At 68.8% G+C, this 112,937-nt stretch carries 105 protein-coding genes (1 of these 105 running past the window's edge); 64 read left to right on the top strand and 41 right to left on the bottom strand.

Annotation, left to right across the window (positions count from 1 at the left end; genetic code table 11):
• The 3 genes from C1704_RS15095 to C1704_RS15085 form a co-directional block, all read left to right on the top strand.
• Positions 1-789, top strand: partial view of an aldehyde dehydrogenase family protein gene (locus C1704_RS15095; protein ID WP_104303569.1) — the 3' portion only. 654 nt of this gene lie to the left of the window's left edge; 789 of the gene's 1,443 nt are visible here — the last part of the coding sequence; its start codon lies beyond the left edge, outside the window; the stop codon is at positions 787-789.
• Positions 790-799: 10 nt separating this feature from the next.
• Positions 800-1,555: an SDR family oxidoreductase gene (locus C1704_RS15090; protein ID WP_104303568.1), complete on the top strand. Its 756-nt coding sequence runs from the start codon at positions 800-802 to the stop codon at positions 1,553-1,555.
• Between the two features lie 204 nt (positions 1,556-1,759).
• Positions 1,760-2,944, top strand: coding sequence for a rhodanese-like domain-containing protein (locus tag C1704_RS15085; RefSeq protein WP_104303567.1), 1,185 nt, complete (start codon positions 1,760-1,762; stop codon positions 2,942-2,944).
• 13 nt (positions 2,945-2,957) lie between these two features.
• Here C1704_RS15085 and C1704_RS15080 read toward each other — a convergent pair whose 3' ends face one another.
• Positions 2,958-3,515, bottom strand: a complete 558-nt coding sequence (locus C1704_RS15080) for an HNH endonuclease (RefSeq protein WP_104303566.1) — start codon at positions 3,513-3,515, stop codon at positions 2,958-2,960.
• A 157-nt stretch (positions 3,516-3,672) separates the two neighbouring features.
• Between C1704_RS15080 and C1704_RS15075 the strand changes: the two genes are divergently transcribed.
• The 9 genes from C1704_RS15075 (at position 3,673) to C1704_RS15035 (ending at position 14,605) form a co-directional block, all read left to right on the top strand.
• Entirely contained in the window at positions 3,673-5,016 is a 1,344-nt protein-coding gene (locus C1704_RS15075) for a S1 family peptidase (RefSeq protein ID WP_104303565.1), read from the top strand.
• Positions 5,004-5,993 carry an FHA domain-containing protein gene (locus C1704_RS15070; protein ID WP_146076097.1) on the top strand — a complete coding sequence of 330 codons (990 nt, stop codon included), beginning with the start codon at positions 5,004-5,006 and terminating at the stop codon, positions 5,991-5,993. Before C1704_RS15075 ends, C1704_RS15070 begins: the two co-directional genes overlap by 13 nt.
• Positions 5,994-6,223: 230 nt before the next feature.
• The gene (locus C1704_RS15065; protein WP_104303563.1) at positions 6,224-6,928 is read left to right on the top strand and encodes a TetR/AcrR family transcriptional regulator; all 705 of its coding nucleotides are present in this window, start codon (positions 6,224-6,226) and stop codon (positions 6,926-6,928) included.
• A gap of 23 nt (positions 6,929-6,951) precedes the next feature.
• Positions 6,952-8,742, top strand: coding sequence for an acyl-CoA dehydrogenase C-terminal domain-containing protein (locus C1704_RS15060; protein WP_104303562.1), 1,791 nt, complete (start codon positions 6,952-6,954; stop codon positions 8,740-8,742).
• A gap of 57 nt (positions 8,743-8,799) precedes the next feature.
• Complete coding sequence (locus C1704_RS15055) at positions 8,800-9,240, top strand: DUF2147 domain-containing protein (protein WP_104303561.1); 441 nt, start codon at positions 8,800-8,802, stop codon at positions 9,238-9,240.
• 56 nt (positions 9,241-9,296) lie between these two features.
• Positions 9,297-11,681: a 3-hydroxyacyl-CoA dehydrogenase/enoyl-CoA hydratase family protein gene (locus C1704_RS15050; protein WP_104303689.1), complete on the top strand. Its 2,385-nt coding sequence runs from the start codon at positions 9,297-9,299 to the stop codon at positions 11,679-11,681.
• A gap of 17 nt (positions 11,682-11,698) precedes the next feature.
• Complete coding sequence (locus C1704_RS15045) at positions 11,699-12,895, top strand: acetyl-CoA C-acyltransferase (protein ID WP_104303560.1); 1,197 nt, start codon at positions 11,699-11,701, stop codon at positions 12,893-12,895.
• A gap of 61 nt (positions 12,896-12,956) precedes the next feature.
• Positions 12,957-13,844, top strand: coding sequence for an alpha/beta hydrolase family protein (locus C1704_RS15040; protein WP_104303559.1), 888 nt, complete (start codon positions 12,957-12,959; stop codon positions 13,842-13,844).
• Positions 13,841-14,605: an enoyl-CoA hydratase gene (locus tag C1704_RS15035; RefSeq protein WP_104303558.1), complete on the top strand. Its 765-nt coding sequence runs from the start codon at positions 13,841-13,843 to the stop codon at positions 14,603-14,605. The genes C1704_RS15040 and C1704_RS15035 overlap by 4 nt, the downstream gene beginning before the upstream one ends.
• Before the next feature lie 46 nt (positions 14,606-14,651).
• Here the strand turns inward: C1704_RS15035 and C1704_RS15030 are convergent, their stop codons facing one another.
• Positions 14,652-15,080 carry an acyl-CoA thioesterase gene (locus C1704_RS15030; RefSeq protein ID WP_104303688.1) on the bottom strand — a complete coding sequence of 143 codons (429 nt, stop codon included), beginning with the start codon at positions 15,078-15,080 and terminating at the stop codon, positions 14,652-14,654.
• A gap of 47 nt (positions 15,081-15,127) precedes the next feature.
• Between C1704_RS15030 and C1704_RS15025 the strand changes: the two genes are divergently transcribed.
• On the top strand, positions 15,128-16,942 hold the full coding sequence (locus C1704_RS15025) for an ABCB family ABC transporter ATP-binding protein/permease (RefSeq protein ID WP_104303557.1): 1,815 nt from the start codon (positions 15,128-15,130) through the stop codon (positions 16,940-16,942).
• Positions 16,943-16,949: 7 nt separating this feature from the next.
• Here C1704_RS15025 and C1704_RS17605 read toward each other — a convergent pair whose 3' ends face one another.
• Positions 16,950-17,123, bottom strand: coding sequence for a hypothetical protein (locus C1704_RS17605; protein WP_170064716.1), 174 nt, complete (start codon positions 17,121-17,123; stop codon positions 16,950-16,952).
• 94 nt (positions 17,124-17,217) lie between these two features.
• Here C1704_RS17605 and C1704_RS15020 point away from each other — a divergent pair, with 94 nt between their 5' ends.
• The gene (locus C1704_RS15020) at positions 17,218-17,760 is read left to right on the top strand and encodes a YaeQ family protein (RefSeq protein WP_104303556.1); all 543 of its coding nucleotides are present in this window, start codon (positions 17,218-17,220) and stop codon (positions 17,758-17,760) included.
• Positions 17,761-17,763: 3 nt separating this feature from the next.
• On the opposite strand, the gene C1704_RS15015 is transcribed toward C1704_RS15020, so the two are convergent.
• The 7 genes from C1704_RS15015 to C1704_RS14985 all read right to left on the bottom strand — a co-directional run bounded on the left by C1704_RS15015 (position 17,764) and on the right by C1704_RS14985 (position 24,844).
• Complete coding sequence (locus C1704_RS15015; protein WP_245876511.1) at positions 17,764-18,375, bottom strand: YitT family protein; 612 nt, start codon at positions 18,373-18,375, stop codon at positions 17,764-17,766.
• Positions 18,376-18,441: 66 nt separating this feature from the next.
• The gene (locus C1704_RS15010) at positions 18,442-19,068 is read right to left on the bottom strand and encodes a protein-methionine-sulfoxide reductase heme-binding subunit MsrQ (RefSeq protein WP_104303554.1); all 627 of its coding nucleotides are present in this window, start codon (positions 19,066-19,068) and stop codon (positions 18,442-18,444) included.
• A 16-nt stretch (positions 19,069-19,084) separates the two neighbouring features.
• Entirely contained in the window at positions 19,085-20,080 is a 996-nt protein-coding gene (msrP, locus tag C1704_RS15005) for a protein-methionine-sulfoxide reductase catalytic subunit MsrP (protein WP_104303553.1), read from the bottom strand.
• A 76-nt stretch (positions 20,081-20,156) separates the two neighbouring features.
• Positions 20,157-20,591 carry a hypothetical protein gene (locus C1704_RS15000; protein ID WP_104303552.1) on the bottom strand — a complete coding sequence of 145 codons (435 nt, stop codon included), beginning with the start codon at positions 20,589-20,591 and terminating at the stop codon, positions 20,157-20,159.
• 60 nt (positions 20,592-20,651) lie between these two features.
• On the bottom strand, positions 20,652-22,004 hold the full coding sequence (ccsB, locus tag C1704_RS14995; protein WP_104303551.1) for a c-type cytochrome biogenesis protein CcsB: 1,353 nt from the start codon (positions 22,002-22,004) through the stop codon (positions 20,652-20,654).
• Entirely contained in the window at positions 22,001-24,139 is a 2,139-nt protein-coding gene (locus C1704_RS14990) for a cytochrome c biogenesis protein ResB (protein WP_104303550.1), read from the bottom strand. Before C1704_RS14990 ends, ccsB begins: the two co-directional genes overlap by 4 nt.
• Before the next feature lie 90 nt (positions 24,140-24,229).
• Complete coding sequence (locus C1704_RS14985; protein ID WP_104303687.1) at positions 24,230-24,844, bottom strand: c-type cytochrome; 615 nt, start codon at positions 24,842-24,844, stop codon at positions 24,230-24,232.
• A gap of 58 nt (positions 24,845-24,902) precedes the next feature.
• On the opposite strand from C1704_RS14985, the gene yihA reads away from it, so the two are divergent.
• Both yihA and C1704_RS14975 read left to right on the top strand, forming a co-directional pair.
• On the top strand, positions 24,903-25,613 hold the full coding sequence (gene yihA / locus C1704_RS14980) for a ribosome biogenesis GTP-binding protein YihA/YsxC (RefSeq protein WP_104303549.1): 711 nt from the start codon (positions 24,903-24,905) through the stop codon (positions 25,611-25,613).
• Positions 25,614-25,701: 88 nt separating this feature from the next.
• Entirely contained in the window at positions 25,702-26,601 is a 900-nt protein-coding gene (locus C1704_RS14975) for an alpha/beta fold hydrolase (protein ID WP_104303548.1), read from the top strand.
• Here the strand turns inward: C1704_RS14975 and C1704_RS14970 are convergent, their stop codons facing one another.
• From C1704_RS14970 to C1704_RS14940, 7 genes are all read right to left on the bottom strand, one after another.
• Complete coding sequence (locus C1704_RS14970) at positions 26,602-28,578, bottom strand: DUF1631 family protein (RefSeq protein WP_104303547.1); 1,977 nt, start codon at positions 28,576-28,578, stop codon at positions 26,602-26,604.
• A 149-nt stretch (positions 28,579-28,727) separates the two neighbouring features.
• Positions 28,728-30,368: a chaperonin GroEL gene (gene groL, locus C1704_RS14965; RefSeq protein ID WP_104303546.1), complete on the bottom strand. Its 1,641-nt coding sequence runs from the start codon at positions 30,366-30,368 to the stop codon at positions 28,728-28,730.
• A gap of 53 nt (positions 30,369-30,421) precedes the next feature.
• Positions 30,422-30,712: a co-chaperone GroES gene (groES, locus tag C1704_RS14960; protein WP_104303545.1), complete on the bottom strand. Its 291-nt coding sequence runs from the start codon at positions 30,710-30,712 to the stop codon at positions 30,422-30,424.
• Between the two features lie 266 nt (positions 30,713-30,978).
• Positions 30,979-32,076, bottom strand: a complete 1,098-nt coding sequence (locus C1704_RS14955) for a PQQ-dependent sugar dehydrogenase (RefSeq protein ID WP_104303544.1) — start codon at positions 32,074-32,076, stop codon at positions 30,979-30,981.
• 72 nt (positions 32,077-32,148) lie between these two features.
• Positions 32,149-33,369: a PQQ-dependent sugar dehydrogenase gene (locus C1704_RS14950; RefSeq protein ID WP_104303543.1), complete on the bottom strand. Its 1,221-nt coding sequence runs from the start codon at positions 33,367-33,369 to the stop codon at positions 32,149-32,151.
• 94 nt (positions 33,370-33,463) lie between these two features.
• Positions 33,464-35,176, bottom strand: coding sequence for a single-stranded-DNA-specific exonuclease RecJ (gene recJ, locus C1704_RS14945; RefSeq protein ID WP_104303542.1), 1,713 nt, complete (start codon positions 35,174-35,176; stop codon positions 33,464-33,466).
• A gap of 10 nt (positions 35,177-35,186) precedes the next feature.
• Complete coding sequence (locus tag C1704_RS14940) at positions 35,187-36,119, bottom strand: hypothetical protein (RefSeq protein ID WP_104303541.1); 933 nt, start codon at positions 36,117-36,119, stop codon at positions 35,187-35,189.
• 64 nt (positions 36,120-36,183) lie between these two features.
• Between C1704_RS14940 and C1704_RS14935 the strand changes: the two genes are divergently transcribed.
• The 12 genes from C1704_RS14935 to C1704_RS14880 all read left to right on the top strand — a co-directional run bounded on the left by C1704_RS14935 (position 36,184) and on the right by C1704_RS14880 (position 48,814).
• Positions 36,184-37,440: a lipoprotein-releasing ABC transporter permease subunit gene (locus C1704_RS14935; protein ID WP_104303540.1), complete on the top strand. Its 1,257-nt coding sequence runs from the start codon at positions 36,184-36,186 to the stop codon at positions 37,438-37,440.
• Positions 37,433-38,107 carry a lipoprotein-releasing ABC transporter ATP-binding protein LolD gene (gene lolD, locus C1704_RS14930; RefSeq protein ID WP_104303539.1) on the top strand — a complete coding sequence of 225 codons (675 nt, stop codon included), beginning with the start codon at positions 37,433-37,435 and terminating at the stop codon, positions 38,105-38,107. Before C1704_RS14935 ends, lolD begins: the two co-directional genes overlap by 8 nt.
• Before the next feature lie 13 nt (positions 38,108-38,120).
• Entirely contained in the window at positions 38,121-38,927 is an 807-nt protein-coding gene (locus C1704_RS14925) for a TatD family hydrolase (protein ID WP_104303538.1), read from the top strand.
• A complete protein-coding gene (locus C1704_RS14920) occupies positions 38,924-39,427 on the top strand; it encodes a DNA-deoxyinosine glycosylase (protein WP_104303537.1) in 504 nt (167 codons plus the stop codon). The genes C1704_RS14925 and C1704_RS14920 overlap by 4 nt, the downstream gene beginning before the upstream one ends.
• Entirely contained in the window at positions 39,424-40,197 is a 774-nt protein-coding gene (locus C1704_RS14915) for a methyltransferase domain-containing protein (RefSeq protein WP_104303536.1), read from the top strand. Before C1704_RS14920 ends, C1704_RS14915 begins: the two co-directional genes overlap by 4 nt.
• On the top strand, positions 40,194-41,969 hold the full coding sequence (locus C1704_RS14910; RefSeq protein WP_104303535.1) for a GspE/PulE family protein: 1,776 nt from the start codon (positions 40,194-40,196) through the stop codon (positions 41,967-41,969). Before C1704_RS14915 ends, C1704_RS14910 begins: the two co-directional genes overlap by 4 nt.
• 117 nt (positions 41,970-42,086) lie before the next feature.
• Positions 42,087-42,554 (top strand): tripartite tricarboxylate transporter TctB family protein, encoded by a 468-nt coding sequence (locus tag C1704_RS14905; RefSeq protein ID WP_104303534.1) that lies wholly within the window; start codon positions 42,087-42,089, stop codon positions 42,552-42,554.
• A gap of 10 nt (positions 42,555-42,564) precedes the next feature.
• On the top strand, positions 42,565-44,073 hold the full coding sequence (locus C1704_RS14900; protein WP_104303533.1) for a tripartite tricarboxylate transporter permease: 1,509 nt from the start codon (positions 42,565-42,567) through the stop codon (positions 44,071-44,073).
• A 93-nt stretch (positions 44,074-44,166) separates the two neighbouring features.
• Positions 44,167-45,441, top strand: a complete 1,275-nt coding sequence (locus C1704_RS14895; protein WP_104303532.1) for a DUF3422 family protein — start codon at positions 44,167-44,169, stop codon at positions 45,439-45,441.
• Positions 45,442-45,505: 64 nt separating this feature from the next.
• Positions 45,506-47,122 carry a gamma-glutamyltransferase family protein gene (locus C1704_RS14890; protein ID WP_104303531.1) on the top strand — a complete coding sequence of 539 codons (1,617 nt, stop codon included), beginning with the start codon at positions 45,506-45,508 and terminating at the stop codon, positions 47,120-47,122.
• A 35-nt stretch (positions 47,123-47,157) separates the two neighbouring features.
• Entirely contained in the window at positions 47,158-48,027 is an 870-nt protein-coding gene (locus C1704_RS14885) for a DMT family transporter (RefSeq protein ID WP_104303530.1), read from the top strand.
• 4 nt (positions 48,028-48,031) lie between these two features.
• Entirely contained in the window at positions 48,032-48,814 is a 783-nt protein-coding gene (locus tag C1704_RS14880) for an SDR family oxidoreductase (RefSeq protein ID WP_104303529.1), read from the top strand.
• Here C1704_RS14880 and C1704_RS14875 read toward each other — a convergent pair.
• On the bottom strand, positions 48,796-50,832 hold the full coding sequence (locus C1704_RS14875) for a sensor histidine kinase (protein ID WP_104303528.1): 2,037 nt from the start codon (positions 50,830-50,832) through the stop codon (positions 48,796-48,798). The genes C1704_RS14880 and C1704_RS14875 overlap by 19 nt on opposite strands.
• Positions 50,817-52,187, bottom strand: a complete 1,371-nt coding sequence (locus C1704_RS14870) for a sigma-54-dependent transcriptional regulator (RefSeq protein WP_245876510.1) — start codon at positions 52,185-52,187, stop codon at positions 50,817-50,819. Before C1704_RS14870 ends, C1704_RS14875 begins: the two co-directional genes overlap by 16 nt.
• Positions 52,188-52,614: 427 nt before the next feature.
• Between C1704_RS14870 and C1704_RS14865 the strand changes: the two genes are divergently transcribed.
• The 6 genes from C1704_RS14865 to C1704_RS14840 all read left to right on the top strand — a co-directional run bounded on the left by C1704_RS14865 (position 52,615) and on the right by C1704_RS14840 (position 58,865).
• A complete protein-coding gene (locus tag C1704_RS14865; RefSeq protein WP_104303527.1) occupies positions 52,615-52,818 on the top strand; it encodes a formate dehydrogenase in 204 nt (67 codons plus the stop codon).
• Positions 52,819-52,893: 75 nt separating this feature from the next.
• Positions 52,894-55,860 (top strand): formate dehydrogenase subunit alpha, encoded by a 2,967-nt coding sequence (locus C1704_RS14860; protein WP_104303526.1) that lies wholly within the window; start codon positions 52,894-52,896, stop codon positions 55,858-55,860.
• A 27-nt stretch (positions 55,861-55,887) separates the two neighbouring features.
• Entirely contained in the window at positions 55,888-56,517 is a 630-nt protein-coding gene (gene fdh3B / locus C1704_RS14855; protein WP_104303525.1) for a formate dehydrogenase FDH3 subunit beta, read from the top strand.
• Positions 56,514-56,747, top strand: a complete 234-nt coding sequence (locus C1704_RS14850) for a hypothetical protein (protein ID WP_245876509.1) — start codon at positions 56,514-56,516, stop codon at positions 56,745-56,747. The genes fdh3B and C1704_RS14850 overlap by 4 nt, the downstream gene beginning before the upstream one ends.
• 37 nt (positions 56,748-56,784) lie before the next feature.
• Positions 56,785-57,915: a formate dehydrogenase subunit gamma gene (locus tag C1704_RS14845; RefSeq protein ID WP_104303524.1), complete on the top strand. Its 1,131-nt coding sequence runs from the start codon at positions 56,785-56,787 to the stop codon at positions 57,913-57,915.
• Between the two features lie 62 nt (positions 57,916-57,977).
• Positions 57,978-58,865 (top strand): formate dehydrogenase accessory sulfurtransferase FdhD, encoded by an 888-nt coding sequence (locus tag C1704_RS14840; protein ID WP_104303523.1) that lies wholly within the window; start codon positions 57,978-57,980, stop codon positions 58,863-58,865.
• 5 nt (positions 58,866-58,870) lie between these two features.
• Here the strand turns inward: C1704_RS14840 and C1704_RS14835 are convergent, their stop codons facing one another.
• The 6 genes from C1704_RS14835 to C1704_RS14810 form a co-directional block, all read right to left on the bottom strand.
• On the bottom strand, positions 58,871-59,398 hold the full coding sequence (locus tag C1704_RS14835; RefSeq protein ID WP_104303522.1) for an Mpo1 family 2-hydroxy fatty acid dioxygenase: 528 nt from the start codon (positions 59,396-59,398) through the stop codon (positions 58,871-58,873).
• Between the two features lie 145 nt (positions 59,399-59,543).
• Positions 59,544-61,160 carry a tannase/feruloyl esterase family alpha/beta hydrolase gene (locus tag C1704_RS14830; RefSeq protein WP_104303521.1) on the bottom strand — a complete coding sequence of 539 codons (1,617 nt, stop codon included), beginning with the start codon at positions 61,158-61,160 and terminating at the stop codon, positions 59,544-59,546.
• Between the two features lie 71 nt (positions 61,161-61,231).
• Positions 61,232-63,352, bottom strand: a complete 2,121-nt coding sequence (locus C1704_RS14825) for an alpha/beta hydrolase domain-containing protein (RefSeq protein ID WP_104303520.1) — start codon at positions 63,350-63,352, stop codon at positions 61,232-61,234.
• Between the two features lie 132 nt (positions 63,353-63,484).
• Entirely contained in the window at positions 63,485-64,456 is a 972-nt protein-coding gene (locus C1704_RS14820; protein WP_104303519.1) for a Bug family tripartite tricarboxylate transporter substrate binding protein, read from the bottom strand.
• A 32-nt stretch (positions 64,457-64,488) separates the two neighbouring features.
• Entirely contained in the window at positions 64,489-64,860 is a 372-nt protein-coding gene (locus C1704_RS14815) for an AtuA-related protein (protein ID WP_104303518.1), read from the bottom strand.
• On the bottom strand, positions 64,857-66,230 hold the full coding sequence (locus C1704_RS14810; protein ID WP_104303517.1) for an acyclic terpene utilization AtuA family protein: 1,374 nt from the start codon (positions 66,228-66,230) through the stop codon (positions 64,857-64,859). The genes C1704_RS14815 and C1704_RS14810 overlap by 4 nt, the downstream gene beginning before the upstream one ends.
• A gap of 70 nt (positions 66,231-66,300) precedes the next feature.
• On the opposite strand from C1704_RS14810, the gene C1704_RS14805 reads away from it, so the two are divergent.
• The 4 genes from C1704_RS14805 to C1704_RS14790 all read left to right on the top strand — a co-directional run bounded on the left by C1704_RS14805 (position 66,301) and on the right by C1704_RS14790 (position 68,798).
• Complete coding sequence (locus C1704_RS14805) at positions 66,301-67,203, top strand: LysR family transcriptional regulator (protein WP_104303516.1); 903 nt, start codon at positions 66,301-66,303, stop codon at positions 67,201-67,203.
• 27 nt (positions 67,204-67,230) lie between these two features.
• Positions 67,231-67,800, top strand: a complete 570-nt coding sequence (dcd, locus tag C1704_RS14800; protein ID WP_104303515.1) for a dCTP deaminase — start codon at positions 67,231-67,233, stop codon at positions 67,798-67,800.
• Between the two features lie 124 nt (positions 67,801-67,924).
• Positions 67,925-68,293, top strand: coding sequence for a hypothetical protein (locus tag C1704_RS14795; protein WP_104303514.1), 369 nt, complete (start codon positions 67,925-67,927; stop codon positions 68,291-68,293).
• Positions 68,294-68,444: 151 nt separating this feature from the next.
• Complete coding sequence (locus C1704_RS14790) at positions 68,445-68,798, top strand: DUF1801 domain-containing protein (protein WP_170064715.1); 354 nt, start codon at positions 68,445-68,447, stop codon at positions 68,796-68,798.
• 6 nt (positions 68,799-68,804) lie between these two features.
• Here C1704_RS14790 and C1704_RS14785 read toward each other — a convergent pair whose 3' ends face one another.
• The 4 genes from C1704_RS14785 to C1704_RS14770 form a co-directional block, all read right to left on the bottom strand.
• Entirely contained in the window at positions 68,805-69,965 is a 1,161-nt protein-coding gene (locus C1704_RS14785) for an alpha-hydroxy acid oxidase (RefSeq protein ID WP_104303512.1), read from the bottom strand.
• Positions 69,966-70,031: 66 nt separating this feature from the next.
• Positions 70,032-70,964, bottom strand: coding sequence for a LysR family transcriptional regulator (locus C1704_RS14780; protein WP_104303511.1), 933 nt, complete (start codon positions 70,962-70,964; stop codon positions 70,032-70,034).
• 9 nt (positions 70,965-70,973) lie between these two features.
• Positions 70,974-72,227, bottom strand: a complete 1,254-nt coding sequence (gene dinB / locus C1704_RS14775; protein ID WP_104303510.1) for a DNA polymerase IV — start codon at positions 72,225-72,227, stop codon at positions 70,974-70,976.
• Positions 72,228-72,272: 45 nt separating this feature from the next.
• Positions 72,273-73,313, bottom strand: a complete 1,041-nt coding sequence (locus C1704_RS14770) for an integron integrase (protein WP_104303509.1) — start codon at positions 73,311-73,313, stop codon at positions 72,273-72,275.
• Between the two features lie 241 nt (positions 73,314-73,554).
• Between C1704_RS14770 and C1704_RS17505 the strand changes: the two genes are divergently transcribed.
• The 3 genes from C1704_RS17505 (at position 73,555) to C1704_RS14765 (ending at position 75,425) form a co-directional block, all read left to right on the top strand.
• Positions 73,555-74,040, top strand: a complete 486-nt coding sequence (locus C1704_RS17505) for a hypothetical protein (RefSeq protein WP_146076095.1) — start codon at positions 73,555-73,557, stop codon at positions 74,038-74,040.
• A gap of 85 nt (positions 74,041-74,125) precedes the next feature.
• Positions 74,126-74,572, top strand: a complete 447-nt coding sequence (locus C1704_RS17500) for a hypothetical protein (RefSeq protein WP_146076094.1) — start codon at positions 74,126-74,128, stop codon at positions 74,570-74,572.
• Between the two features lie 346 nt (positions 74,573-74,918).
• Positions 74,919-75,425 (top strand): P-loop nucleotide/nucleoside kinase family protein, encoded by a 507-nt coding sequence (locus C1704_RS14765; RefSeq protein ID WP_104303508.1) that lies wholly within the window; start codon positions 74,919-74,921, stop codon positions 75,423-75,425.
• Positions 75,426-75,450: 25 nt separating this feature from the next.
• Here the strand turns inward: C1704_RS14765 and C1704_RS14760 are convergent, their stop codons facing one another.
• From C1704_RS14760 to C1704_RS14735, 6 genes are all read right to left on the bottom strand, one after another.
• Entirely contained in the window at positions 75,451-75,654 is a 204-nt protein-coding gene (locus tag C1704_RS14760; protein WP_104303507.1) for a hypothetical protein, read from the bottom strand.
• A 161-nt stretch (positions 75,655-75,815) separates the two neighbouring features.
• Positions 75,816-76,502, bottom strand: coding sequence for an ATPase (locus tag C1704_RS14755; RefSeq protein ID WP_104303506.1), 687 nt, complete (start codon positions 76,500-76,502; stop codon positions 75,816-75,818).
• Positions 76,499-76,864, bottom strand: a complete 366-nt coding sequence (locus C1704_RS14750; RefSeq protein WP_104303505.1) for a hypothetical protein — start codon at positions 76,862-76,864, stop codon at positions 76,499-76,501. The genes C1704_RS14755 and C1704_RS14750 overlap by 4 nt, the downstream gene beginning before the upstream one ends.
• A 63-nt stretch (positions 76,865-76,927) precedes the next feature.
• Positions 76,928-78,091 carry a methyltransferase gene (locus tag C1704_RS14745; protein WP_104303504.1) on the bottom strand — a complete coding sequence of 388 codons (1,164 nt, stop codon included), beginning with the start codon at positions 78,089-78,091 and terminating at the stop codon, positions 76,928-76,930.
• Entirely contained in the window at positions 78,081-79,616 is a 1,536-nt protein-coding gene (locus C1704_RS14740; protein ID WP_104303503.1) for an amidase, read from the bottom strand. Before C1704_RS14740 ends, C1704_RS14745 begins: the two co-directional genes overlap by 11 nt.
• A gap of 11 nt (positions 79,617-79,627) precedes the next feature.
• Complete coding sequence (locus C1704_RS14735; protein WP_104303502.1) at positions 79,628-80,317, bottom strand: DUF6781 family protein; 690 nt, start codon at positions 80,315-80,317, stop codon at positions 79,628-79,630.
• A 136-nt stretch (positions 80,318-80,453) separates the two neighbouring features.
• Here C1704_RS14735 and C1704_RS14730 point away from each other — a divergent pair, with 136 nt between their 5' ends.
• Positions 80,454-81,407, top strand: a complete 954-nt coding sequence (locus tag C1704_RS14730; protein WP_104303501.1) for an MBL fold metallo-hydrolase — start codon at positions 80,454-80,456, stop codon at positions 81,405-81,407.
• On the opposite strand, the gene C1704_RS14725 is transcribed toward C1704_RS14730, so the two are convergent.
• Positions 81,408-82,409 (bottom strand): ProQ/FINO family protein, encoded by a 1,002-nt coding sequence (locus tag C1704_RS14725; protein ID WP_245876508.1) that lies wholly within the window; start codon positions 82,407-82,409, stop codon positions 81,408-81,410.
• Positions 82,410-82,504: 95 nt separating this feature from the next.
• Between C1704_RS14725 and C1704_RS14720 the strand changes: the two genes are divergently transcribed.
• Positions 82,505-83,686: a YbfB/YjiJ family MFS transporter gene (locus tag C1704_RS14720; RefSeq protein ID WP_104303500.1), complete on the top strand. Its 1,182-nt coding sequence runs from the start codon at positions 82,505-82,507 to the stop codon at positions 83,684-83,686.
• The gene (locus C1704_RS14715) at positions 83,683-84,264 is read left to right on the top strand and encodes a carboxymuconolactone decarboxylase family protein (protein WP_104303499.1); all 582 of its coding nucleotides are present in this window, start codon (positions 83,683-83,685) and stop codon (positions 84,262-84,264) included. Before C1704_RS14720 ends, C1704_RS14715 begins: the two co-directional genes overlap by 4 nt.
• On the opposite strand, the gene C1704_RS14710 is transcribed toward C1704_RS14715, so the two are convergent.
• Positions 84,261-85,016: an IclR family transcriptional regulator gene (locus C1704_RS14710; protein ID WP_104303498.1), complete on the bottom strand. Its 756-nt coding sequence runs from the start codon at positions 85,014-85,016 to the stop codon at positions 84,261-84,263. The two genes, C1704_RS14715 and C1704_RS14710, sit on opposite strands and share 4 nt — an antisense overlap.
• Before the next feature lie 106 nt (positions 85,017-85,122).
• Between C1704_RS14710 and C1704_RS14705 the strand changes: the two genes are divergently transcribed.
• Genes C1704_RS14705 through C1704_RS14685 form a run of 5 tightly spaced genes read left to right on the top strand, consistent with a single transcriptional unit; the run spans position 85,123 to position 90,115 of the window.
• Positions 85,123-85,944: an SDR family oxidoreductase gene (locus tag C1704_RS14705; protein WP_419186809.1), complete on the top strand. Its 822-nt coding sequence runs from the start codon at positions 85,123-85,125 to the stop codon at positions 85,942-85,944.
• Positions 85,931-87,286: a flavin-containing monooxygenase gene (locus tag C1704_RS14700; RefSeq protein WP_104303496.1), complete on the top strand. Its 1,356-nt coding sequence runs from the start codon at positions 85,931-85,933 to the stop codon at positions 87,284-87,286. Before C1704_RS14705 ends, C1704_RS14700 begins: the two co-directional genes overlap by 14 nt.
• Positions 87,287-87,309: 23 nt before the next feature.
• Positions 87,310-88,242 (top strand): bile acid:sodium symporter family protein, encoded by a 933-nt coding sequence (locus tag C1704_RS14695; RefSeq protein ID WP_104303495.1) that lies wholly within the window; start codon positions 87,310-87,312, stop codon positions 88,240-88,242.
• Entirely contained in the window at positions 88,239-89,210 is a 972-nt protein-coding gene (locus C1704_RS14690; protein ID WP_104303683.1) for an SDR family oxidoreductase, read from the top strand. The genes C1704_RS14695 and C1704_RS14690 overlap by 4 nt, the downstream gene beginning before the upstream one ends.
• The gene (locus tag C1704_RS14685) at positions 89,207-90,115 is read left to right on the top strand and encodes an EamA family transporter (RefSeq protein WP_104303494.1); all 909 of its coding nucleotides are present in this window, start codon (positions 89,207-89,209) and stop codon (positions 90,113-90,115) included. The genes C1704_RS14690 and C1704_RS14685 overlap by 4 nt, the downstream gene beginning before the upstream one ends.
• Positions 90,116-90,122: 7 nt before the next feature.
• Here the strand turns inward: C1704_RS14685 and C1704_RS14680 are convergent, their stop codons facing one another.
• Entirely contained in the window at positions 90,123-91,682 is a 1,560-nt protein-coding gene (locus tag C1704_RS14680) for a methyl-accepting chemotaxis protein (protein WP_104303493.1), read from the bottom strand.
• Between the two features lie 193 nt (positions 91,683-91,875).
• On the opposite strand from C1704_RS14680, the gene C1704_RS14675 reads away from it, so the two are divergent.
• Positions 91,876-92,832: a LysR family transcriptional regulator gene (locus tag C1704_RS14675; RefSeq protein ID WP_104303492.1), complete on the top strand. Its 957-nt coding sequence runs from the start codon at positions 91,876-91,878 to the stop codon at positions 92,830-92,832.
• 6 nt (positions 92,833-92,838) lie between these two features.
• Here the strand turns inward: C1704_RS14675 and C1704_RS14670 are convergent, their stop codons facing one another.
• A complete protein-coding gene (locus C1704_RS14670) occupies positions 92,839-93,828 on the bottom strand; it encodes a Bug family tripartite tricarboxylate transporter substrate binding protein (protein WP_104303491.1) in 990 nt (329 codons plus the stop codon).
• A gap of 42 nt (positions 93,829-93,870) precedes the next feature.
• Positions 93,871-95,439, bottom strand: a complete 1,569-nt coding sequence (locus C1704_RS14665) for a sulfatase-like hydrolase/transferase (protein ID WP_104303490.1) — start codon at positions 95,437-95,439, stop codon at positions 93,871-93,873.
• Positions 95,440-95,537: 98 nt separating this feature from the next.
• Between C1704_RS14665 and C1704_RS14660 the strand changes: the two genes are divergently transcribed.
• From C1704_RS14660 to C1704_RS14610, 11 genes are all read left to right on the top strand, one after another.
• Positions 95,538-96,338, top strand: a complete 801-nt coding sequence (locus C1704_RS14660) for a helix-turn-helix domain-containing protein (RefSeq protein ID WP_170064714.1) — start codon at positions 95,538-95,540, stop codon at positions 96,336-96,338.
• 132 nt (positions 96,339-96,470) lie between these two features.
• Positions 96,471-96,977 (top strand): cupin domain-containing protein, encoded by a 507-nt coding sequence (locus C1704_RS14655; RefSeq protein WP_104303488.1) that lies wholly within the window; start codon positions 96,471-96,473, stop codon positions 96,975-96,977.
• Positions 96,978-97,020: 43 nt separating this feature from the next.
• Positions 97,021-98,028 (top strand): hydroxyquinol 1,2-dioxygenase, encoded by a 1,008-nt coding sequence (locus tag C1704_RS14650; RefSeq protein WP_104303487.1) that lies wholly within the window; start codon positions 97,021-97,023, stop codon positions 98,026-98,028.
• 128 nt (positions 98,029-98,156) lie between these two features.
• A complete protein-coding gene (locus tag C1704_RS14645; protein ID WP_104303682.1) occupies positions 98,157-99,623 on the top strand; it encodes an aldehyde dehydrogenase family protein in 1,467 nt (488 codons plus the stop codon).
• Between the two features lie 9 nt (positions 99,624-99,632).
• A complete protein-coding gene (locus tag C1704_RS14640; protein ID WP_104303486.1) occupies positions 99,633-100,691 on the top strand; it encodes a maleylacetate reductase in 1,059 nt (352 codons plus the stop codon).
• 26 nt (positions 100,692-100,717) lie between these two features.
• Positions 100,718-101,980, top strand: a complete 1,263-nt coding sequence (locus C1704_RS14635) for an ABC transporter substrate-binding protein (RefSeq protein ID WP_104303485.1) — start codon at positions 100,718-100,720, stop codon at positions 101,978-101,980.
• Between the two features lie 10 nt (positions 101,981-101,990).
• A complete protein-coding gene (locus C1704_RS14630; protein WP_104303484.1) occupies positions 101,991-102,722 on the top strand; it encodes an ABC transporter ATP-binding protein in 732 nt (243 codons plus the stop codon).
• Positions 102,719-103,423: an ABC transporter ATP-binding protein gene (locus tag C1704_RS14625; protein WP_104303483.1), complete on the top strand. Its 705-nt coding sequence runs from the start codon at positions 102,719-102,721 to the stop codon at positions 103,421-103,423. Before C1704_RS14630 ends, C1704_RS14625 begins: the two co-directional genes overlap by 4 nt.
• A gap of 4 nt (positions 103,424-103,427) precedes the next feature.
• A complete protein-coding gene (locus tag C1704_RS14620) occupies positions 103,428-104,297 on the top strand; it encodes a branched-chain amino acid ABC transporter permease (protein WP_104303482.1) in 870 nt (289 codons plus the stop codon).
• Positions 104,298-104,312: 15 nt separating this feature from the next.
• Complete coding sequence (locus C1704_RS14615) at positions 104,313-105,359, top strand: branched-chain amino acid ABC transporter permease (RefSeq protein ID WP_245876506.1); 1,047 nt, start codon at positions 104,313-104,315, stop codon at positions 105,357-105,359.
• A gap of 8 nt (positions 105,360-105,367) precedes the next feature.
• On the top strand, positions 105,368-106,234 hold the full coding sequence (locus C1704_RS14610) for an intradiol ring-cleavage dioxygenase (protein ID WP_104303480.1): 867 nt from the start codon (positions 105,368-105,370) through the stop codon (positions 106,232-106,234).
• Positions 106,235-106,273: 39 nt separating this feature from the next.
• Here C1704_RS14610 and C1704_RS14605 read toward each other — a convergent pair whose 3' ends face one another.
• Positions 106,274-106,768: a MarR family winged helix-turn-helix transcriptional regulator gene (locus C1704_RS14605; RefSeq protein ID WP_104303479.1), complete on the bottom strand. Its 495-nt coding sequence runs from the start codon at positions 106,766-106,768 to the stop codon at positions 106,274-106,276.
• A 141-nt stretch (positions 106,769-106,909) separates the two neighbouring features.
• Between C1704_RS14605 and C1704_RS14600 the strand changes: the two genes are divergently transcribed.
• The 3 genes from C1704_RS14600 to C1704_RS14590 all read left to right on the top strand — a co-directional run bounded on the left by C1704_RS14600 (position 106,910) and on the right by C1704_RS14590 (position 112,513).
• Positions 106,910-108,127 carry a cation:proton antiporter domain-containing protein gene (locus tag C1704_RS14600; protein ID WP_104303478.1) on the top strand — a complete coding sequence of 406 codons (1,218 nt, stop codon included), beginning with the start codon at positions 106,910-106,912 and terminating at the stop codon, positions 108,125-108,127.
• Between the two features lie 20 nt (positions 108,128-108,147).
• Complete coding sequence (locus C1704_RS14595; protein ID WP_104303477.1) at positions 108,148-109,278, top strand: YbdK family carboxylate-amine ligase; 1,131 nt, start codon at positions 108,148-108,150, stop codon at positions 109,276-109,278.
• 172 nt (positions 109,279-109,450) lie between these two features.
• On the top strand, positions 109,451-112,513 hold the full coding sequence (locus C1704_RS14590) for an alpha-1,6-glucosidase domain-containing protein (protein ID WP_104303476.1): 3,063 nt from the start codon (positions 109,451-109,453) through the stop codon (positions 112,511-112,513).
• Positions 112,514-112,937: the final 424 nt, after the last annotated feature.

The raw sequence follows: 112,937 nt of genomic DNA, 5'->3' as shown, positions 1-112,937 counted from the left end.
GGGCTCGATCACATCTCCTTCACCGGCTCGCCGCCCACGGGCACGCGCGTGGCCCAGGCCGCGGCGGTGCATCACGTGCCGGTCACGCTCGAGCTCGGCGGCAAGTCGCCCCAGGTGGTCTTCGACGATGCCGATCTCGATGCCGCCGTGCCGGTGATCGTCAACGCCATCGTCCAGAACGCCGGCCAGACCTGCTCGGCCGGCAGCCGATTGCTGGTGCAGCGTGGCGCCTACGAGCCGCTGCTGGCGAAGCTCTCGGCGGCCTTCTCGGCCCTGCGGGTGGGGCCGGCGGCGGCCGACCTCGCCTGCGGCCCGCTGATCCGCGCCTCGCAACTGGCCCATGTGCGCCAGATGGTGCACGAGGCCCGCGACGCCGGTCTGGCCGTGGCGGCCCACGGCCAGATCGTCACCGACGCCCCGCATGGCGGCTACTACTTCGCCCCCACGCTCTTCCGGGACGTGCCTCACGGCCATCGCCTGGCGCAGGAAGAGGTCTTCGGCCCGGTGCTCGCGGCGATGGCCTTCGACGACGAGGACGACGCCGTGCGCCTGGCCAACGGCACGCGCTTCGGCCTCGTGGCCGGGGTGTGGACGCGCGACGGCTCGCGCGCGCTGCGCCTGGCCAAGCGCCTGCGCTGCGGCCAGGTCTTCATCAACAACTACGGCGCGGCCGGCGGGGTGGAACTGCCCTTTGGCGGCGTGCGCGCCAGCGGCCACGGGCGCGAGAAGGGCCTGGAGGGCCTGATCAGCTTCACGCGCGTGAAAACCATTGCCATCAAGCACGACTGAGGAGCTCCCCATGAGACTGAAGGACAAGACCGCCATCGTCACCGGCGCAGGCTCCGGTTTCGGCGAAGGCATCGCCAAGCGCTTTGCGCAGGAGGGCTGCAAGGTCCTGGTGAACGATCTCCACCCCCAGGGCGGGGAACGCGTGGTGGCCGAGATCCGTGCCGCTGGGGGCCAGGCGCACTTCGTCCAGGCCGACGTGTCCAAGGACGCCGACGTGAAGCGCCTCATCGAGGGCTGCCTCGATCACTTCGGTGCGCTGCACATCATCGTCAACAACGCCGGCACCACCCACCGCAACCGGCCGATGCTGGAGGTGAGCGAGGAAGAGTTCGACCGCATCTACGCCGTCAACGTGAAGAGCCTCTTCCTCACCGCAAGACACGCCGTGCCCCACTTCCGCGCGCAGAAGAGCGGCTGCTTCATCACCATCGCGTCCACCGCCGGCGTGCGCCCCCGCCCGGGGCTCACCTGGTACAACGGCAGCAAGGGTGCGGCCATCACCACCAGCCGCTCGATGGCGGCTGAACTCGGCCCCGACAACATCCGCGTCAACGTCATCAATCCGGTGGCCGGCGAAACGGCCTTGCTCGCGCAATTCATGGGCGAGGACACGCCCGAGCGCCGCGCGAAGTTCATCGCCACCGTGCCGCTGGGCCGACTGAGCCGTCCGCTGGACATCGCCAACGCGGCGCTCTACCTGGCCAGCGACGAAGCGGAGTTCATCACCGGCGCCTGCCTGGAGGTCGATGGCGGCCGCTGCGTGTAACGCCTTGTTTCATCTTGCATGGGCAGCTTTCCCCCGTTGGAGGGATCGGCGAGAAGCAGTTAACAGCAAATGTTGTTTCACCGCGGCGCGGCGTTGACTTGTCACGTCCGCACGGCACGATGATGCGCTATCGTCCCGTCCGGCCGCATGGCCATCCTGCGATGGCGGTCGGTCCCAAGACGATATCAACGAGGGTGAAACACCATGAGCGCAATCACGTCCCCCTGGGCCCGGCGGGCCCGCACGGCCGCCCTGTCGGCCGGCCTGGTTTTGGCCAGCGCCCCCCTGTGGGCCCAGACCAAGGTCCTCATCAACCCGGGTGATCAAGGCGAGCAGTCCCGCTTTGCGGTGTACAGCGCCTGGAAGACCGCGGTCGAGGCGGCGCTGCGCAAGGACAAGCTCACACCGGCCGTGTCCCTCTCCACCGACGCCACCGCCGACCTCGCCAATACCCGCTCACGGCTGCAGGACATCTTCGTGGCGCCCGCCCATGTGATCGGCAGCGCCCTGCGCTATGGCTACACGCCCGTGGTGGGCTGGGATGCCCCCGTGCAGGCAGTGCTGGTGGTGCCCAAGGACAGCGCCGTGCAGTCGCTCCAGGATGCCTCTGGCAAGCGTCTGGGCCTGCCCCTGCAGGACAGCATCGTGACCTACCTGGTGCGTGGCGAGGTCAATGCGGCCAACACCACCATCAAGCGCCACTTCGGCAGCGTGTTCGAGACGCGCTACCAGGATGCTCTGCTGCCCTGCCTGCAGGTGCGCCGCTGTGATGTCGTGGCCGTCGAGCGTGCGGTCTATGACCGCTGGGTGGCTGCGGGCGAGCCCGTGCGCGCAGTGATGGAAAGCAAGCCCTCGCCGGCGCTGAGCGTGGCAGTGCGTGACGGCAGCGGCATCAACCCCGACACCGTGCGCGCGGCCCTGGCCGAGAGCGGTGCGATCACGGCAGGTGTCAAGCTCACCTCGCTGTCCAAGCGCGATTTCGAGTACGTCTCGACCCTGGGCTACTTCACGCCGCGCGCCCTCCCGGGCGCCAAGGTGGTCGATGCGCAGACGGTGGCGCAGCTCCTGCAGTCGGGTGCGCAGTACATCGACACGCGCACCGACAAGGAATTCGCGGCCGGCCGTGTGCCCGGCTCGAAGCTCGTGCCCTACCATGAGAAGAGCCCCAAGGAAGCCGACTACGATCCCTCACTCGACCAGTTCGATCTGAGCAAGCTGCCATCCAACAAGGCCACACCGGTGATCTTTGCCTGCAACGGCGCCGAATGCTGGAAAAGCTTCAAGGCCAGCCATGCGGCGGTCAAGGCCGGCTACACCCAGGTGCACTGGTTCCGCGGCGGCTTCCCGGAGTGGCGCAGCGCCGGCCTGAAGATCGAGAAGGACGACTGATCCTGCTGCCGCCTCAGCCGTGCAGCCGGCTGCTGCGCGGCACGCTGGCCAGGAGGAACTCCATCTGGTCAGCGAGGATGCGGCGGCCGCGCAGGATCATGTCCTCGTGCAGGCTGGGCACGTAGGGCAGGTACATCAGGCTCATGCGCGCCTCCTCCGGCGTGCGATTGCCTTTGCGGCCATTGCAGCCGCGGCAGGCCGTGATGCAATTCATCCAGGTGTCATGGCCGCCGCGTGAGGTCGGCACGATGTGCTCGCGTGTCAGCTCATCCGGGTGGAACTGCCCGCCGCAATAGGCGCAGACATGGCGGTCCCGGGCAAACAGCTTCGTGTTCGACAGCGCCGGCACCTGGCGCCAGGCCCGGCTGGGGATGGCACCGCGCACGGCCACGATGGGGTGCAGTTCGATGCGCGACTGCTGCCCGCTGACCCGCTGGATCCCCCCGCGCAGCACCAGGAAGGGGTCGCCGAGCGTCCAGGCGATGCCGTCGGTGGCGTACAGCGTGGCCGCTTCCTTGGTCGAGATCCACGCTTGCGGGCGACCGGACACATCGAGCTGCAGCACGTCCATGGCAGAACCAGGCCTCATCGAAGGTTGACGAGAGCGTCGCCGCACGGGTGCCAGGCCGTTCGGCAGCGCCACATGCTTCAGCATATGGCAAGTCGGGGCGCGGGCTCAAGCACCCGTGGTAAAGCCACACAGCAGGGCCCATGCCACAATCATCGGCATGAGTCGAACGGCGGTGCCCGCGCGCTGGGCAGCATGGTTACTTGGCCTGGCCCTGGCCTGCGCGGCGGCGCCCTTGGCGGCCCAGTCGGGCGCCGCACCGCCACTGTCGCCCTCGCCCGAGCCCCTCTCAGCCTCGGCCCAGCGCGTGTACGAGCGTGCGCGGGGGCAACTGGTGCAGATCCGCACCTTGCTGCAGGGGCAGACCAGCCAGTCCACGGTGGGCTCCGGCTTCATCGTCAGCGATGACGGCCTGCTGATGACGAACTACCACGTCGTCAGCCAGGCCGCGCTGCAACCCTCCCGTTACCGGCTCGTCTACACCCGGGCTGAGGGCGGGGAAGGGCCGCTGGAGCTGCTGGCCTTCGATGCCGTGCACGACCTGGCCCTGCTTCGAGCAGCCGACGGCGGCCTGGCCGGCCGCGGCGCGCTCACGTTCCGCAGCCCCGAGCGTGCGCTCGGGCGGGGCGAGCGCATCTTCTCGCTGGGCAATCCGCTCGATGTGGGTTTCGCCGTGCTGGAAGGCAACTACAGCGGCCTGGTCGAGCGCAGCTTCTACCCGAACATCTTCTTCGCCGGATCGCTCAACCCCGGCATGAGCGGCGGGCCCGCGCTGGACGAGCGGGGGGAGGTCATCGGCGTGAACGTGGCCACGCGCCGTGACGGCCAGCAGGTGAGCTTCCTCGTGCCCGGTGCCCAGGCCCAGGCGCTGCTCGCGCGGGCGGCGGGCGCCCCGGCGCTCAATGGCGCCGTCCATGCCGAACTGACGGCCCAGCTGATGCGCCACCAGCAGCAGCTCACCGAACGATTCCTGGCGCAGCCCTGGCGCTCGGCGAACCACGACCGTTACCGCATTCCGGTGCCCGAAGAGAGCTTCCTGCGCTGCTGGGGCCAGAGTTCGCCGTCGGAGTCCAAGGGCCTGCAGTACGAACGCTCCGACTGCGAGATGGGCGCCTCCGTGTTCGTGGGTGAAGGGCTGTTCACCGGCGGGCTGAGCGTGCGACACGAGGCTTACGACGGTGCCCACCTGGGCCCCTGGCGCTTTTCGGCGCAGTACTCGGCCAGTTTCAAGAACGAGCACTTTCCGCAGCGATCCACGCGCCACCGCACGGCGGCCCAGTGCCGCGAGCGCTTCGTCGATCGCGACGGCTTGGTGCTTCGGGCGGTGCTGTGCCTGTCGGCCTACAAGCGGCTGACGGGCCTGTACGACCTGAGCCTGCTCGTGGCCACGCTCGATCAGTCCACCGCGGGTGTGCAAGGGCGCTTCGACGTTCGCGGCGTGAGCTTTGACAACGCCATGCGTCTGGCCGAGCACTACCTGGAAGGCTACGCGTGGAAAGACTAGCCGTGCTGGAAGTGCTCGACCGGGACGCCCGCGTGCGCCAGGTCTTCGAAGTGACGCGCTGGCCCTTGCGCGTGGGCCGTTCGCTTCACTGCGAGGTCGTGCTGGACGACCCCCACGTCGCCCCCGAGCACGTGCAGCTGCAGCCGGCCGACGGTGGCGTCGCTCTGACGGTGGGCGACACCGTCAATGGCGTGCGTTGCGGCCGACACCACCTGCGCGCGGGCGAAGCAGCGGTGCGTCCTGCAGCGGAGGACTGGTGGGTGGGTCAGACCCGTGTGCGGCTGCGCCTGGCGGGCGAAGCCGTGCCGGCCGAACTGCCGCTGCCGGTGGCCGGGCGCTGGCCTGTGGCCGGCCTGCTGCTGGCCCTGGTGGGTGTGCTGGTGTGGACCGCCTGGGGCGAATACCTGCAGACGGAACCGGGCGAATTCCTGAGCAGCCTGGCCGGTGCGAGTCTGTCGATGCTGGCGGTGCTGGGCACCTGGAGCTTCCTCTGGGCTCTGGGGTCCAAGCTGTTTCAGCATCGTCTCGACTACTGGCGCCACCTGCGCATCGCCGCTGTCGGGCTGCTGGCCTCAGGGGTGGTTGCCTCGGGCCTGGGGGTGCTGGCCTTTGCCACGTCCTGGGTGATCCTCAGCCATCTGAGTGGCGCCGCCGAGGCTGCCGTGCTGGCCGTCACCGTCTGGGCCCATCTGGCGGTGGTCCTGCCGGGGCGTCGTCGTGTGCTGGCCTGGGCGGTGGGGTCGGCGCTCGTCTGCGGGCTCGCCGTGGCGGCGGCCTTCCAGTACCAGCGCACGGGGCGCGTGTTCACTGAGCTCTACCTCACCACGCTGCCGCCTCCCTGGATGCGCCTGGCGCCCGCCGTTGCGCCGGCGCAGTTCCTCGACGAGGCGCGCACCTTGCAAGGCGCCCTGGAGCAGGCGGCACGCGAGGACGGCGAGGAGGGCACCCCGGCCGACGAGGCCGAAGACGCCGAGTAAGCCCGCACGACGCAGGTGGCCGGGCTTGTGCCGGCCCCTCGCTTGCGTCACACTTGTTTTCAGTGCGCGGGCCGCACTGGCCGGTCCCCAGACTCAGTGTTTACCCGAGGTTTGAGGCCCGGTGGTGGCTTTCTAGTGAGAAAGCCCTAGGAATTTGGCGCAGTCACTTGCCCCGGCCCACCGGAAACCTGCAGAATAGAACGATCGTTCGTTTTATTTCGGGGATTCCCGTGAGCGCATTGCCTTCCATCAGTCCCAAGGCCACCCGTGAGGGGGGGCGCAGCCTGCACAAGGGTCAGCAGACCAAGGCCGCCATCCTGGACGCTGCGCTGGCGCTGGCCTCGCAGGTGGGGCTCGAAGGTCTGTCCATCGGCGCCCTGGCCGAGGTCACGCGCATGAGCAAGTCGGGGGTGTTCGCCCACTTCGGCTCGCGCGAGGAACTGCAGATCTCGGTCATCCGCGAATACCACAACCGCTTCGAGGAAGAGGTCTTCTTCCCCTCGCTGAGCGAGCCGCGCGGCCTGCCGCGCCTGCGGGCCTTCTTCGAGCGCTGGGTGCGGCGCGTGTCGGTGGAAATCGATTCCGGCTGCATCTACATCAGTGGCGCCGTCGAGTTCGACGACCGTCCCGGGCCGGTGCGCGATGCGCTGGCCGACATGGTGCTGACCTGGCACAAGGCCCTGGGGCGTGCCATCGCGATCTCGGTGCAGGAAGGGCACCTGCGAGAGGATACCGACCCGCAGCAGATGCTCTTCGAGATCCACGGCCTCATCCTGGCCCTGCATCACGATGCCCGTTTCCTGCGTTCGCCCGGCGCGCTCGACCGCGCGCGTCGCGGCTTTGACTTCATCGTCAGCCACTATGCGACCGACAAGGCCCCCAAGCCCACACCGCTGAAGGCCCCGCGCAAGTCGGCCTCCAGATCTTCTCGCTAACCGTTCCTACAGGAGCCCATTCCATGCCCCAGTACAACCCGCCGCTGCGCGACATGCAATTCGTGATGCACGAAGTGCTGAACGTGGTCGACGAGCTCAAGACCCTGCCGGCGCATGCCGAGATCGATGCCGACACCATCAATGCCGTGCTCGAAGAAGGCGGCAAGTTCGCCTCCCAGGTGGTCTTCCCGCTGAACATCAGCGGCGATGCGGAGGGCTGCACGCTCGACAAGAGCACCCATGAGGTGACCGCGCCCAAGGGCTTCAAGGAGGCCTATCAGCAGTATGTGGAAGGTGGCTGGCCGGCGCTGAGCTGCGACCCCGAGTATGGCGGTCAGGGCCTGCCGCACGTGGTGAACCAATCCTTCTACGAAATGCTCAACTCGGCCAACCAGGCCTGGACCATGTACCCCGGCCTGTCGCACGGCGCCTACGAGGCCCTGCACGCCCACGGCACGCCCGAGCAGAAGAAGCTGTACCTGCCCAAGCTGGTGAGCGGGGTGTGGACCGGCACCATGTGCCTGACCGAACCCCACTGCGGCACCGACCTGGGCCTGCTGCGCACCAAGGCCGAGCCCCAGGCCGATGGCACTTACAAGCTCAGCGGCCAGAAGATCTTCATCTCCGCCGGCGAACACGACCTGGCCGAGAACATCGTCCATCTGGTGCTGGCCCGCCTGCCCGATGCGCCGGCCGGCTCCAAGGGCATCTCGCTCTTCGTGGTGCCCAAGTTCAAGGTCAAGGCCGACGGTTCGCTCGGCGAGCGCAACGCCATCTATTGCGGCGGCCTCGAGCACAAGATGGGCATCCATGGCAATGCCACGGCTCAGATGATCCTCGATGGCGCCGAAGGCAGCCTCGTGGGCGAGCCCAACAAGGGCCTGGCCGCGATGTTCGTGATGATGAACGCTGCCCGCCTGGGCGTGGGCATGCAGTCGCTGGGCCTGACCGAAGTGGCCTACCAGAACGCCGTGGCCTACGCCAAGGACCGCATCCAGATGCGCGCCCTGTCGGGCCCCAAGGCCGCCGACAAGCCGGCCGACCCCATCATCGTGCATCCCGATGTGCGCAAGATGCTGCTCACCGCGCGGGCCTACGCCGAAGGCGCCCGCGCCGTGGCCATGTGGACGACCTTGCAACTCGACAAGGAACTGGCCACCGACGACGAGGATGTGCGCAAAGACTGCGCCGATCTCGTGGCCCTGCTCACGCCCATCATCAAGGCCTTCTTCACCGACAACGGCTGGATTGCCACCTCGCACTGCCTGCAGGTCTTCGGTGGCCACGGCTACATCAAGGAATGGGGCATGGAGCAGTATGTGCGCGATGCCCGCATCAACATGATCTACGAGGGCACCAACACCATCCAGTCGCTCGACCTGCTGGGCCGCAAGGTGCTGGGCGACAACGGCGCCAAGCTCAAGAAGTTCGGCAAGCTGGTGCAGGCCTTCGTTGAAGAAGAGGGTGTGAACGAGGACATGCAGGAGTTCGTGAACCCTCTGGCCGATCTGGGCGAGAAGGTGACCAAACTCACCATGGAAATCGGCATGAAGGCCATGGGCAATGCCGACGAGGTGGGCGCGGCCGCGGTGGACTACCTGCGCGTGTGCGGCCATCTGGTGTTCGCCTATTTCTGGGCCCGTATGGCCAAGGTGGCCCTGGCCAAGCAAGGCAGCGGCGATCCGTTCTACACGGCCAAGCTGGCCACTGCTCGCTTCTACTTCGCCAAGCTGCTGCCCGAGACGGCGAGCCTCATCCGCACGGCCCGTGCCGGCCTGAAGCCGCTGATGGAGATGGACGAAGCCCTGTTCTGACCCCCCCTGCCGGCCGCGTGCAAGCGTGGCCGGCATCCACCCCCGAGGAGAGACACGATGAAGAAGAACATCCTGATCGCCGCCGCCGTGCTGATGCTGGCCGGTGTGACACAGGCCAGCCCCGTGGGGCTGTGGAAAACCATCGATGACGCCACCAAGAAAGAAAAGTCGCTGGTGCGCATCAGCGAGAACGGCGGCGTGCTCAGCGGGCGCATCGAGAAGCTGCTCGACCCCGAGGCCAAGGCCGATGGCGTGTGCGACAAGTGCAGCGATGATCGCAAAGGCCAGCCCATCGTGGGCCTGAACATCATCCGCAACGTCAAGGCCAACGCTGACGACACGTCGGTGTGGGATGGTGGGGAGATCCTCGACCCCAACAACGGCAAGGTCTATCGCGTGCGCCTCAAGCCGGTGGACGGTGGCAAGAAGCTCGAAGTGCGAGGCTACATCGGGGCTCCCCTGCTGGGGCGCACCCAGGTCTGGCAGCGCGTCGAATGATTTCCGCGCCGGCGCGCGCGGTTCCGCGCGCCGGCCTTCACATCAAGGAGAACCCCGTGAGTCGATTCCAAGTCCGCAAAGTCGCCGTGCTCGGCGCCGGCGTGATGGGCGCGCAGATCGCCGCCCACCTCGTCAACGTGAAAGTGCCGGTGGTGCTCTTCGACCTTCCGGCCAAGGAGGGCCCGAAGAACGGCATCGTCAGCAAGGCGGTGGAAGGGCTGAAGAAGCTCAAACCCTCGCCGCTGGGCGTGGCCGAGGATGCCGCGCTGATCCAGCAGGCCAACTATGAAGAGCACAGCGAGCTCCTGGAGGACTGCGACCTCATCATCGAGGCCATCGCCGAACGGATGGACTGGAAGCTCGACCTCTACAAGAAGATCGCGCCCTTCGTTGCGCCGCATGCCATCGTTGCGTCCAACACCTCGGGCCTGTCGATCACCAAGCTCAGCGAGGCGCTGCCCGAAGAGATCAAGCCGCGCTTCTGCGGCATCCATTTCTTCAACCCGCCGCGTTACATGTACCTGGTGGAGCTGATCCCCACCCCCACGACCAGGCCCGAGATCCTCGACCAGCTCGAGACCTTCGTCACCACCAGCGTGGGCAAGGGTGTGGTGCGCGCCAAGGACACCCCCAACTTCATTGCCAATCGCGTGGGCATCGCCGGCATGCTGGCGACCATCAAGGAAGCCGAGAACTTCGGCCTCACCTATGACGTGGTGGACGACCTCACCGGCAAGAAGATGGGCCGCGCCAGCTCGGGCACCTTCCGCACCGCCGATGTGGTGGGGTTGGACACGATGGCCCACGTCATCAAGACCCTGCAGGACAACCTGAAGGACGACCCGTTCTTTCCGAGCTACGCCACGCCGCCGGTGCTGGCCAAGCTGATCGAGCAGGGAGCGCTGGGCCAGAAGAGCGGCGCGGGCTTCTACAAGAAGGTGGGCAAGGACATCCTGCGCCTGGACCCGGCCAAGGGGGAGTACGTGCCCGCCGGCGCGAAGGGCGACGAGCTCGTCGCGCGCATCCTCAAGAAGGCCCCGGCCGAGCGCCTGAAGCTGCTGCGCGAATCGAGCAACCCGCAGGCCCAGTTCCTGTGGGCCATCCTGCGCGACAGCTTCCACTACGTGGCCGTGCACCTGGAAGCCATCGCCGACTGCGCCCGCGACGTGGACTTCGCGATGCGCTGGGGCTTTGGCATGAGCCAGGGGCCCTTCGAGCTGTGGCAGTCCGCCGGCTGGAAGCAGGTGGCCGAGTGGGTCAAGGCGGATATCGATGCCGGCAAGGCCCTTAGCAAGGCGCCGCTGCCCGACTGGGTCTTTGATGGCCGCGAGGGGGTGCATACGCCGGAAGGCTCCTGGAGTCCGTCGCAGAAGAAATACATCCCGCGCAGCAATCTGGCCGTGTATCAACGGCAGCACTTCCCCGAGGCCGTGCTGGGCTCGGGCGCTGTCGAGCCGCTCAAGGCCGGCACCGAGGTGTTCAAGAACGACGAGATCCGCGTGTGGACGCTCGATGGCGAGGTGCTGATCGCCAGCATCACCGCCAAGCTGCACCTGATCAGCCCCACCGTGACCGAAGGCCTGCTCAAGGCCGTGGACCTGGCGGAACAGGGCTACAAGGGCCTGGTGATCTGGTCACCCGATGACGTGTTCTCCGCTGGCGCCAACCTCGAGGCCCTGATGCCGGTGTTCATGGCCAAGGGCTCCAAGGGCATCATCCCGGAAGAGAAGAAGCTGCAGGACGCGATGCTGCGCATCCGCTACGCGCAGGTGCCGGTGGTCTCGGCCATCCGCGGCATCGCCCTGGGCGGGGGCTGCGAGCTGGCCATCCACTCGGCCAGGCGCGTGGCTGCGATGGAGAGCTACGTGGGCCTCGTGGAAGTGGGCGTGGGCCTGATCCCCGGCGCGGGCGGCCTCACCTACATCGCCCGCCGCGCGGCCGAGATGGCCGCCGCCGGCAATGCCAATGCCGACCTCCTGAAGTTCGCCACCGACGGCTTCACCAGCGCGGCGATGGCCAAGGTGGGCACCAGCGCCATCGAGTCGCGCAAGCTGGGCTACCTGCTCGACAGCGACGTGATCGTGCCCAACAAGGACGAGCTGCTCTATGTGGCCCTGTCGCAGGCCAAGGCGATGTTCGACGCCGGCTACCGCCCGCCGCACAAGGCCATGTTCCCGGTGGCAGGCCGTTCGGCCAAGGCCACGATCATGGCCCAGCTGGCCAACATGCGGGACGGCGGCTTCATCAGCCAGCACGACTTCCACATCTCCACGCTGATCGCCGACGTGATCTGCGGCGGCGAGGTCGAGGCCGGCTCGCTGGTGAACGAGGACTACCTGATGGCCCTGGAGCGCCAGCACTTCTGCGGCCTGCTCGACCACCCCAAGACGCAAGAACGCATCATGGGCATGCTGCAGACCGGCAAGCCCGTGCGCAACTGATCGATCGGAGCCTACACATGAAACAAGTTCAAGACGCCTACATCGTCGCCGCCACGCGCACTCCGATCGGCAAGTCGGGCCGCGGCTACTTCAAGAACACCCGTCCGGACGACCTGCTGGTGGCCGCCATCCGTGGCGCGCTCAAGCAGGTGCCCAACCTCGACCCCAAGGCCATCGAGGACGCCATCGTCGGCTGCGCGATGCCCGAGGCCGAGCAGGGCATGAACGTGGGCCGCGTGGCTGCGCTGCTGGCCGGCCTGCCCAATACCGTGGGCGGCGTCACCGTCAACCGCTTCTGCGCGGCCGGCCTCACGGCGGTGCAGATGGCCGCCGACCGCATCCGCGTGGGCGAAGCCGACGTGATGATCGCCGGCGGCGTCGAGTCGATGAGCATGGTGCCCATGGGCGGCAACAAGCCTTCCTTCAGCCCCGAGGTGTTCGCGCGCGACGAGAACCTGGGCATCGCCTACGGCATGGGCCTGACGGCCGAGAAGGTGGCGCAGCAGTGGAAGGTCTCGCGCGAGGCGCAGGACGAGTTCGCGCTGCATTCGCACCTCAAGGCGCTCAAGGCCATCCAGGCCGGCGAGTTCAAGGACGAGATCACCCCGGTGGAGGTGGTCGAGCGCTTCCCCAACCTGGCCGACGGCAGCATCAGCGTCAAGACCCGCACCGTGGATGTGGACGAAGGCCCGCGGGCCGATACCTCGCCGGAAGGTCTGGCGCGTCTGAAGCCCGTGTTCGCAGCCAAGGGCAGCGTCACCGCCGGCAACAGCTCGCAGACCTCGGATGGTGCCGGTTGCCTGATCCTGGCCAGCGAAGCTGCGATCAAGCGCTACGACCTCAAGCCCCTGGCCCGCTTCGTCAGCTTCGCGATCAAGGGCGTGCCGCCCGAGATCATGGGCATCGGCCCCATCGAGGCCATCCCTGCGGCGTTGAAGTACGCCGGGCTGACCAAGGAGCAGCTCGACTGGATCGAGCTCAACGAGGCCTTCGCCGCCCAGTCGCTGGCTGTGCTCAACACGCTGGACCTCGACCGCAGCAAGGTCAACCCCATGGGTGGCGCCATCGCCCTGGGCCACCCGCTGGGCGCCACCGGCGCGATCCGCTCGGCCACGGTCGTGCACGCGCTGCGCCGCCACAACCTGAAGTACGGCATGGTCACGATGTGCGTGGGCACCGGCCAGGGGGCTGCGGGCATCTTCGAACGCGTCTGAACGCGACCGCAGGCCGCTGCATGCGGCCTGCTTCCCTTCCATCGTCGACAAGGAGACCGGCATGGAGCGGCAAACCCACACCACCCCCGAAGGCGTGAGCCTGGGCGTGCGCTACTACCGGCCCGATGCCCAGGTCTGCAGCCCGCAAGCCGTCGTGCTGATTGCGCCAGCCATGGGCGTGCAACAGGGCTACTACGAAGCCTTCGCGCGCTGGCTGGCCGAGCAGGGCTTTCTCGCCGTCAGCTTCGACTACCGCGGCATGGGCGAATCCCGCCCGCCGGGCCTGCGCTCGCTGCGAGGGTTTGAGGCCGATCTCTTCGACTGGGCCCGTGACTTCGACGCGGTGATCGACGCCATCGTCGAGGCGACACCCGACCTGCCGCTTTACGTGGTGGGTCACAGCCTCGGGGCGCAGCTGCCCGGCCTGCTGCGCAACCGCGACCGCATCGCCGGCCTCGTGTCGGTGGCGGCCGGCAGCGGCTACTGGCGCGACAATGCACCGCCGCTGCGTCGCATGATCCTCTACTTCTGGTACGTGCTGGTGCCCGTGGCCACACGTCTCTTTGGCTACTTCCCCGGCAAGCGCCTGCGCAAGGTGGGCGACCTGCCGCGCGGCGTGATGCTTCAGTGGCGGCGCTGGTGCCTGCACCCGCGTTACCATGTGGGCGCCGAAGGCACCCCGGTGCGCGAGGCCTTCGAGCAGGCACGTTTTCCAGTGGTGGCCCTGTCCATCACCGACGACGAGCTGATGACCGAACGTGGCACGCGCGTGCTGATCGACTGCTATGCCAACGCACCGCGGCGCATCGAGCGCATCGCCCCGCAGGACGTGCAGGCGCGGCGCATCGGGCATTTCGGTTTCTTCCGCGACCAGTTCGAGCCCACGCTGTGGCGTCGCGTCAAACACCTCGTCGAGAGCTTCACCCCCTACACCAAGGAGACCGCATGACCATCAAGACCGCCGTCCTCAACGGCGTGGCCAGCATCGAGATCGCCCGGCCCGATAAGAAGAACGCGCTGACGACCGCGATGTACCAGGCCATGGCCGATGCCCTGGCTGCGGCGCAGGACGACAAGAGCGTGCGCGCCGTGCTGATCCAAGGCCAGCCGGGTATCTTCACCTCGGGCAACGACCTGGAGGACTTCATGCAGCGCCCCCCCCAGGGGCTGGACTCGCCGGTGTTCCAGTTCATGCAGAAGCTGCTGGCCTGCGACAAGCCGGTGGTGGTGGCCGTGACGGGGGCGGCCATCGGCATCGGCACCACGATGCTGCTGCACTGTGATCTCGTCTACGCCGCAGACGATGCCCGCTTCGCCATGCCCTTCGCCAGCCTGGGCCTCGTGCCGGAGTTCGCCTCCAGCCTGCTGGTGCCGCTGTACGCCGGCCATGTGAAGGCGGCTGAGAAGCTGCTGCTGGGCGACCCCTTCGGCGCCGAGGAAGCCCAGGACATGCGCCTCATCAACGCCATCCTGCCGGCAGGCGAGGTGGTCAACCATGCGCGCCGCGTTGCCGAGCGATTCAATCACCTGGCACCGGCCGCCGTGCGTGAGAGCAAGAAGCTGCTGCGCCGCGCCAATGCCAAGCTGGTGCAGGAGACCATCGCGGTGGAAGGTGAGCTCTTCGGCCAGCGCCTGCGCAGCCCCGAGGCCCGCGAGGCCTTCCAGGCTTTCTTCGAGAAGCGCAAGCCCGACTTCACGAAGTTCGACTGACCCTGTCGCCGCCCACTGCAGCGCCCGCCCCGTGCGGGCGTTGTGCTTACTGGGGGATCTGGCGCGACTTGCCTTCGTCGTCGATGGCCACGTAGGTGAGGTTGGCCTCGGTCACCTTCACCACATAGGGGTTGGCGGGGTTGCGCTCGGCGAACACCTCCACGTGCACCGTCACCGAGGTGCGTCCCACGCGCTCGACGCGGGAATAGAACGACAGGATGTCACCCACCGACACCGGTTGCTTGAAGATGAACTGGTTCACCGCCACGGTGGCGATGCGACCGCGCGCGATGCGCGCCGACTGCACCGAGCCCGCCAGGTCGACCTGGGCCATGATCCAGCCACCGAAGATGTCGCCATTGCCATTGGCATCGGCGGGCATGGGCATCACGCGCAGCACGAGTTCCCCATCCTTGGGCACACTCACGGTCTGGGCGGGGGAAGCCAGGTCCTGCGGGCGGGTGTCGGCAGTCATGGTGCTGGGGTCTTTCGTCAGAATCAACAACACAGGATTGTTCCACGATGCGCCGCGCTGCGATGAGCCTGCCCGAGGAGGGCACCCCCGACACCGCCGGCCAGCCGCGGTCCGACTGGGCCACGCTGGGGCGTTTGCTGCCCTATCTGTGGCGCTACCGCTGGCGCGTGATCTTTGCGCTGGCCTTCCTGGTGGGCGCCAAGGTGGCCAACGTGGGCGTGCCCCTGCTGCTCAAGGAGCTGGTGGACAGCCTGTCGATCTCGCCCACCGACCCACGTGCCGTGCTGGTGGTGCCGGTGGGCCTGCTGCTGGCCTATGGGGGCCTGCGGCTGTGCACCTCGCTGTTCACCGAGCTGCGCGAGCTGATCTTCGCCAAGGCCACGGAAGGAGCGGCGCGCAGCATCTCGCTGCAGGTCTTTCGCCATCTGCATGCGCTGAGCCTGCGCTTCCACCTGGAACGCCAGACCGGCGGCATGACGCGCGACATCGAGCGCGGCACGCGCGGCGTGCATTCGCTCATCTCCTATTCGCTCTACAGCATCTTCCCCACGATCATCGAAGTGGCCATGGTGCTCACGCTGCTGGGCGTGAAGTTCGATGCCGCCTTCGCCTGGATCACGCTCGGCGCGCTGGTGGTCTACGTGGCCTTCACGGTGCTGGTGACGGAGTGGCGCACCAAGTTCCGCCGCATCATGAACGAGATGGACTCCAAGGCCCACACCCGGGCCATCGACTCGCTGCTGAACTACGAGACGGTCAAGTACTTCAGCAATGAAGACTACGAAGCCCGGCGCTACGACGAAAGCCTGGAACGGCTGCGCCGGGCCGCGCTGAAGTCGCAGTCCACGCTGTCGCTGCTCAACACCGGCCAGCAGCTCGTGATCTCGGTGGCCCTCATCGCCATGCTGTGGCGGGCCACCGAGGGCGTGGTGGCCGGCACCATGACGCTGGGGGACCTGGTCATGGTCAATGCCTTCATGATCCAGCTCTACATTCCGCTGGGCTTCCTGGGCGTGCTCTACCGGGAGATCAAGCAGTCGCTCACCGACCTGGACAAGATGTTCCGGCTGATGGACCGCGAGCGCGAAGTGGACGATGTGCCCGGCGCGCCCGATCTGCAGGTGCGCGAAGGGGTGGTGCGCTTCGAATCAGTGGACTTCGGCTATGAAGCTGCCCGGCCCATCCTGCGTGGTCTGAGCTTCGAGATTCCGGCCGGCAGGAAGGTGGCGGTGGTGGGGCCCTCGGGGGCGGGCAAATCCACGCTTGCGCGGCTGCTGTTCCGCTTCTACGACGTGGACGCCGGGCGCATCACCATCGACGGCCAGGACATCCGGCAGGTGAGCCAGGCCAGCCTGCGCCGCGCCATCGGCATCGTGCCGCAGGACACGGTGCTGTTCAACGACACCATCGAGTACAACATCGCCTACGGCCGCCCCGGCGCCTCGCGCGAGGAAGTGGTGGCGGCCGCCCAGGCGGCGCACATTCACGATTTCATCAGCGCCACCCCCAAGGGCTATGACACCATGGTGGGCGAGCGCGGTCTGAAACTTTCGGGCGGTGAAAAGCAGCGTGTGGCGATCGCGCGCACCCTGCTGAAGAACCCGCCCATCCTGATCTTCGACGAAGCCACCTCGGCGCTGGATTCGGCCAACGAGCGTGCCATCCAGGCCGAACTGCAATCGGCCGCACGCAACAAGACGGCCCTGGTGATCGCGCACCGGCTGTCCACGGTGGTCGACGCCCACGAGATCCTCGTGATGGAGGCCGGGCGCATCGTCGAGCGCGGCACGCACGCGCAATTGCTGGCCCAGGGCGGGGCCTATGCCCGCATGTGGGCCCTGCAGCAAAGCGGCCAGGAATAGAGGCGGCTCAGTCCTGAGCCGGTGCAGGGGCCTCACCCTGCGGTGGCTGGGAAGCGTCGGTGTCCGGGGTGGGGCTGCTTTCAGGCCGCTGCTCGGTCTTGCGCTTGAGCTTCTCTTCCTTCTTGCGCTTCTTGGCCAGCTCGCGCTGGCGCTTTTCGTAGGCGTAGTTCGGGGTGGGCAAGGAGATCCTTTCGTCAGCAGGGAGGGTCGCTCCCATCCTAACGCGGCTTGGGCGCCAGGGCGAGCCCATGCGGCGATATGCCAGACTTGCGACCATGGCTCTCAAATCCACCATCTTCAAGATCGACCTGCAGATCGCCGACATGGACCGCGGTTACTACGCCGACCATGCGCTGACGATCGCCCGCCACCCCTCGGAAACCGACGAACGCATGATGGCCCGCGTGCTGGCCTTCGCGCTGTTCGCCGCCGACGACCTGAGCTTCGGCAACGGCCTGAGCACCAACGACGAGCCCGACCTGTGGCGGCGCGACCTCACCGGCGAGGTGCTGCTGTGGGTGGACGTGGGCCAACCCGACGAGAAGCTCATCCGCAAGGCCTGTCACCGCGCCCAGCAGGTGGTGGTGCTCACCTTCGGTCGCGTGGCGAATGTGTGGTGGGCCCAGAACCGCAACGCGCTCGAGCGCCTGCCCAAGCTGCGCGTGCTGCACCTCGAAGCCGAACACGTCGAGGCCCTGGCCGCCCTGGTGGAGCGCACCCTGCGCCTGCAATGCACCGTCCAGGACGGGCACATCTGGCTGGGGCATGCGCAGGAGACGGTGGAACTCGCCGTCCAGGAATGGAAGGCCTGGGCCTGAGCCTCACTGCGCCACGTAGCGCCCCGGCTTGTGGTTCACGGCCAGGATGAGGTTGAGCGCCACGGCGCCCAGCAGCGACCAGACCACCCGCATCGGCTCCACGGTGAGGAAGGCCACGGCCACGATGCAGCAGTCGATGGCCATCTGCACCTTGCCGGCGCGCCAGCCGCGCGATTCCTGCAGGTACAGCGCGAGGATGCCCACCCCGCCCAGGCTGGCGCGGTGGCGAAAGAGCATCAGGAAGCCCGCGCCCATCAGCAGCCCGCCCATCACGGCGGCATAGGCCGGGTGCAGGCCGGTGAAGCCCAGCACCAGCGGGTGGAATTCGGCGAAGAGTGACAGCAGGGCCACCGCGATGAAGGTCTTGAGCGTGAAGGCGCGGCCCAGCTTGCGCAGCGCGATCCAGTAGAAGGGCAGGTTGATGAGGAAGAAGATCTTGCCGAAGCTGATGCCGCTGGCGTAGTGCAGCAGGAAAGCCAGTCCGGCCGTGCCGCCGGTGAGCAGGCCCGTGTGGTTGAACATCACCACCCCCAGCGAGATGAAGAGCGTGCCCGTCACCAGGGCCTGGGCATCATCAAAGAAGGAATGGCGTTCGATGGGGTCGGGGGCGGACACGCGGGCCTCTGCGGCAGGCAAAGGCGACAGTGTAGGCAAGGCGGGGGCCCACCTCTTGGCGCTGGATCAAGCCGGCTGCGCGGCCGCGGTCCGGCGGCGCCAGGCGCGCCACGCGCGGGCACCCAGCAGCATGCCGACGATCAGTGCATACACGGCCACTTCGGCGTAGTCGTTCTTGCCCGAGCGCATCCAGAAGAAGTGCAGCAAGGCCAGGCCGGCCACCGCGTACACGGCGCGGTGCAGGGCCTGCCAGCGCGCAGCGCCCAAAGCCTTGATGGCCCGGTTGAAGGAGGTGGCCGCCAGCGGGAGCATCAGCACCAGCGCCGCGAAGCCCACCAGGATGAAGGGCCGCTTGGCGATGTCGCGTGCGATGTCGTCCAGGTAGAAGCCCATGTCGAACCAGGCGTAGCACAGCAGGTGCAGCACGCCGTAGAAGAAGGTGAAGAGGCCCAGCAGGCGCCGAAAGCGCGCCAGGCCGTGCCAGCCGGTGGCATGGCGCACCGGCGTGACGGCCAGCGTGAGGCACAGCAGGCGCAGCGTCCAGTCGCCGGTGCTGCGGATCAGGGCCTCGGCCGGGTTGGCGCCCAGGGTGCCGGCCACCGCGCCCCCCAGCAATTGGGCGAAGGGCAGCAGGCACAGCACGAACAGCAGCGGCTTGGCCGCCGGGTGCAGCAGGGCGCGCTGGGCGTTCACGCCGTTCCCCCGGCGTTCAATAGAACTTCTTCAGGTCCATGCCGGCATAGAGCTGGCCCACCTGGGCTTCGTAGCCGTTGAACATCAGCGTGGGGCGCTTGCGCGTGAAGAGGCCGTCCTCGCCGATGCGCCGCTCGGTGGCCTGGCTCCAGCGCGGGTGGTCCACGGTCGGGTTCACGTTGGAGTAGAAGCCGTACTCGTGCGGCGCCGAGACGTTCCAGGCGGTGTTGGGCTGCTTGTCGGTGAAGCGGATCTTCACGATGGACTTGCCGCTCTTGAAGCCGTACTTCCAGGGCACCACCAGGCGCAGCGGCGCGCCATTCTGGTTGGGCAGCACCTCGCCGTACAGACCGAAGGCCAGCAGCGTGAGCGGGTGCATCGCCTCGTCCAGGCGCAGGCCTTCCACATAGGGCCACAGCAGCACGCGCGAGTTGAGCCCGGGCATCTGGGCCTTGTCAGCCAGGGTGTGGAACTCAACGTACTTCGCATTGCCCGTGGGCTCGACACGCCGGATCAGCTCGTTCAGCGAATAGCCCACCCAGGGAATGACCATGGACCAGCCCTCGACGCAGCGCAGGCGGTAGATGCGCTCTTCCATGGACGCGAGCTTGAGGAGGGTCTCGATGTCGTAGGTGCCGGGCTTGCGCACCTCGCCTTCCACCACCACCGTCCAGGGCCGGGTCTTCAGGCTGCCGGCGCGGCGGGCCGGGTCGGCCTTGTCGGTGCCGAACTCGTAGAAGTTGTTGTAGGTGGTGACGTCCTGGTAGGCCGTCAGCTTTTCCATCGTCAGGGCGCCCGGCACCTTGCTGGGGGTGCCGGGCAGCGCCGGCAGCTTGCCCGGCCCGGCCGTCTGGGCCCAGGCCTCGCGACCGGCCCAGGCGGCCAGCGCCGCACCGGCTGCGCCGGTGGCCATCCAGCGCAGCCAGTCCCGCCGGGCGGCATACACCTCGCGCGGGGTGATCTCAGAGGCCAAAGGGTGTTCGTAGCCTCGGGATTTGTCCAGGACATGCATGATGGGCCTTCCAGGTGGTTCACCGTTGGAAAGGGTGACACCAAGCCGGGTTCCCTGCCGGCGTGGGGGCTTGTGCTCAGCGGCCCAGGTCGTCGTGGTAGCCGGTGTCGATGACGTCCAGCCCGGCGGTGGTCGGGTTGTCGGCCTGCAGGGGGTCGTGGTGCGTGACCACTTCCAGGGCGGCCGGGTCGAAGAGGGTGAGGGCGTTGCGGGCCTGGCTGTCGCGAAAGCGCTTGCGCGAAAACAGCTTGCGCTGGGCCTCGGCCGGCAGGTCGGTGATGCGGATGACGTTGTTGGCGATCAGCAGGTCGATCACGTCTTCCAGCACCCGCACGAAGTCTGCATCCAGCGCCTGGAAGGCCTCCTGACGCGCAGGGGCGGCGCTGGCCGGCTGGCCCAGGAAACTGCGGACCTCGTCGTGGTCATCGGGCAGGAATTCCTGGGTGTCGGGTGTGGGTTCGCGGTGCAGGCTCACGACCACACCATGAACATTGCGAGCGACAAAAGGCATGGTCGGCAGCCGCCAGGGTGGACAGGCTGCCGACTATACGCTGGCGGTGCTCTCCCGGGGTCAGAGTTCGCCGTAGGAGTGCAGGCCCGAGAGGAACATGTTCACGCCCAGGAAGGCGAAGGTCGTGATGGCCAGGCCCACCAGCGCCCACCAGGCCGACACCGTGCCGCGCAGGCCTTTCATCAGGCGCATGTGCAGCCAGGCCGCGTAGTTCAGCCACACGATCAGGGCCCAGGTCTCCTTCGGGTCCCAGCTCCAGTAGCCGCCCCAGGCCTCGGCCGCCCACAGCGCGCCCAGGATGGTGGCGATGGTGAAGAAGGCGAAGCCCACCGCGATGGACTTGTACATCACGTCGTCGAGCACCTCGTAGCTGGGCAGCTTTGCCGCGATGCGGCGGCGCAGCGCCAGGATGCCGCCCACGATGAGCGCCGAGACGCCGAAGTACACCGCCCAGTAGCTGCTCAGGCCACCGTCGGACGTCTGGCGGAACACCAGCGGCTCGAAGCACAGCACCACGCCCAGCAGCCACAGCGGGGCGAGCTTGTACCAGCGCGTCTCGCTGGCCTGCTGCTTGATGAGGTAGGCGAAGGCCACCATGGCCGCGATGGCAAAGGTGCCGTAGCCGATGAAGTTGGCCGGCACATGCACCTTCATCCACCAGCTTTGCAGGGCCGGCACCAGGGGCTGGATCTCGTGCGCGCCACGCTCGACCGTGTACCACAGCAGGAAACCGACGGCGGCGCTGACGATGAGCATCGTGAAGGCCCCCAGGCTGCGCACGTGCTCGCGGTGCTTGTACTGGTCCTCGTAATAGAGCCAGTACAGCGCCGTGAGCCAGCAGAACAGCACGAAGACCTCGTAGAGGTTGCTCACCGGGATGTGGCCGATGTCCGGGCCGATCTGGTGGCTTTCGAACCAGCGCACCATCGAGCCGATCAGGCCCATTGCGATGGCCGCCCAGGCCAGCCGCGAGCCCAGCCGCTCGGCCGTGGCGGTGTCGGTCCTGGCGAAGAAGCCGATCCAGTAGAAGACCGTGCTCATGAAGAACAGCAGGCTCATCCACAGGATGGCGCTCTGGCTGGAGAGGAAGTACTTCAGCAGGAAGACGTTGTCGGCCTGCGAGAGATCGGCCCCGAAGCCGTCCTGCACCCGCGCATACAGCGAGATGGCCAGCAGCGAGGCGGCCCCCACCACCAGGGCCAGCACGCGCAGCGGCCGCCAGAACCAGCCCAGCCAGATCGCGGTGGGCACGGCACCCACGAGAATGGCCTTCTCATAGCCGTCCATCGAGGCGTTGTAGCGCTGGAAGGCGTAGGCACCGCCGGCGGCCAGCAGCGCGGCAAACAGCCAGTCGAACCAGGTGCGCCGGGCGAAGTAGCCCGGGGCGTTGAGGGAGAGGGTGGTGGTGTTCATCGGGCCTCCGGGGCGGCAGCCTGCAGCAGGGCCTGCTTGAGGTTGTCGAATTCTCGATCGGTGTCCAGGGTGTGACGGGTGGACGACAAAGCGGTGGTCACACGGGTGTGGCCGCTCGCGTCCGGTGCGTCTTCGAGCCAGATCCACAGCCGGCGTTCCCTGACGTAGAGCATGGCGAACACACCGATGATGAGCAGAACGCAGCCCAGGTACACCACGTATTTGCCCGGGGCCCGGGCCACCTGGAAGACGCTGGCCTGCACCTGCTCGAAGTCGGTGAGTTCCAGCAGCAGCGGTGCGGGGTAGTAGGCCTCGTCGGAGAGCGACAGCACCGCCTGGGTCATGAAGGCGCGTGTGTTCTCGTCCTGCGGCAGTGGCGGCAGGCCTGCCTGGGCCCGGCTGTCCTGCAGCAGCTCGAAGAGCACGCCATTGAGGATGCGGATCAGCACTTCGGAGGTGCGTGCCCGGTCGGCTTCGGGCACATTGGCTTCCATGAAGTCGGCGATGGCCTGCAGGCCGCCGACCGGCTGGTCGCCCGCGCGCACCGCCTCCTCGCCGGCGAACAAGGCGAGGCCGCGCAACGCCGACACGCGCAACTGGTCGGCCAGGTCGGGTCGGGCCGGGTCCACGGCCTGGCTCACGTAGCGCTGGACGGCACGGTCGCGGGCGGCCGGGTCGTGCAGGGCATCGCGCAGCCGCATCCAGCCGTTCAGGCTGTCGGCCTCGTCGGCCGGGATGCGCAGGTAGCGGAAGCTCTCGGCCGGGGTATCGCGCACGCCGGCCAGGAAGACGCGGCGGCCGTCCAGGTCCACCGGCAGCATGTAGTTGTGGTATTCACGGGCCTGGCCCGAGGCGTCGCGCAGCTTGTAGGTGACCGAGGGGCCCACGTTGCGCAGGCCCTTGTCGCTGGTCGGCGCGCCCGAGCCCAGGTGCTGCTGCAGCCCGGCGACGAGGTTGACCTTGCGCACGTCGGTGGCGCTGTTGGGTGTCTGCCCCAGGTTCTCGACGTTGATCACACGCAGCCCGGTGAACTCCAGCGTCAGCGTCTGCCCGCCTGCGTCGTGCAGTTCGGTGCTGCTGCCGACCGTCCCCGTCACCTGGAAGCGCTTGCCGGCACGGCCCATCGGGTAGGCCTGCAGGGTCACGCGCGATCCGCCGTCATCGAAGCTCGACTGGTAGATCGCCATCCCGGCGTGGTAGAGCGGCTTGTTGACCTCGATGCGGGCCTCGCGTGTCTGGCCCGTCTGACGGTCGTGCACCACCACCTCACTCGCAAAGAGCTTGGGCATGCCGGTGTCGTAATAGTCGACGATGAAGCGCTTGAGCTCCAGGTCGAAGGGCAGGGGCTGCAGCACCACGCCGTCGCGCTGGTTGAGGATCACCACGCCCGAGCGGGAGCCCTCGGGCACCAGCAGGTTGCCCCGGAAGGCCGCCGTGTCGGTGCCCAGCCAGTGCTGCTGCGGCACCTCGCTCACCAGGCCGCCGCCGGTGTAGGCGCTCTTGCCCCCCAGCCACATCTGCGCGCGCACCATCAGGTCGCCGTCGAGCAGCCCGCCCACGCACACCAGCACGATGGCCGAATGGGCTGCGAGGTAGCCGAGCTTGTTCGCCTGGCCTTTCTTGGCGGCGATCATCACGCCACGCACGGCCTCGCCGTCGCGCCGGACCTGCGCACGCGCCTTCCAGCCGTTGCGCTGGAGCAAGGCGGTGACCCGCTCAAGCACGGCCTCGCGCGGCTCGGCCACCACGCCCTGGCCCTTGTGATGGAAGGCCTGCAGGGCCTGCTCGCGCACGTGTTCCTTGTAGGTTCTCAGGTCCTGCGCGATCTTGGGCGTGTTGCGGGCGATGCACAGCGAGGTGGAGATCACCAGAAAGGCCAGGATCAGCAGGAACCACCCGGCGCTGTAGACCGAGTACAGGCCCAGCGTGCCGAAGAGCTCGGCCCAGAAGGGCCCGAACTGGTTGGCGTAGTTGGTGTAAGGCTGGTGTTGCTGCACCACGGTGCCGATCACCGAGGCGATGCAGATCACCGTGAGCAGCGCGATCGCAAACCGCATCGAGGCCAGCATCTCCAGCGCCTCGCGCCAGGCGCGTGAGGCTCGGGAGGCGGGCGCAAGCTCAGGAGAGGCTGACATCGGTGGCACTCGTGGGGACAAAAAAGGCGGGCATCCCTCCCGGGGGCCCGCCTGTCGTTATGGCTCTACTTCGGGCGCTGGCTGGCTGGGTCAGCGCAAACCGGCAATGTAGTCTGACACGGCCTTGATTTCCACATCGCTCATGCGGGCGGCGATGGGGTTCATCTGCAGGTTCACCCGGGCGCCGCTGCGGAAGGCGATCATCTGCGCTTCGGTGTAGTCGAAGTGCTGGCCGCTCAGGCGCGGGTACTGCGAAGGGATGCCCGAGCCGGCGGGGCCGTGACAGCCGGCGCAGGCAGGCACGGACTTCTCGGCAATGCCGCCACGGTAGATGCGCTCGCCCAGGCGGATGGTGTCCTTGTTGGTGGCCGCACCCGGGCGGGCCTCGCGCCCCGCATAGAAGGCAGCGACATTGCGCATGTCCTCATCGCTCAGCGTGGCGGCAAAGCCGGCCATGACGGCGTTCTGGCGCTTGCCCGACTTGAACTCCTGCAACTGCTTGACGAGGTACTCCGGGTGCTGACCCGCGATGATGGGGTTGGCTGGCGTGCCCCGGCTCCCGTCCACGGTGTGGCAGGCCACACAGACCTGGTTGGCGATCGCCTGGCCTTTGGCCAGGTCGGGTTTGGCGGGGGCCTGGGCAGAAGCCAGCGTCGGGGCGGCCCAGGCGAATGCGGCAAACAGCAGAGGAGCGATCGATTTCATATCGTGGGAGGGTGTGTAGGCCAAAGGCAAAACCCGCGGATTTTACAATGCCCGCTCCATGCCCAGCCAATCCCCCCCCTCCGGCGCCCGTGCGCCCATCGCCCAGACCGAACCGGCCGCCCGTGCCGCGCTCGCCTGGACGCACACCGCCCGCTTCCTGACCACGGCCAGCGAACTCCACCACCTGCCGGTCAGCGAACTGCCGGAAATCGCCTTCGTGGGCCGCTCCAACGCGGGCAAGTCCACCGCCATCAACACCCTGGCGCAGCAACGCCAGCTCGCCTTTGCCTCCAAGACGCCGGGGCGCACCCAGCACATCAACCTCTTCGAGCTGGGCCCGCGCGAGGCCGCCGATGCGCTGCTGGCCGACCTGCCCGGCTATGGCTATGCCGCGGTGGAGCGCAGTGCCAAGCTGCGCTGGCAGGCGGTGATGGCCGACTACCTCGCCCTGCGCCGCAACCTGGCCGGCGTGGTGCTGCTGGTGGACCCCCGCCAGGGTCTGACCGAGCTCGACCACCAGCTGCTGCAGTTCGTCGCCCCGCGCGTGGGCAATGGCAGCGTGAAGCTGCTGGTGGTGCTCACCAAGGCCGACAAGCTCAACCGCAAGGAAGGCGCCGAGGCGCTGCGCGCTGCTCAGGAGGCGCTGGGCGACTACGTCACCGACGAGGCCGACGTCGGCCTGCTGCTGTTCTCGGGCCTGCGCCGCACCGGCCTGGACGACCTGGCCACCACCCTGCACGGCTGGGTGCACGCCAGGCCCCTGGCGTAAACCCCGAGGTCAGCGGGTCGCAAATGCGACGCCGCCGCCCCCGGGCCGGGTCGATACTCCCAGGCATCCTGCCTTGGGAGTGTGGTGCATGAGCCTGGAGACCTTCGACGTCGATCTGCCGCATGGCATCCGCCTGGCCTGCCGGGCCCAGGGGCCGCGCGATGCGCCGGTGCTGCTGTTCCTGCATGGCTTTCCCGAGGCCGCATTCGTTTGGGACGAGGTGGGCGGCTTGCTGGGCGGGCGCTACCGCTGCGTGGCGCCCAATCTGCGAGGCTACCCGGGGTCTTCCTCACCGGCCGAGGTGGAGGCCTACCGGGCCAAGCACCTGGTGCGCGACGTGGCCGCGCTGATCGAGCACCTGGGTGCTCCCATCGCGGCCCTGGTGGCCCACGACTGGGGCGGTGCTGTCGCCTGGAACCTGGCGGTGCAGCAGCCGGCGCTGATCGAGCGGCTGGTGATCGTGAACTCTCCGCACCCGGGCACCTTCCTGCGCGAGCTGCAGCACAATCCGGTGCAGCAAAGAGCCAGCGCCTACATGAACTTCCTGTGCCGGCCCGATGCGCAAACCCTGCTGGCCGAGGACGACTTCGCCCGCCTGTGGCCCTTCTTCCTGAGCATGGGGGCCGGGCCCGATGGGCACGGTTGGCTCACCGAGGCCGTGAAGGACCAGTACCGCACCGCCTGGCGTCATGGCCTGAACGGACCGCTGAACTACTACCGCGCCTCGCCGCTGCGCCCGGCGCTCACGGCCGAGGACGCGATCCATGGCCTGCGGTTCGACGACGCCCAGGTGCGTGTGGAGCGGCCCACGCTGGTGATCTGGGGCGAGGGTGATGTGGCCTTGCCGCCGTCGCTGCTGGACGGGCTCGACCATTGGGTGCCGCATCTGGAGCTGCTGCGTGTGCCCGGCGCCACCCATTGGATCGTGCACGAGCAGCCCGGCCTCGTGGCCGAGGCCATCGCCGGCTTCGTGCCCGCAGCGCGCTGATCAGCGGATCGGACTGTCCAGATCCTGTATCAGGCTGTCCACCGCGCGCTGCATCAGCGAGCGGTCTTCCAGCACCGTGATCAGGCCCTCGGCCAGCAGGCGTTCCACGGCGCGGCGCGTGAGCGAATGCGAGTGACCGGCATGCTGGCTGGCAAACATGAAGAACTGGCCGTTGTCGCTGCTCCACATGAGCTGGGCGGTGACCCACTGGCCCTGCACGAACATGTGATACCAGGACCCTGGCGTGAGCTTGGCCATCCAGGCCTCGCGGGCGAGCCGGCCGGCCTGCGTGTCGGTTTGCGACATCAGGCCCACCGGCACCGTGGGCAGGGTGCCGCGGTCCACCGGCTCGTCGGGGCCCAGGGTGCGTGGCCCCAAGTCCGGCTCGTCCAGCATCTGCTGCACGATCTGTTCCGGGGTCAGCGCCTCGACGGAGGCAGTTGCCGCCGCCGCCGCCGGGGCCTCGCCCCGCAGCACCGAGGCGTGGTGGGCGGACAGCTCAGCCAGCAAGGCCTCGCGCTGGGCCTGCGGCCAGCCGATCAGGTCCATGCCGCGGTTCAGGCTCGCCGCCAGCTCGGGCAGCAGCGCACGCAGGCGGCTGCGGTCGGCCGGGGCGGTGTGCGGCTGCATGCTCCACAGCAGCTCGTCCACCGTGTGCATCAGCTCGGTGGCCTCGTGGGAGTGTTCGCCATGCCGGGCCATGGCCTCGACCATCACGTCCACCCAGGGCCCGAAGAGGAAGTCGCGCAGCGACTGGCTGAGCTGGGCCCCCTGCATCTGGCGCACCTGCTGGCGCAGCACACCGCGCAACTGGTCGGCACGCTCGATGCGCTGCAGCTTGTCGAGCGCGGCACGCGAGCGCTCGAGCGCCTCGCGGCTGCGCTCGTCGATGAAGTGGTTGATGTCGTCCTGGCCCTTGAGGAAGTGGTGCGATTCCGGCTTGGGCAGGGCCACGATGCGGTCGATCACGGCGCGGGCAAACTTCAGGAACTCGGTCAGGCGCTCGTCGTGGGGGTCGTCGTAGCCGGCGCAATGGGCCGACAGGCGGTTGAGCAGCTGCCACGCCGGATGGTCGGCCTGACGCACCAGCGCCGGGTCGCGCTGGGCCAGGCCCAGCACCGCGGGCTTGAGCCGGGCCAGCAGTGAGCGCACGTTCTCGACCAGCTTCGGGTCGGCCAGGATCTGGTCGAACAGGCGGTTGACGAGGGTCTCGGCCTCAGCCCCCGCACTGTCCAGCGGCGTGGGGTGGCTGCGGCTCACGCGCTCCAGCAGCCGGCCCAGCGTGCCCGAATCGGTCAGCTCGAAGGCGCCGCTGGCCACGGCCGGGGCCTTGGCGGTGGGCACGGCGCGGAAGGCCAGGGGCTGCACGCCCAGGCCTTCCAGGCGGCGGCAGATCTGCGCGTACTCGACCTTCAGCAAGCTGGCGAGCTGGGCGCCGGCCAGGCGCAGCAGCAGCATGCGTGCCTCGGCCGCCACCCGCAGGTTGCGCGTGGCCTGGCTGAGCGCGCGCGCAAACACCTCCGGGCGCAGCGGGTTGGCCTCGCGGCGGATCTCGTTCTGGCCCCGGGCGGCGGCCATGAAGGCCTGCACCTCGCGCAGTTCCCACTCGGCCTGCTGGTCGATCTGCGCCATCACGCGCGAGATCTCGATGTCTTCTTCGGCCTGCCCCTCGTCCACCAGCGACAGCTCGTCCAGGCTCAGGGCCATCGGCTTGCGCGCCTGCGGCACCGCGGGCCGATCGGACAGGGCCTCCCGTACACCCCGGTCGATGAGGGTTTGCAGCGACTGCACCCAGTCGGACTGCTGCTGCTGCAAGGCCTCGATCAGCGCGAAGAACTGCTTTCGGTCGTGGGCGAGCGCGTGCGTGGCGTTGGGATTGCGCAACTCGGCCAGGGTGCGGTTCACGACATCACGGGCCAGCAAGGGCACGCCCTGGACGATGGACTCGAGGTGGGAGGCGGGAATCGGAGCGCTCATGGACGGGGAACGGGGACGATGCGCAATGTTGGGGCCGAACGTGCCCGCATGCAACCCGGAAGATCAAGGTGAAAGGGCATCGAAACATGTCCTCCCAATGAAAAAGGGCCGCGCAAGCGGCCCTTTCGAGGCGAAAGCCTGGGAAAGACTTACATGTCCATGCCCATGCCGCCCATGCCGCCGGGCATGCCGCCGGCTGCAGGGGCCTCGTCCTTCGGCGCTTCGGCGACCATGGCTTCGGTCGTCAGCATCAGCGAGGCCACGGAAGCGGCGTTCTGCAGGGCCGTGCGGGTCACCTTGGTCGGGTCCAGGATGCCCATCTCGATCATGTCGCCATAGGTGTCGTTGGCGGCATTGAAGCCGTAGTTGCCCTTGCCGGCCAGCACGGCGTTCACCACGACGGAGGGCTCGCCACCGGCGTTGGCCACGATCTCGCGCAGCGGGGCTTCGACGGCCTTGAGCACCAGCTTGATGCCGGCGTCCTGGTCGGGGTTGTCACCCTTGATTTCGCCAGCAGCCTGACGGGCGCGCAGCAGGGCCACGCCACCACCGGCGACGATGCCTTCTTCCACCGCAGCGCGGGTGGCGTGCAGCGCGTCTTCCACGCGGGCCTTCTTCTCCTTCATCTCGACCTCGGTGGCCGCGCCGACCTTGATCACGGCCACACCGCCGGCCAGCTTGGCCACGCGCTCTTGCAGCTTCTCACGGTCGTAGTCGGAGGTGGCTTCCTCGATCTGGATGCGGATCTGCTTCACGCGGGCCTCGATGTCGGCAGCGGCACCGGCACCATCGATGATGGTGGTGTTTTCCTTGCCCACTTCCACACGCTTGGCCTGGCCGAGGTCGGCCAGCTGCACCTTCTCGAGCGTCAGGCCCACTTCCTCGGAGATCACCTTGCCGCCGGTCAGGATGGCGATGTCTTCCAGCATGGCCTTGCGACGGTCGCCGAAGCCGGGGGCCTTGACGGCCACGACCTTCAGGATGCCGCGGATGGTGTTGACCACCAGCGTGGCCAGGGCTTCGCCTTCGACTTCCTCGGCGACGATCAGCAGCGGGCGGCCCGCCTTGGCCACCTGCTCCAGCGTGGGCAGCAGGTCACGGATGTTGCTGATCTTCTTGTCGAACAGCAGCACGAACGGGTTCTCGAGGATCGCGGCCTGCTTTTCAGGGTTGTTGATGAAGTAGGGCGACAGGTAGCCGCGGTCGAACTGCATGCCTTCCACGACATCCAGCTCGTTTTCCAGGCTCTTGCCGTCTTCCACGGTGATCACGCCTTCCTTGCCCACCTTGTCCATGGCGTCGGCAATGATCTTGCCGATGGACTCATCAGAGTTGGCGGAGATGGCGCCCACCTGGGCGATTTCCTTGCTGGTGGTGGTGGCCTTCGACGCCTTCTTCAGCTGCTCGACCAGAGCGCTGACGGCCTTGTCGATGCCACGCTTGAGGTCCATCGGGTTCATGCCGGCGGCCACGTACTTCATGCCTTCGCGCACGATGGCCTGGGCCAGCACGGTGGCGGTGGTGGTGCCGTCACCGGCGTTGTCGCTGGTCTTGGAAGCGACTTCCTTGACCATCTGGGCGCCCATGTTCTGAAGCTTGTCCTTCAGCTCGATTTCCTTGGCCACCGACACACCGTCCTTGGTCACGGTGGGGGCGCCGAACGAGCGCTCGAGCACCACGTTGCGGCCCTTGGGGCCCAGGGTCACTTTGACCGCATTGGCCAGGATGTTCACGCCTTCAACCATGCGGGCGCGGGCTTCACCGCCGAAAACGACGTCTTTTGCTGCCATTTGGAGTTCTCCGGATTCGTTACAGGGATCTGTTCAGACAGGGGTGCGAGAACTTACTTCTCGACCACGGCGAAGAGGTCTTCCTCGCGCATGACCAGCAGCTCGTCGCCATCGACCTTGACGGTCTGGCCGCTGTACTTGCCGAACAGCACACGATCACCAACCTTGATGTTCAGGGCCACGAAGTCGCCCTTCTCATTGCGCTTGCCCGGGCCCACGGCCAGGACCTCGCCCTGGTCGGGCTTCTCGGCGGCGTTGTCGGGGATGACGATGCCCGAGGCGGTCTTGGTTTCGTTTTCCAGGCGCTTGACGATCACGCGATCGTGCAGAGGACGAAGTTTCATGACATCTCCTAAAGAGTGAGAACCAACTTCTATATGGACGTTGACGCAAGTGAGCGCCAACTTGAAAGGCATGATCACCAGGCAGAAGTGCCAGCTTCGCCGGCCCCGGGATCATTAGCACTCATGTTTGGTGAGTGCTAACAGCGACGAATTATAGGGGTGGGTGGAGCTTCTTCAAGGGGGGCGATCAGCGCAGGGGCCCGGCAGGGATGGGCAGGCTCACGATGCGTGGGCCGTCTGTGGCGGAACCGTTTGTCAGCGGCGCCTCAGTGCTCCAACCTCAGCACCTGCCCATCGTTGTTGTCCGTCAGGATGTAAAGCCACCCGTCGGGCCCCTGGCGCACGTCGCGGATGCGTTCGCGCAGGTTGGTGAGCAGGCGTTCTTCGCGCACCACGCGCGTGCCGTCGAGTTCGAGGCGGATCAGGGCCTGTTCGCGCAGGGTGCCGATGAAGAGGTTGCCTTTCCACTGCGGGTAGCGCTCGCCGGTGTAGAAGACCATGCCGCTGGGGGCCACCGAGCGGGGCAGCCATTGGCGCAGCGGGTCTTCCATGCCGCTCTTGCTCGTGCCTTCGCCGATCTTGAAGCCGGTGCCGTATTCGCGGCCCGAGGTGACCACGGGCCAGCCGTAGTTGCGGCCGGCCTGGGTGAGGTTGAGCTCGTCGCCGCCCTGGGGGCCGTGTTCGTGGGTCCAGAGTTCGCCGGTGGCCGGGTGCAGCGCGGCGCCTTGCACGTTGCGGTGGCCGTAGCTCCAGATCTCGGGGCGGGCGTCGTTGCGGCCCACGAAGGGGTTGTCGCTGGGCACGCGGCCGTCGCGCTCGATGCGCACCACCTTGCCGATGTGGTTGGCGAGGTTCTGTGCCTCGTCACGCTGGCCGAAGCGGTCGCCCAGGGTGATGAAGAGGCGCCCGTCGCGCGCGAACACCAGGCGCGAGCCGAAGTGGGCGGCGCTGTTGATCTTGGGTTGCTGGCTGAAGATCACCTGCACATTGGTGAGTGCATTGCCTTCCAGCTGCCCGCGCGCCACGGCGGTGCTGTTGCCACCCTCGCCGGGCTCGCTGTAGCTCAGGTAGACGAGGCGGTTGGTGGCGAACTCGGGATCGAGCGCCACGTCGAGCAGACCGCCCTGGCCACGCGCATCGACCTTGGGCACGCCGGCCACGGGTGCGCTGAGCGTACCGTCGGGCGAGACGATGCGCAGCCGGCCCGGCCGTTCGGTGACGAGCATCCGCCCATCGGGCAGGAAGGCCAGGCCCCAGGGATGCTGCAGCCCGCGGGCCACGCTGACAGGTTTGAGGGCCTGGGCCTGGGCCAGCACCGTGGCCAGGCCGAGCGTGGCGGCCAGCAGAAGGCGTTGAAATCGCATGGGCAGCTCCGACGGAAGGTTGTTCTGTCGGAGTCTGCCACCGGGCGCGGGTTCCCTGCGCCCGTCGGGGCTTCAGCGGTGGATGCGCAGGATGCGGCCGTTGCTTTCTTCCAGCAGGTAGAGCCAGCCGTCGGGCCCTTGCTTGATGTCGCGCACGCGCACGTTGAGCGATCGGAACAGCTGCTCTTCCCCGGCAAAGGCGTTGCCGTTCAGGGTGATCCGGCGCAGGCTGCGCTGGTCGGCCATGGTGCCCACGAAGAGGTTGCCGCGCCATTCCGGGAAGCGATCGCCGGTGTAGAAGCACATGCCGGCGGGCGCACACGAGATGGGCACCCAGTAGTGGACCGGCTCGACGAAGGTCGGGGCGTGCGTGCCGCCACCGATGCGACAGGCTTCGCTGGGTGTTTGCCCATAGTTGCAGCCATAGCTTTTCAGCGGCCAGCCGTAGTTGCCGCCCTGCACCACGCGGTTGATCTCGTCGCCGCCCAGCGGGCCGTGCTCGCTGATCCACAGCTCGCCGGTGTCGGGGTGGATGGCGGCGCCCTGCGGGTTGCGGTGCCCCCGGCTCCAGATCAGGCCGCTGAAGTTGTTGCCAGGGTTGCCGCCGTTGGTGTCGATGCGCACCACCTTGCCAAGGTGGTTGTCGGTGCGCTGGGGGGCGTCGGTGTTCGTCTGCCGGTCGCCCAGCGTCACGAAGAGCGTGCCGTCGGAAGGGCGGAAGGCGAGGCGGCAGCCGAAGTGGCCGTCGCCGTTGAAGCGCGGGGTCTGCCGGTAGATGACCGTCACCTGGCTGAGGCTGGTGTGGTCGGCACTCAGCACCGCACGCGCCACGGCGGTGGCGGCCCCGGTGAGGCCGCCACCCTGGTCGGGCTCGGCATAGGAAAGGTAGATGCGCCGGTTGCTGGCGAAGTTCGGATCCAGCACCACGTCGAGCAGGCCGCCCTGGCTGTTCGTCATGTAGAAGACGGCCGGCACGCCGCTGATGGGGGAGGACACGTCGCCGGTGGTGCTGACCCGGCGCAACTGTCCTGCCTTCTCGGTGACGAGGGCACTGCCATCGGGCAGGAAGGCCAGGCTCCAGGGCTGCTGGAGGCCGGTGACCACCGGGGTGATCACGGGCGGGGGGCCCGGCGGCGGCGGGGGCGGTGGCGTGCCGGGGGTGCCGGCGTCGCTGCCACCGCCGCAGGCCGAAAGGGTGGCGACGGCGGCGGCGTAGCGCCCAGCGCGCATGAGCAGGCGGCGTCGTTCAGCGTCGTCGGGACCGGCGGGGATTGGGGGTGGCAGGGCGGGCATGGCGGCAGCTCCTTCGCGTCGGAACGTCACAGCCTAGTGCCAGCGGTGGAACACAGGGGTGACAAGTCGCAACCCGTCCCCCTGGTCGAGGGGGTCAGCCCAGCGCTTCCACCACCATCTGCACCCGCTGCTGCCCGTTGTATTCGTCCAGGGACAAACGGTAGGCCAGGCGGCCGCGTTCGGGCAGGGGGTCGCTGTGGCCGAACCAGATGGCTTCGCGCAGGGTGCCGGCGTGGCGCACGGTGAGCTTGAGATGGCGTTCGCCGACGATGCGCTGCGACACCACTTCCACCTCGTCGCAGAAAACCGGCGCCTCGAAGGCCTGGCCCCAGACTTCCTGTTCCAGGATCTGCACCACGTCGGGCCGGAACCATTGCGGCTCCAGCGGGCCGTCGGTGGCCACGGTGCGCGCCAGCAGGCTGTCGTCGAGCCATTCGCTGGCCACGGTGGCGAAGGCCTGGGCGAAGGTGACGAAATCGTCCTCGCCCACGGTGCAGCCGGCCGCCATGGCGTGGCCGCCGAACTTGCGCAGCACGCCGGGGTGGCGCTTGCTCACGAGGTCGAGCGCATCGCGCAGGTGAAAGCCCGGGATGGAGCGGCCCGAGCCCTTGAGCAGGCCGTCCTGGCCGCGGGCGAAGACGAAGGTGGGGCGGTGCACGCGGTCCTTGACCCGCGAGGCGACGATGCCCACCACGCCTTCATGGAACTCGGCGTCGTACAGGGCCACGGCGGGCGGGGGGTCACCGGCGGGCATCAGGCGCTCCAGCAGGGCCTCGGCCTGTTCGCGCATGCCGGCTTCCACGCTGCGCCGCTCGCGGTTGATGCCGTCGAGCCGCTGCGCCAGCTCGGCCGCGCGGCCGGGGTCGTCGGTGAGCAGGCATTCGATGCCCAAGGTCATCTCGGCCAGACGGCCGGCGGCGTTGATGCGCGGGCCCAGCGCAAAGCCGAAGTCGAAGGCGCCGGCACGTTCGGCGCGGCGGCCCGCGGCGGCAAAGAGCGCGGCCACGCCGGGGTGCATGCGCCCGGTGCGGATGCGCTTGAGCCCCTGGGCGACGAGGCGCCGGTTGTTGGCATCGAGCTTGACCACGTCGGCCACGGTGCCCAGGGCGACGAGGTCGAGCAGGGTGTCCAGGCGCGGCTGCGAGGCGCCCTCGAAGGCACCGCGCCGGCGCAGCTCGGCGCGCAGCGCCAGCAGCACGTAGAACATCACGCCCACGCCAGCGAGGTGCTTGCTCTCGAAGGGGCAGCCGGGCTGGTTGGGGTTCACGATCACGTCGGCGTCGGGCAGCACGACCTCGCCGTTCACCAGGGCGGGCAGGTGGTGGTCGGTCACCACCACGCGCAGGCCCAGCGCGCGGGCATGGGCCACGCCCTCCAGGCTGGCGATGCCGTTGTCCACGGTGATGAGCACGTCGGGACGCTGGGCCATCGCCAGGTCGACGATGGTCGGCGTGAGGCCGTAGCCGTGCACGGCGCGGTCGGGCACGACGTAGCTGAGGGTGTCGGGCCGCGCGCCCAGCAGCTTCAGGCCGCGCAGGGCCACGGCGCAGGCGGTGGCGCCGTCGCAGTCGTAGTCGGCCACCACGCACATCCGCTGGCCGGCGGTCAGCGCATCGGCCAGGCAGATGGCCGCGTCGGCAGCGCCTTTCAGCTGCTGCGGCGGCAGCAGTCGGGCGAGCGAGTCGTCCAGCTCGTCGGCACTGCGGATGCCGCGGGCGGCATAAAGGCGGGCCAGCAGGGGGTGGACGCCGGCCTGCTCCAGCGCCCAGGCCGTGCGCGGCGGAGTGTCGCGGGTGGTGATCTTCATCGGCGCGGCCTCACAGAGCGTCCAGCACGGCCGCTGGGGCCGGCGCAGACCAGCGGCTGCGCAGGGCCTGCCACCAGGCGCGGGGGGTGCGGGCCCAGGCCTGGGCATGGCGTTCGCCGCACAGGGTCAGGCGCAGGTCCTCGCCGGCCTGCACCCGCTCCCAGGCCTCGCGCAGCGGACCCGCGTCCAGGGCCTGCCAGGCCTCGGCCCAGCCGGTCCAGTCTTCACGCATCAGGGGCTCGCGCAGGCGGTCGTCCACCTGCAGGTTGGGGGCGGGCTGCATCGGCTGGCGCGGCCCGCAGCCGCTCAGCCAGAAGCTGTTGATGGACAGCCGTCCGGCGGCCTCGCGGCGTTCGTTGAGCGGATGGGTGTAGAGCAGCATCTGCACCTCCTGCTGCAGCCGCCGCACCAGGCGGGCCTGGGGGTGGTCGGGCATCCACAGGTCGACGTTGCGGCCGATCACGCGGTCCACGCTGGCCGTGGGCAGCTCGGCCAGGCTTTCGTGGGCGACGTACCAGCGCAGCGGGGCGCCATAGACCAGCAGCCAGCCTTCGTCCTCGAAGAGTTCGCGCACGGCTTCCAGCGCCTCGCGCGAAGCGGCTTCGTCGAGGTGCAGCGATTCGGGCGGCAGCATCGTCACCTCGTCGGCACCGGCATGCCAGTGGGCGGGCGTGAGCAGGCCCCAGCACAGGTCGTCGGTGGCGATGCCGTCGGCGGCCGCGGCATGGGCGGCCCAGGGCAGACCGCCGTCGGGGCCGGCGTAGCCCCAGGCCAGGGCCAGGGCCCGTTCGTGGGGCATGGACAGGCTGTACTCGTCACCCTCGCTGCGCCACACCGGGCTCAGGCGGGCGAGCAGGCGGCCCAGGTGGGGCAGGGCGAGGTCGCGCACGACGGCGCGGGCGGCCTCGGACAGCGCCGAAGCGTGGGGAATCAGCAGATGCATGGCCCGCCATTATCCCGGCTCGGGTAGCATCGGCGCCTGCCTGCGGGCGATGTCCTTGCCTTCCATGAACTGGCCCTACGAACTGCAGATCGGCTGGCGCTACACGCGCGCCGGCCGCGCCACCCGGCGCAACGGCTTCATCTCCTTCATCTCCGGCGTGTCCATGCTGGGCATCGCGCTGGGGGTGGCGGCGCTCATCATCGTGCTGTCGGTGATGAACGGCTTCCAGAAGGAGGTGCGCGACCGCATGCTGTCGGTGATCGCGCACATCGAGGTGTTCTCGGCTGACGGGCAGGCCCTGCCCAACTGGGAACAGACGGCCAACGAGGCCCTGGCGAACCCGCAGGTGCTGGGTGCGGCCCCCTATGTGGCCGCCCAGGCCCTGGTGGCGCGCGGCGAGGACATGCGCGGCGCCATCATCCGCGGCATCTCGCCCGAACACGAGCCCAACGTGACCCCGCTGGCCGCCCAGCTCAAGGACACCGTGCTGGCCCGCCTGCAACCCGACGGCTGGGGCGTGGTGCTGGGGGCAGAACTGGCGCGATCGCTGGGGGTGCGCGAAGGCGACCGCGTCACCATCGTCTCGCCCAGCGGCCAGGTGACGCCGGCCGGCGTGGTGCCACGCCTGAAACAGATGACCGTGGTGGGCACCTTCGAGGCCGGCCACTATGAATACGACAGTGGTCTGGTGCTGATGCACCTGGACGACGCAGCCCGGCTGTTCCGCGTGGCCGGGCCCACCGGCGTGCAGCTGCGCCTGGCCGATCTCCACCGGGCCCGCCAGGTGGCCCAGGAACTGGCGACGCAGCTCAGCGGGGATCTCTACCTGCGCGACTGGACGCGCACCAACCGCAACTGGTTCGACGCCGTGCAGCTGGAAAAGCGCATGATGTTCATCATCCTCACGCTCATCGTGGCGGTGGCGGCCTTCAACCTGGTGTCGATGCTGGTGATGACAGTGACCGACAAGCGCGCCGACATCGCCATCCTGCGCACCCTGGGCGCGACGCCGCGTTCCATCATGGGCATTTTCATGGTGCAAGGCGCAGCCAGCGGCATCATCGGCACGCTGGGCGGCCTGCTGCTGGGCTTGCTGGTGGCCTTCAACATCGACGTGATCGTGCCGGCGATCGAGCGGCTCTTCAACGCGAGTTTCCTGCCCGGCAGCATCTACCTTATCAGCCGCATGCCCAGCGACCCCCAGATGGCTGACATCGTGCCCATCGGCGTGATCTCGCTCGTGCTGGCCTTCGTGGCCACGCTGTACCCGAGCTGGCGGGCCAGCCGGGTGCAACCGGCGGAGGCGCTGCGCTATGAGTGAGGTGGTGTTGAGCGCCGAAGGCCTGCACAAGCGCTTCCACGAGGGCCCGCTGGACGTGCACGTGCTGCGCGGTGTGAGCCTGCAGGTGCAGGCCGGCGAAACGCTGGCCATCGTGGGCGCCTCGGGCTCGGGCAAGAGCACGCTGCTGCACCTGATGGGCGGGCTCGATGCCCCCACCCAGGGGCGGGTGGTGCTGCAGGGGCGCGACTTCGCGAGCCTGGGTGCCTCGGCCCAGGGCGAGTGGCGCAACCGGCACCTGGGCTTCGTCTACCAGTTCCACCACCTGCTGCCCGAGTTCACTGCCTTGGACAACGTGGCCATGCCGCTGCGCATCCGGCGCCTGCCCGTGCCCGAGGCCCAGGCCCGGGCCCAGGCGGTGCTGGCCAAGGTGGGCCTGGCCGAGCGGGCCTTGCACCGGCCGGCCGAACTGTCGGGCGGCGAGCGCCAGCGCGTGGCCATCGCCCGCGCCCTGGTGGCCCAGCCGGCCTGCGTGCTGGCCGACGAACCCACCGGCAACCTCGACCGTGAGACGGCCAACGGCATCTTTGCGCTGATGTTGTCGCTCGCGCGCGACCAGGGCACGGCCTTCGTGATGGTCACGCACGACGAGGAGCTGGCCGAGCGCTGCGACCGCCAGCTGCGGCTGAGGGCGGGCGTGCTCGTCTGAACGCCCGCGCGCCATGTGGATCGACACCCACTGCCACCTGGACGCGGCCGAGTTCGATGCCGACCGCGAGGCGGTGGTGGCACGCGCGAAGGCGCTGGGGGTGGGGTGCCTCGTGCTGCCGGCGGTGAGCACCGCCAACCTCGACACCGTGCGTGGACTGGCCCACACCCATGGCTTCGTCTACGCCCTGGGGCTGCACCCGATGTATGTGGAGGCCGAGCCGGCCGATGCGCTGGAGACCCTGCGTGATGCGCTGGCGCGCCATCGGGGCGATCCGCGCCTGGTGGCCGTGGGCGAGATCGGCCTCGACCATTTCGTGCCGGGCCTGGATCGGGCCGTGCAGGAGCGCCACTACGTGGCCCAGCTCGAACTGGCCCGTGCCTTCGAGCTGCCGGTGATCCTGCACGTGCGCCGCTCGGCCGATGCCTTGCTCAAGCAGCTGCGCCGCGTGCGCGTCAAGGGCGGCATCGCCCACGCCTTCAATGGCAGCGCCCAGCAGGCGCAGGCCTTCATCGACCTGGGCTTCAAGCTGGGCTTTGGCGGCGCGATGACCTTCGAGCGGGCACTGCAGATCCGCACGCTGGCGCGCGAGTTGCCACTGGACGCGCTGGTGCTGGAAACCGATGCGCCCGACATCCCGCCGCAGTGGCTCTACCGCACCGCCGAGCAGCGCGCTGCGGGCCAGACCAGCCGCAACGAACCGGCCGAGCTGCCGCGCATTGCGCACACGCTGGCTGAACTGCGCGGCCTGAGCCTGGAGGCGGTGGCCGCAGCGACATCGGCCAATGCCCGTGCCGTGCTGGGGCCGGCCCTGGCATGAGCGACGCCGACCGCCTGCAGGGCCTGGCCCCCGTCATCGGGCCGAACACCCGCCTGGTGGTGCTGGGCAGCTTCCCCAGCGTGGCCTCGCTGCGCGCGCAGCAGTACTACGCGCATCCGCGCAACCACTTCTGGCCCCTCCTGTCGGCGCTGTGGGGCCTGGACCTGCGCGCACTGCCGTATGCACAGCGGCTGGACGTGGTGCGCGAGCGGGGGCTGGGCATCTGGGACGTGTACGCGAGCTGCCGGCGCGAAGGCAGCCTGGACAGCGCCATCGAAGCCGCCGAGCTCAACCCGTTGGCGCGCCTGCGCGAGTGGGCGCCGGGCCTGCAGGCCCTGGCCCACAATGGCGGCGAATCGGCCCGGGCGATGCGCATCACCCGCGGCCTGGGCCTGGTGGTGCACCGCCTGCCCTCCACCAGCCCGGCGAATGCCTCCTGGCGCTTCGAGCGCAAGCTCGCGGCCTGGCGGGCCGTCTTTGAACAGCACCAACTGGCATGAGCCCCACCAAGAAGCGCGCGAGCGCCCCTGAACTACCTCCGGTCAGTCTGTCCGAATCGGACGGCGTGCGCTACCTGCACCTGGACACACCCTGGGTGCAAGGCGCCATGCGGGTGAAGAAGCCCTACGACATCGAACTGGCCTACGTGCAGCGCATGATGGCCTGGATGCTGATGCGCCCCGCCGAGGCCCTGGACGACGGTCATGCCGTGCAGCTGGGCCTGGGCGCGGCGGCGATCACCAAGTTCTGCCACAGGAGGCTGGGCTGGCGCTGCACCGCGGTGGAGCTCAATCCCGAGGTCATCAACGTCTGCCGCCACTGGTTCCGCCTGCCGCCCGACGACGAGCGGCTGCACGTGATCGAGGCCGACGCGGCGGCCTATGTGGCCGACCCGGCGCATGCGGGCACGGCCGATGTGCTGTGTGTCGATCTGTATGACCATGAGGCCGCCAGCCCCGTGCTCGACGATGCGGACTTCTACCGCGCCTGCCACCGCCTGCTGGCGCCGGGGGGCGTGATGAGCGTGAACCTGTTCGGCCGCGACGCCAGCTTCGAGCGCAGCCTGGCCCACATCGCGGCCGCCTTTCCCGGCGAGACGCTGTGGAGCCTGCGCCCGACGCGCGAGGGCAACACCATCGTGCTGGCCTGCCGGGAAGTACCGCCTTTGCCCCGTGCCGTGCTTGCCGAGCGTGCCGAAAACATCGAAACTCGTTTCGGTTTGCCGGCCCGCAAATGGCCGCGCATGATGAAACCCGTGTCCTCTTCATGACCGCCAAGCCCGACGCTGCCGCTGCTGCCAGACCCCACCGCAAGGCCCACCACAAGGGCCGGCTTGACTGGCGGGTGCTCGTGGACTGGCTGCGCGAGGACGGTCTGGTCACGCCGGGCGACGCCCAGCGCACCCATCAGCGTCTGGCCGCCGGAGCCAGCGCCCAGCACCCGCTGGTGCGCCTGGCCAACGTGGGCCTGCTGCATGCGGGTACCGGCAAGCCGCTCGACACCGAAAGCCTCACCGAATGGCTGGCCGGCCGGGCGGGTGTGGACTACCTGCGCATCGACCCGCTCAAGGTGGACGTGGGGCGTGTGGCCGACGTGATGTCGATCAACTACGCCGAGAAGCGCCGCTGTCTGCCGGTGCAGGTGGGCAGTGCCGAGATCACGATCGCCACCTGCGAGCCCTTCGACACCGACTGGGTGGACGAAATCGAGGGACACACCCGCAAGCGCATCCGCCTGGTGGTGGCCAGCCCGTTCTACACCCTGGCCAAGTCGGTCAAGGCCGCCACGAAGAATGGCCAGGTCAGTGGGCCGGCCAACTTCGAGCAACTGGTGGAGCTGGGCAAGTCCAAGCAGCTCGATGCCAACGACCAGGGCATCGTGCAGGTGGTCGACTGGTTGTGGCAGTACGCCTTCGACCAGCGGGCCTCCGACATCCACCTCGAGCCGCGGCGCGACATGGGCGCGGTGCGCTTTCGCATCGACGGCGTGATGCACACCGTCTACCAGCTGCCGCTCACCGTGATGGGAGCCATGACCAGCCGCATCAAGCTGCTCGGCCGCATGGACGTGGTGGAAAAGCGCCGCCCGCTCGACGGCCGCATCAAGACGCGCAACCCCAGCGGCGACGAGGTCGAGATGCGCCTGTCCACTCTGCCCACCGCCTTTGGCGAGAAGCTGGTGATGCGCATCTTCGACCCGGACACCACGGTCAAGAGCCTCGACGCCCTGGGATTTTCCAGCCACGACGCCCAACGCTGGGAGCAACTCGTCACGCGGCCGCACGGCGTGATCCTCGTCACCGGCCCCACCGGCTCGGGCAAGACCACCACGCTGTATTCCACGCTCAAGCGCCTGGCCACCGACGAGGTGAACGTCTGCACCATCGAAGACCCGATCGAGATGATCGAGCCCGCCTTCAACCAGACCCAGGTGCAGCCTCAGCTCGACCTGAACTTCGCCAACGGCCTGCGCGCGCTGATGCGCCAGGACCCGGACATCATCATGGTGGGCGAGGTGCGCGATCTGGAAACCGCCGAGATGGCCATCCAGGCGGCGCTCACCGGCCACCTGGTCTTCACCACGCTGCACACCAATGACGCGGCCGCGGCCATCACCCGGCTGCTCGACCTGGGCGTGCCGTCCTACCTGATCAGCGCCACCGTGCTGGGCGTGCTGGCCCAGCGCCTCGTGCGCACCCTGTGCCCGCACTGCAAACAGCCCGACGAGGCGTTCAGCCGCGACACCCTGGCCGCCGCCATCGCGCCGTGGCGCATGAGCGGTGCCTTCAAGCCGCACCGCCCGGTGGGCTGCATCGAATGCCGCATGACCGGCTTCCAGGGGCGTGCCGGCCTGTACGAGCTGCTCACGGTCAGCGAAGCTCTCAAGCCCCACCTGACCCAGACCCCGGACCTGTCACGTTTGCGACACCAGGCCACCCAGGACGGCATGCGCCCGCTGCGCCTGGCCGGTGCGATGAAGGTGGCCGAAGGCCTGACCACGCTGGATGAGGTGCTGCGCGCCACCCCGAGCTGGGAGGCGTGACATCCCGCGGCGGCCCGGCGCAGTTGCTACGTGTATTCCACAGGGCCGCGATGGGGGGCGCTCCCTAGAATCCGCGTCATTCCCTCGAATATCAATACAACCGTCTGAGGAGCGATCGTGAAGATCAAGAGTCAGAAGGACTTCGCGTCCGGGCTGATGTTCATCGTCGTGGGCATCGCCTTTGCCTGGGGCGCCACCGAGTACGCCTTCGGTTCTTCGGCCCGGCCCGGCCCCGGCTACTTTCCCTTTGGTCTGGGCCTCCTGATGGCGCTGCTGGGTGCCATCGTGCTGTTCAAGTCACTCACCATCGAAACCCCCGGGGGAGACCCGATCGGGCACATCGGCTGGCGCCCACTGATCATCATCCTGGCCTCGGTCCTGGTGTTCGGCTTTTGCCTGCCGAGGCTCGGGATGGTGCTCTCGCTGCCATTGCTGGTGATCATCTCGGCGCTGGCGGGGGACGAATTCCACTGGGGCGAAGCCATCGTGGTCAGCGTGATCCTGACCGCAGGTTCCTGGGTGATCTTCATCTGGGGGTTGAACCTCATCATCCCGATGTGGCCCACCTTCCTCACCGGCAACTGAGCGAACCGTCATGGACCTGCTTTCCAATCTGGCGCTCGGTTTTGGCGCCGCCTTCACGCTGCAGAACCTGTTCTACTGTTTCATCGGCTGCCTGCTGGGCACGCTGATCGGCGTGCTGCCGGGCCTGGGGCCCGTTGCCACGATCGCGATGCTGCTGCCGTCCATCTACGCGCTGGACGCCACGCCCGCCCTGATCATGCTGGCCGGCATCTATTACGGCGCTCAGTACGGGGGGTCCACCACCGCCATCCTGATCAACGTGCCTGGCGAGTCCTCTTCGGTGGTGACGGCCATCGACGGCTATCAGATGGCACGGCAAGGCCGGGCCGGTGCGGCGTTGTCGTCGGCTGCGCTCGGGTCGTTCTTTGCGGGGTCGGTGGCCACCCTGGTGCTCGCGGCCTTTGCGCCGCCGCTGACCGAGGTCGCCTTCAAGTTCGGTCCGGCCGAGTACTTCTCGCTGATGGTCCTGGGCCTCATCGGTTCGGTGGTGCTGGCCTCGGGCTCGCTCATCAAAGCCATCGCCATGATCCTGCTGGGTCTGCTGTTGGGGCAGATCAACACGGACGTGATCTCGGGCGTGCCCCGCTTCTCGTTCGACATCGCGGAGCTGTCCGACGGGATCGACTTCGTGGTCATCGCCATGGGCGTGTTTGGCTTTGGCGAGATCATCGCCAACCTGAGCGTGCCCTCGGCGCATCGCGAGGTCTTCACCAAGGATGTGAAGGGTCTCATGCCCACCAAGGAAGACATCCGCATGGCAGCCCCCGCGGTTCTGCGTGGCACCGCGTTGGGCTCGGTGTTGGGCGTGTTGCCCGGCGGTGGTGCGCTGCTGGCGTCTTTCGCGGCCTACACCCTTGAGAAGAAGGTGGCCAAGGATGCCAGCCGCTTCGGCAAGGGCGACATCCGCGGTGTGGCGGGCCCCGAGTCGGCCAACAACGCGGGCGCGCAGACCTCCTTCATCCCGATGCTGACGCTGGGCATCCCGCCCAACGCCGTGATGGCGCTGATGGTGGGAGCCATGACCATCAAGGGCATTCAGCCCGGCCCGCAGGTCATGTCGAGCAACCCGGAGCTCTTCTGGGGCTTGATCGCATCGATGTGGATCGGCAACCTCATGCTGGTCATTCTCAACCTGCCGCTGATCGGCATCTGGATCAAGCTGCTCACGGTGCCCTATCGCTTCCTCTTTCCGGCGATCATGGTGTTCTGCTGCATCGGGCTGTACACCCTGAACAACAACAACTTCCATGTGTATCTGGCAGCCCTGTTCGGACTGATCGGCTATGCCTTCTACAAGCTGGGCTGTGAACCCGCGCCCTTGCTGCTGGGCTTCATCCTCGGTCCCATGATGGAAGAGAACCTGCGCCGCGCGCTGCTGCTGTCGCGTGGCGACTGGACGGCCTTCGTCACCCGCCCGCTGTCGGCGAGCCTGCTGGCGGCTGCCGCCGCCATGGTGATCATCGTGCTGCTGCCCAACATCCGGCGCAAGCGCGAGGAAGCCTTCCAGGAAGCGGACTGACCGCCTGCTTCCCTCGTGTCGCAGAAGGCCGCCCCCGGGCGGCCTTTGTGCTTGGGGCGCCGCCGTGATAATCCGCCTCCAGGAGGAGAAGCCATGTTCACACCCCACCCGCTGCGCGAGGTTCTGCACAACGAGGTTCACGCGCGGCCCTACGAGCGTCTGGCCGCGCCGCTGAGCCTGTCGCACCTGGCCCTGCTCACCCCGCCAGGCCAGACCGCCTCGCGCGAGCACCTGCACGCCCTGCTGCGTGCGCGCCACCTGCCGCTGCCGGCCGAGGATGCGAGCCATCTGAGCCTGGACATCGGCGGCGTGCACTTGCGCTGGGAGCAGCACACCGAGTTCCAGACCTACACCTTCTGGCGCTCGCTGCCGGAACGCCCCACCAGCTTCGACGAGCCGGCCGTGAGCCTGGTGCCCCAGGACTGGCTGCGTGGCATCCCGGGGCAGTGGCTCGTGGGCACCCACATGGTGGTCACGCGTTCACGCGATGACGGGTCCGACCCGCTGATCCGGGGCGGCCTGTCCGAGGAAAGCCTGGTCGGTTCCATCGTGATGGACGGCCAGGCGGAGGTGTACACCGACTTCCGCCTGCACCCGGACGGGTTCGCGCGGGTGGTGGTGGTGGCGGCCAGCATGCACCCCCGGCGCCTGGGCCGCACGGTGCAGCGCCTGCTGGAGGTGGAGACCTACCGGATGATGGCCCTGCTGGGCCTGCCGGCCGCGCGTCAGGTGTCGTCCACGCTGGCCGATGCCGAACGGGAGCTTGCACAGATCGCCGACCAGATCCGCAATGCCGAGGGTTCGCACGAACCCGAGCTGCTGCGCCAGCTCACGGGCCTGGCGGGCCGTGTCGAGAGCCTCTACGCCAACACCCATGCGCGCTTTTCGGCAAGCAGCGCCTACTTCGAACTCGTGCAGCGGCGCATCGACGAGCTGGCCGAACACCGCCTGGCCGGCCTGCAGACCATGGGCGAGTTCATGGACCGTCGCCTGGGGCCGGCGATGCAGACCTGCGCCTGGGCGGCCAGGCGCCAGCAGCAGCTCTCCGAGCGCATCTCGCGCACCAGCAACCTGCTGCGCACCCGCGTCGAGATCGAGCAGCAGCAAAGCAGCCAGGCGCTGCTGGATGCGATGAACCGGCGCCAGAAGGCCCAGTTGATGCTGCAGACGGCCGTGGAAGGCCTGTCGATTGCGGCGATCACGTACTACGGTGCAGGCCTCGTCGGTTATCTTGCGAAGGGGGCAAAGAATGCGGGCCTGCCGTGGAACACCGACCTCGTGGTGGCCGTGGCGATCCCGGTGATCGCCTTCACAGTGTGGCTGGGCATGCGCCGCCTGCATGCGGCGGCCCAGCGCGCGGCCGAATAGACCCGGCTCTGCAGGACGAAGGCCGGCCGCGCATAATCATCGGATGATTGCGCCGAGGCCTGCCATGAAACCCTTCCTGTACGACACCCCTTACCCTTCGCTTCGCCTGCCGGTCTTCGCGCGCAACCTGGTCTCGACCTCGCACCCGGCCGCGGCCACGGCGGGCGTGCGCATGCTGATGAAGGGCGGCAATGCCGTCGATGCCGCCATTGCCGCGGCGGCGGCCATGACCATTCTCGAACCCGTCAGCAACGGCCTGGGCAGCGATGCCTTTGCCATCGTGTGGGACGGCCAGGCGCTTCACGGGCTCAACGCGGCAGGCCGCGCCCCGGCGGCCTGGACACGCGACTATTTCGCTGCGCGGCAGGGCATGGAGGCTCGACGCCCTCCCAAGCGTGGCTGGGATTCGGTGACCGTGCCCGGCATGGTGGCCGGCTGGGTGGCCTTGCACGAGCGCTTCGGCAAGCTGCCCTTTGCCGACCTGATGGAGCCTGCCATCGACTGTGCCGATCGGGGCTATTGCGTGCCGCCGGTGGTGGCGGGCAAGTGGGCCGCGGCGGTGCCCGAACTGGGGGGGCAGCCCGGCTTTGCCCAGGCCTTCATGCCCCATGGCCGCGCGCCCGAGGTGGGGGAGCATTTCACCTTCAGGGAGGCGGCACGCAGCCTGCGCCTGATCGCGAAGACCCGTGGCGAGGCCTTCTATCGGGGCGAGATCGCCGCGGCCATCGCGGCCTTTGCGCGTGAACATGGCGCGGCGCTCACCGAGGCCGACCTGGCCGCGATGCAGCCCGAGTGGGTCGCGCCGATCTCGCGCGACTACCGCGGCTACACGCTGCACGAGATCCCGCCCTCGGGCCAGGGCATTGCGGCGCTGATCGCACTGGGCATCCTTTCGCACTTCGACGTGGCCTCGCTGCCGCGCGACGCGGTGGCCTCGCAGCACCTTCAAATCGAGGCCATGAAGCTGGCCTTTGCCGACACCTACCGCTACGTGGCCGAGCGCGAGCACATGGAAGTCACCGTCGAGCAGATGCTCGATGACGCCTACCTGGCCCGCCGCGCCCGCCTGATCGACCCGAACAAGGCCCAGGACTTCGGCCCTGGCAATCCGCCCACGGGGGGCACCATCTACCTCACGGCCGCCGACGAGCAGGGCATGATGGTGAGCTGGATCCAGAGCAACTACATGGGCTTCGGCTCGGGCGTCGTGGTGCCGGGGTATGGCATCTCGCTGCAGAACCGCGGACACGGCTTTTCGCTCGAACCCGGCAGCCCCAACCTCGTGGCACCGGGCAAGCGGCCCTTCCACACCATCATCCCCGGCTTCCTCACCCGCGAGGGCCAGCCCGTCATGAGCTTCGGCGTGATGGGGGCCAACATGCAGCCCCAGGGCCATGTGCAGACCCTTGTGCGCATGCTCGACTACGGGCAGAACCCGCAGGCCGCCTGCGATGCGCCGCGCTGGCGCTACAACGAGGGCCTCTCGCTCAACGTCGAGGCCACCATGGACCCGACGGTGGTGCAGGGGCTGGTCGACCTCGGCCACCGCATCGAGGTACTGCAGGACCCCTACCAGGACTTCGGTGCCGGCCAGTTCATCTGGCGCCTGGGCGACCCGTCGGTCGAGGGCTATGTCGCCGCCAGCGACCCCCGGCGCGACGGCCAGGCGGTCGGGTTTTGAGCGCGGCCGCACAGGACGCGACATCGCGGCCCCCGATGGCCGCCGGCCTGCTGCTGGCTGCGGCCGGCGCGGTGGCCTTCTCGGGCAAGGCCATCATCGTGAAGCTGTCCTACCGCTATGGCGTGGACGCGGTGACGGTCATCATGTACCGCATGCTCTTCGCCCTGCCCTTCTTTGCGCTGCTGGCGTGGTGGTCGGGGCGAGGGCAGCCCCCGTTCACCCGGCGTGACTGGCTGGGCCTCCTGGGCCTGGGTTTCTGCGGCTACTACCTGGCCAGCTTCCTCGACTTCCTGGGCCTGCAGTACATCAGCGCCAGCCTCGAGCGCCTCATCCTCTACCTCAACCCCACGCTGGTGCTGGCGCTGGGCGTGGTGCTCTTCAAAAAGAAGGTGGGTGCGCGCCAGCTCGCCGCCATCGCGGTGAGCTACGCCGGGGTGCTGCTGGTGTTCGGCCAGGAAGTGAACTTCGAGGGCCCCAACGTGCTGCTGGGTGGCCTTCTGGTGTTTGCCAGCGCGGTGTCCTACGCCGTGTACCTGGTGTACAGCGGCGAGATGGTGCAGCGCCTGGGCTCGATGCGCCTGGTGGGCTGGGCCAGCATGGTGGCCTGTGCCCTGTGCATCGCGCAGTTCGTGCTGCTGCGCCCGCTCTCGGCCGCGGCGGTGCCTGTGGAGGTGCTCTGGCTGGCGCTGCTGAACGCCACGGCCTGCACCGTGGCGCCAGTGCTGATGGTGATGATGGCCATCGAGCGCATCGGCGCTGCGGCCACGGCCCAGACCGGCATGATCGGCCCGCTGTCCACGCTGGCGCTGGGCGTGGTGGTGCTGGGTGAACCCTTCACCCCCTGGATTGCGGCCGGCACCGTGCTGGTGCTGGCGGGTGTGTGGCTACTGACGAAATGGAGATAGGACGATGGACCTTGGTATTGCGGGCAAATGGGCGCTGGTGTGTGCCTCCAGCAAGGGGCTGGGCAAGGGCTGCGCCGCCGCGCTGGTGGCCGAGGGCGTGAACGTGGTGATGACTGCGCGCACGGCGGCCGACCTGGAGGCGGCCGCGGCCGAACTGCGCGCCCTGGGGCGCGGCGAGGTGCGTGCCGTGGCGGGTGACATCACCACGCCGGAGGGCCGCGCCGCGGCGCTGGCCGCCTGCCCGCAGGTGGACATCCTCGTGAACAACGCGGGCGGCCCGCCGCCGGGCGACTTCCGCGACTGGGGCCGCGACGAGTGGGTGAAGGCCCTGGAGGCCAACATGCTCACGCCCATCGAGCTGATCAAGGCCACCGTGGACGGCATGGCCGCGCGCGGCTTCGGGCGCATCGTCAACATCACTTCGGGTGCAGTGAAGGCGCCCATCGACGTGCTGGGGCTGTCCAACGGCGCACGCAGCGGGCTCACCGGCTTCGTGGCGGGCCTGGCGCGCAGTGGCATTGCGGCGCGCAATGTCACGGTGAACAACCTGCTGCCCGGTGCCTTCGACACCGACCGCCTGCGCAAGACCCTGGCGGCCGGTGCGGCCAAGGCCGGCCTCGACGCCGACCAGGCGATGCAGCGCCGCATGCAGGCCATCCCGGCCCGGCGCTTCGGCACGGCCGAGGAGTTCGGCGCGGCCTGTGCCTTCCTGTGCAGCCAGCAGGCCGGCTACATCACCGGCCAGAACTGGCTCCTCGACGGTGGTGCCTACCCCGGCACGTTCTGATCGGGCTCGGTGCGCAGCCATACCTCGAAGACCGCGCCGCCGCCCTCGCGGTTGCGCGCGCGGATGTCGCCGCCGTAGCGTTCCACGAGGCTGCGGCTGATCCACAGGCCCAGGCCCGTGCCCTCCTTCTTGCGCGTGACGAAGGGCTGGAAGAGCTGGGCGAGCAGCTCCTCGCTCAGGCCGGGCCCGGTGTCGGCCACCTCGATCACCACCCCGATGTCGTCCCAGTCGCGGGTGCGCAAGGAGAGTTCGCCTCCTTCGGGCATGGCCTGCAGCGCATTGACGATGAGGTTGATCAGCACCTGCTGCAGCTCCTGGCGGTTCAGCCCGGCCGTCCGGGTGGCCTGGTCGTGGCGCTTCACGGTGATGCGGGTCTTGGACAGCAGGTGGCCCACCAGCACCAGGCTGTCGTCCAGCGCCGCGCGCACGTCCACGGCCTCCACATAGCCGGCGTACTCGGTGGGGCGTGCGAACTGCAGCAAGCGCGTGACGATGAGGCGCATGCGCTCGATCTGCTCGTCCACCAGGCGCAGCTCGGCACGCACGGCCTCGGCCTGCGGCCCCAGCACCTCGCGCACGAGATCCAGATTGCCCTGGATCACCGCGATGGGGTTGTTCACCTCATGGGCGATGCTGGCCGTGAGCTGGCCGATGGCGGCGAGCTTCTCGCTGCGCACCAGTTGCTGCTGGGCCAGGCGCAGCGAGGCATTGCTTGCCTCCAGCTCGCGCGTGCGCTCGGCCACCTTGCGATCGAGCTCCTCGCCCCAGCGCTGCAGCGCGCGGGTCTTTTCGTCCACCACGTCCAGCAGGTGGTCGAGGTGGCCGGCGAGCTGCCCGACCTCGTCGTGCGAGGGCAGGGGACCCACGCGCGCCTGGGCCTGACCTTCTTCCACCAGACGCATCGTGCCGGCCATCTGTTCGAGCGGTCGGAAGATGCCCCGTGCCAGCCGCAGTGACACCCAGGCGGCCACCACCATCACGCTGAAGAAGATCACGCCGATACCGGCCAGCGCGGCGTACTTCATCCACTTGAAGGGGCGCTCGGTGTAACCCACGTAGAGCATGCCCACCCGCTGGCCGGCACTGTCCTGGAGGGGCTGGTAGGCCGAGACGTACCAGTCGTTCACGACAAAGGCGCTGTCCAGCCAGGTGGAGCCGCGACCCAGCACGGCGTCGCGCACCTGCTGCGACACGCGCGTGCCGATGGCACGCTCGTCGCCGAACAGCCGCACATTGGTGGAGATGCGCACATCGTCCAGAAAGAGGGTGGCCGTGCCCTGGCTGCCGAAGGGCAGGGAGCCTTCGGGATACACGATCTCGTTGATGTGGTCGATGAAGGCCAGGTTGCGGTTGAGCAGCACGCCGCCTTGCACCGTGCCGAGGCGTTGCCCGTCGGGGGAAAACACCGGCGCGGTGGCCAGCACGATGAGCGCGCGGTCTTCTTCGGTGCGCTCGGTGGGGGCCGCATTCTCCGTGGGGACCAGGGCAATGCCCAGCCGATCGACCAGCGCCGGGGCCACACGCTGCAGTTCGCTTCGGCTGAGGCGCTCCACGCTGGCCAGCGGGCGCTGGTCCTGCGAGCCGCTGCGCCGGCGCAGATCCCCGCTGTCAGGCGCGGGGCTCATGCCGGCGTACCAGTCGGCAGCGACAAGTCGGCCCTGTGCGTCCAGCAGGTTCACGAAGTCCAGCCGTGCGCGGTCCTTGAACGCACGCATCAGGGGCTGCATGCCTTCCGGCCCGGGGTCCTGCAAGGCCAGGTGCAGGCGGTGGGAGTCGGCCACGGCACTGGTGCCGGTGCCCACTTCGCCGAGCACACGCTCGAAGTAGCCCTGGGCCACGGCCAGGTCGCTGCGCACTTTGGTGATGAGCAACCGGTCGATGGCCGCATTGCTCCACCACAGCAGCAACATCCCGAGCAGGGGCAGCACCACCGCCAGTGGCAGCAGCACCATGACCAGCAGCTTGTGGCGGATCGACAGCCGGGCAAAGGAGGCGCCGGCCCTCACGACAGCGACCATTCCGCGCAGCGCCGCTCCAGCGTGCGCCGCGAGATGCCGAGCAGGCTGGCGGCACGGGTCTTGTCGCCCTGCACAGACTCCAGCACAGCCAGGATGTGCTGCTTCTCCAGTGTGTGCAGGTCGGTGGCGACCGGCTGCGCCAGGCGCGGGGCCCGGCGGCTGGGGTAGAGCGCCGAGACGTTCAAGGAGCCCAGGATGAGCGAGCGCTCGATGAGGTTGCGCAGCTCGCGCACGTTGCCCGGCCAGTCATACTGCTGCAAGAAGGCGAGCTCCTCATCGCTCACCGGAATGGGCTCCACGCCGAGCTGGGGGGCCAGCGTCTCGATGAAATGCGTCACCAGGGCGGGGATGTCTTCCTTGTGCTCGCGCAAGGGGGGGAGCACCAGCTCCACCACCTGCAGCCGGTAGTACAGGTCGGCACGGAAGCGGCCGGCCGCCACCTCGTCGGCCAGCTTGCGGTTGGTGGCGGCGATGATGCGCACGTCCACCGATACCTGCTGCTCGCTGCCCACCGGGCGGATCCTGTGGTCGTCCAGCACCCGCAGGAGGGTGGCCTGCAGCGGCAGCGGCAGCTCGCCGATCTCGTCGAGGAAGAGGGTACCGCCCTGCGCGTAGTAGAACAACCCGTCGCGGCTCTTGCTGGCGCCGGTGAAGGCGCCTTTGGCGTGGCCGAAGAGTTCGCTCTCGATCAGTTCGGGCGACATCGTGGCGCAGTTCACCGGCACGAAGGGGCCCTGGCCGCGCGGGCTGTTGCGGTGCAGGGCCATGGCCGCCAGCTCCTTGCCGGTGCCCGACTCGCCGCTGAGCAGCACCGTGCTGGGCACCTGGGCCACGCGCGACAGCGACTGGGCGAGCGTCGTCATCGCGGCCGACTGCCCCACGAGCCCCGCGAAGGCGGGCGTGCGCTCGGTGATGGTGCGGCGCAGCACGTAGTTCTCGCGAGCCAGCCGCGAGCGTTCGAGGCAGTGCTTGACCGCGTTGAGCAGCTGGGTGATGCGAAACGGCTTGAGGATGAAATCCGAGGCGCCGGCGCGCAGGGCCTCGATGGCCGTGTCGAGGTCGGCAAAGGCCGTGATGAGCACCACCTCGCCGGTGTAACCCTGCTCGCGCAACTCGCGCAGGAAGACGATCCCGCTCTTGCCCGGCAAGGTGATGTCCAGGATCACGAGATCGTAGCGGTGGGTGCGCACGAGCCGTTCTGCCGCCTCGGCGCTGTCGGCGCCATGCACCTCGCCGCAGCGCGATGCCAGCGTCTTTTCCAGGAAGTTGCGCATGCCCTGCTCGTCGTCGACGATCAGCACACTGCTCAGATGCCAGCCTTCGGCCAGACGTTCGGTGGGGGATGGAGAGCTCACGGGCGTTAGGGTGCCAAAAAAAGCGGAGAAAGACGCTCAGCTTTATCGATGACCGCACGCAAACATAGGCTGGGCGCCACATGGGCCGCCGGCCGGTGCGTGCGGTGGTCACGACAGATTGTCGCGTCCGGCCGCGACAATCTGTCGCACGCCAGGGCGGTTTGCTGCGCTGCACACCGCGCGCAGCCCGTCGTGGCCTCGAACGGGTCCACAAGCAGCTTGCTGGCACGAGAAATGCTGCGTCACCGAAATGAGCCGGTGCGGGGCGCCGCAGGGGCATGAGCAGGTCCTAGGGTATGCACCAAGAGGGCCGATAGGCCGTGCGTGAGGCGTCGGCGATCGATACCATACGGGACATACCAACAGGCAAGAGGCTGCGACCTTCGTTTCGTCGTCGGTCCTCTTCACATCCCACCAGGAGACCACGATGAAAGCGTCTCAGCCCCAGCAAAGCCGCCGCCGCCTGTTCGCGGGCGCCGGCACGGTCGCCGCCGTCGCGGCGGTGGCCTCTGTCCTGCCGGTGCGGCAGGAGCCCACCCCCGTGGCGCAGCCCGAAGCCCAGCCTGATCAGCGCTCCGGCTACCGGCTGACGGAACACGTCCAGCGCTACTACCAGACCGCCCGCGTCTGAACGCCAGACCGGCGAGTCGCCCTGAGCGACTCGCTGTCTCACGTTCCTGCTTTTGTCGTTGTGTCAGGAGCCACCATGCTGCTCACCCGCAAATCTTCCAGTGCCTCCGCGGCTGCCCGCGGATCGTCCTCGCTCGTGGCCAGCCTGGCCCGGGGCGTGTCGCGCGCCGTGCCCACCATGGACCGCCGCGCCTTCCTGCGCCGCTCCGGTCTCGGCGTGGGCGTGGGTCTCGCCGCCTCTCAGCTGACCCTGGTCAAACGTGCCGAGGCGGCGCGTGCGGCCGGCACCGGTGCGCCGGGCAACAAGGTCGAGGTCAAGCGCACGGTGTGCGGGCACTGCTCGGTGGGCTGCGCCATCGATGCCGTGGTCGAGAACGGTGTGTGGGTGCGCCAGGAGCCGGTGTTCGACTCTCCCATCAACCTCGGTGCCCACTGCGCCAAGGGCGCGGCGGTGCGCGAGCATGGCCATGGCGAGTACCGCCTGAAGTACCCCATGAAGCTCGTGAACGGCAAGTACCAGCGCATCAGCTGGGACCAGGCCCTCGACGAGATCAGCGCCAAGCTGAAGGAGTTGCGCGAGAGCAGCACCCCCGATTCGCTCTTCGTGGTGGGTTCGAGCAAGCACAACAACGAGCAGGCCTACCTGCTGCGCAAGTGGATGAGCCTGTGGGGCAGCAACAACTGCGACCACCAGGCCCGCATCTGCCACTCCACCACCGTGGCCGGCGTGGCCAACACGTGGGGGTATGGGGCGATGACCAACTCCTACAACGACATGCAGAACGCCAAGGCGGCGCTGTACATCGGCTCCAACGCCGCCGAGGCCCACCCGGTGTCGATGCTGCACATGCTGCACGCCAAGGAGAACGGCTGCAAGATGATCGTGGCCGACCCGCGCTTCACCCGCACGGCGGCCAAGGCCGATCAGTACGTGCGCATCCGCTCCGGCACGGACATCCCTTTCCTGTTCGGCGTGCTCTATCACGTCTTCAAGAACGGCTGGGAAGACAAGCAGTACATCGCCGATCGCGTCTATGGCATGGACAAGGTGCGCGAGGAGGTGATGGCCAAGTGGACGCCTGACAAGGTGGAAGAGGCCTGCGGCGTGCCCGAGGACCAGGTGTTCCAGGTGGCCAAGACCATGGCCGAGAACCGTCCGTCCACCATCGTGTGGTGCATGGGCCAGACGCAGCACTCCATCGGCAACGCGATGGTGCGGGCTTCGTGCATCCTGCAACTGGCGCTGGGCAACATCGGCAAGAGCGGTGGCGGGGCCAACATCTTCCGTGGGCATGACAACGTGCAAGGCGCCACCGATGTGGGGCCCAATCCCGACTCCCTGCCGGGCTACTACGGCCTGGCTGAAGGCTCCTTCAAGCACTTTGCCAAGGCCTGGGATATCGATTTCGAGTGGATCAAGGGTCGCTACGCCCCCAACATGATGACCAAGTCCGGCATGACCGTCTCCCGCTGGGTGGACGGTGTGCTGGAGAAACCCGACCTCATCGAGCAGTCCACCAATCTCAAGGCGCTCATCTTCTGGGGCCACGCACCCAACTCGCAGAGCCGTGGACTGGAAATGAAGCGGGCCATGGACAAGCTCGACCTGCTGGTCGTGATCGATCCCTTCCCCTCGGCCACGGCGGCGATGGCGGCCATGCCGGGCAAGCCCGAGGATCTCAACCCCAACCGGGCCGTGTATCTGCTGCCGGCCACGACGCAGTTCGAGACCTCCGGCTCGTGCACCGCGTCCAACCGCTCCATCCAGTGGCGTGAGAAGGTGATCGAGCCGCTGTGGGAATCGCGCACCGACCACATGATCATGTACCAGCTGGCCCAGAAGCTGGGCTTCGACAAGGAACTGGTCAAGAACTACAAGATGGTCGCCGGCAAGGGCGGGATGATGGAGCCCGAGACCGAGTCCATCCTGCGGGAGATCAACAAGTGCGTGTGGACCATCGGCTACACGGGCCAGAGCCCCGAGCGCCTGAAGGCCCACATGCGCAACATGAATGTCTTCGACGTGAAGACGCTCAAGGCCAAGGGCGGCGTGGACAAGGAAACCGGCTACGTGCTCGACGGCGACTATTTCGGCCTGCCCTGGCCTTGTTACGGCACGCCCGAGCTCAAGCACCCGGGCTCGCCCAACCTCTACGACACCTCCAAGCACGTGATGGATGGCGGCGGCAACTTCCGCGCCAACTTCGGCGTCGAGCGTGACGGTGTGTCCCTGCTGGCCGGGGACGGCTCTCACTCCAAGGGTGCCGACATCACCACCGGCTACCCCGAATTCGACGATGTGCTGCTCAAGAAGCTGGGCTGGTGGAACGAGCTGACGCCCGAAGAGCAGCAGGCGGCCGAAGGCAAGAACTGGAAGACCGACCCCACTGGGGCGATCATCCGTGTGGCGATGAAGAACCATGGCTGCCATCCCTTCGGCAACGCCCGTGCTCGCGCCATCGTCTGGAACTTCCCCGACGCCATCCCGCAGCACCGCGAGCCCATCTATTCGACCCGCCCGGATCTGGTCGAAAAGTACCCGACCCATGCCGACAAGACCTTCTGGCGCCTGCCCACGCTCTTCAAGACCCTGCAGGACCAGAACAAGGACATCGGCCAGCGCTTCCCGCTGATCATGACGTCCGGCCGACTCGTGGAGTACGAAGGCGGTGGCGAGGAAACCCGCTCCAATCCCTGGCTGGCCGAGTTGCAGCAGGACATGTTCATCGAGATCAACCCGGCCACCGCCAACGACCGAGGCATCCGTCCCGGCGAGATGGTGTGGGTGTCCACCCCCACCGGGGCCCGCATCCGTGTCAAGGCCTTGGTCACTGAGCGCGTCGATCGCGGCACGGTGTTCCTGCCCTTCCATTTCTCGGGGCATTGGCAGGGACAGGATCTTCTGCGCTACTACCCCGAGGGGGCGGCCCCCGTGGTGCGGGGCGAAGCAGTGAACACGGCCACGACCTATGGCTACGACGCCGTGACGATGATGCAGGAAACCAAGACCACGGTTTGCCAGGTCGAGCGGGCGGCCGCCTGAACGATGGCCAGCTGACAGGAGAATCACATGGCCCGAATGAAATTCATCTGCGATGCCGAGCGCTGCATCGAGTGCAACGGCTGCGTCACGGCCTGCAAGGCCGAGCACGACGTGCCCTGGGGCGTGAACCGCCGCCGCGTGGTCACCATGAACGACGGTCAACCCGGCGAGCGCAGCATCTCGGTGGCCTGCATGCACTGCAGCGACGCCCCCTGCATGGCGGTGTGCCCGGTGGACTGCTTCTATCGCACCGATGAAGGGGTGGTGCTGCACGACAAGGACATCTGCATCGGCTGCGGCTACTGCTCCTACGCCTGCCCCTTCGGCGCGCCCCAGTTCCCCGCCAACGGCACCTTCGGCCTGCGCGGCAAGATGGACAAGTGCACCTTCTGCGCCGGCGGCCCCGAGGCCAGCGGCAGCCAGGCCGAGAACGAGAAGTACGGCCGCAACCGTCTGGCCGAAGGCAAGCTCCCGGCCTGCGCCGAGATGTGCTCGACCAAGGCGCTGCTGGGTGGTGACGGCGATGTCGTGGCCGACATCTTCCGCACCCGCGTGCTCACGCGCGGCAAGGGCAGTGAGGTCTGGGGCTGGGGCACGGCCTACGGCCGCCCGACCCAGAGCGGTCAGTCGCCGGCCAAGGAGGGCACCAAGTCATGATGCTGCTGCGCACGACCTTGCTGACGTCGGCGCTCGTCCTGGGCCTTGTGGCCTGCGGTGAGGCCGATCAGACCGCCAAGTCCGCCTACAAGCGAAGCGACACCCCCGCCTGGCAGGGCGCCGCCAACCCCTACGGCGTGGCCGACTGGAAGCCCAGCGACCAGGCCGCCTGGGAGCAGCAGCTGCGCCGGCGTGCCGCCGGCCAGAACGAGTATTCGCGCGTGAACTGAGGTGGCCCCACCACCTCGCATGCGCACAGGAGACGCCATGGTTCGCATCCTCCAGGCCCTGATCGCCGCCACCGCCTTCGCCGTGTCGCTGGGCGTGTCCGCGCAGGGCACGGCCCCCGCGGTGCCTGACAGCGCCCCGCCCGGCTTCGTGGCACCGGCCGATCCTAGGCCCGACGAAAGCAATGCCCAGCGCGCCGTGTCCCAGCCGGGCAACAACGCGCCCTTTTGGCGTGCCGTGCGGGAGTCCGGCCAGCAAAGCGGCTACACCAGCCTGCCTGGCACGGAAAAGGGCGTGCTGATCCAGTCCTTCGTCCAGTACCCCGGCTCGATGTACACGACGGCCGGCGAAGCCTGGCGCCAGGTGCGCAACAACTGGATCATTCCCTATGGAGGCTCGCTGCTGATCATCGCTGCGCTGGCCGTGGCCCTGTTCTATTTCGCCAAGGGCACGATCAAGCTGCACGAGGCCGAGACCGGCCGCAAGATCGAGCGCTTCACCTACTTCGAGCGCGCCGCCCACTGGGTCAACGCCATCGCCTTCGTGGTGCTGGCCGTCTCGGGCATCGTGATGGCCTTTGGCAAGTTCTTCCTGCTGCCCATCCTCGGCGGCACGCTGTTCGGCTGGCTGGCCTATGCGATGAAGAACCTGCACAACTTCGCCGGTCCGCTGTTCGCCGTGTCGCTGGTGGTGGTGATCCTCACCTTCGTGAAGGACAACCTCCCCAGCAAGGACGACCTCGTCTGGCTGGCCAAGGGCGGCGGCCTGTTCAGCGGCGCGCACGTGCCTTCGCACCGCTTCAATGCCGGCGAGAAGATCCTCTTCTGGGCGGGCGTGTTCGCGCTGGGCCTCATCGTGGTGGCCTCGGGCCTGGTGCTGAACATGCTCATACCCGGCCTGGCCTACACCCGTGGCGACATGCAGATCGCCCACATGATCCACGCCAGTGCGGCGGCACTGATGATGGCCGCCTTCATCGGCCACATCTACATGGGCACCCTGGGCATGCAGGGCGCCTACGCGGCCATGAAGACCGGCTATGTGGACGAGACGTGGGCGAAGGAGCACCACGAACTCTGGTACAACGACATCAAGGCCGGGCGCATCCCCGCCCAACGCTCGCAGACGTCCTCCACCGCGCCTTCGGGCAAGGCAGCGCCGCAGGCCTGACCTCGCGCGAGGCGCCACCCGCACGCCGGACGCGACGTCCGGCGTGACTTTTTCTGAACACCATGACCGCCCGCCCGCCCTTGCACCGCCCCCTGCTCAGCCAGGCGGCCACCCGCTTCACCCACCGCGCCACGGTGCTGGATGAACACGGCCAGGCGCGCGAGGTCGAGATGCCGGCCGAGCGCGATCTCACGCTCTACCTCGACAAGCGCGAGCTGGTCACCCTGATGACCATCGGCGCCCACCCCGAACTGCTGGCCCTGGGCTACCTCAAGAACCAGCGCCTGGTGCCCGGCATCGAGCACATCGCCAGCGTGCAGGTCGACTGGGACGTGGGCGCCTGCGCCATCACCACCCGTGGCGGCGTCCCCGACATCGAGGCGCGCACCGCCAAGCGCATCGTGACCACCGGCTGTGGCCAGGGCACGGTGTTCGGCAGCCTGATGGACGAGGTCGACAGCATCCGCCTGGGCGACACGCGCCTCAGCCAGGGCACGCTCTATGCGCTGCTCGACGCGATGCGCCGCCACGACAGCATCTACAAGAGCGCCGGCTCGGTGCATGGCTGTGCGCTGTTCTCCGGCAGTGAGCTGCTGCTCTTCACCGAGGATGTGGGCCGCCACAACGCGCTGGACGCCATCGCGGGCTGGATGTGGATGGAAGGCCTGGAGGGCGACGGCAAGATCCTCTACACCACAGGCCGGCTGACCAGCGAGATGGTGATCAAGGCGGCCCAGATGGGCGTGGCCATCGTCGTGTCACGCTCGGGCATCACCGAGATGGGCCACCGCCTGGCCGAACAGCTGGGCATGGCCCTGTTTGCGCGCTGCACCCAGCGCCACTTCCTGCTCTACAGCGGACGCGAGCGCTTCATGGCCGAGCCCGCACTGGCCCCTGCGCCGCCGGAGCCCTGGACGCCGCACAAGCAGCGCAAGGCCCAGCCGGACTGACGGTCTCAGGGCCTGGCGTTGGCCAGGTCACGCACGATGGTGGGCCCGGCTTTCTGCTCGATGCGCGCCAGCATCTCGCGGTTCCAGCCCGCCGCAAACATCGCTTCGGCCACCACGAACATCGGCCCCACCAGCAGCCCGACGAGGTCGTCCACGAAGGCGGGCTTGCGCCCTTCGTAGTAGTGGCCGACGAACTGGATGATCCAGCCCACCACGAAGGCCCCGATGCCGGTGGCCAGCCAGACGCTGGTGCTGCCCGCCGCCGCCAGGTGGCCCAGCCAGATCAGCCCGCCCACGGCGAGGCTGGTGGCCAGGCCCAGCACCAGGTGACGGCTGAGGTACCACAGGGCTGCCAGGGCAAACAGCAGCCAGGCCGGCGACAGCGCCAGCCCCGCCAGCTCGAAGCCGGGCCGCGCCAGCAGCGCGCCCACGGCAAACACGATCAGGGGCACCCCCACGAAGTGCGTGGCGATGTTGCGCCGGTCCCGGTGGTACTCGGCGTACTGGGTCAAGAGATCAAGGGCGCTACGCATGACGGTCTCCCTGAAAGCTGAAGGCCTGGCGGTTGGACTCCGCCACAGGCTTCAATATCCCGAGAACCGCCGGGGGTGGGGCTGCTGGTTTTCCCTAGGGTCGTGCGGCCTGCGTCACGTCTCGTGCTGCAGGCCGCCTCGACGTTCACTCGCAGCGATAGCTGGCCGCCAGGGTGGTGTCGCCCGAACCGCTGTACACCGCCTGCTGGGGGTAGGGGCACAGAGGGCGGGTGCGCGTCACGGCACCGCCGGCCACGCGGGAGGCCACGAAGTCCGTCGGGGCCTGGCCTTGCTCCACCCAGCGATCGAGTGCGGCCAGCAGGTCGCGCTGCGGCGTGACGGGCACCGAGGTCCCGTTGCCACGCAATTCACCGGCCCCCGCGCCACCGCTGCAGTGGCCCATGCCCGGCACCAGGAAGAGCTTGTAGAACTCGTCGGTGGCGGCCTGAGAGCCTTGCGCGGTGCGCACGCCTTCGTAGTACTGGATGCTGTCGTAGGCGCTCACCACCGGGTCGTTCCAGCCGTGGTACACGATAAGCTTGCCACCGGCGGCCTTGAAGGCCGACAGGTCGGTGCTGGTCTGATCCACGGCCGGGGCGATCTTGGCGTAGGCATAGCTCACATCGCGGTCGAAGTCGAAGCCCCACCAGTTCCACTGCGGGTTGTCGAAGACCCAGTAGCGCCAGAAGTCGGCGCGCACGGGTTCGGTGGACCCCATGTAGCCGGCCCAGCCCGACTCGCTGCCCACCGGCCAGCCCGGGTAGAGCTGGGCGTTGGTGCGCGGATTGCGCGGGCCCTGGTAGATGGCCTTGGCCGACAAGATCTGCTCGGGCGTGAGGCAGTCCGGTGCATCGGCCCCGGCGCATTGCAGCGCGTCGATGTTGAAGTGCGCCGATGTGCAGGCCCGCGGGTCGTCGATCACACCGTCGGTCACGCCGTCCAGGCCATCACAGGCGGCCACGGCCTGCTGCGTGAGCAACTGCAGCTTGGCGTTGCTGAGGATGCGCGTGCTGTTGTCGTTGGTGACACGGGCCGAGCGGAAGCGCCACAGGAACTCGATGTTCAGGGCCGTGCGGTTGTTGCCAGGCGCGCCGGCGATGATGCCGTCGAAGTCGTCGGGATAGCGCTGGGCCTCCGCGAAGCCCTGGTGCCCGCCGGTGGAGCAGCCGAGGTAGTAGGCGCGGCTGGCGGGCTGCGCGCGCTTCTCCGCGATCAGGGCCTTGCCCGCCACGGTGATGGCGTGGATGGAGCGGCTGCCCCAATCCACGATACGCTCCGGATAGGTCACGCCCCACAGCATGTCTTCGGTCTGGTGGCCGGTGTCGCCGCCCAGCACGGCATACCCCTGGCGCATGGCGTAGGCCATGTCGCCATAGCTCAGCGCGGGACTGTAGCCGCCGTTGCCGGTGGCCACCAGCTTGCCGTTCCAGGCCTCGCCTTCAGGAATCCAGACCTGGAAGTTGATGAGCGATTGGCTCGTGGGAGTCGCCACGGCGTCGATGCGGCAGAAGGCGGGCAGCCCTGCGTGCTGCTGGCCGGTGCCCGGTGGGTTGTAGGTACCCTCGGGAACGGCGGTGACGGAGGTGATGCGGGCATTGGACATCTGCACGTCGGCGAAGGCCTCCATCGTGCAGGCGCGGGCCGTGGCCACCGGATCCTCGGGTGTGCCGCCGCCTCCACCGCCGCAGGCGGCCAGGACGATCGGCAGGGGCCAGGCCAGCCAGGCGCGCGGAAAGGTTCGTGGTTGGCGTGTGTGGGTCATGCGTGGTCTCCTCTTTCTGCAATGCAGCCCCGGGCCCGATGAGCGGGCCGGGCGCGTTTTGACTCCCTGGGTCAAGGCAGGATGGGGTTGTCGATGGCCTGCTGGATGAGGCGGTCGGCGTCGCGCTGCAGCAGGAAGCGCTCGGTCACCAGGGCCTGGGCCGCGGCCGTCACGGCCGAGACGTAGCCCGCCTGGTTGCCATAGAGCGACTCCAGCGAGGGGCGGGTGTCACCGGCGGCGAGCCGCGCGGCTTCCGTGGCGTGGAAGGGGATGTAGGCCCCGCCCAGGTTGGCCAGATCCTCGAAGGCAGGGTTGCCGACGTAGTTGAACTCGATGCTGGTGCCGATGGGCGCGCGTGCCGCGACGCTGCGGATGCCGGCCAGGGTCAGCCCCGTGTGCGGGTCCACCTGGGGCACGAGGATGGCGTAGTCGCGGCCGGTGTAGTACGGCGGCAGCAGCGTGGCGATGCCCGACTCGTCCTCCGCGATGTACTGCGGCCCGAAGTCGAAGAGCTTGAAACCGTTGTGGCGGGCGAGGTACTGGAACTCGGGGATGGTGGTGGGCGTGCCACCGACCGGCCAGCTCACGCCGCGCATCGTCGGGAAGACGAGCTGGTGAGGCCGCACGAGCGTGCCGTTGTCGATGCGTGGCACCTGGTGGTCGGGAGGCAACACATCACGCACCACCCAGTCTTCCAGCGCCATGAACAGGGCTCGGAAGGTGTCGTTGAACTCCACCACCGTGCCGCGTGGGTAGACCGTGCTGGCCGGTGACCAGCTGATGCTGCCCACCCCGCCGGCACCGCCGTGCTGGGTGCTGGCGTAATAGTAGATGCGGGCGTTCTCGGGTTGCGTGAGGTCGCGGAAGCCGAGGGCATCGGTGAGCACCGGCGAGCCCTGCAGTTGCCAGAACTCGGTGCCCGACAGGCCGAGGAAGAACTTCGGGCAGGTGTTGCTGGCGCTGCAGCGACGCATCACGCCGCCGCTGCGGCCGGAGACGCCATCGAAGTAGTCGGCCGCGAGGGCGCGTGGGGCCGTCTGTCCGAAGGCGGTGTGATCGGTGCGCAAACCGCCACCACCACCGGGCACGGCGAACCGGGTGTTGATGTTGGTCTGGCGAGCCGCCACGTGGGCGAAGAGTCCGTCGCACACACGTTGGCCATTGCGACCCTCGTTGAACCCGAGGTGCAGGAAGGTCTTCATCGCATTACCCGACTGCGAGGTGCCCTGGCACAAGGTGTGCGTGATGGCGCCGGCCAGGGGGTTGGGTGTGCCGTCCGCGTCAGCCGCCGCGCTTCGGAAGAATTCGAGCGTGTCGCGCAGTGCGGCCAGGCCCACGCCCATCACCTTGGGGTCACGGGCGACATACACCAACTCGTACAGATAGTTCGGGTCGAAACCGTCCTTCAGGCACACACGGGTCTCGTCGGGCGTGCCGGGAAAGGGGTTGTCGGTGGTGTTGCAACTGGCAAACTTCCAGTCCGCCGCCGGGATGGGAATGCGTGGATCAGTTTCCTTCACACGCTTCGTCAGCGAGTAGCCCGGCAGGGTGTTGTCCAGGCTGGCGGGTGCGTACGGAATCATCGTGCCGTTGAACACCCCGCCGGGCAGGGTCATGACCGGCGTGGCGGTGGTGGGCACGAGCTCACTGCGGTAGGGCCCGGTGATGGCGCTGCCGTCGGGGTTGCGTGCCACCGGCACCTGCACGGTGAGCCGGCTGGCGCTGCTCTTGGGCACATCCCCTTGCCAGGCCGAATACAGCAGCACGTAGCCGCGTTCGAAGTACACGGCATCGCTCGGGGCGGCGGTGAGGTTGGGCTCGGTCAGGATGTTGCCGCGATTCGGTGCGTCATAGCGCAGCACACCCCCCGCACGGCTCATGTCCTTGGGCTTGAGCATCATGAAGTCGGCGGTGTACTCGACCATGCCGCGGGCATTCACGGGGGCCAGCGCGAGGTCCTGGATGATGGCGTTGCGCGGGTCGCGGGGGTCGACTTCCCCACGGATCGTGCCGCGCACACGTTCATACTCGCCCACGCTGCCGAAGCTGCCGGGATAGTCCTCGGTGCTGGTGATGCTCAGGCGCAGTTCGGGCGTGGAGGCCGGTGGCGCAGGTGGGCTGCTGCTGCCGCCACCGCAAGCGGCGGCCAGGAGGGCTGCAAAGGGCAGGGCCCATGCCAATCGTCGTGTCATGTCTGTCTCCTGTGGGTGGGGCGGCCGCCTGTCTTGCGCAGGCGAAGCGCTGCCCCAGGGGCGGTCGTTCCGCCTCTGTACGGGTTGAAGAAGGGGGGTCAGCCCGCGCAGCGGGCCGAAGCAATCAGGACGTTACTCGGGTTCGATCCCGGCCGCCTTGATGATCTGGCCCCACTTGCGCGTCTCGGCGGCCTGGAACTGGGCCAGGCCGTCGGGGGTGGTGGTGAAGGCCTCGGAGCCGCTGGCCTCGAAGAAGGCCTTCGCCCCGGCGCTGGCCGTGGCGCGGGTGAGCAGCTCGTTGAGCTTCTGGATGACAGGTGCGGGCGTGCCGGCCGGCACGTAGGCGGCGAACCAGTAACCCATCTCGTAGCCAGGCACGCCGGCTTCGGCGATGGTGGGCACCTGAGGCAGCAGCGGTGAGCGCTTGGCAGACGTCACGCCCAGGGCGCGCAACTTGTCGGACTGGATCTGCGGCACGCCAGTGGACATGTCGGCGAACATCATGTTGATCTGTCCGCCCAGCAGGTCGGTGATGGCGTTGGGGTTGCTCTTGTAGGGCACGTGCAGGATCTGCACCTTGGCCATCTGCTGGAAGAGCTCGCCGGCGATGCGGCTGGACGAGCTGCCGCTGCCGAAGCTCAGCTTGCCGGGGTTCTTGCGGGCGTGCTCGATCACGTCGGACACGGTCTTGAAGGGCGAAGATGGGTTCACCACCATCACCTGGCCGCCCTTGCCCAGTGCGGTCACGGGGGCGAAGTCCTTCACCGGGTCGTAGCTGAGCTTCTTGTAGAGGTGCTCGTTGGCGGCATGGGTGGTGTTGGTGGTGATGAGCACGGTGTAGCCGTCGGCCGGTGCACGCGCGGCGGCCTGAGCGGCCAGCATGCCGCTGGCGCCGGCGCGGTTTTCCACCACCACAGCCTGCTTCGTTTCAGCCGTGAGCGACTGGCCCAGCGCACGCGCCAGCTGGTCGGTGGCGCTGCCGGCCGCAAAGGGCACGATGAAGGTCACGGGCCGGTCGGGGAAGGCCATGGCGGCGGTGCCGGCCAGGCCCAGCGCCAGAAGGGCGGCGGTGGCGATGCATCGGCGGCGGGAAAAGCGGGTCATGGTGTTGTCTCCTGTGTGGTTGGGGTGAAGCATCAGGACGCCGAGGGGGCGGGCCCTGCGAGGTGGGGCAGCAATTCGACCGGCACGTTCACCGGCAGGTCCAGCAGCCAGAAGGCCAGGGCCTTGCCGTGGGTGTCGAGGTTGAGCGCATCGTTGACGCCGCCATCGAGCACATGGTCGAGCACGAAGTTCATGGCCTGCAGCTCGGGCAGCAGGTAGCGTTTCACGGTGGTGGGGCGGCGGTGGGCGAAGCGTTCGGCCACGGCGGCTTCGGTGATCTGCTCGACGAGCACCGGCCACAGCGTGGGGTTCCATGCGATCACGCTGATGTTGGCGCGATCGCCCTTGTCGCCGGTGCGGCCATGGGCCAGGCGGTAGAGCGGCACTTGAACGGTGTCTTTCATGCGGCACCTCCTTCATCGACCATCACGAAGCGCGCCGGCACGGCCTCGCGCGGCACCAGGCACGAGGCCGTGCCCAGGCGCGGGCGCAGCGAAGTGCGCACCCCCCCGCCGCCGGCCGGGCCGCAGGTGTACAGCGCCGTCACCTCACGGGTGAGGGTGTCGGCCGCACGGCGGTCGGCATGGTTGAGTGCCACGCGCAGCCGCACGTCGCGGGCCTCGCCAGGGGGCTGCGCCGCGAGCCAGCGCCCGTCGTCGTCGGCGAAGAGGCTGGCCACGCCGATGAGGTCGAAGCGCAACGCTCCCAGGCCCGCCAGGCGCTGGCGCAGGATGTCAGCGGCCAGCCGGGCGCGGGCTTCGGCCCGTGGGCCGGCATACGAGATCTCCCCCTCGGCCAGCCAGCCGTTTTCGAAGCAGGCGTTCACCTTCAGATGCGTGGGCCGGGGGTGGCCGCGCACGCCGGTGAGCCACACGCGGTCGGGCCCCAGGGCGTCCACACGCGCATGGGTCAGGTCGGCCACCACGTCGGGGGTGAGGTAGGCCGCCGGGTCGTGCACCTCGTAGAGCAGCTGCTCCTTCACCGTGCGCTCGTCCACGCAGCCGCCCGTGCCGGCGGGCTTGGTGATGACGCAGTCCCCGTTGGCGTCGATCTCGGCGATGGGGTAACCGACGTGGGCCAGGTCGGGCACGTCCTTGTAACCGGGGTCGGCAAAGTAGCCGCCCGTGACCTGCGCCCCGCATTCCAGCAAGTGGCCGGCCATGGTGGCGCGGGCGATGCGATCCCAGTCGTCGGGGGCCCAGCCATAGTGGGCCAACGCCGGGCCCACGGTGAGCGAGGGGTCGGCCACACGGCCCGCCACCACGATCTCGGCGCCGGCGCGCAAGGCGCCGGCAATGGCTTCGGCGCCCAGGTAGGCGTTCGCGCTCACCAGCGGAGAGTGCGGCGCGGCCTCGCCCAGGGAACGCATCAGCAAAGGAAGGTGGGCGGGGTCGCTGAGATCATCCCCTTCAATCACCGCGATGCGCGGCACGCGCAGCCCCAACGCCCGCGCCAGGGACTGGATGCGGCGGGCCGCCCCCATGGGGTGGGCCGCACCGAAGTTGCTGACGATGCGGATGCCGGCCTCCAGGCAGGGGCCCAGCACCGGGCGCAGCATCAGGTCCAGCAGTGGCTCGTAGCCGCCGTTCGGGTCCTGGCGGCGCGCGAGTTGGGCCAGGGCCAGCGTGCGTTCGGCCAGGGTTTCGAAGATCAGCACGGAAGGGCCGCCGCTGTCGGCCAGCGCCTGCACCACGGGGCCGGCGGCATCGACGCGGTCGCCGGAGAAGCCGGCGGCAGAGCCGACGCGCAGCAAAGGCGGGGAAGAGTGAGCCATGGCGCCGACTCTAGGGCGTGGATTTTGATCTGTGAATTCGAAATTTGGGATAGATTCAATTGATATGCAGATGAATTTGTCCACCCGCCAGCTGCGCGCCTTCGTGGCCCTGGCCGAAGAACGCAGCTTCACCCGGGCCGCTGCGCAGGTGCACCTGTCGCAACCCGCCTTCAGTGCACTGATCCGCTCGCTGGAAGAGGAGGTGGGCACGAGGCTGTTCGACCGCACCACACGCAGCGTGGAACTTACCGCCGAAGGCGTGGTGTTCGAAACCTCCGCGCGGCGGGTGCTGCGTGAGGCCCAGGAAGCCCTGGCCGACATGCGCGAGCTGGCCGCCAGACGCCGCGGGCGCGTCTCACTGGCCGTGCTGCCTGCACTCGCGGCAGGTTGGCTGCCCGGTGTGCTGGCGCGCTTCCACGCTGAGTACCCCGGCATCGAACTCGACGTGGCCGATGTGCTGTCGGAAGACTGCATCGAGCGCCTGCGCGTGGGCCGCGCCGACCTCGCCCTGGCGGCCACCCGGGTGGACACCCCCGAGCTGCGCACCGAACCCTTCTGCAGCGACGGCTTCCATCTGGTGTGCCGGCGCGACCACCCGCTGGCCGCCAAGCCGGCGCTGCGCCTGTCTGACCTGGCTGCCCATCCGATGATCCAGCTCGCCCGCAGCAGCAGCGTGCGCCAGTACGTGGAGGCTGCGGTCTATCCGCAGCAGCTGCAGACGGTGATGGAACTCGACCAGCTCAGCACCGTGGCCGGCATGGTGCGCGCCGGCCTGGGCGTGAGCCTCGTGCCCGCGCTCACGCTGTTCCACTTCGAGCACCCCGATCTCGTCACCCGCCCCTTGCCTGCGCGCGGCCTCAAGCGCCAGATCTTCCTCGTGCGCCGCCGCGACCGTGGGCTGTCCGTGGCGGCGCAGGCGATGTACGAGCATCTGATGGCATTGCGGCCGGATGCCTCAGCTCGCCCTGCCTAAAATGCCCGCACCTCACCGGGAACCGACATGAGCATCAAGAGCGACAAGTGGATCCGCCGCATGGCCGAGCAGCACGGGATGATCGAGCCCTTCGAGCCGGGGCAGGTGCGTTACGCGGCCGACGGGCACAAGATCGTCAGCTACGGCACCAGCAGCTACGGCTACGACATCCGCTGCGCGCCGGAATTCAAGGTGTTCACCAACATCCACAGCACGGTGGTGGACCCGAAGAACTTCGACGAGAAGAGCTTCGTGGACATCAACGCCGACGTGTGCATCATCCCGCCCAACAGCTTCGCGCTGGCGCGCACGGTCGAGTATTTCCGCATCCCGCGCAACGTCTTGACGATCTGCCTGGGCAAGAGCACCTATGCCCGCTGCGGCATCATCGTGAACGTCACGCCCTTCGAGCCCGAGTGGGAGGGCTATGTGACGCTGGAGTTCTCCAACACCACGCCGCTGCCGGCCAAGATCTATGCCGGCGAGGGCTGCGCCCAGGTGCTGTTCTTCGAAAGCGACGAGGTCTGCGAGACCAGCTACAAGGACCGCGGCGGCAAGTACCAGGGCCAGACGGGCGTGACGCTGCCCAAGACCTGATGAGCCTTGCTGTGCGGGGATTTGCGAGCCTGGGAGGGTCCTGTTCCGGGCTTTGGTGGGGGCGCATCGGCCCTACAGTGAGGCCATGTCCCGCTGCCGGCACCTCCGGCGCCTGGAGGACCCCATGCATCTGCCCCTGCCCGACATCGTTGAACACTACGAGGAACTGCCCACCGAGTTCCGCACCACGGCCTTTGAAGTCCTGAAGAGCTTCGAGGGCTCGAAACACGAGCTGCGCGAAGCCCTGGTGCGTCCCTTGAGCCCGCAGACCGAGGCTGGCGTGGGCCCGCACGACCTGCTCGACCTGGCGCGCTTCAAGGCGCTGATGGCCGAAGCGGGCCATCCGGTGTCCACCGCGCGCATGCTGTTCGACCGCCGCTATGCGACCACCTGCCTGGCCCAGGCCCTGCGCGCCAGCAACCCGGATCTGCGCGCGCGCGCAGATGCCCTCTTCGCCCGCTACGCCCTGAACGAATCGGCCACCCCGCACTGAGGGGGAGGGTGCTGGTGCCCCCCGCAGCCGGGCGCTACCATGGCTCGTCAGGGAGGCCTGCACCGACGCAGCACCCGAGGGAGTCGAGACGAGGGGATCTCAGCATGCCCAAGCGGCCTTGCCCATGGAATGTGGCGCCATGAGAGGCACCATGCGTCCCCACGCCCTGGTGGCGGCCTATTTCGACACCCTGGCGCCCGACCAGCGCGACACCGCTCAGGCCTTGCAGCGGGCGGTGCTGGAGGCCGCGCCCGACCTGACGCAGGCCGTGAAGTGGGGGAACCTCGTCTTCACGATTGACCGGAGCAACCTGCTGGCCATCGTGGCACACAAGGCGCACGTCAACCTGCAGTTCTTCAACGGTGCGGCCCTGGCGGACGCGTTTCCGCAGCTCGAAGGCACCGGCAAGGGCCTGCGCCACCTCAAATGCCGCCACCGCCAGCCGGTGGACGTGGCGCTGGTGGGCGACCTTGTGCGGGCCGCCGTGAAGGCCGGACCGGCCTGAGCCTGCTCAGCGCTCGCCCGGATACGTGCCCGGCCACAGGATGCTGCGGTCCACCGTGCGGATGTCGGTGCGGCCGCAGAAGGCCATGGTCAGGTCGAGCTCCTTGGCGATGATCTGCAGGCACTTCGTCACACCTTCTTCACCCATGGCGCCCAGGCCATAGAGGAAGGCTCGGCCGATCAGGGTGCCCTTGGCGCCCAGGGCCACCGACTTGAGCACGTCCTGCCCGCTGCGGATGCCGCCGTCCAGCCACACCTCGATGCGCGAGCCCACCGCGTCGGCGATGGCCGGCAAGGCTTCGATGGACGAGGGCGCACCGTCGAGCTGGCGACCGCCGTGGTTCGACACGATGAGTGCATCGGCACCGCTGTCGGCCGCCAGGCGCGCATCCTCCTGGTCGAGGATGCCCTTGAGGATGAGCTTGCCGCCCCAGCGCTGCTTGATCCACTCCACATCGGCCCAGCTCAGCGCCGGGTCGAACTGCTCGGCCGTCCACGACGACAGCGAGGACAGGTCGCCCACGCCCTTGGCATGGCCCACGATGTTGCCGAAGGTGCGGCGCTTCGTGCCCAGCATCCCCAGGCACCAGCGCGGCTTGGTGGCCAGGTTGATCAGGTTGCGGATCGTGGGCTTGGGCGGCGCTGACAGGCCGTTCTTGAGGTCCTTGTGGCGCTGGCCCAGGATCTGCAGGTCGAGCGTGAGCATCAGCGCCGAGCAGTTGGCCGCCTTGGCGCGGTCGATGAGGCGCTCGATGAAGTCGCGGTCCTTCATCACGTAGAGCTGGAACCAGAAGGGATGGCGTCCGGTGGCCTCGGCCACGTCCTCGATCGAGCAGATGCTCATGGTGGACAGCGTGAACGGCACCCCGAAGGCCTTGGCTGCACGCGCGGCCAGGATCTCGCCGTCGGCATGCTGCATACCGGTCAGGCCCGTGGGCGCGATGGCCACCGGCATGGCCACGTCCTGGCCGATCATCTGCGTGCGGATGCTGCGGCCTTCCATGTTCACCGCCACGCGCTGGCGCAGCTTGATGCGCTGGAAGTCGGTCTCGTTGGCGCGGTAGGTGCTTTCCGTCCACGAGCCGGAATCGGCGTAGTCGTAGAACATGCGCGGCACGCGCTTTTCGGCCAGGACGCGCAGGTCTTCGATGTGGGTGATGGTGGGCATGCAGTCTCCTTCTTGGGGGCGGACCGATGCTAAGGCCGGCGGGCGGCGCCTGTCGCGGAAATTCCTTCAGGGCTTGCCCGAAGGAAGTTCGGCCGGCGCCAGTTGCGCCGCCGCCTCCTGCGCGACCTGCGCGCACACCGAGCGCAGCCAGTGCGCAAAGTCGGCCGGGGCTCCGCTGCGTGCGTGCGGCATCAGGTAATACTGGTTGGCCGGCCGCGCCACCACCGGGAACAGCGGCACCAGCGCCCCCGAGGCCAGCCAATGGCGCGCGAGGCTCGGCCGGCCCAGGGCGATGCCCTGGCCGCTCACGGCCGCTTCCAGCAGCAGGCCCAGGTCCACGAGCTTGGGGCCCTGCGCGGGCTCGGGCGCCTCCAGCGCGGCGGCCGCAAACCACGGGGCCCAGGGCTCCAGCGGCGTGCGCAGGAGCGGCGCGTTCAGCAGGTCGGCCGGGGTGCGCAGCGGCGGCAGGCGTTGCAGCAGGGCCGGGGCCGCCAGCGGCGTCACCACGTCGTCCATCAGCAGCGTGCCCCCGGCGGCGGCCGCGTCGCCGTTGCGCACCTGCACGTCGGCGTCCATCGTGCCGGGGTCGAGGTAGGGAATGGACAGCACCACCTCCAGTTCCACCTCGGGGTGGGCGGTGGTGTAGGCCTCGAGCGCCGGCACCAGGATCTGGCGCGCAAACGTGGGCGGTGCACACACCCGCAGCCGCGTCTGCGGCCGCCCGGCGCGCTGGTGCAGCGGCATGGCCGCCAGCAGGCCCAGGGCGGCGCGCACCTGTTCCAGGTATTCCTTGCCCGCCGCCGTGAGCGCCAGCGGCTTGGCCGTGCGCTGCAGCAGCTGGGTGTCCAGCAGTTCCTCCAGCGTGGCCACGCGCTTGCTCACCGCACTGGCGGTGATGTGCAGTTCGTCGGCCGCACGCTCGAAGCTGCCCAGGCGCGCCGCGGCCTCGAAGGCGCGCAGGCCTTCGATGGACGGGAAGCGGGGCGGCAGCGCGGGCATGGCCGCATGCTACCGCGGCCCGGTCTCCTGCTCCGGCGCCTCCTCGAACAGGGGCAAGGTGTAGGCCGGGGCGGGTTCCTGCGCCGCCAGGGGGGCCGGCCGAAGGGTGCGCGCGGGTGGCAGGGGCGGCGCCTCGCCCGCCTTGCGCAGCGAGCCCACCCGCACCCCCAGCAGCCGCAGGCGGCGCTTCAGGTCCACCCGCTTCAGGCATTGCCCCGCTGCCTGGCGGATGGCCTGGGCGTCCGCGGTGGGGTGGTCCAGCGTGTGGTCGCGCGTCACGGTCTTGAAGTCGTCGAAGCGCAGCTTGATCCCGATCGTCTTGCCCACGTAGCCCTTGCGCGTCAGGTCGGCCGCCACCTGCTCGCACAGCCGCGTGAAGATGCCGCCCAGCAACTCGCGGTCGTGCCGCGCATGCAGGTCGCGTTCGAAGGTGGTCTCGCGGCTCATGCTCACCGGCTCGCTGTACGTCACCACCGGCCGCTCGTCGCGTCCGTGCGCGGCCTCGTGCAGCCAGGCGCCGTAGCGCGCGCCGAAGTGCTGCACCAGCCACGCCGGGTCGGCCGCGGCCAGTTCGCCGATGGTGCGGATGCCCAGGCCCAGCAGCTTCTCGTTCGCCTTCGGCCCGATGCCATTGATGCGCCTGGCCGGCAGCGGCCACAGGCGCGTGGCCAGGTCGCCGGGGCGCAGCAGCGTCAGCCCGTCGGGCTTGTCGAGGTCGGAACACAGCTTCGACAGCAGCTTGTTCGGCGTCACCCCGATGGAGCAGCTCAGCCCCGTGGCGCGCTTCACGTTGTTCTTGATGGCCAGCGCCACCGCCCGCACCCCACCCATCGGGTCGTGGCCCACGGCCTCCTGCGCGCCGGGCACGTCGGTCAGGTCGATGTAGATCTCGTCGATGCCCCGGTCCTCGATCACCGGCGCCACCTCGGCCACCGCGGCCTTGAACAGGCGCGAGTAATGGCGGTAGGCGTCGAAGTCGGTGGGCAGCAGCACGGCATCCGGCGCCAGCGCCGCGGCCTTCATCAGCCCCATGCCCGAATGCACGCCCAGCGCGCGCGCCTCGTAGGTGGCCGTGGTGATCACCCCGCGCCCGGCATAGTCGCGCAACACCGCAAACCGTCGCGTGCCGTCGGCCAGCACCTCGGGCTGGTGCCGCCGCCCCCCACCAATCACCACCGGCCGCCCACGCAGCTCGGGGTAGCGCAGCAGCTCCACCGACGCATAGAAGGCGTCCATGTCGAGGTGGGCGATGTAGCGGGGCATGGAGAAGGCGGGAACGGCGGGCCAAGCGTAGCCGAGGCAGGTGGCTCAGTGTGTCAGCAGGGTGTCCAGGCGGTCGAGGGGGCTGTGCACACCGCCCCCGCCCACCTTCAGCACATGGGTGTAGATCATGGTGGTGCTCACATCGGCATGGCCGAGCAGGTCCTGAACAGTGCGGATGTCGGTGCCCCCTTGCAGCAGGTGGGTGGCAAACGCGTGGCGCAACGTGTGCGGCGAGGCCGGCTTGGTGAGGCCCGCGGCCTGCACCGCCCGCTTGAAGGCGCGCTGGAAGGTCTGGTCGTACAGGTGGTGGCGCCGCACCACGCCGCTGCGCGGGTCCACCGCGTGCTGCGCCTGCGGGAACACCCAGAACCAGGGCCACGAGGCGCCGGCCCGGGGGTACTTCCGGTCGAGCGCGTCGGGCATCTCCACCCCGCTGCGGCCAGCCTGCCGGTCGGCCACCCACAGGGCATGGGCCCGGGCCAGTTGCTCGCGCAACGGCTGCTCCAGGGTGCGTGGCAGCATCAGCACCCGGTCCTTGCCGCCCTTGCCGTCGCGTACCACGATGGCCCGGTGGGCAAAGTCGATGTCTTTCACCCGCAGGCGCAGGCCCTCGGTCAGCCGCATCCCGGTGCCATAGAGCACCTGGGCCAGCAAGCGGTGCTCGCCTTCCATCAAGGCCAGCACGGCGGCCACCTCCTGCGCCGACAACACCACCGGCAGCCGCCGCCGTGGCTGCGGCCGGTCGATGGTGTCCATCCAGGCCAATTGCACGCCCAGCACCTTCCCGTACAAGAACAGCAGCGCCGACAATGCCTGCCGGTGGGTGCTGACCGACACCCCCCGCTCGCTCGCCAGCCAGGTGAGAAAGGCTTCAACCTCCGGCCCACCCATCTCGGCCGGGTGACGCAGCCGGTGAAACCGGATGAAGGCGCGGCACCAGTACACGTAGGCTTCTTCGGTGCGCAGGCTGTAGTGTAGGGCGCGGATGCGCTCCCGCAGTTGATCGAGCAGCCGCGTCGATTTCAAAGGTGGTAGGGCCTCACCGCGTCGAGGCAGCCTGCCCGCTGCCGGATGGGTTTCATGCATGTTGTTTTCTCCCTTGGGGCCCCCTTTCGGGGGGGATTGCCCACGCCCGCCCGCCCAGGCAAAGTACGCCTTGCGAACGCTGCGCCAATTTGCATGAAATTTAGTACTGTACAAACATCCAGTCAATGCCTGAAAACACAGGCTGGGCGCGGCTTCCCGCCCGATCAGACCGTTGGTGTTAGGGAGACAGCCGGCGGTGTTATACAGCAGTTTTGCTCCCTATAACACGTTAGCACTCAATATGAACCGCCTACGCATACTCTTTTCGCTTATTGTTTTTGTTGCCTGCTGTCCCGTCATCGCAACCGCATCAAATGGGGCTGTTGGTTCCCCCAGCGGCTACGAAGTAGTCCGCGCTGAATTCGGCATCTTTAATCAACCAAACTCTGGCAAGCCTGCGTTTGTACCGGCTACAGTCGTGCCACTCACGCCAAACCAAGGTTATGGCTGGATCATGCTTCTCCGCACTACTAAGCCAAAAATTAGGTGGCGCGAGGAATTTACTCTTCCAGCGAAACCCAACACGTGGGGCGACCCAGAGCCGCTTGGAACAAGATCGGTGTCTACCGATGGCCGCACCTCGGTAACTGAACGAGAAGTTTCGCCAGATCGAGGGCTTATCTTCAATACCTGGGCAGTTGCCCCTGGTGACCCGAAGGGCCGTTATGTAATTCGGGTTTTTGTCGAAGGCTCTCTCGTGAAAGTCTTCGAGTTTGATGTGCAATGAGTGCTAACCATTCATTCCACCGGACCTGCGCGAAAAGCCGCGCAGGCCGGTGAATTCAAACGTTAGACCTCACATAACAACGACGATGGCGAACAACAAGAAGCTCACAATCCGCACCGCTGCGAAGCCGGCTCTTGTCATTTCTCGGCCTGCATTCTCGGCAGAGCGTCTGGTGTACGTGGCAGTAGCGAACAAGCCGCTGAAGTATCCGCACGGGCGGTCGTGTATCGCCTACATCGGGACGACGAAATCAGGAGCCTCTCGTATCGCAGCGAGCGCCGCCGCACGTGCAAAGGACTTGCTCGCACTTCATGGGGTCACCAGTCTCTCGTTCCATATCGTGACCTGCGCGTCGCGCCAGCGGGTCAAGAGCTGGCACAAACTGGAGACGGGCCTGATACTGTCGTTTCGGCACATGTACGGTACCGTTCCGCGGTGCAACATCAAAGGCAAGAACCAGAAGTGGAAGGACGAATTGGAGTACTTCACCCGCTCCCGCCTTGAGGCCGTGCTGAAGAAGTACGAAGGCTGATGAACCAGGTGGAGGCGCGCTGTGAGGTCTAACAGGTCGTATATGGACTCCCCCGCAACGGCAAGGACCTGATCGATGAGGGCTGTGGGGGAGAAGCACCTGCAGTCATCTATCCGGCATCTGGTGTGGGATCGAAGGGGTCCCGTGCCGACATGGAATCTGCATCACCGAGGCGCCACACAATGCAAGCGGCAGGTGTTGGGCCATGAGGGTCGATCAGATCCATCGCAAGTGGTGGTGGGGTGAACAGAGGAGGCAGCCCGTGCGGGGTTCAGGCGGGCAGTGGAAAGCCTCTGGGCTGGCTGTGCTTGAATACGCGGTGATGCGCCGACCGTGAGCACCCTGCATGACTGATGCCGCCCGCCTTGTGCCCGCCCCCGCCACCCTGCACTTCTTCTGCGGCAAAGCCGGCGCCGGCAAGAGCACGCTGGCGGCGGCCTTGGCGAAGGAGGAAGGGGCGGTGCTGATCTCGGAGGACGTCTGGCTGGCCCGCCTGTTCGGGGACCAGATGCACACCTTCGACGACTACATCCGCTGCTCGCGCAAGCTCAAGACGGTGGTGGGCCCGCTCGTGGCGGACCTGCTGGCCTCGGGGCTGAACGTGGTGATGGACTTCCAGGCCAACACACGCGCCGGGCGGGCGTGGTTCCTGTCGGTGTGCGCGCAGGCGGGGGCGGCGCATGTGCTGCACCATGTGGACGTGCCCGACGCGGTGTGCCTGCAGCGCATCGCCCGGCGCAATGCCGAGCGGCCCGAGGGCTCGCATGCGCTGTCGGAGGCCGACTTCCATCACATCATGTCATTCTTCGAGCCGCCTGACGAGGCGGGGCTGGCGCTGCAGCTGCACCGGTAGAGCGGCCGCACGAGGCCGCTTCAAGTCAAGGCGAGGGGCTGGGCAATGCTTGTGTCCCTGCGCTGCGCCAGGTGGCGTGGGGGGCCTGGCTCACCAGCCGGCGTTCGATGTCGGCCAGTGCATCGGCCAGTCCATCGATGCGCTGGGGTTGCCACACGGGTGCGCTGTAGGCTTCGGCCAATTGGGCCCGGAGTCGTGCGTACTCTTCCTGCAGGCTGCGATGTTCCATGGGTTCGCCTCGTGCTGACGTGCTGGCCTAGGATGGCCACGGCCGGGCCGTGGGGCCATCCCCTGGATGGAGGCGGCCCCTGCGTTCGTGGGGGTGCCTCGTGGATGCATGGTGCCGTGAGAGGGGCTGGCGCGCCGTCGGCCGCAGCGACGCGAGGGTTGTCAGTCGGTTCTGACGCGGGTGGAGGAGGCGGTGGTGGGGGCCGTCTGCAGCGCCGCCTCCATCAGCGGCTTGGCCCAGGCCGGCGTGGCGCGCAGGGCCTGGGCGTCGTCGGGCTGCGGGTGGGTGAGCTGCCCGCGGCGCAGTTCCAGCAGCAGTCGCGGGTCGGGGATGGGTTCGCCCGGCGCGGCCTCGGCACTGTTGTCGTACACCTGCAGGTGCGCGAGGTGTGGCATCAGTGCGATGAGGTTGGCCAGGGCGCGGGGGTAGCGCTGGCGGATGCGGTCTTCGGGGATGTCGTGGCCGCCGGCGCGCACGCGGGCGGCCACGCGGGCCAGGTGGCGCTCGGGGCGGTCGAGGCCGCAGAACCACATCAGCACGTCGTGCGTGCGGGTGGCGTCCAGCAGGCGCTGGGCGATGGTGGTGCCACCCAGGGTGGTCTCGAAGGCGTGGTGGCGGCCCTGGGCGAGGGCGTCGTCGAGCCGGCGCAGGCCTTCGCTCCAGGCCAGGCCGCTGGCGTCGTCGGGTGTGGCGAGGCCCGCAGCGACGAGGTCACGCGCATAACGGTCGGGATTGAACCAGGTGAGACCCTGGCGGGTGAGCAGGTGGCCGCCAATGGAGCTCTTGCCGGCGCCGTTGACACCGGCCAGCACGAACAGGACGGGGCGCGCGTCGGGGGCCTTCTTCAATAGCTGGCCCCGGCCTGGACCTCACCGCCCAGGCGGGCCGGGCCGTCCATCAGGCCGCGCAGGCGGTCGCCGGCCTCGGGGGTGTTCAGCACGGCCAGGCGTTCGTCAAAGCGGCGGCGCAGGGCCTCGAGGGTGGCCTCGGCCGGGTCGGCGGTGTGCTGGGCACGTGCCAGCAGGGCGGCATAGGCCTGCACGGGCAGGATCACCGCCTCGGGCTGCTGGTGGTTGGTGACCAGCACGGGGCCCTGCGTCTGCAGCTGGCGCATCACGCCGCGCCAGCCGAGCTTTTTCACGTCGGACGCGGGCGTGCGGTGGAGCTGGTCCACGGGCGGGACGGGCTGGATCTTGGGGACGGCAGACATGGCAAGGCTCCTGGACAGCGTGAGCCCATCTTAGGCCAAAAAGGAGATTTTGGCCAAAAGGGGTCAATTGGGCTGGGCCAGGGGCTGCAAGCGCCACAGCGAGGTCACCTCTGAGCGCCGGGCCCGGAACAGCGGGTCGGACGGGTCGGCGGCCTTGGGGTGGCGGGGGCGGATGTCGTGGCGCCCGGCCACCGAAAGGCCGGCTTCGGCGATCCAGCCCAGCAGCTGGGCACGCGGGCGCAGGCCCAGGTGTTCGGCCAGGTCGGACAGGATCAGCCAGCCCTCGCCGCCGGGCGTGAGGTGGTCTTTCAGGCCGGCGAGGAAGGCGCGCAGCATGCGGTGGTCGGGGTCGTACACGGCCTGCTCCAGCAGCGAGTGGGCGCGGCCGGGCAGCCAGGGCGGGTTGCAGACGATGAGCGGGGCGCGGCCGTCGGGGAAGAGGTCGGCATCGATCAATGTCACCCGCTCGGCCAGGCCCAGGCGCTGCAGGTTGTCGCGCGCGCAGGCCAGCGCCCGGGGCGAGGTGTCGGTGGCCACGAGGCGGCGCACGCCGCGCCGGGCCAGCACGGCGGCCAGCACGCCGGTGCCGGTGCCGAGGTCAAAGGCCAGCTCGGGCGCCGGGGAGGGCAGGGGCGTGTTGGCCACCAGATCGACGTATTCGCCCCGCACCGGCGAGAACACGCCGTAGTGGGCATGGATGCGTGCGCCCAGGGCCGGCACCTCCACCCCCTTGAGCCGCCATTCGTGCGCGCCGATGGCGCCCAGCAGTTCGCGCAGCGACAGCACGCAGGGCGTCTCGCAAGGGCCGAAGGCTTCGTCGCAGGCGGTGCGCACCTCGGGCGCGCGGCGCAGCGGCAGCGCGTAGTGGGCCTCGAAGGGCAGCAGCACGAGGTTGAGGCGGCGGGCCTTTTCGGCCTGGGCCTTGCGCTGCAGATGGAAGGCATGGGCCAGCGAGTCGGTGCCCGGGGCCGGTGAGGGCGGCGGCTTGCGCGGCGGGCGGTCGAGCCGTCGGGCCAGGGCCACGAGCAGCTGGCGGGCATTGTGATAGTCGCCGCGCCACAGCAGGGCGGTGCCTTCGCTGGTCAGGCGCAGGGCGGTGTCGGCGTTGGTCTGGTCGTCGGCCACCACCACGCGTTTGGGTGGCGGCAGGCCGGCCTCGGAATGCCAGCGGGCCTCGTGGGGCTGGCCGTCTTCGGTCCAGTGCAGGGTCGGGATGTCAGTGTGCATGCGCCACTGTAGCGGCTGCGGTGTCGTGCGCCAGCGGCGGCAGCCGCTCGAACCAGGGCTGGGCCTGTTCGAGCTGGGCCGCGAGCTGCAGCAGCACGGCCTCCTCGCCGAAGCGCGCGATGAACTGCACGCCCAGCGGCAGGCCGTTGGCGCACCAGTGCAGCGGCACGCTCATCGCGGGCGTGCCGGTGAGGTTGGCCAGCTGCGTGAAGGGCACGTGGCGCAGGCTGTCCAGCGCGATCTGGTCGATCACCGGCGCGAGCACGCCCAGGCGGTGCAGGCCGCCCAGCAGGCCCGTGGCACACAGCACGGTGAGCAGGCTTTCCTGCCAGGCGGGTGGATCGCCGGTGCCGTGCTTCACCGGCGGGCCCGCCAGCGTGGGGGTCAGCAGCAGGTCGTGCTGCTCGTGGAAGCGCCCCAGGGCGCGGGCGAAATCGTTCCAGCGCCAGAGGTGGCGCGTGGCGGTGCCGGCCGAGGTGGCGCGGCCCAGGGCGGCCAGCACGCGGGTGAGCGGCTCGAAGTCGCTCTCGCGCGCACCCTGCTCCCGGGCCTGGCTCACGCCGGCCGCCACCACACCGAAATAGAGGTGCAGGTAGGTCTGGGCCAGGGCGCGGCCGTCGATGTCGGGCGCGCCGGGCACCACCTCGTGCCCGAGCTGGCGCAGCAGATCCGCCGTGTGTTCGACGGCGGCCACCGCTTCGGCATCCACCGGCGTGCCCAGCGGCGAGGCGGTGCTGTAGGCGATGCGCAGGCGCGGCGGCGGCTGGCGCACGAGCGCGGCATAGGGCGCGGACGGCGTCGGGATGCGGAAGGGGTCGCCGGGTTCGGGGCCGGCCAGCACGTCGAGCGCCAGCGCGCTGTCGCGCACGCTGCGCGAGATCACCCCATCGCTGGAGGCGCCGTACCAGACCTCGCCGATGGCCGGGCCGGGCGAGACGCGGCCCCGCGAAGGCCGCAGCCCGAAGAGCCCGCAGCAGGCGGCCGGGATGCGGATGGAGCCGCCGCCGTCGTTGCCGGCCGCCATGGGCACCACCCCCGCGGCCACCGCGGCGGCCGCGCCGCCGCTGGAGCCGCCCGGGGTGTGGTCCAGATGCCAGGGGTTGCGGCTTCTGCCCTGGGCGCGTGGGTCGGTCACCCCTTTGAGTGCCAGTTCGGGCAGGCGGGTCTTGCCGAAGATCACCAGGCCGGCCGCTTTCAGGCGACGCACGATGCTGCTGTCTTCGGTGGCCACGCGGGTGAAGGCCCGGCTGCCCTGGCCGGTGGGCAGCCCGGCGATGTCATGCACCGCGTCCTTCACCAGGAAGGGCACCCCGCCAAAGACCCCGGCCAGGCGGCCGGGGGGCCAGGCGTCGATCTGGGCGCGGGCCTCGCCTTCCATCAGCCGTGCGAGCGACTGGATGTGCGGCTCGACCCGGTCGAGTTGCTGCAGCGCGAGACTCAGCAGTTCAGGCGCGCTGACCTCGCCGCGGGCCACGGCGGCGGCCAGGGCGGTGGCGTCATGGCGCAGGTACTCGTCGTGATGCATGCGGCGCAGCGTCAGCGCTTGCGCGTGCCGGTGGCTGGCGCTTCGGCGCTGCCCTGTTGCAGGCCTTCGGTCATGCCGATGAGCACGCCGCTGACCAGCGTGGAATAGCCTTCGAGCAGGGCCTGGGCGGTGCGCAGGCCCATGGCGCGGCTGTCGCGCAGGGTGCTGTGCGCCTGGTCCAGAAGCTGCTCGACGGTGGCCGTGGCCTGGGCCCCGGTGTCGGTGCCCTTGAGCTTCATGGCATTGAGCACCGGTGCCCACGCGTTCTGCACGGGGCCGGCGCTGTCCTGGATGGCCTTGCCGACAGTGGAGAAGAAGACCTCCTCCATCTTCTCGAGGTTGGCCAGCGCGGTCTTGAGCGGGCCCTGCTGCAGGTCGGCCCCCTGTGAGATGAATTGCTGCAAGGCGGTGCGGTGCGCCTCCACGGCCTTCAGCAGCGCACCGTCCATGCCGTCGAAGGCTTTCTCGAGCAGCTTCTGCACATCGGCCGTGCTGCCCGGGTTCTGGGCCGCGCCCGCTGAGGCGGCCTGGGTGACGGCCTGCAGCACGTTGCGTACGTTCTGCAGCGTGAGCTCGCGCCCCTGCAGGGCCTTGAGCGTGGCGGTGCTCACGGCCTTGCGCAGCGCCTCGCCCTGGCGGGCCGAGGCCTGGGAGAACATCTCGATCAAGGCGTCCTGGTCGATTCCGGACTTCTTCGTCATGTGCGTCTCCTGATGGTCGTTGCGGCGCCTGCGCCCGATGCGGCACCTGCCGCTTTATAGGCGGGATCGCGCGCGCTGACCAGAGGGCGGGCCATCACGGACAGCGCCACCCGAGGGAAAGGAAGAGAATGCCGCGATGGACTTCCTCGAACACCTCGACCCCGGCATCACCGTCATCGACACCGGCTTCGTGCGGCCACGCTTCGATGCGGCCTACCTCATCGTCGAAAACGGCCGCGGCGCCTATGTGGACACCGGCCCCAACAGCGCCGTGCCGCGACTGCTGGCCGCGCTGCAGGCCCGCCGGCTCGCGCCCGAGCAGGTCGACTGGCTCATCGTGACGCACGTGCACCTCGACCACGCCGGCGGCGCGGGCCTCTTGCTGCAGCACCTGCCGAACGCGAAGCTGGTGGTGCACCCGCGCGGGGCGCGCCACCTGATCGACCCGCGCCAGCTCATGGCCGGTGTGCGGGCGGTCTATGGTCCCGAGGTGGCCGAGCGCGACTACGGCGAGCTGCAACCCGTGCCGGCCGAACGTGTGCTGGAAACCCATGACGGCCTGGTGCTGGAACTGGCCGGTCGGCCGCTTCACTTTGCCGACACGCCCGGTCACGCGCGCCACCATCACTGCATCTGGGACGAGGCCAGCCGCGGCTGGTTCACCGGCGACACCTTCGGCATCGCCTACCCCGACCTCGTCACGGCCGGTGGTCGCTATGCCTTTCCGACCACCACGCCGGTGCAGTTCGAACCCGAGGCGCTGCACCAGTCACTGGACCGACTGATGGCACGCGACCCGCAGGTGATGTTCCTCACGCACTATGGCGCCACGCGCGACGTGGCTGCGCATGTGGCCATGGTGAAGAGTCAGCTCGATGCGATGGTGCGCCTGGGCCGGGCGGCCGCAGGGCAGGCCGACCGCGACGCGCGACTGCGTGCCGGGCTGGCGGCGCTCTATCACGCCGAGTACCGGCGCCAGGGCGGCGTGCTCGACGACGAACGTGTCGAGGCCCTGCTCGAAGGCGACGTGGAACTCAACGCCCAGGGCCTGGGCGTGTGGCTGGACAAGCAGGCGGCCGCGGCGGCGTGATCAGCGGCGCGGGCCGCGGGGGCGGTCCCCACCGGGACGATCGCCCTGGCCTTCGCGGCGGGGGGGACGATCAGGACGGTCACCGCGCGGCGGCCGATCGCCCCGCGGCGGCGGGCGTCGGTCGTCACCACCGCCTTGCGCCTCGCGCAGCAGATGGTGCATCTGCCCCGGGTGCATGTTCTTGCTGGCGGCGAACTCGTTGATGCTCAGGCCGCTCTCGCGGTAGGCCTTGCTCAGTTCGGCCAGGAAGGTCTGGCGTTGGGCGCGGTCGGCGCGCGCGGCTTCCAGCAGACTGTCCAGCGTGGCCGGGTCCACGCCCTTCAGGGCGCAGAAGTTCTCGCGTGTGAGCGTGGTGGTCTCGAAGGCCCGCAGCAGGCCGGCGCGGAAGTTGCGCTCGGCGCGCTGGGCCTCGCGGTGCTTGGCGCGGGCTTCCTCGCGCTGGGCTTCGCGCTGGGCCTTGCGGCGGGCGTCGGCTTCGGGGTCGGCGGGCTTGGCTGCGGGGGCAGGGGCGGCTTGGCCGCCGTCACGCGGCCCACGCGCGGGGCGCGGCTGGCCACGCCGCTGCTCACGGCGCTGCAGCAGGGTCTCGAGCGCAATCTTGCGGTGCTCTTCGCTCAGTTCGCCGGCCGGCTGGCCGTCGAGGTCGAAGCGTTGCGAGCCCGTGCTCACGGCCTTCAGGTAGGCATCGCTGAGCGTGTAGCGGCGGAAGAAGGCCGACAGCACGGCCTTGGGGAAGACACCTGGCGCACGTTCGTTGATGTCGACCTGGATGCGCAGCTTCAGCGGCTTGGGCTCGCCGAAGAGGGCGGGGAAGCGCGTGCGCAGTTCATCGGCGCAGGCCTTGACGGTCATGCCGGGTTCGGCCGCAGCAGGGGCGGCCACCGGAGCCGCATCCAGGGTGGCAGCCGGGGCGGCATCCGGGGAGGGCGGGGGCTCGGCGCCCTCGGCAGACAGGGCTTCGGGCGCGTCGGGCGGAGGAGTGTTCGGGGTGTCGGCGTTCATGACAGTCAACAGCGTGAAGCGGCGATTGTCGCCGCATCGGGAGCCCCGCGCCATGCGGCCCGCATGGAGGGGCGTTCGGCTTAGCATCGCCCTCCATGAATGACAGGGACGCAGTGAGGGCGGCGCGCTGGGCGCTGGTGGTGGGGCTGATGGGCCTGGCCTCGGGCATGGGCATCGGCCGCTTTGCCTTCACGCCCCTGCTGCCGCTGATGCAGGCCGAGGGCCTGTCGCTTGCGGCGGGCAGCCAGCTCGCGGCGGCCAACTACCTCGGCTACCTGGGCGGGGCGCTCGCGTGCATGGCGCTGAACCCGCGTGCCGGTGCCGCGGCGCGGGCCGGCCTGCTGGGCGTGGCCGTGTGCACGCTGGCGATGGCCGCTTCACCGGGTGGGGTGATGGCCTGGCTGTGGCGTTTTGCGGCAGGCGTGTGCAGTGCCTTCGTGCTGGTGGGGGTTTCGGCCTGGGCAATGGGCTGGCTGGCGAAAGCGGGCCGCCCGGGCGCCGCGGGCGGGGTGTTTGCCGGCGTGGGCGTGGGCATGGCGGTGGCGGGGGGCATCGCCTGGACGTCGGGGCTGTTGGCGTGGCCGGCGGCGCCCACCTGGGCTGGCCTGGGCGTTCTGGCCGCTGCGGTGGCCGCCGCAGCATGGCGGCCGCTGCGGGACGACGCCGTGGCACCGGCACCCATGCCCCAGGGCGCGGCACGCGGTGTGCCACGCGCCGTGTGGCCGCTGGTGGCCTGTTACGGCGCCCTGGGCTTCGGCTACATCCTGCCGGCCACCTTCCTGCCGGCCCTGGCGCGCCTGTGGGTGGACGACGCGCGTGTCTTTGGCGCGGTCTGGCCCGTGTTCGGTGTGGCGGCGGCCCTGTCCACGCTGGTGGCCGCGCCGCTGCTCGTGCGTCACGGTGCACGCATGGTCTGGGCCGCCGCGATGGGCGTGATGACCGTGGGCGTGCTGCTGCCGGTGGTGTCAACGCAATCCCTGGCCCTGGTGCTGAGCGCCGTGTGCGTGGGCGGCACCTTCATGGTGGCCACGATGGCCGGGCTGCAGGAAGCCCGGCGCCTGGGGAGCGCGGCGCCCACCCGGGTGATGGCCGCGATGACGGCCGCCTTTGCCACCGGCCAGTGGCTGGGGCCGCTCACCGTGGGCGCCCTGGCCCGCGCCGACGATCCGATCACCCGGCCCAGCCTGCTGGCGGCGGCCGTCCTGCTGATGGCGATGGTGGCCCTGCTGTGGCGCCGTCGCCCCGAAGTGCCACTGCCTCGAAAGGACCCTGCATGAACACCCTCCTGCCGACTGACCGCATGCCCCCGCTGGCGCTGGACGCCATGGACGATGCCCAGCGCGAAGCCGCCCAGGCCCTGATCGCCGGCCCGCGCAAGGCCGTCAAGGGCCCCTTCATCCCGCTGCTGCGCAGCCCTGCGCTGATGGATCGCGTGCAGCGTGTGGGCGAGTACCTGCGCTTCGACAGCAGCCTGCCCACGCGCGTGTCGGAGTTCACGATGCTGCTCGTGGCCCGCCACTGGACACAGCAGTTCGAATGGTGCGTGCATGTGCCGCTGGCGCTGAAGGCGGGCACCGCGGCGGACACCATCGATGCCTTGCGTGAAGGCCGGCGGCCCACCACGATGGATGCCGACGAAACCCTGGTGCACGACTTCGTGGGCGAACTGCTGCAACACCACGGCGTGAGCGATGCCACCTATGCCAGCGCCGTGGCCCGCTTCGGCGAGCGCGGCGTGATCGACCTCACCGGGCTGGTGGGCTATTTCGCGATGGTGTCGATGGTGCTCAACGTGGCGCACACGCCGCCCGAAGAGGCGCCCGGCGTGGCGCTGCTGCCCGCCTTTCCGCGCTAGCCCAGGCTGCGCGACATCGCTTGCGCAGCGGCCTGCAGCCGGCCGAGCTGCTGCAAGGCCTGCGGCAGCGGCAGGCGCGCCTGCGGGGCCTGCAGGGCCAGCGCGCAGCGCACCTCGCCCTGGGCCGATGCGCGCACCGGCACGGCCACGCATACCAGCCCCTCGATGAATTCCTCCGCGTCCACGCTGTAGCCCTGTCGGCGGATGGCCGCGAGTTCGCGCTCCAGCGCCTCGGGGGTGGTCAGCGTGTGGGCCGTCTGCCGGGTGAGCGGCAGCTGGGCCAGCAGCTCGCGCCGGCGCGCGGCGGGCATGTACGCCAGGAAGAGCTTGCCGCTGGCCGAGCAGTGCAGCGGCACGCGCGAGCCGGGGTGCAGGTCCAGCCGCAGCGGGAAGGCGGTCTCGACGCGGTCGAGGTAGATCACGTCGGCGCCGGCCAGGGCCGTGAGGTTGCAGGTCTCGCCCAGCTCGGCCACCAGTTGCGCCAGCACGGCATGGCGCAGGCCGCTGCGGGTGCTGGCGCGCAGGACGTTCTCGGCCAGGCCCACCAGCCGCGGCGCGAGCTGGTAGCGCCGCCCGGAGGGTTCACGCCCCAGCAGGCCCCCGGCTTCGAGCTGCTGCAGCATGCGATGGGTGGTGGGCTTGGGCAGGCCGCCGGCCGCCACCGCCTCGGACAGGGTGAAGGGGCCCTCCAGCGCGGCCAGGCGCTCCAGCAGTTCGATCAGGCGCAGGCCCGGGGTGGAGGGGGTGTCCATGAGATCGTCTGAAATCTCGAAAATCGAGACGAAATCGAAGAAATTTTCGGAATCTTGCCAGCTGCCGGCTAGGGTGCAAAGACATTTCGAGCCAAAGCCCCAGACCCTGACCGTGCACGTCGACAACCTCGTTCTCACTGGCGCCTGTGGTGGCCTGGGCCAGGCCCTGGCGCGCCGTTTCTTGGCCGGCGGGGCCCGCGTGGCCCTGGTGGGCCTGAACCGCCCGGTGCTCGAGGCGCTCGCCCAGGGCGCGCCCGGGCGTTGCCGCGTCTACACGCCCGATGTGAGCGACCCTGCGGCCATGCAGGCCATGGCCCGGGACTGGGTGACGCGGGTCGGGCTGCCCGACGCCGTGATCGCCAACGCGGGCGTGGCCGGGGGCTACGACACCGCCGAGGCCAACGACCTAATGGTGTTTCGCCGCATGCTGGAGATCAACCTGCTGGGCGTGGCCACCACCTTCCAGCCGTTCGTGGCTGCGATGCGCGAGCGCGGCCGGGGCCAGCTCGTGGGTGTGGCCAGCCTGGCTGGCTGGCGCGGCCTGCCCGGCAACGGCGCCTACTGCGCCAGCAAGGCCGGCCTGATCCGCTACCTCGAAAGCCTGCGCGCCGAACTGCGCGGCAGCGGCGTGGGCGTGCTCACCGTGAGCCCGGGCTATCTGCGCACCGCGCTCACGGCGGGCAACCGGTTTGCGATGCCCGGCCTGATGGAGCCCGACGAGGCGGCCCGTCGCATCGCCCAGGCCATGGCCCAGGGGCGCGAGCAGTGCGTGCTGCCTCGGCGGCTGGGCTGGCTGCAACGTGCGCTGGGAGTGCTGCCCGCCACCTGGACCGACCCCTTGCTGCTGCGCCAGCCACGCAAGCCCCGCGTGGGCGAGGCGGGTGCCACCCCCATTCCCGGACTGCCGCCGTCGCATGAAAAGAACTGAACCCGAGGCCCTGGCGCACGTTGCACCGCCCGCGATCGACCGTGGCGAGGCCCTGGCCCTCATCGGCGCCGGCCCCTCGGGCCTGGCCGCGGCCCGCAACCTCGCCAGGCTGGGCATCCCTTTCCAGGGCTTCGAGGCCCACACCGACGTGGGCGGCCTGTGGGACATCGCCAACCCGTGCAGCACGGTCTACGAATCGGCCCACCTGATCTCGTCGAAACGCACGACCGAGTTCGCCGAGTTCCCGATGCCCGACGCGGTGGCCGACTACCCCAGCCACCGCGAGCTGCGCCAGTACTTCAGCGACTTCGCCGACCACTTCGGGCTGCGTGCGCACTACCGCTTTGGCACCCGCGTGCTGCGCGCCGAGCCGCTGGACCACAGCGAGGCCCCGCGCTGGCGGGTGACGAGCCAGGGGGCGGACGGCGCCGCGATCGTCGAAGACTACGCGGGCCTGGTGATCGCCAACGGCACGCTGGCCGAGCCGCAGCGGCCGCGCTTCGATGGCGAGTTCACGGGCGAGCTGATGCACACCGCGCAGTACAAGCACCCGGAGGTCTTCCGCGGCAAGCGCGTGCTCATCGTGGGCGCGGGTAACAGCGGCTGCGACATCGCCGTGGATGCGGTCCACTACGCGCAAAGCGTGGACATCTCGGTGCGGCGCGGCTACTACTTCGTGCCCAAGTACGTGTTCGGCAAGCCGGCCGACACCCTGGGCGGCAGGATCCGCCTGCCGGCCTGGCTCAAGCAGCGGGTGGACGCCACGGTGCTGAAGTGGTTCACCGGCGACCCGGTGCGCTTCGGCTTCCCGAAGCCCGACTACCGCATGTACGAATCACACCCGGTGGTGAACTCGCTGGTGCTCTACCACGCCGGGCATGGCGACATCGGCGTGCGCGGCGACATCCGCCGCTTCGAAGGCGCCACCGTGCACTTCGCCGACGGCAGCACGCGCGACTACGACCTCGTACTCTGCGCCACCGGCTACAAGCTGCACTATCCCTTCATTGACCGTGCGCTGCTCAACTGGCAGGGCCAGGCGCCGCAGCTCTATCTCAACATCTTCCATCCGCGCCTGCACACGCTCTTCGTGATGGGCATGATCGAGGCCAGCGGCATTGGCTGGCAGGGCCGCTACGAACAGGCCGAGCTCATCGCACGGTACTGGCAGGCCCGCGCCCGGGGCTCGTCGTCAGCCGAGGCGCTGAACCGGCGCAAGGCCGGGCCACCGCCCGACCTGAGCGGTGGCTACCGCTACTTGAAGCTCGAACGCATGGCCTATTACGTCCACAAGGACACCTACCGCCGGGCCGTGCGCAACGCCATCGCGGCACTGGCCTAGACCCCAAAGGCAAGGAGACCCCGGTGCTGCCCGTCGATGAAGTCCGGCTCAACTTCAACCCCGCCTCGCTGGCGGCACTCAACGTGATCCTCGCCTTCCTGATGTTCGGCATCGCGCTGGACAGCCGGGTGGCCGAGTTCCGCCGCGTGGCGCGCATGCCGCTGGCCATGGGCGTGGGCATCGTCGCGCAGTTCGTGGTGCTGCCGGCAGTCACCTACGTGCTCACGCTGGTGCTGCAGCCGGGGCCGAGCATCGCCCTGGGCATGATCCTCGTGGCCTGCTGCCCGCCGGGCAACATCTCCAACATCCTGACCCACCGCGCCGGCGGCAACGTGGCGCTGTCGGTGTCGATGACGGCGGTCACCAACCTGCTGTCCATCGTGGTGATGCCGCTGAACTTCGCCTTCTGGGCGGGCATCCACCCCACCGCGGCGCCGCTGCTGCGCACCATCGCGCTCGATCCGTTGCAGATGGTGCTGCACATCGTGGCCATCATCGGCATCCCCTTCGCACTGGGCCTGCTGTGCGCCGAAAAGCTGCCGCGCCTGGCCGAGCGCATCAAGCGACCGGCGCACTGGCTGAGCCTCTTCTTCCTCATCGCCTTCATCGTGGGGGCCATCGCCGGCAACTGGCGCTACTTCCTCGACTACGTGGGCCTCGTGCTGCTGGCCGTGGTGATCCACGACGCCCTGGCCTTCGGCACCGGCTACGCCTGCGCCTCGGCGATGAAGCTGCATGAGTACGACCGCCGCGCCATCTCCATCGAGGTGGGCATCCGCAACGCCGGCCTGGGCCTGGTGCTGATCTTCAGCTTCTTCGGCGGCCTGGGCGGCATGGCCGTGGTGGCGGGCGTCTGGGGCTTCTGGGACATCATCGCCGGCCTCTTGCTGGCGGGCTGGTGGGCGAGGCGGCCCATGCCCGAGCGGGCGAATGCCGCGGCGCGGGAGCCTGCATGACGGTGCGCGTGCTGGTGACAGGGGCCGACGGCTTCCTCGGGCGCAGCCTGGTGCCGGCGCTCGCGATGCATCCGCACGTCGAGACTGTGGTGGCCCTCGACGTGCGCGAGGTCCCGCCGCAGCGCCGCGTGCGCGGCGTCACCCACCGCGTGCAGGATGTGCGCGATCGTCAGCTGGTCCAGACGCTGCGGGACTACGCCATCGATACCGTGGTGCATCTGGCTTCCATCGTCACGCCGGGCAAGGCGAGCGACCGGGAGTTCGAGTACTCGGTGGACGTGGGCGGCAGCCTCAACGTGATCCATGCCTGCCTGGGCGCGCGCGTGCAGCACCTGGTCGTGTCCTCCAGCGGCGCCGCCTATGGCTACCACCCCGACAACCCCGAGCGCATCACAGAAGACCAGCCGCTGCGTGGCAACGAGGCCTTTGCCTATGCCTATCACAAGCGCCTCGTGGAGGAGATGCTGGCCGAGGCGCGCGTGAGCCATCCCCGCCTTGCCCAGACGGTGCTGCGCATCGGCACCATCCTCGGCCGCACGGTGGACAACCAGATCACCGCACTCTTCGAGAAGCGCCGTCTGCTGGCCATCCGGGGTTCGGCCAGCCCCTTTGTCTTCGTGTGGGACGAAGACCTGGTGGCCCTCTTCGTGCAGGCCGTGACCCGGCCGCAGCCCGGCACCTACAACGTGGCCGGCGACGGCGCGCTGGGGGTGCGCGAGCTGGCGCAGCGCCTGGGCAAGCCCGTGCTCGAACTGCCCGCCGGCCTGCTGCGCGCGGCGCTGCACGTGGGCCGATGGACCGGCACCACCCGCTACGGCCCCGAGCAGCTCGACTTCCTGCGCTACCGCCCCGTGCTCGACAACACGCGCCTGAAGGCGGCCTTCGGCGGTGTGCTGCGCAAGACCAGCGCCGAGGCCTTCGAGGCCTGGCGGCAGGCGAGGGCGCTGCGCACGCGCGCCCGCACATGACGCACCGCGACTACCTCGCCGCGCTGGCCGTGGTGGTGATCTGGGGCCTGAACTTCGTCGTGATGAAGGTGGGCCTTCAGGGCCTGAGCCCCTCGCTGCTGGGCGCGCTGCGGTTCGCTGCAGCCTCGCTGCCCTTCCTGCTCTTCGTGCCCTGGCCGCGTGTGCCGCTGCGCTTCGTGCTGGCCTATGGCCTGGCGCAGGGCGTGGGCCAGTTCGGCTTCCTCTTCTTTGCGCTGCACCTGGGCATGACCGCGGGCATGGCCTCGGTGGTGATGCAGACCCAGGCCTTCTTCACCCTGGGGCTGGGGGCCTTGCTGCTGGGCGAGCGCGCACGGCCGCAGCAGTGGCTGGGCGTGGGGCTGGCGGCGCTGGGTCTGGGCTGCATTGCCGTGGCGCATGGCGAGGGCCCGCAGCAGATGACGCTGATCGGCTTCGTGCTCACGCTGGGGGCCGCTTTCATGTGGGCCGCCTCGAACATCGTGGCGCGGCACGCCAGTGCCACCGCGCCGGGCTACGACCCCAAGGCCTTCATCGTGTGGAGCAGCCTCGTGCCCGTGCTGCCCTTCCTCGGCGCGGCGCTGTGGATCGACGGGCCAGAGACGGTGGGGACGTCGCTCGCCGGGCTGAGCCTGGGCTCGCTGCTGTCGGTGCTCTACCTGGCCTGGCTGGCCACGCTGCTGGCCTACACCCTGTGGACGCGCCTGCTGCAACGCCACCCGGTGGGCCGGGTGGCGCCGTTCTCGCTGCTGGTGCCGGTGGTGGGCCTGTGGGCCGCGGCCGCGGCCTTCGGCGAGCAGCCCTCGCCGCTGCAATGGCTGGGCAGCGCCGGTGTGCTGGCCGGGCTGCTGGTGCATCAGTTCGGCGCGCTCGGCCTGGGGGCCTGGCGCCGCTGGCGCACGGGCTAGATCGGCCTCAGGCGGCGCGCATGCCGAGCTGACCGAGGCGGAAGAAAGCCACGGTCTGCGCCAGGCGGCGGGCCTGGTCGTTCATCGACGCAGCGGCGGCAGCCGATTCCTCCACCAGGGCAGCGTTCTGCTGCGTCATCTGGTCGAGCTGGGTCACGGCCACGTTCACCTGCGCGATACCTTCCGACTGCTCGGTGGCCGAGGCGGTGATCTCGCCCATCATGTCCGACACGCGGCGCACCGACGCGACGATCTCGCTCATCGCGGCGCCGGCGCGCTCGACCAGCTCGGTGCCCCCCTCCACGCGCTCCACCGACGCGGTGATCAGGCTCTTGATCTCGCGTGCAGCCTGGGCGCTGCGCTGCGCCAGGTTGCGCACCTCGCCGGCCACCACGGCAAAGCCGCGACCCTGTTCGCCGGCGCGCGCCGCTTCCACGGCAGCGTTCAGCGCCAGGATGTTGGTCTGGAAGGCGATGCCGTCGATCACCCCGATGATGTCGGCGATCTTGCGCGACGACTCGCTGATCTGCGCCATGTTGTCCACCACCTGGTGCACGATCTCGCCCCCCTGGCTGGCGCTCTGGGCGGCGGCCTGCACCAGCTGGTTGGCCTGTCGGGCGGTCTCGGCCGACTGCTTGACTGTGCCGGTGATCTGCTCCATCGACGAGGCGGTCTGCTGCAGGTTCGAGGCCGTGGCCTCGGTGCGGCTCGACAGATCCTGGTTGCCCTGGGCGATCTCGCCCGAGGCGGTGCTGATGTTCTCGGTGCTGGATCGCACTTCGGACACGGTGCGTTCAAGGGCCTGGTTCATCGTGCCCAGGGCACGCAGCAGGTCGCCGAACTCGTCCTGTCGGTCCACGGTCATGGTGTGGGTCAGGTCGCCGTCGGCAATGCGGCGGGCCAGCGCGACGGCGGCATCCAGCGGTTCGCGGATCGAGGCGATGAGGTAGCGCGCGCCGATCACGGCACACAGCACGACCAGGCCCAGCAACACGGCCGCCGTGCCGACGATGCGGTTGCTGTTGGCGCGGCTGGCGATACGCACGGCCTCGACGGCCTCGTCCTGCATGGCCGCAAACTGCCGCAGCGAACCCAGATAGGTCTCGATCAGCGGCGTGAAGCGCTGGTCGAGTTCGGTCTTGACCGCCGGCATGTCGCCCGCGGCCTTGAGCTCACGCAGCCGGGCCAGTGACTCCAGCACCACGCGGCGCTCGTCGGCCACCTTTTTCATCTGGGCACGGTCGGCGTCGCTCAAGTCCATCGCTTCGATGCCCTTGTAGACCTCGTCGATCTGCGCGATGGTCGAGCCGATCAGGGGTTTGAAGTGCGCTTCCACGACGGGATCGGTGGAGATGGCCGAGGCCAGCACGCGCACGACGTTGGTCTCGGTCATGCCGGCCCAGCGGCGGGCTGCGTCACGCTTCGCTTCGGCCTGGGCGGTGGCCGCGCTGACGTCGGCCTGGCTGCGTTTCGAAGCCACGCCGGCCCAGCCGACGATGGCCATGAGGGACACCATCAGCACGGCCACGGCGGCCCACAGTTTGGTGGCGAGTTTGAGCTTGTTCATGGAGGGAAAGACTGCACGGGAACGGGCCACCGCGCGAAAGCCGGTGGTGCTTGCCGTCGGTATCGACAGGTGAGGCGTCAACTTGAGGGTTTACCCGGAGTCTCTGGCGTTGGGTGTGAGGTGGTTCACGGTCTGTCCGCGGGGCAGGGATCATGGGCGTCCAGTAGGATGCCCCCAGGAGATCAAGATCGCCATGGATCGCTTGCAAGCCATCGAAGCCTTCGTCCGTGTGGCCGAGTCGCAGAGCTTTGCGAAAGCGGCCCGCTCGATGCGGGTGTCGAAGTCGGTGGTCACCACCCGCGTGCAGCAGCTCGAGGAGCTGGTGGGTGCCGCGCTCTTTCACCGCAACACGCGCAATGTGCGCCTGTCGGAAGTGGGCGCTGCCTACCTGGCCGAATGCACCCACCTGGTGGGCCGGGCCGACGAACTCGTGGACCAGATGCGCGGCCTGCAGAGCAAGCCCACCGGTCGCCTGCGCGTGCATGCGCTGCCCGGCTTCGTGCTGGGCCACCTTGCCGCCCACCTGAGGGCCTTCCAGGAGCAATACCCCGAGATCACGCTGGACCTGGTGGTGAATGACGCGGCGGTGGACCCGGTGCGCGAGGGCTTCGACTGCGCGCTGCAGATCTTCCGCCCCGTGTCCGACGAACTGGTGTCGCGCCCGGTCTTTCCGGTGCGCCGGGTGTTCTGCGCCTCACCGAGCTACCTGCGCCGCCATGGGGTGCCCAAGCATCCGCACGATCTGTTCGGTCATCGCCTGGGCCTGTATTCGGGCTATCCCACGCGCGACCGCTGGGTCTTTCACCAGGGCGCCGAGAAGGTCGTGCTGGACCTGAAGCCTTCGCTGCTGAGCAACTCGGTGCACCTGCTGGCCGAGTATGCGCAGGAGCAGGCCGGCATCGTCTGCATCCCCACACTGGTGGCGGCCGGTCCGGTGCTCGACGGCCGGCTCAAGATGGTGCTTCCCACCTGGCAGCTCTCGTCTTTCCAGCTCTGCGTGGTCTATCCGCAAAGCCACCGCAGCGGCGTGAAGCTGCGGCTGTTCATCGACAGCCTGGTGAGCCAGTTCGCCGGCGAGCCCCCGTGGGACCGGGGGCTCATCGACAAGGGGCTGCTGCGCCCCGCCCTGATCGAAGGCGGGCGCGAGTGAACAGGTTCAGTCGAGTTTGAGGCCGACCTTGGCGGCCACCTGGCCCCACTTGGCGTGGCCCTGCGCATGGCGCCGTGCGGCCTCCTCGGGCGTGATGCCCAGCGGGTCGAGGTCGTTGGCCTGCAGCTGCTGCCGCAGGGCCGGGTCCTGCAGCGCCGCCGCCACGTCGGCCTGGATGCGCTGCACGAGGGCCGCCGGCGTGCCGCGCGGCGCAGCGAGCGTCTCGGCGAAGGAGGCATCGAATCCCGGGTAGCCCGACTCGGCCACCGTGGGCACCTCCTTCGCCAGGGGCGAGCGTGTGGCGCTGGACACGGCCAGGGCCTTGAGCTTGCCGCTGCGCACGTGCGGATACACCACCGGCGTAGCGAGGAAGCCGCAGGGCACCTGCCCGCCCAGCACGTCCTGCGTGGCGGGCGAGGGGCCACGGTAGGGGATGTGGGTCATGCGGATGCCGGCGGCGTCGCTAAGCATCTCGAAGGCCAGGTGGCCGGGGACCCCGGCACCGCCCGAGGCATAGCTCAGGGCCTGGCCTTTGGCCGCTTCTTTGGCGGCTTTCACCAGCTCTGGCACAGAGGAAAAGCCGGCGCCAGGATGGCAGACCAGCATCTGCGTGAAGGCCGCCAGGTGGGTCACCGGCACCAGGTCGGTGTCGGGCTTGACCGGCATGCTGCGGTAGATGTGCGGGTTCACGGTGTACATCGTGTCCGGCCCCACCAGCAGCGTGTAGCCGTCCGGGGCCGACTTGGCCACCGCATCCATGCCGATGTTGCCGCCCGCGCCCGGCCGGTTTTCCACGACCACGGGTTGCTTCCACTTTGCGGCGAGCTTTTCGCCCACCAGGCGCGCCACCACGTCACCGGGGGCGCCGGGCGGGAAGGCCACGATGATGCGTACCGGCTTGCTCGGCCAGTCGCTGGGCTGGGCCCACGCAGTGCTGAAGGGGGCTGCCAGCACCAGGCCGGCTGCCAGGGCGTGGAGGAGGGGGCGTCGTGTCATGTGTGTCTCCAGTGTCGTTGTGGATCGGATCAGGGGAAAGGGTCACCACACCCCGATGTGGATGCCCACGCGGTGCTCCTTGGCCGTCCAGTCGGCCATGGCCTGGTGGCTCACGGTGGGGTGGATGGCGCGCGTGCGCAGCCAGTCGAAGAGGGCGGCGAAGTGCTCGTCGCGCACCGAGGCCAGGCCCGGGTCGCGGCCGCGGTCCACCAGCTCCTGCGGGTCGTCGAGCAGGTCGAAGAGCTGGGGCGGCAGTCCTTCGTAGTGGATGTACTTCCAGCGCTCGCTGCGGATCATGAACATGCGGCAGCGGTCAGCCGGCTGGTTGAGCGGCTCGCGCACGAAGCTGCGGAAGGCATAGTCACCCTCGCTCACCGCCAGCTCGCGCGGTGCGGGGCGGGGCTGGCCCTGCAGCAGCAGGGGGACCAGTGAGCGGCCTTCGAGCAGGTGGTCGGGCACCTCGGCGCCGATCGCGTCGAGGAAGGTGGGCAGCAGGTCGATGAGCTCGACCAGTTCGGGTTCGCTCACGCCCCGCCGGGCCGACGCGCCGGGGTGGCGCACGATCAGCGGCACGGCGGCCACGGGGTCGTGGAAGAGTTCCTTCTCGCCCAGCCAATGGTCGCCGAGGTAGTCGCCGTGGTCGCTGCAGAAGACGATGAGGGTGTCGTCCCAGCGGCCAGTGTGCTTGAGGTGCGCGAACAGCCGGCCCAGGTGGTCATCGATCTGGCGGGTCAGGCCCATGTAGGCCGGCAGCACATGGCGACGCATCGCGTCGTCGCTCATGTTGCGGCTGGCCACGTAGGACTGGAAGCCGCGCATCACCGGGTGGGGGTTGTCGCGCTCGGCGGCGCTGCGCACCGGGGCGGGCAGGTCGGCCTCGCGGTAGAGCGCGTGGTAGGGGTCGGGTGCCACATAAGGCCAGTGCGGCTTGATGTAGGAGAGGTGCAGGCACCACGGCTGCTCACCACACTCGTCGATGAAGTCCATCGCACGTCGTGTCATCCAAGCGGTTTCCGAATGCTCCTCGGGCACCGCGGCGGGCAGGTGGGCGTGGCGCATCTCCCAGCCTGAGAGCACCTCGCCGTGCACCCCGCGCGCGGAGTTGGCCCAGTCGTGCCAGGGGTTGTCGCCGCCGAAGCCCTGGGCGCGCAGGTAGCGCGCATAGCCCTGGTCGGCCGGCATGCGCGGCCCCGGCCACAGGCCGTCGTCGCGCTCATAGGGCTCGAAGCCGCCCTGGTGTGCCAGCAGGCCGTCGCCGCGCACGGGGTCGGCGCCGAAACGGCGCAGGCCCTCGGCGTCGCCGGCGATGTGGGTTTTGCCCACCACGGCCACGCGCAGACCCTGCGGGCGCAGCAGCGAACCCATCGTGGGGTTGTGCAGTGGCAGCGGCACGAAGTTCCAGTTCGAACCGTGGGTGCTCATGTAGCGGCCGGTGTAGGCCGACATGCGCGAGACACCGCACACGGGGCCCTGCACATAGGCGCGCTCGAAGCGCACACCGTCGGCCGCGAGGGCGTCGAGGTTGGGGGTGTCGAGGTGGCGGGCACCGTAACAGCTCAGGTGATCGCGCCTGAGCTGGTCGGCCATGATGAAGAGGATGTTGCGGACCATGTGGGGACTCCGTGGATGCAACACATGCTAGGAATCCCTTTGACCTGTCTCAAACGAAATCTGCGAGCATTCCGCTGCATGGAACGATGGGGAAAGCCTTGAGCAGCGACGACGCCGTGCGCAGCGTGATGCGGGCGATGCAGATCCTGCGCGCGCTGCAGGATCTGCAGCGCGCCAGCCTGGCCGAGCTGCAGCGCCACACCGGCCTGCCCAAGCCCACCTTGCTGCGGCTGATGCACACGCTGGAGGCCGAGCAGGCGGTGTGGCGGCCGCAAGGCGACGGCCTGTGGCGACCGGCGGTGCTGCTGCAGCCCACACGCATCCTGCGAGACGAGCACCTGCGCCTGGTCGAGGCCGCCATGCCTGCGCTGGAGGCCTTGCGCGAGCGCGTGATCTGGCCTTCCGACCTGGCGGTGCGTCAGGGCTTGAGCATGCGGCTGCTGGAAACCACGCGCCGCGCCAGCGGCCTGGCCGTCAACCGCGACCCGATCGGCCACCGCATCGACCTGCTGCGCTCGGCCGTCGGCCGGGCCTACCTGGCCCACTGCCCACCGGCCGAGCGGGCCTCGCTGCTGCGACAGCTGCAGCGGCGGCCCGGTGCGGCGCGCGATCTGCCCGAGCGCATCGAGGCGCTCGTGGCCGAGGTGCTGCGCCAGGGGTATGCCGTGCGCGATCCGCACTACGGAGGCAGCGATGCGTCCATCGACACCTTCGACGACCAGTTGCGGGCCATCGCCGTGCCGGTGATCGCGCGCAAACGCGTGCTGGGCTGCATCAACCTCGTGTGGCCACGGCGCTTTGCAGCGCGCACCGATGTCGTGGCGCGCCACCTGCGTGACCTGCAACAGGCCGCCAGCGCCATCGCCGACGCCTGGGTGGCTGGGGCAGCTCCGCGTTAACCCCAGGGATTGTTCGGAAAGTCCGAACAGTTTGGCCGTTCCCTGGCCTCTACCGCTTCCGCAGGCCGATTCCTAGACTTGTCTTCATCCGACGACGCAAACCCCGACGCATACCCCACTGGAGACAAGCCCATGAACGTGAGCTACCACACCAAATTCGGCTCCCTTTCGAACTACGAGAAGGGCCGGGTCGAGCCCATCGACGACGACGTCAAGCACTACGCCTTCTCGAACTGCTTCGAGATCGCCAGCAAGAGCAAGCCCTACGAGAAGGTGGTCTTCGGCCAGAACCAGATCTATGTGCTGGAGTGCCTGCGCGCTGAAGGGGAGTCCCCCTGGTACACCTGCGCCCACGACGAGTTCGCGCTGGTGATGGACGGCGAGGTGGAGGTGCATCTGATCCAGCTCGAGGCGCCCCAGCAGGTGAGCGACGCCGACAAGAACGGTGCCGTGCTCGTCGAGGGCACGCCGCGTGGCAAGAAGATGGGCTGGATGAAGCTCAAGCGTGGCCACCAGGGCCTGCTGCCGAAGAACACGGCCTACCAGTTCCGCAGCGCCAAGCCCGGCGTGGTCATCCTGCAGACCTGCAAGGGGGACCTGTCCATCGAGCGCTGGGCCGACATCTGCCAGGTGCAGTGAGACCGCCTTCCACGACTCCCACGACTTGCACGGAGACAGCACCATGAACGCTCCCGCCGACCTCGCCAAGGTCATCACTTCCCAGCCCGACGCCGACCTGGGCTACCGCAGCTTCGAGCTGGGTGGCTTCAAGTTCCGCCGTGACGAATACTTCGCCCACATCACCTGGACCACGCGCGACGGCCGCCCGCTGTCGCACACCATGGACGTGGCCAACTTCCTGCGCGCGCTCATGCGCGACGTGGCCTGGGGCTTCTTCTACGGTGGCGTGAACTTTGATCACGTCATCGGCACCACCAACCACTACAAGACGGTGGATCTCTACTGCGGCAGCTACAACGGCACGATGAAGGCTGCGGGCGTGGACCGGCTGGAAAACTTCCCGACCGAGCAGATCGCCGCGACCTTCCAGCAGATGCTGGACGACTGGACCAACGAAGGCTTCGACCCCTTCGCTGCGCCCCAGGAGACCGGCACCGCCTATGGCCGAAAGCGTGGCAACAACACGGCGGCCATCACCCGCGCGCGCGAGCTGGCCAAGCGCTGCGTGGGCCTGAAGGACGACCTGGCGCTGCGCACCGATGAGCGCGGCGCGCCGGTCAACCGTGCCTTTGCCGACGTGCCCCAGGACCAGCCCGAACTGCATCCCGAGCCCGGCTTCGAGAACGAGGTGCATGCCTTCAACCTCTTCGCCTTCCTGAGCCGCTCGCAGGTCACGTGGAACCCGTCGTTCACCTCGGTGGTGAAGTACAGCTACATGTGCCCCACCACCGAAGAGCACATCCTGCCCATCATCCATGCCAACGACCGCGTGGAATGGTTCTTCCAGATGTGCGACGAGATCCATTGGGACTGCGCCGACAAGACCACCGGCAAACCCCTGGCCCGCGTGATCATGAAGGCCGGTGACATGGCTGCGATGCCTGCCTACTGCCGCCACCAGGGCTACAGCCCCAAGCGCTCGATGCTGCTGGTGTGGGAGAACGGCTCGCCCAACCTCGTGTACGAGATCCAGAAGGGCGAAAGCCCCGAAGTGCCCGTGCAATTCTGAGGCGCCGGCCGCCGTCGCCACAGAAGCCCCCATTGCCTTTCCGGCTGGTCCGCCCTGGCGGGCCGGTCTGGTGGAGTTCACCCATGTCACTGGCTGACATCCAGGCCGCCGCCGGCCTCAAGACGCCGATCCGCCACCAGCTCTTCATCGATGGCAAGTTCGTCGATGCGGCCTCGGGCATGACGGCGCCCACGCTCAACCCGCACAACAACACCACCATCGCCGACGTGGCCATGGCGGGCAAGGAAGACGTCGACCGTGCGGTGGCCGCCGCGCAGAAGGCCTTCCCGAAATGGAGCCGCATGGCCGCCGCCGACCGCGGCCGCATCCTGCTGCGCCTGGCCGACAAGCTGGAAGAGCACACCGAGGAGTTCGCGCGGCTGGAGTCGCTGGACACCGGCCACCCGCTGCGCGACTCCCGCGTGCTGGACGTGCCCCGCACGGCGGCCACCTACCGCTACTTCGGCGGCATGGCCGACAAGTTCCAGGGCGACGTGGTGCCGGTGGAACAGGGCTTCCTGAACTACCTGCTGCGCGAGCCCCTGGGAGTGGTGGGCCAGGTCGTGCCCTGGAACTTCCCGCTCATGTTCACCAGCTGGAAGATGGCCCCGGCGCTGGCTGCCGGCAACTGCATCGTGATGAAGCCGGCCGAGATCACGCCGCTGTCCTCGCTGAAGATCGCCGAGCTGATGGCCGAGTGCGGCATGCCCGAGGGGGTGGTCAACATCCTGCCCGGGCTGGGCAGCGTGGCCGGCCAGTACATCGCCGAACACCCGGAAATTGCCAAGGTCGCCTTCACCGGCAGCACGGCCACCGGCCGGCGCATCGTCGAGGCCTCGGCGGGCAACCTGAAGAAGGTGCAGCTCGAACTGGGCGGCAAGGGCGCCAACATCGTCTTCGAAGATGCCAACCTGCTGGCCGCCGTCAACGGCGCCGCCTGGGCCATTTTCCACAACCAGGGCCAGGCCTGCATCGCCGGCAGCCGCCTGGTGCTGCACGAGAAGATCGCCGACGCCTTCCTGGAGAAATTCCTGGCGCTGGCCCAGTCCATCCGCGTGGGCAACCCGCTGGATGCCAGCACCGAGATGGGTCCGCTCACCAGCGCCCAGCACCGCGACCGTGTGCTGAGCTACGTGGCCGTGGCCCGCGAGCAGGGCGGCGAGCTGCTGTCTGGCGGCAAGCCGCCGTCGGCCGCCGAACTGCGCGAAGGCTTCTACGTCGAGCCCACGGTGGTGCGCGCCCGCAGCGCCTCCGACCGCATCGCACAGGAGGAAGTCTTCGGCCCCTTCGTGACCGTGCTCACCTTCAAGACCGACGAGGAAGCCCTGGCGATCGCCAACGGCACCGAGTACGGCCTGGGCGGCGGCCTGTGGACGAGCAACCTGCAGCGCGCCCACCGCTTCGCCCGCGAGATGAAGAGCGGTATGGTCTGGATCAACTGCTACAAGCGCGTCAACCCCGGCTCGCCCTTCGGCGGCACCGGCCAGAGCGGCTACGGCCGCGAGATGGGCTTCGACGTGATGCGCGAGTACACCCAGGTCAAGTCGGTCTGGGTGAACGTCGATGCCCAGATCCCGCCCTGGTATCCCCGCTGACGCCTGACGATGGACGCCTTCGTCTACACCGCCCAGCCCGCCCGTGTCATCTTTGGCGCCGGCTCGCTGCAGCATCTCGAGCGCGAGATCGGCCTGCTGGGTGCGCAGCGGGCGCTGGTGCTGTGCACGCCCGAGCAGCGCGCCACGGCCGAGGCGGTGGCGCAGCGGCTGGGTGAGCGTGCGGCCGGCATCTTCGACCGGGCCGTGATGCACGTGCCCCTCGAGACCGCCCGCGAGGCCCGCGAGGTGGCACGCGCCCTGGGGGCGGACTGTGCCGTGGCCGTCGGTGGAGGCTCCACCACGGGCCTGGGCAAGGCCATCGCCCTCGATTCGGGCCTGCCCATCCTGGCCATTCCCACCACCTACGCCGGCAGCGAGATGACGCCCATCTACGGGCTCACCGAAGGTGGCGTGAAGAAGACGGGCAGGGATACGCGCGTGCTGCCGCGCACGGTGATCTACGACCCCAAGCTCACGCTCAGCCTGCCGGTGGGCTTGTCCATCACCAGCGCGATGAATGCGATGGCGCACGCGGCCGAAGGCCTGTATGCCGTCGACGGCAACCCCATCATGAGCCTGATGGCCGAGGAGGGCATCCGCGCCCTGGGCACAGCGATCCCGGCCCTGCATGCGAACGGGCGCGACATCGAGGCCCGCGGCCAGGCGCTCTATGGGGCCTGGCTGTGCGGCACCGTGCTGGGCCATGTCGGCATGGCCTTGCACCACAAGCTCTGCCACACGCTGGGTGGCAGCTTCAACCTGCCGCATGCCGAGGTGCACACGGTCGTGCTGCCGCACGCGCTGGCCTACAACGCCGAGGCTGCCCCCCAGGCCATGGCCCGCATCGCGCGTGCGCTGGGCGCGCAGAGCGCTCCGGCAGCGGTCTTCGACCTGGCGCAGCGTCATGGTGCGCCGGTGGCCCTGCGCGACCTTGGCCTGGCGGCCACCGACCTCGACCGCGCGGCCGACATCGCCTGCGCCAATCCCTATCACAACCCGCGCCCGCTGGAGCGCGGCCCCCTGCGCGAGCTGCTCCAGCGCGCCTACGAAGGGACCCGTCCGAGCTAGTACCAGAACCCAACCAGGAGACAACGATGAGCATCAACCGACGTCATTTCGTGCAGGCCACCGCGGCGGGCGCCGCGGCGATCTCGTGGCCGGTGCTGGCCCAGAGCCGCAGCATCAAGCTGGGCTTCGTGTCACCCCAGACCGGGCCGCTGGCGCCCTTCGGCGAGGCCGACCGCTGGGTCATCGCCGGCATCACCGAGGCCTTCAAGGGCGGGCTGGACGTGGGCAGCGGGCGCCGTCTCAACGTGCAGGTGGTGGTCAAGGACAGCCAGTCCAACCCCAACCGCGCCGGCGAGGTGGCCAACGACCTCATCCTCAAGGACCGTGTGGACCTGATGCTGGTGTCGTCCACGCCCGAGACCACCAACCCGGTGAGCGACGCCTGCGAGCTCAACGAGGTGCCCTGCATCTCCACGGTCGCCCCCTGGCAGCCCTGGTTCTTCGGCCGCAAAGGCGATCCGGCCAAGGGCTTCAACTGGACCTATCACTTCTTCTGGGGCCTGGAGGACGTGATCGCCGTCTTCACAAACCTGTGGAACTCGGTGCCCACCAACAAAAAGGTCGGTGGCCTCTTCCCCAACGATGGCGACGGCAATGCCTGGGGCGATCCCAAGCTGGGCTTTCCGCCGGTGCTGTCCAAGATGGGCTACACGCTCACCGACCCGGGCCGCTACCAGAACCTCACCCAGACCTTCGCCTCGCACATCGCCGCCTTCAAGCGCGACAACACCGAGATCATCACCGGCGTGGTCATCCCGCCCGACATGAAGACCTTCCTCACGCAGGCGCGCCAGCAGGCACTGCGGCCCAAAGTCATCTCGGTGGGCAAGGCGCTGCTCTTCCCGGGCGCCGTCGAGGCCCTGGGCGAACTGGGCGACGGCCTGTCCACCGAGGTGTGGTGGACACCGTCACATCCCTACAAGTCCTCGATCAACGGCCTGAGCGCCAGGCAGGTGGCCGACAGGTACGAGGCCGACACGAAAAAGCAGTGGACCCAGCCCATCGGCTTCTCGCATGCGCTCTTCGAGGTGGCGGTGGACGTGCTCAAGCGCACCCAGGACCCCAGCAAGCGCGAGTCGCTGCGCGCCGCGCTGGCAGCCACCAACGTCAACACCCTGGTGGGCCCAGTGAAGTTCGGCGGGCAGGGGCCGTTCAAGAACGTGTCCAAGACGCCGCTGGTCGGCGGGCAGTGGGTCAAGGGCCGTTCGACGCCCTATGAGCTGGTGGTGGTCAACAACGAGACCGCCAAGGACATCCCCGTGGGCGGGCAGCTCAAGCTGATGAGCTGAAGGGACGGCCATGGCCTTGCTCGCTCTGCATGCGGTGTCCAAGTCCTACGGGGCGCTCAAGGTCACCGATGTCGTGTCGCTGTCGGTGAGCGAGGGCGAAACCCTGGGCATCCTGGGCCCCAACGGCGCGGGCAAGACCACGCTGTTCAACCTGATCAGCGGCGACGTGCGGCCCGACGCCGGCCGCATCGAGTTCCAGGGCCGTGACATGACGGCCCTGGCGCCCCACCAGCGCTGCCGGCTCGGCATCGGCCGCAGCTACCAGGTGCCCCAGCCCTTCGGCGCGATGACGGTGTTCGAGAACTGCGTCACCGCCGCCAGCTTCGGCGCCGGGCTGCCTGAGCACGAGGCCTACGAGGTGGCGGTGGACGTGCTGGCCCGCACCGGCCTCAAGGCCCAGGCCAACCAGCTGGCCGGCGGGCTCACCCTGCTCAACCGCAAGCGCCTGGAGCTGGCCCGGGCGCTGTGCACGCGCCCGAAGCTGCTGCTGCTCGACGAGATCGCCGGCGGCCTGACGGAACACGAGGCGCGCCAGCTCGTGGACGAGCTGAAGATGCTCAAGGCCGGCGGTGTGACCATGGTGTGGATCGAACACGTGGTGCATGCCCTGCTGGCGATCGCCGACCGGCTGGTGGTGATCAACTTCGGCGCCAAGCTGGCCGAAGGCAAACCCCGCGCCGTGATGGCCGACCCGGAGGTGCAACGGGTCTACATGGGCATGGAGCCGGAGGCCGTGGCATGAGCGCTCCCTTGCTGCAAACCCACGGGCTGAAGAGCTGGTATGGCGACTTCCAGGCGCTGTACGGCATCGACTTCGAGGTGCGCGAGGGTGAGATGGTCGCCATCATCGGGGCCAACGGGGCCGGGAAGTCCACCTTCCTGAAGACCCTCACCGGGCTGCTCAAGGCGCCGGCCGAGGCTGTGCGTTTCGAAGGCCGTGCCATCGGCGGCCTGCCCCCGGGCGAGATCGCCCGCTCCGGCATCGCGATGGTGCCCGAAGGGCGGCGGCTCTTTCCCAGCCTCACGGTGGAGGAGAACCTGCTGATGGGGGCGAACACGCGTCGCCACGGGCCGTGGTCGCTGGAGCGGGTGTTCTCGCTCTTCCCCATCCTGAAGGAGCGCCGCCACCACGGCGGCACCGAACTTTCGGGCGGCCAGCAGCAGATGGTGGCGATCGGCCGCGCGCTGATGAGCAACCCGCGCCTGCTGCTGTGCGACGAGCTGTCGCTCGGCCTTGCGCCCATCGTGATTCGCGAGATCTATGCGGCCCTGCCGCGCATCTGCGCCGAAGGCCTCACCGCGGTGATCGTCGAGCAGGACGTGGGCATGGCCCAGCAGGCCTCGCAGCGGCTGTACTGCTTCCAGGAGGGGCGGGTGTCGCTGAGCGCCGCCTCGGACGCCGTCACGCGCGACCAGATCTCCCAAGCCTATTTCGGACTCTGACGCCATGTGGTCCTGGATCGACACCCTTGTGCAAGGCCTGCTGCTCGGCGGCCTCTATGGCCTGTTCGCGCTGGGCCAGGCGCTGATCTTCGGCGTCATGCGCCTGACCAACACGGCGCACGGCGACTTCATCGTGCTGGGCGCCTTCATGGCCTTTCTGGTCACCACGGGCCTGGGGATCAACCCCTTCATCGCCGGCGCGCTGCTGCTGCCGCTGGCCTTCGGCTTCGGCTATGCGCTGCAACGTTTCCCGCTCAACGGCACGCTCGGCAAGGACCCGCTGCCCTCGCTGGTGGTCACCTTCGGCCTGGCCATCGTGATCCAGAACGCGCTGCAGCAGGGTTTCACGGCCGACCCCCGTTCCATCGACTCGATGGGCCTGAACATCCAGGGGGTGGCGCTGACCGAGCAGTTGAGCATCGGCGTGCTGCCCCTGCTCATCTTCGTGCTGGCGCTGGCCTGCACCGCAGGCCTGCAGTGGATGTCTCAGCGCACCGCGCTGGGCCGGGCGTTCCGGGCGGTGTCGGACGACCGCGAGGTGGCGCAGCTCATGGGCCTGCGCGCGAGCCATGTGTACGCGATGGCCACCGGCATCGCCTTCGTGCTGATCGCGCTGGCCGGCACCCTGCAGGGCATGCGCACCACGGTGTCTCCCAGCGATGGGCCGGCCCTGCTGCTGTTTGCCTTCGAGGCCGTGATCATCGGTGGCATGGGCTCCTTCTGGGGCACCTTTGCCGGTGCGCTGATCCTGGGCGTGACCCAGTCCATCGGCTTTCGCTTCAACCCCGGCTGGGGCATCTGGTTCGGACACCTGGTCTTCCTGGCCGTGCTGGTGTGGCGACCCCAGGGCCTCTTCCCCAAGACGAAAGGCTGAGCCACGATGTCTGCCGTGACGTCTCCCTTGCCTGCTTCCCAGCCTCAGGGCCTGCCGCTGTGGCAGGTCGAGCGCCAGACGCGCGCGAGTCGCCTGGCTGGGGTGATTGCCATCGCGCTCGTGGTGCTGGCGGCGTCCATGCCCTTCTGGGCCGATGCCGCCTGGATGCGCGAGTTCGTCGAGATCGGCTGCTACTTCATCTTCGCCGCCATGTGGAACCTGCTGGCCGGCTATGGCGGCATGGTGTCCATCGGCCAGCAGGCCTTCTTCGGCGTGGGCGGATACGTGATGCTGGCGCTGGGCAACTTCGTCGGCGTCAACCCCTTCGTGGCCGTGCCGCTCGCGGCGGTGGCGGCCGGCCTGCTGGCCTGGCCGCTGTCCAGGCTCGCCTTCCGGCTGCAGGGCGGCTACTTCGCCATCGGCACCTGGGTGATCGCCGAGGTGCTGCGCCTGACGGTGGCCAACATCTCGGCCGTGGGCGGCGGCTCGGGCACCAGCCTCACGGCCCTGGCCGGCATCGCCCGCAGCACGCGCGAGGCGGTCACCTTCTGGATGGCGCTGGCGGCGGTGGTGGCGGCCATCGCCCTGGTCTATGGCTTCCTGCGGTCCCGCCAGGGTCTGGCGCTGATGGCCTTGCGCGACTCCGAGGTGGCCAGCGAGTCGCAGGGCATCGACGTCAAGCGCACCAAGCTGTGGGTCTATATCGTGGCCGCCTTCGGCGCCGGGCTGGCCGGGGCGCTGTACTTCGTGGGCAACCTGCGCATCTCGCCCGATGCGGCCTTCAGCGTGAACTGGACGGCCTTCGCCATCTTCATGGTGGTGATCGGCGGCATCGGTACCATCGAAGGCCCCATCCTCGGGGCATTGATCTTCTGGGCGCTCAACCGCTGGTTCAGCGACTACGGCGCCTGGTACCTCATCGGCCTGGGCACGCTGGCCATCTTTGTCACCGTCTTCTTCAAGCAGGGACTGTGGGGCTACGCCCAGCAACGATGGGGGTGGAGCCTCTTTCCCACGCGCCGGCGCCTGGTCCTGGGCACACCGCCAGCCTCACCCGATTGAGAATCACCATGCGCAACATCGACGAACACACCATCACCCCGGCCATCCTGGCGCAACTGCAGCGATGCGACAACCCGCGGCTGCAGGTGCTGCTGTCCGCCCTGGTGCAGCACCTGCACGACTTCATGCGCGAGGTGAAGCTCACGGAAGACGAACTGATGGAGGGCATCCGGTTCCTGACGGCCACCGGGCACAAGTGCGACGACCGCCGCCAGGAGTTCATCCTGCTGTCCGACGTGCTGGGCCTGTCGATGCTGGCCGTCGCCCAGAACCAGAAGAAGGCGCCGGGGGCCACCGAGTCCACCGTCTTCGGCCCCTTCCATGTGGCCGATGCGCCGCGCTTCAACAACGGCGACGACATGGCGGCCGGCGCGCCGGGCGAGCCGCTGTACGTGAACTGCACGGTTACCGGGCTCGACGGCGAGCCGGTGGCCGACGCCAAGGTGGATGTCTGGCAGGCCGATGACGAGGGCCAGTACGACGTGCAGTACGCCGACCTGCCCCACCCGCGCGCCCGCGGTGTCTTCCGCACCGATGCCCAGGGCCGTTTCTGGTTCCGCTCCATCCTGCCGGCGGCCTATCCCATCCCCACCGACGGGCCGGTCGGCCGCCTGCTGGTGGCCACCGGGCGCCATCCCTGGCGGCCGGCCCATGTGCACTTCATGGTCGAGGCCCCGGGCTACGAGCCCCTCATCACCCACGTGTTCCGCGACTGCGATCCCTATCTGGATTCGGACGTGGTGTTCGGGGTGCGGTCCTCGCTGATGGCCCCCTTTGCGCGCCACGAGCCCGGCCCCACGCCGGACGGTGGGCGCAGCGACCAGCCCTTCCACACCCTGAACTTCGACTTCCGCCTGCAGCCCCGGGCTTCCTGAGGCCTGTGCCCCGGCCCGACCTGGGGGTCCGATGGCCCCTCAGGCGTCGGCCAGCGGCACGTCGCGCCCGTCCGGCGCCTGCAGCGCCATCAGGCCGATCACCTGTTCGAGCAGGCCATTGAGCTGGGCCAGGGCCGAAGGGTCCAGGCGTTCCAGCGCATCAGGCAGAATGCCGGCCACTGGTTGCGGGGCGGCCTTGGCGATGCGTGCGCCCGCTTCGCTCAGGAAGAGGCTGACCACACGCTGGTCGCGCTGGTCGCGTCGGCGTTCCACCAGGCCCTTGCGATCCAGCGACTCGACGAGGTTGCTGGCGGTGGCCTGCTGGATGCCCAGCGCCTGGGCGAGCTGGGTCACGCGGATCCCCGGCTGGGCCTGGATGGTCACCAGGCACCACAATTGGGAGCCGCTGACCCCGGTGGCTTCTTGCACATGCTGAAAATGCTGCTTGATCGATCGGACGATCATGCGAAAGCTGCGCAGGGCGCGCAGCACGTCCACAGGCAGGGTCGGTGTGTCGGCAGGGTGGGAGACCATGGGGGCCGCTCGGGGATAGCTCAGGGGTCCAGGCCGTTGTGTGGCATGGTCCCCCCATAACGCACGACCCCGCAGCGGGTTGACGCACCACGGCCGGCGGGTGGCCGCCGCGATCACACGAACAAGAAAGGGAAATGCGCGATGCTCGATTCCATCCTTGGCACCCTGGGCATCAGCCTGTCGGGATCCGGCGGGCTTTTGTGGGGCTCGCTGGTCATCATCGTGGGCGCCCTGGTGGGCGAGGCGGTGTTCCGCTGGGTGGGCCTGCCCCGTATCGTGGGCTACGCCCTGGCGGGCATGGGCGTGGGCCTGGCGGGCTACGGCATGGCGGCCGGAGGGCTGTCGCCCTCGCTGCGCGTCATCGTCGACCTCGCCCTGGGCCTGCTGCTCTTCGAGCTGGGCTCGCGGGTGTATCTGCGCTGGCTGCGCACCAACCCCTTCCTGCTCGTCACGAGCCTGGCCGAGTCGCTGCTGACCTTCGTGGCTGTGTATCTCGTGATGCGCTGGGCGGGCCTGGACGCCCCGGCCGCCGTCGCACTGGCCGTGCTGGCCGTGCCCACCTCGGCGGCCGTGATTTCCCGTGTGGCGTCCGAATTCGGGGCGGCCGGACAGGTCACCGAGCGGGTGTCGATGATGACGGCGCTCAACACCCTCTACGCCGTGTTCGCCAGCAAGCTGCTGCTGGCCTGGCTCGACCTGGACACCGGCCAGAACCCGGTGCAGGCCATCGTCCAGCCGCTGTATGTGGTGGCCGGTTCGGTGCTGGTGGCTGGCCTGCTGGGCTATGCCGTGGCGCGGGTGGCCCGAGGGCTCGACCTGCGCAACGAGAACTCCACCTTGCTGCTGCTGGGCCTCATCACGCTGGCGCTGGCCGTCACGCAGGTGCTCAACCTGTCCACGCTGCTTGTGCCGCTGATGGCCGGCCTGTGGCTGCGCAACACCACCGAGCGGCCGTGGGTGTGGCCGCGCCATTTCGGGACCGCCGGCGGTGTCCTGGTGCTGCTGCTGTTCGTCATCGTGAGCACCTCGTGGTCGATCGCCGCCCTGGCGGCCGGGGCCGGCCTGGCCATCCTCGCGATGGCGGTGCGGCTGGCCGCCAAGGCCGGGGCCGTGCTCACCCTGGGCTGGTTCAGCGGGCAGTCGATCCGCCAGGGCCTGGGCCTGAGCCTGGCGCTCACGCCGATGTCGGCCACGGCCCTGGTGCTCTTCGCCGACCTGCAGGTCTCGCACGCCCCCTTTGCCGCGCAGATTGCCCCCATCGCCCTGAGTGCCGTGGCGCTGATGGAGCTGCTGGGGGCCCTGGCCGTGCTGGCGGCCCTGCGCGGCGCCCGTGAGATCACCCCCCAGCGCGGGGCCTGAGCCCCCACCCGAGGACCCCCATGAGCCTGGAAACCTTCTCCACCTCCGAACCGCTGACCCTGGGCGTCGAGCTCGAACTGGCCATCGTCAACCGCCACGACTACGACCTGTCTCCCAGCTCGGCCGACCTGCTGCGGCTGATGGCCAAGCGCAAGATCCCCGGCGATGTGAAACCCGAGATGACCGACAGCATGATCGAGCTGTCCACGGGCATCTGCCGCAACCATGCCGACGCCCTGGGGCAGCTCACCGAGATCCGTGATGCCCTGGTCGAGTGTGCCCACAAGCTCAACGTGGGCCTGTGCGGCGGCGGCACCCATCCCTTCCAGGACTGGAGCGAGCGGCGCATCTTCAACACCCCGCGCTTTCACATGCTCTCCGAGCTGTACGGCTACCTCTCCAAGCAGTTCACCATCTTCGGCCAGCACGTGCACGTGGGCTGTCCGGGGCCCGACGACGCCCTGGTGCTGCTGCATGGCCTGTCGCGCTTCATCCCGCACTTCATCGCGATATCGGCGTCCAGTCCCTACGTGCAGGGCACCGACACCGGCTTCCACTCGGCACGGCTGAACTCGGTGTTCGCCTTTCCGCTGTCGGGCCGGGCACCGTTTTGCACCACCTGGGACGATTTCGGCGTCTTCTTCGAGAAGATGACGCGCACCGGCGTCGTCCAGAGCATGAAGGACTTCTACTGGGACATCCGCCCCAAGCCCGAGTTCGGCACCATCGAGGTCCGCGTGCTCGACACGCCGCTCACCATCGAAAAGGCCGCGGCCCTGGCGGCGTACATCCAGTGTGTCTCGCGCTGGCTGACGGTGGAAAAGCCCTTCGAGCTGGCCGAGGACGACTACCTCGTCTACACCTTCAACCGCTTCCAGGCCTGCCGCTTCGGTCCCGAAGGCACCTTCGTCGATCCCAAGACCGGCGAGCACCGTTCCCTGCGCGAAGACATCCTGGCCACGCTGGCCCGGCTGGAGTCCCACGCCATCGAACTGAAAGCCGAGGCGGCCCTGGACTACCTGCGCCTTGAACTGGAGCGCCACGGCAATGACGCCACCTGGGCGCGCCAGGTCCACGCCAAGGAGCACCTGCTGCCTGAACTCGTGCGCCAGCAATGCCAGCGCTGGAGCGGAGAGCTGCAGATCGATTGAGTTGGTAACTTAACTACATAAACTACAGGAAAAAGAGAGAAAATCGAGGGTTAATCCCAAGATTGACCTTGTAGTTTTACTTCAATAGCATCGCCCTCGCTGTGTCTGGAGGGCGAGCGTCCCGGCTTCGCCCGTCGTAGCCCCTCCTGACACCTGATCACAGGAGACGACGATGACGAACGGGAAACGAGTGGACTGGCGGCGCTTCGGCACGGCCCTGGCCTTGGCTGCAACGCTGGGCCTGCTGGCGGCTTGCGGCGGCGGCGGAGGTGGCGACAACGACCCGGGCCCCGGGGCCGGCGCGGTGCCGGCCGGTACGCTGCGAGTCCATTACCAGCGCAGCGCGGGCGACTATGACGGCTGGGGGGTTTACGCCTGGAGCGGCCCGGCCACCCCTTCGACCGGATGGCCGGGCGCTCCGCGCTTTGAGTTCACCCAGACAAGCGGCTTTGGTCGCTATGTGGACATTCCCGTCAACGCATCGGCCGGCCGCATGGATTTCCTGCTGAACCGGCCCACCAGCGCCAGCGATGCCGAGAAGGACCAGGACTGCGATCGCGTGGCCACCTTTGCCGCCGATATCGCCACCGCAGGCCAGCAGATCTGGCTCAAGCAGGGCGACTGCACGACTTACACCAGCGCTGAGGCCGCCAGCGGCCTGAACATCGGCAATGCCCGCGCGATGTGGTTGTCCACCTCGCGACTGGTCTGGCCCGGTTTGCCCGCGGGCGGCACGCTGCGGCTCTACCACGCCGCCCAGGGCGGCATCACCGCCAACGCCAACGGCATCCAGGGGGCGGATGGCTTCCACGAGCTGAGCAGCACCACCCTGGAAACCGCCTTGCGCGAACGCTTCCGGCATCTGGCCACCGCCCCCGCCTTCGCATTGCCGAGCGCCGCGCAGGCCGACGTGAAGCAACTGCTCAAGGGGCAGCTGGTCGTCGCCCGTGTCTCTCAAGGGCGGGTGACCCATGCCACGCAGTTGCAGATCCAAGGGGTGCTGGATGACGTCTACGCCGCCGAGGCGGTGTCTGAGACCCTGGGCGTGAGCTTCGACGGTGAGGGCCGGCCGGTCTTCCGCCTGTGGGCGCCCACCGCACGCTCGGTCGAGCTGGCCATCGGCAGCGAACCGCTGCGCGCAATGACCGAGGACACCCGCACCGGCGTGTGGCACTACACCGGGGATGCCGCCTGGGTGAACAACGCCTACTACACCTACCGCGTGCAGGTCTATTCGCGCCAGGATGGCGGCGTGGTCACGAACACCGTGACCGACCCCTACGCGCTCACCCTCAATGCCAACAGCCAGGCCGCCATGGTGGCGCGCCTGTCCGATGCCGCCTTCAAGCCGGCCGGCTGGGACGCGCATGCCATTCCCGCGCTGGACGCGCCGGCCGACAGCGTGATCTACGAACTGCACGTGCGCGACTTCTCGGTGAACGATCCGACCGTGCCCGCGGCGCACCGTGGCAAGTACACGGCCTTCGCCCAGGCCGACACCGACGGCGTGCGGCACCTGCAGGCCCTGGCCTCGGCCGGCCTCACCCACGTGCACCTGTTGCCCACCTACGACCTGGCCACCATCCCCGAGACCGGCTGCGTGACCCCCAATGTCGTCTCGGCCGGCCCCACCAGCGAGGTCCCGCAGGCCACGATCGCCGCCACCAAGGACGAAGACTGCTTCAACTGGGGCTATGACCCGCGCCACTACGGCGCCCCCGAGGGCAGCTATGCCACCGATGCCGCCGACGGCGCGGTGCGCGTGCGCGAGTTCCGCGAGATGGTGCAGGCGCTGCACGGCAACGGCCTGCGCGTGGTGCTCGATGTGGTCTACAACCACACCAGCGGCAGCTTCCTCGACCGCATCGTGCCGGGCTACTACTACCGCCAGAACGGCGACGGGTTCATCGAGCGCTCGACCTGCTGCGACAACACCGCGCCCGAGTACGCGATGATGGAAAAGCTCATGACCGACACCCTGAAGACCTGGGCGGTCGAATACAAGGTCGATGGCTTCCGCTTCGACATCATGGGCCACATTCCGCTGTCGGCCATGCAGGCCGCCCGCGCGGCCGTGGACGCTGCCGCCGGCCGCGAGCTGCTCTACTACGGCGAAGCCTGGAACTTCGGCGAGGTGGAGAACGACCGCCAGTTCATCCAGGCCCGCCAGGCCAACCTGCGCGGTACCGGCATCGGCTCCTTCAGCGATCGCATCCGTGATGCCATCCGCGGTGGCGGCCCCTTCGACTCGGGCGACGACGTGATCCGACGCCAGGGCTTCGTCAGCGGGCGCTGCTACGACAACAATGCCCTCAATGCCGGTGCCTGCACCACGGCCCAGCGCAACGACCTGCGATACATGCAGAACCTCATCCGCCTGGGGATGGCCGGCAGCGTCCACGATTTCATGCTCAACGGGCAGCTGGCATCAGCCTACGACTACGGCGGCCAGCCCGCCGGTTACACCGCCGACCCGCAGGAGGTCATCAACTATGCCGGCGTGCACGACGGCGAGACGCTCTTCGACATCAACCAGTTCAAGCTGCCCACCACGACCACGGCGGCCGAGCGGGCGCGGGCCCAGGTGGTGGCGCTCGGCACGGTGCTCATGGGGCAGGGCATCCCCTTCCTGCATGCGGGCGACGAGTTGCTGCGCACCAAGAGCCTGGACCGCGACAGCTACAACGCGGGTGACTGGTTCAACCGCATCGACTGGTCGGCCACGACCAACTACTTCGGCACCATGGGCCTGCCCTCGGCCGAAAAGAACGAGGCCGAGTGGGACCGCATGCGCCCCATCCTGAGCAACGCCAACATCCCGCCGACGTCGGCCCACATCCGCGCCACCCGCGATGCCGTGCTCGACCTGCTGCGCGTGCGCTCCGACACGACCATGCTGCGCCTGCGCAGCGGGGCCGACGTGCGCGATTGCGTGAGCTTCCCGGATGCCGCCGACCAGCGTGACGGCCTCATCGTGATGCGCGTCACCGGGCGCAAGGCCAACAACAGCCTGTGCGGCGACGGTCGCTACGCGAACCTGGTGGTGCTCATCAACGCCGCGCCCAACGCCCAGACCTATGCGGTGGGTGCCCTGACCGGCCGCAGCCTGGTCCTGCACCCCGTGCTGGCCAGCGGCAGCGACACCCGGGTCCAGGGTGCGACCTTCACCGCCGGCACCGGCACCTTCACCGTGCCCGGCCGCAGTGTGGCCGTGTTCGTGGAGGCCACGCCCTGACGTCCCGGCCTTGAGGCCCCGACCCTCCTCGTGACCGCCGGGCCCTTGGGACCCGGCTTGAGCGCCCGCCTGGGAGACCGGTGGGCGCATTTTTTTGGTTCTTGCTCTGAGCCACTCCGGCGCCGGTAACAATGCGCTTCAAGAGGCAACCTTCTGTAAAACCCGTTCACCACCTCCTTCCCTCGAGGGACATCCCCTGGGCATACTCCCGCCGCTCCATCCGTGACCACGAGCGGGCTCACCCGCCAGCATCCAGGGAGGATGAATGGACGTGTCCCTTGACGAAGCGGCGCAGGCATCGCTGCGCCAGCTCTTTGGTGTGTCCTTTGGCGTGTCGATCAGCCAGGCACACCGCCTGCTGCGACTGCAATGTGATGCACTGGACGGGGCGTCGCGGGCGGGCCTGATTCCGCAGCGGGTCGTG

The sequence above is a fragment of the Caldimonas caldifontis genome (assembly GCF_002930615.1).
Classification (GTDB): Bacteria; Pseudomonadota; Gammaproteobacteria; order Burkholderiales; family Burkholderiaceae_C; genus Caldimonas; species Caldimonas caldifontis.
The sequence above is the reverse complement of the archived record's forward strand: the minus strand, read 5'-3'. Positions and strand labels throughout refer to the sequence as shown.

Bases quoted from the DNA above. Each gene is read 5' to 3' on its own strand.
- C1704_RS15090 (WP_104303568.1), top strand. From the start codon at position 800: ATGAGACTGAAGGACAAGACCGCCATCGTCACCGGCGCAGGCTCCGGT.
- C1704_RS15085 (WP_104303567.1), top strand. From the start codon at position 1,760: ATGAGCGCAATCACGTCCCCCTGGGCCCGGCGGGCCCGCACGGCCGCC.
- C1704_RS15080 (WP_104303566.1), bottom strand. From the start codon at position 3,515: ATGGACGTGCTGCAGCTCGATGTGTCCGGTCGCCCGCAAGCGTGGATC.
- C1704_RS15075 (WP_104303565.1), top strand. From the start codon at position 3,673: ATGAGTCGAACGGCGGTGCCCGCGCGCTGGGCAGCATGGTTACTTGGC.
- C1704_RS15060 (WP_104303562.1), top strand. From the start codon at position 6,952: ATGCCCCAGTACAACCCGCCGCTGCGCGACATGCAATTCGTGATGCAC.
- C1704_RS15055 (WP_104303561.1), top strand. From the start codon at position 8,800: ATGAAGAAGAACATCCTGATCGCCGCCGCCGTGCTGATGCTGGCCGGT.
- C1704_RS15045 (WP_104303560.1), top strand. From the start codon at position 11,699: ATGAAACAAGTTCAAGACGCCTACATCGTCGCCGCCACGCGCACTCCG.
- C1704_RS15040 (WP_104303559.1), top strand. From the start codon at position 12,957: ATGGAGCGGCAAACCCACACCACCCCCGAAGGCGTGAGCCTGGGCGTG.
- C1704_RS15035 (WP_104303558.1), top strand. From the start codon at position 13,841: ATGACCATCAAGACCGCCGTCCTCAACGGCGTGGCCAGCATCGAGATC.
- C1704_RS15030 (WP_104303688.1), bottom strand. From the start codon at position 15,080: ATGACTGCCGACACCCGCCCGCAGGACCTGGCTTCCCCCGCCCAGACC.
- C1704_RS15025 (WP_104303557.1), top strand. From the start codon at position 15,128: ATGCGCCGCGCTGCGATGAGCCTGCCCGAGGAGGGCACCCCCGACACC.
- C1704_RS15020 (WP_104303556.1), top strand. From the start codon at position 17,218: ATGGCTCTCAAATCCACCATCTTCAAGATCGACCTGCAGATCGCCGAC.
- msrP (WP_104303553.1), bottom strand. From the start codon at position 20,080: ATGCATGTCCTGGACAAATCCCGAGGCTACGAACACCCTTTGGCCTCT.
- C1704_RS15000 (WP_104303552.1), bottom strand. From the start codon at position 20,591: ATGCCTTTTGTCGCTCGCAATGTTCATGGTGTGGTCGTGAGCCTGCAC.
- ccsB (WP_104303551.1), bottom strand. From the start codon at position 22,004: ATGAACACCACCACCCTCTCCCTCAACGCCCCGGGCTACTTCGCCCGG.
- C1704_RS14990 (WP_104303550.1), bottom strand. From the start codon at position 24,139: ATGTCAGCCTCTCCTGAGCTTGCGCCCGCCTCCCGAGCCTCACGCGCC.
- C1704_RS14985 (WP_104303687.1), bottom strand. From the start codon at position 24,844: ATGAAATCGATCGCTCCTCTGCTGTTTGCCGCATTCGCCTGGGCCGCC.
- yihA (WP_104303549.1), top strand. From the start codon at position 24,903: ATGCCCAGCCAATCCCCCCCCTCCGGCGCCCGTGCGCCCATCGCCCAG.
- C1704_RS14975 (WP_104303548.1), top strand. From the start codon at position 25,702: ATGAGCCTGGAGACCTTCGACGTCGATCTGCCGCATGGCATCCGCCTG.
- C1704_RS14970 (WP_104303547.1), bottom strand. From the start codon at position 28,578: ATGAGCGCTCCGATTCCCGCCTCCCACCTCGAGTCCATCGTCCAGGGC.
- groL (WP_104303546.1), bottom strand. From the start codon at position 30,368: ATGGCAGCAAAAGACGTCGTTTTCGGCGGTGAAGCCCGCGCCCGCATG.
- groES (WP_104303545.1), bottom strand. From the start codon at position 30,712: ATGAAACTTCGTCCTCTGCACGATCGCGTGATCGTCAAGCGCCTGGAA.
- C1704_RS14955 (WP_104303544.1), bottom strand. From the start codon at position 32,076: ATGCGATTTCAACGCCTTCTGCTGGCCGCCACGCTCGGCCTGGCCACG.
- C1704_RS14950 (WP_104303543.1), bottom strand. From the start codon at position 33,369: ATGCCCGCCCTGCCACCCCCAATCCCCGCCGGTCCCGACGACGCTGAA.
- recJ (WP_104303542.1), bottom strand. From the start codon at position 35,176: ATGAAGATCACCACCCGCGACACTCCGCCGCGCACGGCCTGGGCGCTG.
- C1704_RS14940 (WP_104303541.1), bottom strand. From the start codon at position 36,119: ATGCATCTGCTGATTCCCCACGCTTCGGCGCTGTCCGAGGCCGCCCGC.
- C1704_RS14935 (WP_104303540.1), top strand. From the start codon at position 36,184: ATGAACTGGCCCTACGAACTGCAGATCGGCTGGCGCTACACGCGCGCC.
- lolD (WP_104303539.1), top strand. From the start codon at position 37,433: ATGAGTGAGGTGGTGTTGAGCGCCGAAGGCCTGCACAAGCGCTTCCAC.
- C1704_RS14925 (WP_104303538.1), top strand. From the start codon at position 38,121: ATGTGGATCGACACCCACTGCCACCTGGACGCGGCCGAGTTCGATGCC.
- C1704_RS14920 (WP_104303537.1), top strand. From the start codon at position 38,924: ATGAGCGACGCCGACCGCCTGCAGGGCCTGGCCCCCGTCATCGGGCCG.
- C1704_RS14915 (WP_104303536.1), top strand. From the start codon at position 39,424: ATGAGCCCCACCAAGAAGCGCGCGAGCGCCCCTGAACTACCTCCGGTC.
- C1704_RS14910 (WP_104303535.1), top strand. From the start codon at position 40,194: ATGACCGCCAAGCCCGACGCTGCCGCTGCTGCCAGACCCCACCGCAAG.
- C1704_RS14900 (WP_104303533.1), top strand. From the start codon at position 42,565: ATGGACCTGCTTTCCAATCTGGCGCTCGGTTTTGGCGCCGCCTTCACG.
- C1704_RS14895 (WP_104303532.1), top strand. From the start codon at position 44,167: ATGTTCACACCCCACCCGCTGCGCGAGGTTCTGCACAACGAGGTTCAC.
- C1704_RS14890 (WP_104303531.1), top strand. From the start codon at position 45,506: ATGAAACCCTTCCTGTACGACACCCCTTACCCTTCGCTTCGCCTGCCG.
- C1704_RS14885 (WP_104303530.1), top strand. From the start codon at position 47,158: ATGGCCGCCGGCCTGCTGCTGGCTGCGGCCGGCGCGGTGGCCTTCTCG.
- C1704_RS14880 (WP_104303529.1), top strand. From the start codon at position 48,032: ATGGACCTTGGTATTGCGGGCAAATGGGCGCTGGTGTGTGCCTCCAGC.
- C1704_RS14875 (WP_104303528.1), bottom strand. From the start codon at position 50,832: ATGGTCGCTGTCGTGAGGGCCGGCGCCTCCTTTGCCCGGCTGTCGATC.
- C1704_RS14865 (WP_104303527.1), top strand. From the start codon at position 52,615: ATGAAAGCGTCTCAGCCCCAGCAAAGCCGCCGCCGCCTGTTCGCGGGC.
- C1704_RS14860 (WP_104303526.1), top strand. From the start codon at position 52,894: ATGCTGCTCACCCGCAAATCTTCCAGTGCCTCCGCGGCTGCCCGCGGA.
- fdh3B (WP_104303525.1), top strand. From the start codon at position 55,888: ATGGCCCGAATGAAATTCATCTGCGATGCCGAGCGCTGCATCGAGTGC.
- C1704_RS14850 (WP_245876509.1), top strand. From the start codon at position 56,514: ATGATGCTGCTGCGCACGACCTTGCTGACGTCGGCGCTCGTCCTGGGC.
- C1704_RS14845 (WP_104303524.1), top strand. From the start codon at position 56,785: ATGGTTCGCATCCTCCAGGCCCTGATCGCCGCCACCGCCTTCGCCGTG.
- C1704_RS14840 (WP_104303523.1), top strand. From the start codon at position 57,978: ATGACCGCCCGCCCGCCCTTGCACCGCCCCCTGCTCAGCCAGGCGGCC.
- C1704_RS14835 (WP_104303522.1), bottom strand. From the start codon at position 59,398: ATGCGTAGCGCCCTTGATCTCTTGACCCAGTACGCCGAGTACCACCGG.
- C1704_RS14830 (WP_104303521.1), bottom strand. From the start codon at position 61,160: ATGACCCACACACGCCAACCACGAACCTTTCCGCGCGCCTGGCTGGCC.
- C1704_RS14825 (WP_104303520.1), bottom strand. From the start codon at position 63,352: ATGACACGACGATTGGCATGGGCCCTGCCCTTTGCAGCCCTCCTGGCC.
- C1704_RS14820 (WP_104303519.1), bottom strand. From the start codon at position 64,456: ATGACCCGCTTTTCCCGCCGCCGATGCATCGCCACCGCCGCCCTTCTG.
- C1704_RS14815 (WP_104303518.1), bottom strand. From the start codon at position 64,860: ATGAAAGACACCGTTCAAGTGCCGCTCTACCGCCTGGCCCATGGCCGC.
- C1704_RS14810 (WP_104303517.1), bottom strand. From the start codon at position 66,230: ATGGCTCACTCTTCCCCGCCTTTGCTGCGCGTCGGCTCTGCCGCCGGC.
- C1704_RS14805 (WP_104303516.1), top strand. From the start codon at position 66,301: ATGAATTTGTCCACCCGCCAGCTGCGCGCCTTCGTGGCCCTGGCCGAA.
- dcd (WP_104303515.1), top strand. From the start codon at position 67,231: ATGAGCATCAAGAGCGACAAGTGGATCCGCCGCATGGCCGAGCAGCAC.
- C1704_RS14795 (WP_104303514.1), top strand. From the start codon at position 67,925: ATGCATCTGCCCCTGCCCGACATCGTTGAACACTACGAGGAACTGCCC.
- C1704_RS14790 (WP_170064715.1), top strand. From the start codon at position 68,445: ATGCGTCCCCACGCCCTGGTGGCGGCCTATTTCGACACCCTGGCGCCC.
- C1704_RS14785 (WP_104303512.1), bottom strand. From the start codon at position 69,965: ATGCCCACCATCACCCACATCGAAGACCTGCGCGTCCTGGCCGAAAAG.
- C1704_RS14780 (WP_104303511.1), bottom strand. From the start codon at position 70,964: ATGCCCGCGCTGCCGCCCCGCTTCCCGTCCATCGAAGGCCTGCGCGCC.
- dinB (WP_104303510.1), bottom strand. From the start codon at position 72,227: ATGCCCCGCTACATCGCCCACCTCGACATGGACGCCTTCTATGCGTCG.
- C1704_RS14770 (WP_104303509.1), bottom strand. From the start codon at position 73,313: ATGCATGAAACCCATCCGGCAGCGGGCAGGCTGCCTCGACGCGGTGAG.
- C1704_RS17505 (WP_146076095.1), top strand. From the start codon at position 73,555: ATGAACCGCCTACGCATACTCTTTTCGCTTATTGTTTTTGTTGCCTGC.
- C1704_RS17500 (WP_146076094.1), top strand. From the start codon at position 74,126: ATGGCGAACAACAAGAAGCTCACAATCCGCACCGCTGCGAAGCCGGCT.
- C1704_RS14765 (WP_104303508.1), top strand. From the start codon at position 74,919: ATGACTGATGCCGCCCGCCTTGTGCCCGCCCCCGCCACCCTGCACTTC.
- C1704_RS14760 (WP_104303507.1), bottom strand. From the start codon at position 75,654: ATGGAACATCGCAGCCTGCAGGAAGAGTACGCACGACTCCGGGCCCAA.
- C1704_RS14750 (WP_104303505.1), bottom strand. From the start codon at position 76,864: ATGTCTGCCGTCCCCAAGATCCAGCCCGTCCCGCCCGTGGACCAGCTC.
- C1704_RS14745 (WP_104303504.1), bottom strand. From the start codon at position 78,091: ATGCACACTGACATCCCGACCCTGCACTGGACCGAAGACGGCCAGCCC.
- C1704_RS14740 (WP_104303503.1), bottom strand. From the start codon at position 79,616: ATGCATCACGACGAGTACCTGCGCCATGACGCCACCGCCCTGGCCGCC.
- C1704_RS14735 (WP_104303502.1), bottom strand. From the start codon at position 80,317: ATGACGAAGAAGTCCGGAATCGACCAGGACGCCTTGATCGAGATGTTC.
- C1704_RS14730 (WP_104303501.1), top strand. From the start codon at position 80,454: ATGGACTTCCTCGAACACCTCGACCCCGGCATCACCGTCATCGACACC.
- C1704_RS14725 (WP_245876508.1), bottom strand. From the start codon at position 82,409: ATGAACGCCGACACCCCGAACACTCCTCCGCCCGACGCGCCCGAAGCC.
- C1704_RS14720 (WP_104303500.1), top strand. From the start codon at position 82,505: ATGAATGACAGGGACGCAGTGAGGGCGGCGCGCTGGGCGCTGGTGGTG.
- C1704_RS14715 (WP_104303499.1), top strand. From the start codon at position 83,683: ATGAACACCCTCCTGCCGACTGACCGCATGCCCCCGCTGGCGCTGGAC.
- C1704_RS14710 (WP_104303498.1), bottom strand. From the start codon at position 85,016: ATGGACACCCCCTCCACCCCGGGCCTGCGCCTGATCGAACTGCTGGAG.
- C1704_RS14700 (WP_104303496.1), top strand. From the start codon at position 85,931: ATGAAAAGAACTGAACCCGAGGCCCTGGCGCACGTTGCACCGCCCGCG.
- C1704_RS14690 (WP_104303683.1), top strand. From the start codon at position 88,239: ATGACGGTGCGCGTGCTGGTGACAGGGGCCGACGGCTTCCTCGGGCGC.
- C1704_RS14685 (WP_104303494.1), top strand. From the start codon at position 89,207: ATGACGCACCGCGACTACCTCGCCGCGCTGGCCGTGGTGGTGATCTGG.
- C1704_RS14680 (WP_104303493.1), bottom strand. From the start codon at position 91,682: ATGAACAAGCTCAAACTCGCCACCAAACTGTGGGCCGCCGTGGCCGTG.
- C1704_RS14675 (WP_104303492.1), top strand. From the start codon at position 91,876: ATGGATCGCTTGCAAGCCATCGAAGCCTTCGTCCGTGTGGCCGAGTCG.
- C1704_RS14670 (WP_104303491.1), bottom strand. From the start codon at position 93,828: ATGACACGACGCCCCCTCCTCCACGCCCTGGCAGCCGGCCTGGTGCTG.
- C1704_RS14665 (WP_104303490.1), bottom strand. From the start codon at position 95,439: ATGGTCCGCAACATCCTCTTCATCATGGCCGACCAGCTCAGGCGCGAT.
- C1704_RS14655 (WP_104303488.1), top strand. From the start codon at position 96,471: ATGAACGTGAGCTACCACACCAAATTCGGCTCCCTTTCGAACTACGAG.
- C1704_RS14650 (WP_104303487.1), top strand. From the start codon at position 97,021: ATGAACGCTCCCGCCGACCTCGCCAAGGTCATCACTTCCCAGCCCGAC.
- C1704_RS14640 (WP_104303486.1), top strand. From the start codon at position 99,633: ATGGACGCCTTCGTCTACACCGCCCAGCCCGCCCGTGTCATCTTTGGC.
- C1704_RS14635 (WP_104303485.1), top strand. From the start codon at position 100,718: ATGAGCATCAACCGACGTCATTTCGTGCAGGCCACCGCGGCGGGCGCC.
- C1704_RS14630 (WP_104303484.1), top strand. From the start codon at position 101,991: ATGGCCTTGCTCGCTCTGCATGCGGTGTCCAAGTCCTACGGGGCGCTC.
- C1704_RS14625 (WP_104303483.1), top strand. From the start codon at position 102,719: ATGAGCGCTCCCTTGCTGCAAACCCACGGGCTGAAGAGCTGGTATGGC.
- C1704_RS14620 (WP_104303482.1), top strand. From the start codon at position 103,428: ATGTGGTCCTGGATCGACACCCTTGTGCAAGGCCTGCTGCTCGGCGGC.
- C1704_RS14610 (WP_104303480.1), top strand. From the start codon at position 105,368: ATGCGCAACATCGACGAACACACCATCACCCCGGCCATCCTGGCGCAA.
- C1704_RS14605 (WP_104303479.1), bottom strand. From the start codon at position 106,768: ATGGTCTCCCACCCTGCCGACACACCGACCCTGCCTGTGGACGTGCTG.
- C1704_RS14600 (WP_104303478.1), top strand. From the start codon at position 106,910: ATGCTCGATTCCATCCTTGGCACCCTGGGCATCAGCCTGTCGGGATCC.
- C1704_RS14595 (WP_104303477.1), top strand. From the start codon at position 108,148: ATGAGCCTGGAAACCTTCTCCACCTCCGAACCGCTGACCCTGGGCGTC.
- C1704_RS14590 (WP_104303476.1), top strand. From the start codon at position 109,451: ATGACGAACGGGAAACGAGTGGACTGGCGGCGCTTCGGCACGGCCCTG.